General features: G+C 67.5%; 123 protein-coding genes, 6 tRNA genes and 2 pseudogenes (2 of these 131 running past the window's edge). 59 read left to right on the top strand and 72 right to left on the bottom strand.

Going from position 1 to position 109,384, the window contains the following annotated elements; all coding sequences use genetic code 11:
* Positions 1–205 carry the 3' portion of a hypothetical protein gene (locus tag ABD116_RS25260; RefSeq protein WP_343975046.1) on the top strand. Its footprint begins 137 nt before the window's first position, so the window shows 205 of its 342 coding nt (coding positions 138–342); its start codon lies beyond the left edge, outside the window; its stop codon occupies positions 203–205.
* Between the two features lie 12 nt (positions 206–217).
* On the opposite strand, the gene uppS is transcribed toward ABD116_RS25260, so the two are convergent.
* Complete coding sequence (gene uppS, locus ABD116_RS25255; protein ID WP_270135805.1) at positions 218–994, bottom strand: polyprenyl diphosphate synthase; 777 nt, start codon at positions 992–994, stop codon at positions 218–220.
* Between the two features lie 99 nt (positions 995–1,093).
* Positions 1,094–1,339 carry a hypothetical protein gene (locus tag ABD116_RS25250; RefSeq protein ID WP_343975040.1) on the bottom strand — a complete coding sequence of 82 codons (246 nt, stop codon included), beginning with the start codon at positions 1,337–1,339 and terminating at the stop codon, positions 1,094–1,096.
* Between the two features lie 101 nt (positions 1,340–1,440).
* On the opposite strand from ABD116_RS25250, the gene ABD116_RS25245 reads away from it, so the two are divergent.
* On the top strand, positions 1,441–1,947 hold the full coding sequence (locus ABD116_RS25245; protein WP_343975037.1) for a hypothetical protein: 507 nt from the start codon (positions 1,441–1,443) through the stop codon (positions 1,945–1,947).
* Here the strand turns inward: ABD116_RS25245 and ABD116_RS25240 are convergent.
* A complete protein-coding gene (locus ABD116_RS25240; RefSeq protein WP_343975034.1) occupies positions 1,941–2,939 on the bottom strand; it encodes a magnesium and cobalt transport protein CorA in 999 nt (332 codons plus the stop codon). The two genes, ABD116_RS25245 and ABD116_RS25240, sit on opposite strands and share 7 nt — an antisense overlap.
* 462 nt (positions 2,940–3,401) lie before the next feature.
* On the opposite strand from ABD116_RS25240, the gene ABD116_RS25235 reads away from it, so the two are divergent.
* Genes ABD116_RS25235 through ABD116_RS25225 form a run of 3 tightly spaced genes read left to right on the top strand, consistent with a single transcriptional unit; the run spans position 3,402 to position 5,258 of the window.
* On the top strand, positions 3,402–4,373 hold the full coding sequence (locus ABD116_RS25235) for a 2-hydroxyacid dehydrogenase (RefSeq protein ID WP_343975031.1): 972 nt from the start codon (positions 3,402–3,404) through the stop codon (positions 4,371–4,373).
* Entirely contained in the window at positions 4,366–4,743 is a 378-nt protein-coding gene (locus ABD116_RS25230) for an MmcQ/YjbR family DNA-binding protein (RefSeq protein ID WP_343975028.1), read from the top strand. The genes ABD116_RS25235 and ABD116_RS25230 overlap by 8 nt, the downstream gene beginning before the upstream one ends.
* Before the next feature lie 17 nt (positions 4,744–4,760).
* Positions 4,761–5,258 carry a hypothetical protein gene (locus tag ABD116_RS25225; RefSeq protein ID WP_343975025.1) on the top strand — a complete coding sequence of 166 codons (498 nt, stop codon included), beginning with the start codon at positions 4,761–4,763 and terminating at the stop codon, positions 5,256–5,258.
* 93 nt (positions 5,259–5,351) lie between these two features.
* Here the strand turns inward: ABD116_RS25225 and ABD116_RS25220 are convergent, their stop codons facing one another.
* The 3 genes from ABD116_RS25220 to ABD116_RS25210 form a co-directional block, all read right to left on the bottom strand.
* The gene (locus tag ABD116_RS25220) at positions 5,352–6,221 is read right to left on the bottom strand and encodes an alpha/beta fold hydrolase (protein WP_343976822.1); all 870 of its coding nucleotides are present in this window, start codon (positions 6,219–6,221) and stop codon (positions 5,352–5,354) included.
* A 16-nt stretch (positions 6,222–6,237) separates the two neighbouring features.
* Positions 6,238–6,651, bottom strand: coding sequence for a VOC family protein (locus tag ABD116_RS25215; RefSeq protein WP_343975022.1), 414 nt, complete (start codon positions 6,649–6,651; stop codon positions 6,238–6,240).
* A gap of 84 nt (positions 6,652–6,735) precedes the next feature.
* Positions 6,736–8,682: a heparinase II/III domain-containing protein gene (locus ABD116_RS25210; RefSeq protein ID WP_343975019.1), complete on the bottom strand. Its 1,947-nt coding sequence runs from the start codon at positions 8,680–8,682 to the stop codon at positions 6,736–6,738.
* Between the two features lie 87 nt (positions 8,683–8,769).
* On the opposite strand from ABD116_RS25210, the gene ABD116_RS25205 reads away from it, so the two are divergent.
* The gene (locus ABD116_RS25205; protein WP_343975016.1) at positions 8,770–9,057 is read left to right on the top strand and encodes a DUF1905 domain-containing protein; all 288 of its coding nucleotides are present in this window, start codon (positions 8,770–8,772) and stop codon (positions 9,055–9,057) included.
* Here ABD116_RS25205 and ABD116_RS25200 read toward each other — a convergent pair.
* A complete protein-coding gene (locus tag ABD116_RS25200) occupies positions 8,998–10,242 on the bottom strand; it encodes an MFS transporter (RefSeq protein ID WP_343975014.1) in 1,245 nt (414 codons plus the stop codon). The two genes, ABD116_RS25205 and ABD116_RS25200, sit on opposite strands and share 60 nt — an antisense overlap.
* 169 nt (positions 10,243–10,411) lie before the next feature.
* Between ABD116_RS25200 and ABD116_RS25195 the strand changes: the two genes are divergently transcribed.
* Genes ABD116_RS25195 through ABD116_RS25180 form a run of 4 tightly spaced genes read left to right on the top strand, consistent with a single transcriptional unit; the run spans position 10,412 to position 14,107 of the window.
* On the top strand, positions 10,412–10,861 hold the full coding sequence (locus ABD116_RS25195) for a helix-turn-helix transcriptional regulator (protein WP_343975011.1): 450 nt from the start codon (positions 10,412–10,414) through the stop codon (positions 10,859–10,861).
* 5 nt (positions 10,862–10,866) lie between these two features.
* Positions 10,867–11,277, top strand: a complete 411-nt coding sequence (locus tag ABD116_RS25190) for a VOC family protein (protein ID WP_343975008.1) — start codon at positions 10,867–10,869, stop codon at positions 11,275–11,277.
* A 5-nt stretch (positions 11,278–11,282) separates the two neighbouring features.
* A complete protein-coding gene (locus tag ABD116_RS25185) occupies positions 11,283–13,646 on the top strand; it encodes an ATP-binding cassette domain-containing protein (RefSeq protein ID WP_343975005.1) in 2,364 nt (787 codons plus the stop codon).
* Positions 13,646–14,107 carry a GNAT family N-acetyltransferase gene (locus ABD116_RS25180; RefSeq protein WP_343975002.1) on the top strand — a complete coding sequence of 154 codons (462 nt, stop codon included), beginning with the start codon at positions 13,646–13,648 and terminating at the stop codon, positions 14,105–14,107. Before ABD116_RS25185 ends, ABD116_RS25180 begins: the two co-directional genes overlap by 1 nt.
* Here the strand turns inward: ABD116_RS25180 and ABD116_RS25175 are convergent.
* The gene (locus ABD116_RS25175; RefSeq protein ID WP_343974999.1) at positions 14,061–14,501 is read right to left on the bottom strand and encodes a GNAT family N-acetyltransferase; all 441 of its coding nucleotides are present in this window, start codon (positions 14,499–14,501) and stop codon (positions 14,061–14,063) included. The genes ABD116_RS25180 and ABD116_RS25175 overlap by 47 nt on opposite strands.
* Positions 14,502–14,633: 132 nt before the next feature.
* Between ABD116_RS25175 and ABD116_RS25170 the strand changes: the two genes are divergently transcribed.
* Positions 14,634–16,073 (top strand): ferredoxin reductase family protein, encoded by a 1,440-nt coding sequence (locus tag ABD116_RS25170; RefSeq protein WP_343974996.1) that lies wholly within the window; start codon positions 14,634–14,636, stop codon positions 16,071–16,073.
* Between the two features lie 6 nt (positions 16,074–16,079).
* Positions 16,080–16,607, top strand: a complete 528-nt coding sequence (locus ABD116_RS25165) for an FMN-binding protein (protein WP_343974993.1) — start codon at positions 16,080–16,082, stop codon at positions 16,605–16,607.
* 19 nt (positions 16,608–16,626) lie between these two features.
* On the opposite strand, the gene ABD116_RS25160 is transcribed toward ABD116_RS25165, so the two are convergent.
* Complete coding sequence (locus ABD116_RS25160; protein WP_343974991.1) at positions 16,627–16,926, bottom strand: hypothetical protein; 300 nt, start codon at positions 16,924–16,926, stop codon at positions 16,627–16,629.
* A gap of 143 nt (positions 16,927–17,069) precedes the next feature.
* The gene (locus tag ABD116_RS25155; protein ID WP_343974988.1) at positions 17,070–17,453 is read right to left on the bottom strand and encodes a YybH family protein; all 384 of its coding nucleotides are present in this window, start codon (positions 17,451–17,453) and stop codon (positions 17,070–17,072) included.
* A 49-nt stretch (positions 17,454–17,502) separates the two neighbouring features.
* On the opposite strand from ABD116_RS25155, the gene ABD116_RS25150 reads away from it, so the two are divergent.
* The 4 genes from ABD116_RS25150 (at position 17,503) to ABD116_RS25135 (ending at position 20,102) form a co-directional block, all read left to right on the top strand.
* Positions 17,503–17,754 (top strand): VOC family protein, encoded by a 252-nt coding sequence (locus tag ABD116_RS25150; RefSeq protein WP_343974985.1) that lies wholly within the window; start codon positions 17,503–17,505, stop codon positions 17,752–17,754.
* 58 nt (positions 17,755–17,812) lie between these two features.
* The gene (locus tag ABD116_RS25145; protein ID WP_343974982.1) at positions 17,813–18,028 is read left to right on the top strand and encodes a hypothetical protein; all 216 of its coding nucleotides are present in this window, start codon (positions 17,813–17,815) and stop codon (positions 18,026–18,028) included.
* 121 nt (positions 18,029–18,149) lie between these two features.
* Positions 18,150–19,145 carry a chitinase gene (locus tag ABD116_RS25140; protein ID WP_343974980.1) on the top strand — a complete coding sequence of 332 codons (996 nt, stop codon included), beginning with the start codon at positions 18,150–18,152 and terminating at the stop codon, positions 19,143–19,145.
* Between the two features lie 723 nt (positions 19,146–19,868).
* Positions 19,869–20,102, top strand: coding sequence for a hypothetical protein (locus tag ABD116_RS25135; protein ID WP_343974977.1), 234 nt, complete (start codon positions 19,869–19,871; stop codon positions 20,100–20,102).
* Between the two features lie 106 nt (positions 20,103–20,208).
* Here the strand turns inward: ABD116_RS25135 and ABD116_RS25130 are convergent, their stop codons facing one another.
* Positions 20,209–21,258, bottom strand: a complete 1,050-nt coding sequence (locus ABD116_RS25130) for a maleylpyruvate isomerase N-terminal domain-containing protein (RefSeq protein ID WP_343974974.1) — start codon at positions 21,256–21,258, stop codon at positions 20,209–20,211.
* A 308-nt stretch (positions 21,259–21,566) separates the two neighbouring features.
* Between ABD116_RS25130 and ABD116_RS25125 the strand changes: the two genes are divergently transcribed.
* From ABD116_RS25125 to ABD116_RS25115, 3 genes are all read left to right on the top strand, one after another.
* The gene (locus ABD116_RS25125) at positions 21,567–21,836 is read left to right on the top strand and encodes a hypothetical protein (RefSeq protein ID WP_343974971.1); all 270 of its coding nucleotides are present in this window, start codon (positions 21,567–21,569) and stop codon (positions 21,834–21,836) included.
* An 87-nt stretch (positions 21,837–21,923) separates the two neighbouring features.
* Entirely contained in the window at positions 21,924–22,445 is a 522-nt protein-coding gene (locus ABD116_RS25120) for a DinB family protein (protein ID WP_343974968.1), read from the top strand.
* 84 nt (positions 22,446–22,529) lie between these two features.
* The gene (locus tag ABD116_RS25115; protein WP_343974965.1) at positions 22,530–22,700 is read left to right on the top strand and encodes a hypothetical protein; all 171 of its coding nucleotides are present in this window, start codon (positions 22,530–22,532) and stop codon (positions 22,698–22,700) included.
* Positions 22,701–22,751: 51 nt separating this feature from the next.
* On the opposite strand, the gene ABD116_RS25110 is transcribed toward ABD116_RS25115, so the two are convergent.
* The 6 genes from ABD116_RS25110 to ABD116_RS25085 all read right to left on the bottom strand — a co-directional run bounded on the left by ABD116_RS25110 (position 22,752) and on the right by ABD116_RS25085 (position 26,324).
* Positions 22,752–23,120 (bottom strand): FadR/GntR family transcriptional regulator, encoded by a 369-nt coding sequence (locus tag ABD116_RS25110; protein WP_343974962.1) that lies wholly within the window; start codon positions 23,118–23,120, stop codon positions 22,752–22,754.
* A 503-nt stretch (positions 23,121–23,623) separates the two neighbouring features.
* Positions 23,624–23,863, bottom strand: coding sequence for a DUF2188 domain-containing protein (locus ABD116_RS25105; protein ID WP_343974959.1), 240 nt, complete (start codon positions 23,861–23,863; stop codon positions 23,624–23,626).
* 433 nt (positions 23,864–24,296) lie between these two features.
* Positions 24,297–25,142 (bottom strand): HesA/MoeB/ThiF family protein, encoded by an 846-nt coding sequence (locus ABD116_RS25100; RefSeq protein ID WP_343974956.1) that lies wholly within the window; start codon positions 25,140–25,142, stop codon positions 24,297–24,299.
* Complete coding sequence (locus ABD116_RS25095) at positions 25,139–25,690, bottom strand: hypothetical protein (RefSeq protein ID WP_343974953.1); 552 nt, start codon at positions 25,688–25,690, stop codon at positions 25,139–25,141. The genes ABD116_RS25100 and ABD116_RS25095 overlap by 4 nt, the downstream gene beginning before the upstream one ends.
* Positions 25,690–26,073, bottom strand: coding sequence for a hypothetical protein (locus tag ABD116_RS25090; protein ID WP_343974950.1), 384 nt, complete (start codon positions 26,071–26,073; stop codon positions 25,690–25,692). The genes ABD116_RS25095 and ABD116_RS25090 overlap by 1 nt, the downstream gene beginning before the upstream one ends.
* Entirely contained in the window at positions 26,070–26,324 is a 255-nt protein-coding gene (locus tag ABD116_RS25085; protein WP_343974947.1) for a multiubiquitin domain-containing protein, read from the bottom strand. The genes ABD116_RS25090 and ABD116_RS25085 overlap by 4 nt, the downstream gene beginning before the upstream one ends.
* 181 nt (positions 26,325–26,505) lie before the next feature.
* On the opposite strand from ABD116_RS25085, the gene ABD116_RS25080 reads away from it, so the two are divergent.
* Complete coding sequence (locus tag ABD116_RS25080) at positions 26,506–26,859, top strand: hypothetical protein (protein ID WP_343974944.1); 354 nt, start codon at positions 26,506–26,508, stop codon at positions 26,857–26,859.
* Positions 26,856–27,998, top strand: coding sequence for an ImmA/IrrE family metallo-endopeptidase (locus tag ABD116_RS25075; RefSeq protein ID WP_343974941.1), 1,143 nt, complete (start codon positions 26,856–26,858; stop codon positions 27,996–27,998). Before ABD116_RS25080 ends, ABD116_RS25075 begins: the two co-directional genes overlap by 4 nt.
* 374 nt (positions 27,999–28,372) lie before the next feature.
* Here the strand turns inward: ABD116_RS25075 and ABD116_RS25070 are convergent, their stop codons facing one another.
* Together ABD116_RS25070 and ABD116_RS41855 are read right to left on the bottom strand one after the other, a co-directional pair.
* Positions 28,373–28,735, bottom strand: a complete 363-nt coding sequence (locus ABD116_RS25070) for a hypothetical protein (RefSeq protein WP_343974938.1) — start codon at positions 28,733–28,735, stop codon at positions 28,373–28,375.
* Between the two features lie 270 nt (positions 28,736–29,005).
* On the bottom strand, positions 29,006–29,383 hold the full coding sequence (locus ABD116_RS41855; protein ID WP_425552135.1) for a helix-turn-helix transcriptional regulator: 378 nt from the start codon (positions 29,381–29,383) through the stop codon (positions 29,006–29,008).
* 261 nt (positions 29,384–29,644) lie between these two features.
* Here ABD116_RS41855 and ABD116_RS25065 point away from each other — a divergent pair, with 261 nt between their 5' ends.
* Together ABD116_RS25065 and ABD116_RS41850 are read left to right on the top strand one after the other, a co-directional pair.
* Complete coding sequence (locus tag ABD116_RS25065; protein WP_343974935.1) at positions 29,645–30,349, top strand: hypothetical protein; 705 nt, start codon at positions 29,645–29,647, stop codon at positions 30,347–30,349.
* Between the two features lie 373 nt (positions 30,350–30,722).
* Complete coding sequence (locus ABD116_RS41850; protein ID WP_425552133.1) at positions 30,723–30,911, top strand: tyrosine-type recombinase/integrase; 189 nt, start codon at positions 30,723–30,725, stop codon at positions 30,909–30,911.
* A 90-nt stretch (positions 30,912–31,001) separates the two neighbouring features.
* Here ABD116_RS41850 and ABD116_RS25060 read toward each other — a convergent pair.
* Positions 31,002–31,077: transfer RNA gene (locus ABD116_RS25060), tRNA-Thr, on the bottom strand.
* A gap of 295 nt (positions 31,078–31,372) precedes the next feature.
* Positions 31,373–31,768, bottom strand: a complete 396-nt coding sequence (locus ABD116_RS25055; RefSeq protein ID WP_343974932.1) for an NUDIX hydrolase — start codon at positions 31,766–31,768, stop codon at positions 31,373–31,375.
* Between the two features lie 121 nt (positions 31,769–31,889).
* Between ABD116_RS25055 and ABD116_RS25050 the strand changes: the two genes are divergently transcribed.
* The 9 genes from ABD116_RS25050 to ABD116_RS25010 all read left to right on the top strand — a co-directional run bounded on the left by ABD116_RS25050 (position 31,890) and on the right by ABD116_RS25010 (position 35,058).
* On the top strand, positions 31,890–32,033 hold the full coding sequence (locus ABD116_RS25050; RefSeq protein ID WP_343974929.1) for a hypothetical protein: 144 nt from the start codon (positions 31,890–31,892) through the stop codon (positions 32,031–32,033).
* A gap of 151 nt (positions 32,034–32,184) precedes the next feature.
* Positions 32,185–32,257: transfer RNA gene (locus tag ABD116_RS25045), tRNA-Pro, on the top strand.
* Positions 32,258–32,406: 149 nt separating this feature from the next.
* Positions 32,407–32,480: transfer RNA gene (locus ABD116_RS25040), tRNA-Arg, on the top strand.
* A 4-nt stretch (positions 32,481–32,484) separates the two neighbouring features.
* A tRNA-Leu gene (locus ABD116_RS25035) sits at positions 32,485–32,558 on the top strand.
* A gap of 60 nt (positions 32,559–32,618) precedes the next feature.
* Positions 32,619–33,065 (top strand): HNH endonuclease, encoded by a 447-nt coding sequence (locus tag ABD116_RS25030; protein WP_343974926.1) that lies wholly within the window; start codon positions 32,619–32,621, stop codon positions 33,063–33,065.
* 33 nt (positions 33,066–33,098) lie between these two features.
* Positions 33,099–33,171, top strand: a tRNA-Gln gene (locus tag ABD116_RS25025).
* 35 nt (positions 33,172–33,206) lie between these two features.
* Positions 33,207–34,400: an RtcB family protein gene (locus ABD116_RS25020; RefSeq protein ID WP_425552131.1), complete on the top strand. Its 1,194-nt coding sequence runs from the start codon at positions 33,207–33,209 to the stop codon at positions 34,398–34,400.
* Between the two features lie 68 nt (positions 34,401–34,468).
* Positions 34,469–34,849, top strand: a complete 381-nt coding sequence (locus ABD116_RS25015; protein WP_343974923.1) for a hypothetical protein — start codon at positions 34,469–34,471, stop codon at positions 34,847–34,849.
* Between the two features lie 120 nt (positions 34,850–34,969).
* Positions 34,970–35,058: transfer RNA gene (locus ABD116_RS25010), tRNA-Ser, on the top strand.
* Between the two features lie 303 nt (positions 35,059–35,361).
* Here the strand turns inward: ABD116_RS25010 and ABD116_RS25005 are convergent.
* The 7 genes from ABD116_RS25005 to ABD116_RS24975 form a co-directional block, all read right to left on the bottom strand.
* The gene (locus ABD116_RS25005; protein ID WP_343974920.1) at positions 35,362–36,738 is read right to left on the bottom strand and encodes an FAD-binding oxidoreductase; all 1,377 of its coding nucleotides are present in this window, start codon (positions 36,736–36,738) and stop codon (positions 35,362–35,364) included.
* Complete coding sequence (locus ABD116_RS25000; RefSeq protein ID WP_343974917.1) at positions 36,735–37,610, bottom strand: U32 family peptidase; 876 nt, start codon at positions 37,608–37,610, stop codon at positions 36,735–36,737. The genes ABD116_RS25005 and ABD116_RS25000 overlap by 4 nt, the downstream gene beginning before the upstream one ends.
* A complete protein-coding gene (locus ABD116_RS24995; RefSeq protein WP_343974914.1) occupies positions 37,607–38,854 on the bottom strand; it encodes a nickel pincer cofactor-dependent isomerase, group 22 in 1,248 nt (415 codons plus the stop codon). The genes ABD116_RS25000 and ABD116_RS24995 overlap by 4 nt, the downstream gene beginning before the upstream one ends.
* Before the next feature lie 65 nt (positions 38,855–38,919).
* A complete protein-coding gene (locus ABD116_RS24990) occupies positions 38,920–40,788 on the bottom strand; it encodes an IlvD/Edd family dehydratase (RefSeq protein ID WP_343974911.1) in 1,869 nt (622 codons plus the stop codon).
* 46 nt (positions 40,789–40,834) lie between these two features.
* Positions 40,835–42,286, bottom strand: a complete 1,452-nt coding sequence (locus tag ABD116_RS24985; protein WP_343974908.1) for an aldehyde dehydrogenase (NADP(+)) — start codon at positions 42,284–42,286, stop codon at positions 40,835–40,837.
* Positions 42,283–43,080, bottom strand: coding sequence for a fumarylacetoacetate hydrolase family protein (locus ABD116_RS24980; RefSeq protein WP_343974905.1), 798 nt, complete (start codon positions 43,078–43,080; stop codon positions 42,283–42,285). The genes ABD116_RS24985 and ABD116_RS24980 overlap by 4 nt, the downstream gene beginning before the upstream one ends.
* A 113-nt stretch (positions 43,081–43,193) precedes the next feature.
* A complete protein-coding gene (locus tag ABD116_RS24975; RefSeq protein ID WP_343974902.1) occupies positions 43,194–46,025 on the bottom strand; it encodes a UxaA family hydrolase in 2,832 nt (943 codons plus the stop codon).
* Between the two features lie 81 nt (positions 46,026–46,106).
* Between ABD116_RS24975 and ABD116_RS24970 the strand changes: the two genes are divergently transcribed.
* Positions 46,107–46,835 carry a GntR family transcriptional regulator gene (locus ABD116_RS24970; RefSeq protein ID WP_343974899.1) on the top strand — a complete coding sequence of 243 codons (729 nt, stop codon included), beginning with the start codon at positions 46,107–46,109 and terminating at the stop codon, positions 46,833–46,835.
* 3 nt (positions 46,836–46,838) lie between these two features.
* Here ABD116_RS24970 and ABD116_RS24965 read toward each other — a convergent pair whose 3' ends face one another.
* The 3 genes from ABD116_RS24965 to ABD116_RS24955 form a co-directional block, all read right to left on the bottom strand.
* Positions 46,839–48,035: a Gfo/Idh/MocA family protein gene (locus ABD116_RS24965; RefSeq protein ID WP_343974896.1), complete on the bottom strand. Its 1,197-nt coding sequence runs from the start codon at positions 48,033–48,035 to the stop codon at positions 46,839–46,841.
* Positions 48,036–48,123: 88 nt separating this feature from the next.
* Positions 48,124–48,357 (bottom strand): hypothetical protein, encoded by a 234-nt coding sequence (locus ABD116_RS24960; RefSeq protein ID WP_343974893.1) that lies wholly within the window; start codon positions 48,355–48,357, stop codon positions 48,124–48,126.
* A 271-nt stretch (positions 48,358–48,628) separates the two neighbouring features.
* Positions 48,629–48,883 (bottom strand): hypothetical protein, encoded by a 255-nt coding sequence (locus ABD116_RS24955; protein ID WP_343974890.1) that lies wholly within the window; start codon positions 48,881–48,883, stop codon positions 48,629–48,631.
* Positions 48,884–48,978: 95 nt separating this feature from the next.
* On the opposite strand from ABD116_RS24955, the gene ABD116_RS24950 reads away from it, so the two are divergent.
* The 4 genes from ABD116_RS24950 to ABD116_RS24935 all read left to right on the top strand — a co-directional run bounded on the left by ABD116_RS24950 (position 48,979) and on the right by ABD116_RS24935 (position 52,641).
* Positions 48,979–50,418 carry a family 43 glycosylhydrolase gene (locus ABD116_RS24950; RefSeq protein ID WP_343974887.1) on the top strand — a complete coding sequence of 480 codons (1,440 nt, stop codon included), beginning with the start codon at positions 48,979–48,981 and terminating at the stop codon, positions 50,416–50,418.
* A gap of 47 nt (positions 50,419–50,465) precedes the next feature.
* Entirely contained in the window at positions 50,466–51,077 is a 612-nt protein-coding gene (locus tag ABD116_RS24945; RefSeq protein WP_343974884.1) for a TenA family protein, read from the top strand.
* Positions 51,074–51,808 carry a hypothetical protein gene (locus ABD116_RS24940; protein WP_343974881.1) on the top strand — a complete coding sequence of 245 codons (735 nt, stop codon included), beginning with the start codon at positions 51,074–51,076 and terminating at the stop codon, positions 51,806–51,808. The genes ABD116_RS24945 and ABD116_RS24940 overlap by 4 nt, the downstream gene beginning before the upstream one ends.
* Positions 51,809–51,927: 119 nt before the next feature.
* Complete coding sequence (locus ABD116_RS24935) at positions 51,928–52,641, top strand: hypothetical protein (protein ID WP_343974878.1); 714 nt, start codon at positions 51,928–51,930, stop codon at positions 52,639–52,641.
* A 52-nt stretch (positions 52,642–52,693) separates the two neighbouring features.
* Here ABD116_RS24935 and ABD116_RS24930 read toward each other — a convergent pair whose 3' ends face one another.
* On the bottom strand, positions 52,694–53,437 hold the full coding sequence (locus tag ABD116_RS24930) for an ArsR/SmtB family transcription factor (protein WP_343974875.1): 744 nt from the start codon (positions 53,435–53,437) through the stop codon (positions 52,694–52,696).
* Positions 53,438–53,501: 64 nt separating this feature from the next.
* Between ABD116_RS24930 and ABD116_RS24925 the strand changes: the two genes are divergently transcribed.
* Complete coding sequence (locus ABD116_RS24925; protein WP_343974872.1) at positions 53,502–54,971, top strand: MFS transporter; 1,470 nt, start codon at positions 53,502–53,504, stop codon at positions 54,969–54,971.
* A gap of 85 nt (positions 54,972–55,056) precedes the next feature.
* Here ABD116_RS24925 and ABD116_RS24920 read toward each other — a convergent pair whose 3' ends face one another.
* Positions 55,057–56,766 carry a serine/threonine-protein kinase gene (locus ABD116_RS24920; protein ID WP_343974869.1) on the bottom strand — a complete coding sequence of 570 codons (1,710 nt, stop codon included), beginning with the start codon at positions 56,764–56,766 and terminating at the stop codon, positions 55,057–55,059.
* A 61-nt stretch (positions 56,767–56,827) separates the two neighbouring features.
* On the opposite strand from ABD116_RS24920, the gene ABD116_RS24915 reads away from it, so the two are divergent.
* From ABD116_RS24915 to ptsP, 6 genes and pseudogenes are all read left to right on the top strand, one after another.
* The gene (locus ABD116_RS24915) at positions 56,828–57,388 is read left to right on the top strand and encodes an RNA polymerase sigma factor (RefSeq protein ID WP_343974866.1); all 561 of its coding nucleotides are present in this window, start codon (positions 56,828–56,830) and stop codon (positions 57,386–57,388) included.
* Positions 57,388–57,951, top strand: coding sequence for a DUF4240 domain-containing protein (locus tag ABD116_RS24910; protein ID WP_343974863.1), 564 nt, complete (start codon positions 57,388–57,390; stop codon positions 57,949–57,951). The genes ABD116_RS24915 and ABD116_RS24910 overlap by 1 nt, the downstream gene beginning before the upstream one ends.
* A gap of 40 nt (positions 57,952–57,991) precedes the next feature.
* On the top strand, positions 57,992–58,996 hold the full coding sequence (gene dhaK / locus ABD116_RS24905) for a dihydroxyacetone kinase subunit DhaK (protein WP_343974860.1): 1,005 nt from the start codon (positions 57,992–57,994) through the stop codon (positions 58,994–58,996).
* A gap of 2 nt (positions 58,997–58,998) precedes the next feature.
* Positions 58,999–59,619, top strand: a complete 621-nt coding sequence (gene dhaL, locus ABD116_RS24900; protein WP_343976816.1) for a dihydroxyacetone kinase subunit DhaL — start codon at positions 58,999–59,001, stop codon at positions 59,617–59,619.
* Between the two features lie 7 nt (positions 59,620–59,626).
* A pseudogene (gene dhaM / locus ABD116_RS24895) lies at positions 59,627–60,061 on the top strand (dihydroxyacetone kinase phosphoryl donor subunit DhaM); the annotation flags it as partial.
* A 48-nt stretch (positions 60,062–60,109) separates the two neighbouring features.
* Positions 60,110–62,053 (top strand): phosphoenolpyruvate--protein phosphotransferase, encoded by a 1,944-nt coding sequence (gene ptsP / locus ABD116_RS24890; RefSeq protein WP_343976813.1) that lies wholly within the window; start codon positions 60,110–60,112, stop codon positions 62,051–62,053.
* Here ptsP and ABD116_RS24885 read toward each other — a convergent pair.
* The 11 genes from ABD116_RS24885 to purS form a co-directional block, all read right to left on the bottom strand.
* A complete protein-coding gene (locus ABD116_RS24885) occupies positions 62,044–62,679 on the bottom strand; it encodes a cupin domain-containing protein (RefSeq protein ID WP_343974857.1) in 636 nt (211 codons plus the stop codon). The two genes, ptsP and ABD116_RS24885, sit on opposite strands and share 10 nt — an antisense overlap.
* Positions 62,676–63,227 (bottom strand): GNAT family N-acetyltransferase, encoded by a 552-nt coding sequence (locus ABD116_RS24880; RefSeq protein WP_343974854.1) that lies wholly within the window; start codon positions 63,225–63,227, stop codon positions 62,676–62,678. Before ABD116_RS24880 ends, ABD116_RS24885 begins: the two co-directional genes overlap by 4 nt.
* A gap of 14 nt (positions 63,228–63,241) precedes the next feature.
* Positions 63,242–63,574, bottom strand: a complete 333-nt coding sequence (locus tag ABD116_RS24875; protein ID WP_343974851.1) for a YnfA family protein — start codon at positions 63,572–63,574, stop codon at positions 63,242–63,244.
* A 69-nt stretch (positions 63,575–63,643) separates the two neighbouring features.
* Complete coding sequence (locus ABD116_RS24870; RefSeq protein ID WP_343974848.1) at positions 63,644–64,375, bottom strand: DUF1707 domain-containing protein; 732 nt, start codon at positions 64,373–64,375, stop codon at positions 63,644–63,646.
* Positions 64,372–65,136 carry a hypothetical protein gene (locus ABD116_RS24865; protein WP_343974845.1) on the bottom strand — a complete coding sequence of 255 codons (765 nt, stop codon included), beginning with the start codon at positions 65,134–65,136 and terminating at the stop codon, positions 64,372–64,374. The genes ABD116_RS24870 and ABD116_RS24865 overlap by 4 nt, the downstream gene beginning before the upstream one ends.
* Before the next feature lie 102 nt (positions 65,137–65,238).
* Entirely contained in the window at positions 65,239–65,736 is a 498-nt protein-coding gene (locus tag ABD116_RS24860; RefSeq protein ID WP_343974841.1) for a DUF1707 SHOCT-like domain-containing protein, read from the bottom strand.
* A 70-nt stretch (positions 65,737–65,806) separates the two neighbouring features.
* Complete coding sequence (locus ABD116_RS24855; protein WP_343976810.1) at positions 65,807–66,502, bottom strand: tyrosine-protein phosphatase; 696 nt, start codon at positions 66,500–66,502, stop codon at positions 65,807–65,809.
* Between the two features lies 1 nt (position 66,503).
* Positions 66,504–68,765 (bottom strand): phosphoribosylformylglycinamidine synthase subunit PurL, encoded by a 2,262-nt coding sequence (purL, locus tag ABD116_RS24850; protein WP_343974838.1) that lies wholly within the window; start codon positions 68,763–68,765, stop codon positions 66,504–66,506.
* Positions 68,743–70,878, bottom strand: coding sequence for a hypothetical protein (locus tag ABD116_RS24845; RefSeq protein ID WP_343974835.1), 2,136 nt, complete (start codon positions 70,876–70,878; stop codon positions 68,743–68,745). The genes purL and ABD116_RS24845 overlap by 23 nt, the downstream gene beginning before the upstream one ends.
* Complete coding sequence (gene purQ / locus ABD116_RS24840) at positions 70,878–71,549, bottom strand: phosphoribosylformylglycinamidine synthase subunit PurQ (protein ID WP_343974832.1); 672 nt, start codon at positions 71,547–71,549, stop codon at positions 70,878–70,880. The genes ABD116_RS24845 and purQ overlap by 1 nt, the downstream gene beginning before the upstream one ends.
* Positions 71,546–71,800, bottom strand: a complete 255-nt coding sequence (gene purS / locus ABD116_RS24835; RefSeq protein WP_343974829.1) for a phosphoribosylformylglycinamidine synthase subunit PurS — start codon at positions 71,798–71,800, stop codon at positions 71,546–71,548. The genes purQ and purS overlap by 4 nt, the downstream gene beginning before the upstream one ends.
* A gap of 113 nt (positions 71,801–71,913) precedes the next feature.
* On the opposite strand from purS, the gene ABD116_RS24830 reads away from it, so the two are divergent.
* From ABD116_RS24830 to ABD116_RS24810, 5 genes are all read left to right on the top strand, one after another.
* A complete protein-coding gene (locus ABD116_RS24830) occupies positions 71,914–72,435 on the top strand; it encodes a PadR family transcriptional regulator (RefSeq protein WP_343974826.1) in 522 nt (173 codons plus the stop codon).
* Positions 72,432–73,106: an ABC transporter ATP-binding protein gene (locus ABD116_RS24825; RefSeq protein ID WP_343974823.1), complete on the top strand. Its 675-nt coding sequence runs from the start codon at positions 72,432–72,434 to the stop codon at positions 73,104–73,106. The genes ABD116_RS24830 and ABD116_RS24825 overlap by 4 nt, the downstream gene beginning before the upstream one ends.
* Entirely contained in the window at positions 73,103–74,473 is a 1,371-nt protein-coding gene (locus ABD116_RS24820) for a hypothetical protein (protein WP_343974820.1), read from the top strand. The genes ABD116_RS24825 and ABD116_RS24820 overlap by 4 nt, the downstream gene beginning before the upstream one ends.
* Complete coding sequence (locus tag ABD116_RS24815) at positions 74,473–75,093, top strand: CDP-alcohol phosphatidyltransferase family protein (protein ID WP_343974817.1); 621 nt, start codon at positions 74,473–74,475, stop codon at positions 75,091–75,093. Before ABD116_RS24820 ends, ABD116_RS24815 begins: the two co-directional genes overlap by 1 nt.
* Before the next feature lie 64 nt (positions 75,094–75,157).
* On the top strand, positions 75,158–75,646 hold the full coding sequence (locus ABD116_RS24810; protein ID WP_343974814.1) for a hypothetical protein: 489 nt from the start codon (positions 75,158–75,160) through the stop codon (positions 75,644–75,646).
* On the opposite strand, the gene ABD116_RS24805 is transcribed toward ABD116_RS24810, so the two are convergent.
* Positions 75,643–77,205, bottom strand: a complete 1,563-nt coding sequence (locus ABD116_RS24805; protein WP_343974811.1) for a tannase/feruloyl esterase family alpha/beta hydrolase — start codon at positions 77,203–77,205, stop codon at positions 75,643–75,645. The genes ABD116_RS24810 and ABD116_RS24805 overlap by 4 nt on opposite strands.
* 50 nt (positions 77,206–77,255) lie before the next feature.
* Here ABD116_RS24805 and ABD116_RS24800 point away from each other — a divergent pair, with 50 nt between their 5' ends.
* Entirely contained in the window at positions 77,256–78,104 is an 849-nt protein-coding gene (locus ABD116_RS24800) for a helix-turn-helix transcriptional regulator (RefSeq protein WP_343974808.1), read from the top strand.
* 3 nt (positions 78,105–78,107) lie between these two features.
* On the opposite strand, the gene ABD116_RS24795 is transcribed toward ABD116_RS24800, so the two are convergent.
* Both ABD116_RS24795 and ABD116_RS24790 read right to left on the bottom strand, forming a co-directional pair.
* Positions 78,108–78,980 (bottom strand): phosphoribosylaminoimidazolesuccinocarboxamide synthase, encoded by an 873-nt coding sequence (locus ABD116_RS24795; RefSeq protein WP_343974805.1) that lies wholly within the window; start codon positions 78,978–78,980, stop codon positions 78,108–78,110.
* Positions 78,977–80,125 (bottom strand): FAD-dependent monooxygenase, encoded by a 1,149-nt coding sequence (locus ABD116_RS24790; RefSeq protein ID WP_343974802.1) that lies wholly within the window; start codon positions 80,123–80,125, stop codon positions 78,977–78,979. Before ABD116_RS24790 ends, ABD116_RS24795 begins: the two co-directional genes overlap by 4 nt.
* Positions 80,126–80,171: 46 nt before the next feature.
* Here ABD116_RS24790 and ABD116_RS24785 point away from each other — a divergent pair, with 46 nt between their 5' ends.
* Complete coding sequence (locus ABD116_RS24785) at positions 80,172–80,813, top strand: TetR/AcrR family transcriptional regulator (RefSeq protein WP_343974799.1); 642 nt, start codon at positions 80,172–80,174, stop codon at positions 80,811–80,813.
* 66 nt (positions 80,814–80,879) lie between these two features.
* Positions 80,880–82,271, top strand: a complete 1,392-nt coding sequence (locus tag ABD116_RS24780) for an FAD-dependent oxidoreductase (protein WP_343974797.1) — start codon at positions 80,880–80,882, stop codon at positions 82,269–82,271.
* Here the strand turns inward: ABD116_RS24780 and ABD116_RS24775 are convergent, their stop codons facing one another.
* The 4 genes from ABD116_RS24775 to ABD116_RS24760 all read right to left on the bottom strand — a co-directional run bounded on the left by ABD116_RS24775 (position 82,272) and on the right by ABD116_RS24760 (position 86,608).
* A complete protein-coding gene (locus ABD116_RS24775; RefSeq protein ID WP_343974793.1) occupies positions 82,272–82,691 on the bottom strand; it encodes a hypothetical protein in 420 nt (139 codons plus the stop codon).
* Between the two features lie 91 nt (positions 82,692–82,782).
* On the bottom strand, positions 82,783–83,319 hold the full coding sequence (locus ABD116_RS24770) for a hypothetical protein (RefSeq protein ID WP_343974790.1): 537 nt from the start codon (positions 83,317–83,319) through the stop codon (positions 82,783–82,785).
* A gap of 14 nt (positions 83,320–83,333) precedes the next feature.
* Positions 83,334–85,376: a glycosyltransferase family 39 protein gene (locus ABD116_RS24765; protein ID WP_343974787.1), complete on the bottom strand. Its 2,043-nt coding sequence runs from the start codon at positions 85,374–85,376 to the stop codon at positions 83,334–83,336.
* Complete coding sequence (locus ABD116_RS24760; protein WP_343974784.1) at positions 85,376–86,608, bottom strand: bifunctional glycosyltransferase family 2/GtrA family protein; 1,233 nt, start codon at positions 86,606–86,608, stop codon at positions 85,376–85,378. The genes ABD116_RS24765 and ABD116_RS24760 overlap by 1 nt, the downstream gene beginning before the upstream one ends.
* Positions 86,609–86,779: 171 nt before the next feature.
* Between ABD116_RS24760 and ABD116_RS24755 the strand changes: the two genes are divergently transcribed.
* Positions 86,780–87,268, top strand: coding sequence for a ricin-type beta-trefoil lectin domain protein (locus ABD116_RS24755; RefSeq protein ID WP_343974781.1), 489 nt, complete (start codon positions 86,780–86,782; stop codon positions 87,266–87,268).
* Positions 87,268–87,747: a ricin-type beta-trefoil lectin domain protein gene (locus ABD116_RS24750; protein WP_343974778.1), complete on the top strand. Its 480-nt coding sequence runs from the start codon at positions 87,268–87,270 to the stop codon at positions 87,745–87,747. Before ABD116_RS24755 ends, ABD116_RS24750 begins: the two co-directional genes overlap by 1 nt.
* On the opposite strand, the gene ABD116_RS24745 is transcribed toward ABD116_RS24750, so the two are convergent.
* The 15 genes and pseudogenes from ABD116_RS24745 to ABD116_RS24680 all read right to left on the bottom strand — a co-directional run bounded on the left by ABD116_RS24745 (position 87,731) and on the right by ABD116_RS24680 (position 100,113).
* The gene (locus ABD116_RS24745; protein ID WP_343974775.1) at positions 87,731–88,132 is read right to left on the bottom strand and encodes a hypothetical protein; all 402 of its coding nucleotides are present in this window, start codon (positions 88,130–88,132) and stop codon (positions 87,731–87,733) included. The two genes, ABD116_RS24750 and ABD116_RS24745, sit on opposite strands and share 17 nt — an antisense overlap.
* Positions 88,133–88,489 carry a hypothetical protein gene (locus tag ABD116_RS24740; RefSeq protein ID WP_343974772.1) on the bottom strand — a complete coding sequence of 119 codons (357 nt, stop codon included), beginning with the start codon at positions 88,487–88,489 and terminating at the stop codon, positions 88,133–88,135.
* 3 nt (positions 88,490–88,492) lie between these two features.
* Positions 88,493–89,938 carry an adenylosuccinate lyase gene (gene purB / locus ABD116_RS24735; protein ID WP_343974769.1) on the bottom strand — a complete coding sequence of 482 codons (1,446 nt, stop codon included), beginning with the start codon at positions 89,936–89,938 and terminating at the stop codon, positions 88,493–88,495.
* A gap of 226 nt (positions 89,939–90,164) precedes the next feature.
* The gene (locus ABD116_RS24730; protein WP_343974766.1) at positions 90,165–90,707 is read right to left on the bottom strand and encodes an AAA family ATPase; all 543 of its coding nucleotides are present in this window, start codon (positions 90,705–90,707) and stop codon (positions 90,165–90,167) included.
* Positions 90,704–91,435 carry an HAD family hydrolase gene (locus tag ABD116_RS24725; protein WP_343974763.1) on the bottom strand — a complete coding sequence of 244 codons (732 nt, stop codon included), beginning with the start codon at positions 91,433–91,435 and terminating at the stop codon, positions 90,704–90,706. The genes ABD116_RS24730 and ABD116_RS24725 overlap by 4 nt, the downstream gene beginning before the upstream one ends.
* A gap of 70 nt (positions 91,436–91,505) precedes the next feature.
* The gene (locus ABD116_RS24720; protein ID WP_343974760.1) at positions 91,506–92,195 is read right to left on the bottom strand and encodes an AAA family ATPase; all 690 of its coding nucleotides are present in this window, start codon (positions 92,193–92,195) and stop codon (positions 91,506–91,508) included.
* 23 nt (positions 92,196–92,218) lie between these two features.
* Complete coding sequence (locus ABD116_RS24715; RefSeq protein ID WP_343974757.1) at positions 92,219–93,211, bottom strand: AvrD family protein; 993 nt, start codon at positions 93,209–93,211, stop codon at positions 92,219–92,221.
* On the bottom strand, positions 93,208–94,662 hold the full coding sequence (locus ABD116_RS24710; RefSeq protein WP_343974754.1) for an MFS transporter: 1,455 nt from the start codon (positions 94,660–94,662) through the stop codon (positions 93,208–93,210). Before ABD116_RS24710 ends, ABD116_RS24715 begins: the two co-directional genes overlap by 4 nt.
* 61 nt (positions 94,663–94,723) lie before the next feature.
* Positions 94,724–95,503, bottom strand: a complete 780-nt coding sequence (locus ABD116_RS24705) for an MBL fold metallo-hydrolase (protein ID WP_343974751.1) — start codon at positions 95,501–95,503, stop codon at positions 94,724–94,726.
* Positions 95,500–96,366 carry a helix-turn-helix transcriptional regulator gene (locus tag ABD116_RS24700; protein ID WP_343974749.1) on the bottom strand — a complete coding sequence of 289 codons (867 nt, stop codon included), beginning with the start codon at positions 96,364–96,366 and terminating at the stop codon, positions 95,500–95,502. The genes ABD116_RS24705 and ABD116_RS24700 overlap by 4 nt, the downstream gene beginning before the upstream one ends.
* A gap of 127 nt (positions 96,367–96,493) precedes the next feature.
* The gene (locus ABD116_RS24695; RefSeq protein ID WP_343974746.1) at positions 96,494–96,739 is read right to left on the bottom strand and encodes a phosphopantetheine-binding protein; all 246 of its coding nucleotides are present in this window, start codon (positions 96,737–96,739) and stop codon (positions 96,494–96,496) included.
* Between the two features lie 10 nt (positions 96,740–96,749).
* Positions 96,750–97,793: a beta-ketoacyl-ACP synthase III gene (locus ABD116_RS24690; protein ID WP_343974743.1), complete on the bottom strand. Its 1,044-nt coding sequence runs from the start codon at positions 97,791–97,793 to the stop codon at positions 96,750–96,752.
* On the bottom strand, positions 97,793–98,641 hold the full coding sequence (locus tag ABD116_RS24685; protein WP_343974740.1) for an AvrD family protein: 849 nt from the start codon (positions 98,639–98,641) through the stop codon (positions 97,793–97,795). The genes ABD116_RS24690 and ABD116_RS24685 overlap by 1 nt, the downstream gene beginning before the upstream one ends.
* A gap of 7 nt (positions 98,642–98,648) precedes the next feature.
* Positions 98,649–98,705, bottom strand: a pseudogene (locus ABD116_RS41845) (hypothetical protein); the annotation flags it as partial.
* 436 nt (positions 98,706–99,141) lie between these two features.
* Positions 99,142–100,113: an NAD(P)-dependent alcohol dehydrogenase gene (locus tag ABD116_RS24680; protein ID WP_343974737.1), complete on the bottom strand. Its 972-nt coding sequence runs from the start codon at positions 100,111–100,113 to the stop codon at positions 99,142–99,144.
* 76 nt (positions 100,114–100,189) lie between these two features.
* On the opposite strand from ABD116_RS24680, the gene ABD116_RS24675 reads away from it, so the two are divergent.
* Complete coding sequence (locus tag ABD116_RS24675) at positions 100,190–100,849, top strand: TetR/AcrR family transcriptional regulator (protein WP_343974734.1); 660 nt, start codon at positions 100,190–100,192, stop codon at positions 100,847–100,849.
* Here ABD116_RS24675 and purD read toward each other — a convergent pair.
* On the bottom strand, positions 100,846–102,135 hold the full coding sequence (gene purD, locus ABD116_RS24670) for a phosphoribosylamine--glycine ligase (protein ID WP_343974731.1): 1,290 nt from the start codon (positions 102,133–102,135) through the stop codon (positions 100,846–100,848). The two genes, ABD116_RS24675 and purD, sit on opposite strands and share 4 nt — an antisense overlap.
* A gap of 151 nt (positions 102,136–102,286) precedes the next feature.
* Positions 102,287–103,021, bottom strand: coding sequence for a hypothetical protein (locus ABD116_RS24665; RefSeq protein WP_343974728.1), 735 nt, complete (start codon positions 103,019–103,021; stop codon positions 102,287–102,289).
* Between the two features lie 65 nt (positions 103,022–103,086).
* Between ABD116_RS24665 and ABD116_RS24660 the strand changes: the two genes are divergently transcribed.
* The 3 genes from ABD116_RS24660 to ABD116_RS24650 all read left to right on the top strand — a co-directional run bounded on the left by ABD116_RS24660 (position 103,087) and on the right by ABD116_RS24650 (position 105,107).
* Positions 103,087–103,956, top strand: a complete 870-nt coding sequence (locus tag ABD116_RS24660) for an alpha/beta fold hydrolase (RefSeq protein WP_343974725.1) — start codon at positions 103,087–103,089, stop codon at positions 103,954–103,956.
* 35 nt (positions 103,957–103,991) lie between these two features.
* Positions 103,992–104,363: an FKBP-type peptidyl-prolyl cis-trans isomerase gene (locus ABD116_RS24655; RefSeq protein ID WP_343974722.1), complete on the top strand. Its 372-nt coding sequence runs from the start codon at positions 103,992–103,994 to the stop codon at positions 104,361–104,363.
* 126 nt (positions 104,364–104,489) lie between these two features.
* The gene (locus ABD116_RS24650; protein WP_343974719.1) at positions 104,490–105,107 is read left to right on the top strand and encodes a DUF2238 domain-containing protein; all 618 of its coding nucleotides are present in this window, start codon (positions 104,490–104,492) and stop codon (positions 105,105–105,107) included.
* Here the strand turns inward: ABD116_RS24650 and ABD116_RS24645 are convergent.
* From ABD116_RS24645 to ABD116_RS24635, 3 genes are read right to left on the bottom strand one after another with little or no spacing between them, the layout of a single operon-like run.
* Positions 105,104–106,018 (bottom strand): ABC transporter ATP-binding protein, encoded by a 915-nt coding sequence (locus tag ABD116_RS24645; RefSeq protein WP_343974716.1) that lies wholly within the window; start codon positions 106,016–106,018, stop codon positions 105,104–105,106. The genes ABD116_RS24650 and ABD116_RS24645 overlap by 4 nt on opposite strands.
* Position 106,019: 1 nt before the next feature.
* The gene (locus ABD116_RS24640) at positions 106,020–107,072 is read right to left on the bottom strand and encodes a FecCD family ABC transporter permease (protein WP_343974713.1); all 1,053 of its coding nucleotides are present in this window, start codon (positions 107,070–107,072) and stop codon (positions 106,020–106,022) included.
* Positions 107,072–108,154, bottom strand: a complete 1,083-nt coding sequence (locus ABD116_RS24635; protein ID WP_343974710.1) for a FecCD family ABC transporter permease — start codon at positions 108,152–108,154, stop codon at positions 107,072–107,074. The genes ABD116_RS24640 and ABD116_RS24635 overlap by 1 nt, the downstream gene beginning before the upstream one ends.
* Positions 108,155–108,274: 120 nt before the next feature.
* Between ABD116_RS24635 and ABD116_RS24630 the strand changes: the two genes are divergently transcribed.
* On the top strand, positions 108,275–109,111 hold the full coding sequence (locus ABD116_RS24630; RefSeq protein ID WP_343974707.1) for a siderophore-interacting protein: 837 nt from the start codon (positions 108,275–108,277) through the stop codon (positions 109,109–109,111).
* A 111-nt stretch (positions 109,112–109,222) separates the two neighbouring features.
* On the opposite strand, the gene ABD116_RS24625 is transcribed toward ABD116_RS24630, so the two are convergent.
* Positions 109,223–109,384: the end of an alginate lyase family protein gene (locus ABD116_RS24625; protein ID WP_343974704.1), read on the bottom strand. It continues 1,050 nt past the right edge of the window; only the last 162 of its 1,212 coding nucleotides appear in the window; its start codon lies off the right edge, out of view — the gene reads right to left on this strand; it ends in the stop codon at positions 109,223–109,225.

The raw sequence follows: 109,384 nt of genomic DNA, 5'->3' as shown, positions 1-109,384 counted from the left end.
CGATGACCACGATTGGGCGGCCCTGGAAGCGCGCTTCACGCTGGCCGACCTCAAAGGTCTGGAGCCTGGAGTGGTCCGCTATCGCCCACTGACCAATAACCCGAGCGTTGGTGGCTCGCCGGTCGAGCGCACGTTCTCGGCAGACGGTCAGGACTGGTACATCGTGACCCCGCTAGGAGACTTCACCCCGGACGAATGCTCGTAGCGCCCGCCGGTACTACGCGCCGCGACGGCGGTGGCGGTCGGCGTACGAGCGCAGGGCGCGGAGGAAGTCGACCTCGCGGAAGGCCGGCCAGTACGCCTCGCAGAAGTAGAGCTCGGAGTACGCGCTCTGCCAGAGCAGGAAGTTCGACATCCGCTGCTCGCCGCTGGTACGGATGATCAGGTCGGGGTCGGGCTGGCCGACGTTGTAGAGGTGCTTGGTGATGTCGTCGGCGTTGAGCGTCTCGGCCAGGCCGTTGAGATCGTTGCCGGAATCCGCTTCGGACTCGAGCAGCGAGCGGACCGCCTCCACCACTTCCTGGCGGCCGCCGTACCCGATCGCGAGGGTGATGTGGTTGCCGGTAGCGACGTCCTTCGTCGCGTCGACGGCGTTCTTCAGCGCGTGTGCCGTGCTGTCGGGCAGCAGGTCGAGGAGGCCGGCGATGTGGACCTGCCAGCGGCCGCCGGGTTGCGCCAGGCGGCCGGCGACGATCTCCTCGACGACCTCCATCAGGTAGGCGACCTCGGCGTCGTCGCGCTTGGCGAGGTTCTCGGTGGAGCAGAGGAAGACGGTGACGTGCGGTACGCCGGCGGTCTCGCACCAGCCGAGCAGGTTCTCGATGTGCTCCGCACCGCGCCGGTGGCCGACGCTCGGATTGCTGTGCCCTTTGCCGCGTGCCCAGCGACGATTCCCATCCGTCACCACACCGATGTGGGCCGGCAACTCCCGGCCGGCGAGCTGGGAACGGAGGCGGCGGACGTACAAGGCATACAGCGGACTGGTGGCGGGCATGCGGAGTAACTTACTCGTCTCGGTCCGTAACGCACAGTCCGTCGCCCAGTCCTTGAAACTCCCTTTGCATACTCAACAAACCCAGCAACGCAAGGCGTTCTACTCGGCTTCTTTGACCGGTACGTCGCTCAGGATCAGCCGGAGATCCGCCGACCGGTCGCGGCGCCGCCGGAAGTAGCCGCGAATCAGCACACCGATGCCACCCGCACCGAGCCAGGTGAAGCTGATCGTCGCGCAGAACACCGCCCAGACGGAGTTGCCGAAGCTCTCGTCCCGCACGACGACACCGATCACGCTGCCGACCAACCCCACCACAAGCCCCACCCAGAACAGTGGGTCCCGCATCATCGGCTCATCGAATCCCATACCCGCTAGATCGCCCTCCTGGTTCGAACCGTTACCGAGTAGACGCAACCGATGCCACTTCGGACCCATAGCCTGACCGGATGGGGCGGAGGAGACGATTCGGGGCGGTGGCCGCGGCCTGCGTGATGCTGTCGCTCGGGCTGACCGGATGCACCGTCGAGGACGGCGGGGCGTTGGGCCTCACCGTGGACGCGGCCGGGAAGCCGGTGATCGTGGTCCAGATGTGCAAGGGCTACCTCGACGGCGCCACGCTGTACGAGGACGTCGAGAACCCCGGTGACGACGACCACAACGGCAGGTGGACAGTCGAGCCGCGGGTCACCGGGTTCTCGCAGTTCAGCCTGGCCGACGGTGGTAACGGCTGGAAGCTGGAGGGGTCGCTCAAGCCGTTGGCCGCGCAGGTGAAGTACGTGATCTACGGCTGGACCGAGGACAACAGGTGGATGGCTTTGCACCTGCCGGTCACCCTGGACGAGATCGCCAGGCTGCGGCCCGGCCAGATCCGGTACTCCAACTTCGACGAGGCCGACACCTACGCGACGGGCTCCGTCGAGGAGTTCAAGACCGGGATCTGCAAGCACTACTGATCTCGGAGGGCGCGTTGGCGGCGGATCCAGATGAAGAGGATGACGCAGGGAACGAGGAGGCCGCCGAGGCCGAGGACGGCGAAGTCCCAGAAGGCGCCGACGTGGTCGACCAGCCAGCCGAAGTTCTGGCCGAAGAAGCCAGTCACGAAGGTCAGCGGCAGGAACACGGTGGCGAGGATGGTGAGCTGCTCGATGGTCGCGTTCTGCTGGACGCTCACCTTCGTCTGCTCCACCGAGATCACCGCCATGTTCGCCTCCAGCACGGTCGCGAGCAGGTCGCGTTGCGCGGCGACCTCCTCGTTGACCAGCACCAGGTGGTCGTGGACGTCGCGGAAGTACGGCAACAATCCGGTACTCCGCGCTCCGCGTTCGATCGTCGCCAGTACGGCGAGCAGCGGGTGTACCGCACGGTAGAAGTCGGTCACCTCACGCCGGAGGAAGTAGATCCGCTCGGTCGGCGCGACCGTACCGGCGAAGACAGTCCGCTCGACCTCCTCGATGTCGCGCTCGAGCTCGGCGACCACCGGTCCATACGTGTCGACGACCTGGTCGAGGATTGCCCAGAGCACCGAGTTCGTCCCGTTCTCCAGCAGCTCGGGGCGTTGCTCGAGCCGGGTCCGGGCACCGTGCAGCTCGCTGGCGACGCCCTGCCGGACGGTGATCACGAACGACGGGCCGACGAACACGCTGACTTCACCGAAGTCGACTTCCTCGCGCTCGTCGTCGTACCGGGCGGTGCGCAGGATGACGAGCCGGATGTCCCCCTCGTACGGCTCGACCTTCGGCCGCAGATGGAACGTCTGGGCGTCCTCGACGGCCAGCTCGTGCAGCCCGAAGTTCTTGCTGACCTGCGCCAGCTCCTCCGCGGTCGGATCGAACAGCCCGAGCCAGACGAACCCACCCAGCCGGCAGTGCGACGCGGCATCCTCCACCGACATCGCCCCGACGTGCTGCCGACGGCCGTCCCGGTAGTAAGCGCAGTCGATGATCATGCTCAGCTCCTCACTGTCTCCTCCGATGGTGCTCGCCGGTACTACGCCCGCGGTACCCCCGGCTGCCTTTGGCTCAGAGCTCGGACGGAGGGGATCTACAGTGATGGACGTGCTTGGCGAGCGGGTGGAATCCTGGGTGCGCTCGCATGAATTAGCTGTCGCCGCGGCCTCGGCGGGATTGTTGCTGGGCGGTTGCTTGCTCTTCGAGGTGATCGCTGGGAGTGAGTGAAGCTCCTTCGTGCTGACGGTGTTCCTGGTGGTGCCGTTGGCCGGACGGCGGAGTGCTCCGGCGGTTTGCGCTGGCATACCCGAGAACCTAGAAACCTGGGCGGACGCACGCATCGCGCTGTAGAACGACCTTCCGGCGGCTCTTCTCTGCCGTCCGGGGGATGGGCCCTCCGTCTCACGGCGGAGGTGGCGAAATAGGGTTGGCCGCAAGTCCTCGACCCCGCGGGAGTTCCGATGTCACGTCCCACAGTGCTGATGCCCGGCCCGATGAACGAGACGGTACTGACCGGGACCGCCGAGCACTTCGACGTGATCCGCCTGTGGGAGGCCGACGACCCGGACGCAGTACTGGCCGAGCGGGCCAAGGACATCACCGCCATCGCGACCGGTGGTACTGCGATCGACGGTGCGTTCCTGGACCGCTTGCCCGCGTTGCGGATCGTCGCCAGCTTCGGCGTCGGCTACGACAAGATCGACGCGGTGGCGGCCGCGGAGCGCGGGGTGATCGTCACCAACACTCCCGGCGTACTGGACGACGAGGTCGCCGACACCGCCCTCGGCCTGCTGCTGATGACGGCTCGCGAACTCTCCCGCGCCGAACGCTACCTACGCGCCGGCTCCTGGCCCGACGGCGCCTACCCGTTGACCAAGGCAACGTTGAACGGCCGCACGATGGGCATCCTCGGCCTCGGCCGGATCGGCGAGGCGATCGCCCACCGCGCCCAGGCGTTCGGCATCGACATCGCCTACCACAACCGCCACCCCAAGAACGTCGCCTACACCTACTACCCCACGCTCCTCGAGCTGGCCACAGCCGTGGACATCCTGATGATCGTCATCCCGGGCGGCGAAGAAACCCGCCACCTGGTCAACGCCGAAGTCCTCAAAGCCCTGGGACCCGACGGCATCCTCATCAACATCGCCCGAGGCACCGTCGTCGACGAAGCGGCCCTCGCCGAAGCATTGGCCACCAACACCATCCTCAGCGCCGGCCTGGACGTCTTCGAACACGAACCCCAAGTCCACCCGGCCTTGCTCGACCTCCCCAACGCAGTCCTACTCCCCCACGTAGGCTCCGCCACCATCCCCACCCGCAACGCCATGGGCCAACTAGTGGTCGACAACCTGCGCAGCTGGTTCGACAACGGCGTACCGCTGACCCCTGTGCAGGAATCCGCCGACCTGGTACGAAAGTTGAATGGCTGACCAGGACGACGTTCGCCGGATCGCGCTGGCACTCCCAGAGGTCCACGAGAGCGACGACACCTTCGCCTTCAGCGTGCCCAACAAGGGCAAGGACAAGGGGCTCGCCTGGATCTGGATGCGCCGCGAGGCCCCGAAGACCCCACGCATCCCCGAGCCCGACGTGCTCGCGATCCGGGTCAACGGCGACGCCGAGAAGCAAGCCCTCCTGGCCGCCGACCCCACCAAGTTCTTCACCGAGCCCCATTACAACGGCTTCCCCGCCATCCTGGTCCGCCTCTCCGCCATCAGCCCCGAAGAGCTGGCCGAACTCCTCACTGAAGCCTGGCGCATCCAAGCACCACGAGCCCTGGTCAAGGCGTTCGAGGCCTAGACCCGCATACTCACCCGGTGGACACCGACACTTGCCTGACCTGCGGCCGACCTACCGACGTACACGATCGGCACGTCCGGTTCCAGTTGCCGACGCCGCTCTTCGAGCTGCCCGACTGGGAGCAGCTGCCCGGGCTGTGGATGAGCCACGCGACGCCGACCGAGTCGGTGATGCTTCAAGCCGACGGGTACGGCGCGTTCATCCGTGCCTTGCTGCCCATCCTGTTGGAGGGTGGCCACACGCTGACCTACGGCGTCTGGATCGGTGTCCGCCCGGCGCAGCTTCAGGAGGCGTTCGCCGTATGGTGGGGTGACAATCCCGGCTACGCCGACCTGCGGCTCGAGGGAGTCCTCGCCAACCGGATCGCGCCCTGGGACCTGCTCGGCGCGCCCGTCGTCGCGACCGTCGTCAACGCGGACGAGACGCCGTACTGCACCTCGTCGCCCGATCCGCGGCTGAGCAGGGTCATCGTCGAGATCTGGCCGCACGACGAGGTGCTGGCACACCTGCCCTGAGAACCATTCGGTCGGCAGGTCCCAGATTGAGGGCCTGGGCGACGAAGATGCCGGCGCCGTGCCGGACCGCGTCGAGGAGCACCTCGTTCACGGTCACCCCAATCTGCCGAGCACTTCGGCCCAGTGGTTGTGCAGACTACCGAGATGCCCCTCCCCGGGACGAACGATCAGTTCGGCGCCCGAAATCCGCTCCGCCAGCCACTCGCCGTTGCGGACGGACGCGTTGGCGTCGAGTTCGCCGTACCAGAGCGTCGCCGGACAACTGATCACCTCAGGGCGGAACTCCCAACGTCCGAAGGAGATCGCGGCATCACGCAGATAGCCGGCAGTGTTCACCAGCGCCTCACGAGTGGCCGCGGCGATCTCGGCTGCCGTCTGCCGCCCGACCACCTCGGCATCGAGCGCCACCAACCCAGTGCAGAACCGCTCAGCCAACGCCTCATCGTCCGGATCCCCGGGCGCGAGCTTCGCCACGTACTCCTCGAACTCCGGCCGGATCAGCTCCACGGCATCCCTGGGCTTCGTCCGCGCCAGGGCCCGGAACAACCCCTTCTGCTCCTCCCCGAGATCATCACGGTGGTACGGCGGATCAAGCGCCGGCACCTCAGCCGGACTCGCCACCACCCCCACCGCAGTCACCCGCTCGGGATGCGTCGCCGCGCACGCCAACGCATACGGCCCACCGATGGACATCCCCAGTACGCCGTACCGCCCGACGCCCAGCAGATCGGCGACCGCCGCGATGTCATCCGCCACCGACAAATGGCTCGACGCAGCCTCGGTCGACAGCCCATACCCCGGCCGGTTGACCGCAACCAACCGCACCCCGGTACGCCGGGCCGCCACGTCCCCGCAGTACGCCGCGTGCCTGGTATCCGGGCACCCGTGCAGGAAGAAGACGACCGGCCCACCCGGGTCGCCGCCGCTCCAGTACTGCGCCTGCCGTCCGTCCGGTAGACGCAGCAGCTCCGTCGTCAGCTCAGCCCTGCGGTTGGGAGATGTTGACCATCCAGTCGACCCCGAACTGATCGGTGACCATGCCGAACTCGTCGCCCCACATCTGCTTCTCCAGCGGCGTCGTCACCGTGCCGCCCTCGGAGAGCTTGTCGAAGAACCCGTGCAGCTCCGCGCTGTCGTCGCCGCTGAGGCTGACCGACATCGTGGTGCCGGCCTTGAACTCCAGGTAGCTCGGCGTGTCCGACCCCATCAGCGTGTACCCCTGCGGGGTCTCCAGCATCGCGTGCATGATCTTGTCGGCGTCCGCGGCCTCGGACGCGCCGAACTCCCCGAACGTGTTGATCGCCAGCTCGCCCCCGAACACCCCTTGGTAGAACTCGAAGGCCTGCCGCGCGTTCCCGTTGTAGCTCACATACGGGTTGAGTCGAGATGCCATCAGTTGCTCCTGTCCCCTTGTTCCCCTGACGAATCGCACACTAGACCCACCCCAGGACACTTTTCGACCTCTCGGCCCCGGCGCTCACCGAACGCGGTAGAGCGATCCCGCCGGAGTAACGCCGAAGGACGCCTTGACACCCCCGACGACCAGATCGACGACGTACGTCGTACCTGACCAGCGGCCCTTGTACTGCACGGATCCGGTGGCCCTTACCGGGGCGATGACAGACAGGATCGAGGCCCGCGTCCCCGCACGCGCGAACATCAGCGTCGGCGCGGATTTCCGGGTGAAGATGTTCGGGTAGTGCCAGCCCTGGATCGGTTTGGTCTGGCCCTGCTTGACCAGGATCGCCCCGCGCGGCAGCGGCTGCCGGTAAGGCACCTGGACCACGATGGTCCGGGTCGCGTCACCAGGCTTCATCGCGATCGCCGTCGTCCGTGAGTAGACCGTCGCCTTCTGGTCGGACGGCAGATGCCACAGCGTCTGGAACTGCTGCGCCTTCCTGCTGCTCGCCCAGTCCAGAGCGACGATCAGATCCGGATTCTTGAGCACCAGCACTCCGCGATGCCGGCTGATCCCCGCTCCCGGCACATCGGCGAACTCGTAGAACTCGGAAGTCGGGTTGATAACCGACCGGGTCAACTTGGTGACCGGGCGAGTATCCGCGGCCGACGGAGTCGTCATGGCACTGGCCGCGAACGGACTGACCACCCAAGCACGCCAGACGTCTCTCTGGTAGCCGGAGTGACCGCCGTCGATCAAGATGTCCCGGCCATGCGACGTGTAGGTGATGGCCGTGTGATCGCCGTGACCGTGCATGGCTCGCGCCGGCCCGTACCGGATGCTGTACGTCGACTCCTGGGTGAACGGACGCGTCTCGCCCCACCCGGTGCGACCGAATACGTAGCCCGCCCTGAAGGCACCGATCCGCCGGCCCGGCGGAGTGCCCTCACGGCCGAGGCTCCCCGCATAAGCCAGCGGCGTACCCGGGTCCGCGCCGGTGGCGACCACTTCCGAGTCGCCGAGCTGATGCAGTTTGCCGAGGGAGTTGGTAGCGAGCGCGAGCCAGCCGGCCATCAACTTCCGCCGCGCGGTGATCGTCGTACCGGGATCGGCTCCGCAGGCTTTGAGCGCGGTGACGGCACGGCCCCAGAGGTAGTAGTTGAACTGGGCATAAGCCGTCGACTGCTCGTTGGACGAACCCTGCGAGTCGATCGCGGTGGTGATTCCGGCCGCCAGCCGGTTCTGCGCGGTCGCCTTGTAGTCGTTGCGATTCAGGGTGCAGCCGACGCCGAACAGCGCGATACTCTCGTCCGTACCGTGGTTCCACGCCCCACTCCAGTTGGCGGTCAGGAACCTGGCGTGGTTGACCAGCGCGACGTCGATCCACTTGTACGCCGCCGGTAACGATGTGACGCCCAGCCCTGCCATGACGGCTTGGCGGAGGCAGATCAGCACGTTGGTCCGGTGCATGGTCGACTCGTTGGCGCCGGCGTCCGCCTTCCAGGAGTACGGATTGTCGGCGACCCAGTCCTTGCTGATCGCGACGACCCGGGCCATCGCAGTGGTGTCCCCCTTGCCGGCTGCGACGATCCCTTGCCCGAGCCAGCGCAGCGAGTGGAACCACATGTACCAGCTGCGGTTCTTGTAGGGATTGAGCCGCCAATTGATGTTCCCCCTGCCATTGCCGACCTTGTACGCCGGGTACGGACCCCACGCGAACTTGTCCGCCTTGAGCAGCGCCACAGTGGTCTTGTCGTCGACTGTGCCGAAGCCTGTGCAGGTGTAGGTACCAGTCGCGGCCGCCATGCCTGCCAAACTCTTCACGTCGGCCGCCGGCGGCATGACAGGCGGTACGACGTTGCTCTCGCCCGGCTCGAACTGCGCCACCTCCACCTCGGGCAAGTCGGGCAGCACCGCGATCCCGGGCTTCACCGGCTTGGCAATCACCATCTCCGGACCAGGCACAAGCGCCCCCAGCGCAAGTGCGAACCCCACCACCACACTCACAGACCGCCGACTCACCATGATGTCTCCCACCCCACCGAAATCTCCCCTACCTGAAGCATGATGAGTGAACCGGACGGAAAGTTGCAGGGCCCGTACTCTGGGCGCGTGCAGCTCGAGTTCAGCGGAGAGATCTGGTTCTGGCGGGGGCCCGCGCCCTGGTACTTCGTGACGGTGCCGGAGCCCGAATGCCTCGACCTGCAGGCGTCGTCGGCGTACGTGAGCTACGGCTGGGGGATGATCCCGGTCACCGCGCAGATCGGCGGCACCGAGTGGACCACCTCGCTGTTCCCGAAGGACGGCCAGTACGTCGTCCCGCTCAAGACCGCCGTCCGCTCAGCCGAGTCCCTCGACGAGGGCGACACCGTCGTCATCCAACTCACTGTCGCGGACTGACTGCCCGTCGCCGGCCGGTGCGTCGCGGCGGGCCAGCAGGATGAACGGCACCGCTAGTAGCTGGATGCCTGCGCTGATCACATAGGCCTGCCCATAGCTCCACACGTCTGCAGCCCTCCCCAGAGCCGGCTGGATGACGACACCACCGGCCGAGCCGAGCAGGTTGTCCGACGAGAGCACGGTCGCCCGCTGCGCCGACGGGATCAGGCTGTTCAGGAACGCTTGCCGCACTGGCGTGATGGCCGCGAACACAGTCGCCCAGACAGCTAGCAGCACCAGCGCCAGCCAGAAGCTGGAGACCAGCCCGATCAGCACCAGCACCACGGCCGTGACGACGGCGATGAGCAGCAGTACCGAAGTACGGGATCGGAAGAGTCGGCTCACAGCTGGTGCGGTGACGCCGCTCAGGATCTGCGCGAGGGCGACGATGGCAGCCGACACCCCTGCGACTGCGTACGAGTCTGCGTGGCCGTAGAGCTGCAGGAGGTACGGCTGGGCCGCGTAGAAGCCGTACATGCTCACACCCGCGGTGAAGGGAGCCGCGAGCATCAGCCAGCGCACGGGCGGGTTGCGCAGCCCGTGGTCGAGCGACGAGCGCAGGATGTCCCGCATCTCAGCAGTAACCGAGACACGCGACTTCGGCGCGAACCCGACGTCATGCATCGCCCGCCAGGCGACGACGAAGGTCAGGACGAGCAGAACGGCGCGTACCAGGTACGGCGTACCCAGGTTGGTCGACTGAGCCAGAACGCCGCCAGCGATCGTCCCGCCGACCATAGCGACACCACTGGCGACCTGCCCCTTGGCGAACGCCGACTCCAGCGACCCCTGGTACCCACTGGCCGCCAGCCCGTCGACCAGCCAGGCCTCGGTCGCGCCGCTGAAGAAGGTGAACCCCAACCCGAGCAATGCCGACGCCACCGCCCAGGGCGCAAACCCTGCCTTCACCTGCCACAGCAGCAGGTAGAGCAGGGTCGACCCGACCAGCGTTGCCGTCCCCAGCAGATACGACGCCCGCCGGCCGACCGTGTCCGCGACGACGCCCGTCGGCACCTCGAAGAGCACCTGTCCGAGTGTGAAGAACGCATTGGCCGCGAATGCCTGGCCCACGCTCAGCCCGGCGTCCAGCAAGAACAGCGTGTTGATGCCCCAGATCATCGACGAGGCAGCCGTCGACACCATCATCAGTGTCAGGTAAGTCCGTAACAGACGATCTGCCGTCGATCGCATCGTGCACCCCTTTCGTGGCCTCACCCGGTACGTCGGAGCGCGGCCGGCCGTCTCGACCTGGTTGTCCACAGGGCTGTGCCTTCGCGCCTGCCGACGGTCTGCGGAATATGGCACGATCTGTGACATGAGCGGCAAGACGGACGACGAGCAGCGGTTGCGCGATCTCGCGCTGCTGCGGCGCGTGCGGGACCGGATCGACCGGGAGTACGCGCGGCCGCTCGATGTCGAGGCACTGGCCCGGGGGGTCAACATGTCGGGTGGGCATCTCAGTCGTCAGTTCCGGCTCGCCTACGGAGAGTCACCGTATTCGTATCTGATGACGCGACGGATCGAGCGGGCGATGTCGCTGTTGCGGAGGGGGGACATGAGCGTGACGGATGTGTGCTTCGAGGTGGGGTGCTCGTCTCTGGGCACCTTCAGCACCCGGTTCACCGAGCTCGTCGGCGTACCGCCGAGCGTCTACCGCAAGCAGGCCGCCGGGGAGCTGGCCGGGATGCCGACGCTGCTGTCGAAGCACGTGAGCAGACCGATCAGGAATCGAGAAGCGCCCGCCCCCGAGTCGCGGCTAGCGTGACCGCCATGGACATCACGATCAGCGCGAGTTTTCTCCCCCACAACGATCCGGATGCCGCGCTCGCGTTCTACCGCGACGCGCTCGGCTTCGAGCTGCGCAACGACGTCGGCTACAACGGCATGCGCTGGCTCACCGTCGGCCCGCCCGGCCAGCCCGGGACGAGCATCGTGCTGCACCCGCCGGCGGCCGACCCCGGCATCACCGACGACGAGCGCAAGGTGATCGCCGAGATGATGGCCAAGGGCACGTTCGCCAGCATCCTGCTCGCCACGCCCGACGTCGACGCGGCGTTCGCCAAGCTGCAGACCACCGACGTGGAGATCGTGCAGGAACCGATCGACCAGCCTTACGGCGTACGGGACTGTGCTTTCCGTGATCCGTCCGGCAACATGGTCCGGCTCCAGGAAGCGCGCTGACCACGATGGCCACGAAACCACATGTTGCTGACAGCCACGACCTGATCCGGGTCCAGGGTGCGCGGGTGAACAACCTGAAGGACGTCAGCATCGAGATCCCGAAGCGCCGGCTGACGGTCTTCACCGGCGTCTCGGGGTCGGGCAAGAGTTCGCTGGTGTTCGGCACCATCGCGGCCGACTCGCAGCGGATGATCAACGAGACCTACAGCACCTTCGTCCAGGGCTTCATGCCGTCGCTCGCGCGGCCGGACGTCGACGTGCTGGAGGGGCTGACCACGGCGATCATCGTCGACCAGGAGCGGATGGGATCCAACCCGCACTCCACGGTCGGCACGGCGACCGACGCGAACGCGATGCTCCGGATCCTGTTCAGCCGGCTCGGCACCCCGCACATCGGCTCGGCCCAGGCGTTCTCCTTCAACGTCGCCTCGATCAGCGGCGCGGGCGCGGTCACCCTGTCGAAGGGCGGGCAGACCACCAAGGAGCGGCGCAGCTTCAGCATCACCGGCGGCATGTGCCCGCGCTGCGAGGGCCGCGGCTCGGTCACCGACTTCGATCTGACGGCGCTGTACGACGCGTCGAAGACGATCAACGAGGGCGCGCTGACCATCCCCGGCTACAGCATGGACGGCTGGCAGGGCCGGATCCTGCGCGGCTGCGGCTTCTTCAGCGTGGACAAGCCGATCGCCAAGTTCACCAAGAAGGAACTGCAGGCGCTGCTCTACCAGGAGCCGACCAAGATCAAGGTCGAGGGCATCAACCTCACCTACTCCGGCCTGATCCCGCAGATCCAGAAGTCCTTCCTGGCCAAGGATGTGGAGGCGATGCAGCCGCACATCCGCGCCTTCGTGGAGCGGGCGATCACCTTCCAGACCTGCCCGGAGTGCGACGGGACCCGGCTGAACGAGGGCGCCCGGTCGTCCAAGATCAACGGGACCAACATCGCCGACTGCTGCAAGATGCAGATCAGCGACCTGGCCGACTGGGTCCGCGGCGTGTCCGACAAGTCCGTCGCACCGCTGCTGGACAAGCTCGAGCACACGCTCGACTCGTTCGTCGAGATCGGCCTCGGCTATCTGTCGCTCGACCGGCCGGCCGGCACGCTGTCGGGTGGTGAGGCGCAACGGGTCAAGATGATCCGGCACCTCGGCTCCTCGCTCACCGACGTCACGTATGTCTTCGACGAACCGTCGATCGGGCTGCACCCGCACGACATCCAGCGGATGAACGAGTTGCTGCTCCGGCTGCGCGACAAGGGCAACACGGTGCTCGTCGTCGAGCACAAGCCGGAGATGATCGCGATCGCCGACCATGTCGTCGACCTCGGGCCGGGGGCAGGCACCGGCGGCGGCACGATCTGCTTCGAGGGCACTCTCGAGGGGCTGCGGGCCAGCGACACGTTGACCGGGCGGCACCTCGATGACCGGGCTTCGCTGAAGTCCTCGCTGCGGTCGCCGTCCGGGTTCCTGGAGATCCGGGGTGCCAGTTCGCACAACCTGCAGAATGTCGATGTCGACGTTCCGCTCGGGGTACTGACCGTGGTGACCGGTGTCGCGGGGTCGGGGAAGTCGTCGCTGATCCACGGCTCCGTGCCGGCGTCCGCTGACGTGGTGTCGGTCGACCAGACGGGGATCAAGGGGTCGCGGCGCAGCAACCCGGCGACGTACACGGGACTGCTCGAGCCGATCCGCAAGGCGTTCGCGAAGGCCAACGGCGTGAAGCCTGCGCTGTTCAGCGCGAACTCCGAGGGCGCCTGCCCGAACTGCAACGGCGCCGGGGTGATCTACACCGACCTGGCGATGATGGCCGGGGTCGCGACCACTTGCGAGGTGTGCGAGGGGAAGCGGTTCAGGGAAGAGGTGCTGGAGTATCGCTTCGGCGGGCGGGACATCAGCGAAGTACTGGCGATGTCGGTCACCGAGGCGGAGAAGTTCTTCGCCGAAGGAGACGCCCGTACGCCGGCCGCGCACAAGATCCTCACCTACCTCGCTGATGTAGGCCTCGGCTACCTCAGCCTCGGCCAACCGCTGACCACGCTGTCCGGCGGTGAACGCCAACGCCTCAAACTGGCAACCCACATGGGCGAGAAGGGCGGCATCTACGTCCTGGACGAGCCCACCACCGGCCTCCACCTCGCCGACGTCGAACAACTCCTCGGCCTCCTCGACCGCCTGGTCGACGACGGCAAGTCAGTCATCGTCATCGAGCACCACCAGGCAGTGATGGCCCACGCCGACTGGATCATCGACCTGGGCCCCGGCGCCGGCCACGACGGCGGCCAAATCGTCTTCGAAGGCACCCCCGCCGACCTGATCACCCACCAACCCACCCTCACCGGCAAGCACCTAGCTGCCTACGTAGCCAAGTAATGCTCTACACCGGCCCGCCGCTCGCAGACGGGCCGGTGTCACTGGCCTCAGTTCGCGACGCGGACGTCCACGAGTGGGCCGAGCGCGCGGTCTCCGACCCTTCGATGCTCTACTTCGGCATCTTCCGCTCGGATGTCCTGGTCGGCCAGATCTTCCTGCACGACCGCGATGACACCCTGCAGGAAGCTCTGGTCGGCTACCACCTGTTCACCGCCACCAACCGCGGCCAAGGAATCGGCACCAGAGCCCTGCGCCTCCTCCAGCGCCACGTCACCGACCACCTGGCTCTGAAGCGCCTGATCGTGATCACCTCGCGCGACAACATCCCATCGCAACGCCTGGCCCTCACCTGCGGCTTCGCCTTGGCCGGAGCACCCCGCGAAGACCCAACCGGCCTGCTCTACGACTGGAAGGTCAGCAGGCAAGGGTCTTGCGATAGCAGCGGGCCAACTGGTCGTTGACGTACTTGCCGTACGGCTCGCTCAACCGATAGCCGCACTTCTCATACAAGGCGATCGCCTCCGGCTGCCGCTCGCCCGTCGCCAACCGGATCGCCCGATAGCCGACGCCCGCGGCGAGTTCCTCCAGCCCACCCAAGACAGCCGAGGCGATCCCACGACCGCGGAAGCCCGGCTCGACGTACATCCGCTTGAGCTCACCGACGTACGGATCGCTCGTCGGCTGCAGCGCGCCACAACCGACTCCTCGCCCATCCACGGACGCGACCAGGTACCGCGCACCTTCGTGGACGGTTGATCGCCCTTCGCCGCCGTACCGCGCGACCAGCTCTTGGAACGCTGCCGCCAACAGCCCGGCCAGCTCCCCGTTATCTACGCCCCGCTCCTCGATGACCACGCAGGAAGGTTATGCGGTCGTGGTCCGGAACCGGCTCCGGGGAAACACACAGGAAGCTCACAGGCTGCGCGGGTCGTGGTCTCAGCAACTCCGTGAACCATCGAGGAGACACCACTCCGCCAGGGGGCCTCGATGGACACCACTACCGCCTCATACCGATCCGCGGCAGCCGCGCAGCTGCCCTCCGCCGGTACAGCGGCGCCTCGGCATCACGTGCCCGGCCGACGGGCTCGGCTAGACGCCGCGATCCGTGTGGCGGCGGGATCGACGCTGTGGCTGAGTCTGCTGGTCGTCACCTACTGGTGGGTCGTGGGGCGGGGTATCCAGGCGATGGACGACTGGGAGAGCGGGCTGACTTCAGCGGGCCGGCTCACTGGTCTCCTCGCCTCTGACCTGCTCTTGGCCCAGGTACTGCTGATCGCCCGCATCCCTGTCATCGAGCACGCCTTCGGCCAGGACCGTGTGCTGCGCATCCACCGCATCGTCGGCTTCACGTCCTTCAACCTCATGCTGTCTCACCTGGCGCTCATCACCTGGGGGTACGCCGCCGGCCGGGTCACTGCGTTGCCCAGCACCTTCTGGGATCTCACCACCAACTACCCCGGCGTACTGCTGGCTCTGGCCGGTACCGCATGCCTGGTGCTGACCGTGGTCACCAGCGTTCGCGCAGCTCGACGGCGGTTGCGCTACGAGTCGTGGCATCTGCTCCACCTCTATGCCTATCTGGGAGTCGGCCTGGCCCTCCCCCATCAGCTCTGGACCGGCCAGGAGTTCATCAGTTCGCCGGCGGCAACGGCGTACTGGTGGACGGTCTGGGGAGTGACGGCTGCCGCAGTACTGGTGTGGCGCGTCGGCCTACCGCTGGTCCATAGCGCGCGTCACCGGCTCCGAGTGGCCTCGGTTGCGGACGAAGGCAATGGAGTGGTCTCCGTCTATCTCACTGGGCGCCGGCTGGATCGTCTCGGCGCGGAGGCAGGGCAGTTCTTCACTTGGCGGTTCCTCAATCGCGCAGGGTGGACGCGAGGCAATCCGTACTCGCTGTCCGCTGCCCCGAGCGGGCAGAGCCTTCGCATCTCGGTGAAGGCGCTGGGCGACAACAGTCAGAGCCTCCGCGGTTTGCGGCCGGGCACGGCGGTGCTGGTCGAAGGTCCGTACGGACGGCTCTCTGCCCGCGCCCGCACTGGTCGCAAGGTGGTCCTCATCGGCGCAGGCGTCGGGATCACTCCGCTGCGTGCGCTCGCAGAAGGTCTCGAGTACGGGCCGGGGGAAGCCATCCTGCTCCAGCGCTACACCGGTACGCCGCTCTTCGACCGGGAACTCAGGATGCTCGCCGATACCCGGGGCCTCCTCGTCGGCGTACTGCCCGGACACCGGCGCGCGCCCGGCTCGTGGCTGGGACCGGGCGCCGATCACCTCGACGACGTGGCCGCCCTTCGGACCTGGATCCCGGACATCGCCGACCGCGACGTCTACGTCTGCGGTCCTGACCCATGGACCGAGTCCGTGGAGCGAGCAGCCCGTGCGGCCGGCGTCCCCGCCGATCGCATCCACCTCGAGAACTTCAGTTGGTGATCACCCGTGAAACGTATTGTCACCTGGCTCCTGAGCACAATCACCGTCGTGGTGCTCCTGTTCGGCTACCACACCTCGAACTCCGGCCGAGTCACCGCGACCCCGGCAGTCATCGGCTCCGCCGGCCCGGCCCCAACCCCCGCCGGCACCCCGTCACCCACCACCTCACCGACGGATTCGCCGTCGGATTCGCCGCCCGATTCGCCGCCCGCGACCAGTACGCCGTCGCCTGCCGCGTCCCCGTCACCGACATCCACCGCGACCACCGTCCAGGGCGACACGGCCGACACCCAGTGGGGCCCGGTCCAGGTTCAGATCACCGTTGCCGCCGGCAAGATCACCGACGTGGCCGTCCTCCAGTACCCCAACGGCAACGGCCGCGACCAGCAGATCAACGCCTACGCCCTGCCGATCCTGATCAACGAAACCCTCACCACCCAGTCCGCCGCCATCGACACCATCAGCGGCGCCACCGTCACCACCGACGGCTACACCCGCTCCCTACAATCCGCCCTCGACAAAGCCGGCCTCTAACCACCCCGGTACGGGCGTCCTAACAGGACTCCTCGACCACGAGCAGGTGGTTGTGGTGCTCGTCCTTGAACTCACCAGCAAGAAAGTCGGTGTAGTCCCCCGCGGTACGGACGACCGTGTCCGTCAAATACGGCCGGATCTCCGCCGCGAAGCTCTCCCGCTCCTCCGGCAGCACATCACGCGCCTCGTTCGCATAGACCCGCAAGACCCGAACCTCCGGATCTCCGAGCAACTGCTGCACCCGCTTCCACGGCATCAATGCGTCCCCACCCCGCAACTGCCACCAGACGCCATGCTCATCCGTGAACTCCCCGTCCAAAACCGGCTGGCTCCACGCAACCGCCGACTCTCCCGGACCCCCCGAAGCCTCCACCTCAGCAAGAATCGCAGCAAAACTCTTCCCGCGCTCACCCCTCCGCTTATGCCCCACCACCCCATCATGACCTCGCGCCCCACTGCGGGTCAGGTACTTAGATGTTCGTGGAGCATCTGCCACCGGCCGTTACGCCTGGCCAGCGCATTCGTACCGCGCCCGCGGCCCTCGCGCTGTTGCCCGTCGACGAGCCCCGCCCAGTGAAACCTGTACCGGACAACGGCGAAGTCGGCTGAAACGTGAACCCATCGCAGGTCGCTGATCGTGTAGACCTCGTCCCGGATCTCGTCGAAGGTGCGCTGCACGGCCCCCGCGATCGCCTCGACCCCCTCGTACGAGCCATCGGTGAACCAATAGCTCGCATCATCCGCGATGAGCTCGCGCAACCGACCGACATCATGCGCATTGGTCAGCTTGCCGTACTCCGCCATGAACGCATCCAGCTCGACACCCAACAACTCGGTTTCCTCCACACACGCAGCCTGGCAGCACCCACCGACAATCCTGTGGCAGGCTTCGGGGATGGGTGGGACTCGGCTTGAGCATGTACGGGCCAATGTGGCGGATCTGAAGGCCGCTGTGGAGTGGTACACGAGTGTGCTCGGGTTCGAGGTGGAGGCTTACTGGCCGCCGGAGGCGCCGAACTACGCGCAGTTCGTCACGGGGTCCGGTGCGACGTTCGCGGTGATGGAAGCCGCGGGCCGTGGCGGCCGGTTCAACTTCACCGTCGACGACCCGGACGGTAACGAGCTCGGGTTCGTGCGTAACGGGTGAGGGGGCCGGCGGGCTAAATCCGTTTGTGCTGGGCGGCGGGCGCTGCTTCGCTGTTGGCGTGAGTCCGGTCAAATGGTTCGACACCCGATGGAGAGACTGGCGGGCGTACCGCCTGCGCAACGCGTACTACGGTGCCTGCCCGGCCTGCCGTCATGACTGGCGCGAGCACCTGCCGGACGAGGGCTGCAGCGAGTGTCAGTACGAGATCGATCACGAAGCCCCCGGCGCACCGCTGACGGTGTGCCCGGAGCGGGCTCCTGGAGTGACCTTCTAGAAAGATCGTCACGCATATTGACCGGACGAGGACTGCGCGTCATGATCGTCCAGGTAATCGATAGGAAAGTTTCCTATCTTAGTTCGGCCCAACTCCTACGCCCCCAGGATTGAGGTTCGAGATGCGCATCCGCATGCTCAAACTCGCCACCGCCGCCCTCGCGGCCGGCTCACTGGCCCTCGGCGCGGCAGCTGCCGCGCAGGCCGCTCCCAGCGCAGTACAGGCCGACCCCGCCAGCATCGGCGCGGCGCCGTACCTGTACCTCGGCTGGGGCAACCCGCAGAAGGCGACCGACATCATGAAGGCCGCCGGCAACCAGTGGTTCACGATGGCCTTCGTACTGGCCGACGGCAGCTGTAACCCCAAGTGGGACGGCAACCGCAGTCTGACCGGCGGCAACGACCAGTCGGTCATCAACAGCATCCGCGGCGCCGGCGGTGACATCATCCCGTCGTTCGGCGGCTGGGACGGCGACAAGCTCGGCGTACGGTGCACGTCGGCCTCCGCGCTGGCCGGCGCGTACCAGAAGGTGATCAACGCCTTCGGGCTGAAGGCGATCGACATCGACATCGAGAACACCGAGTTCCAGAACAACACCGTCCAGCAGCGGGTCGTCGACGCGCTGAAGACGATCCGCGCCAACAACGCCGGGCTGAAGATCTACATCACCATGGGGACCGAGCAGAGCGGCCCGGACTCGTGGGGCAGCGGCCTGATCACCAAGGCGAAGAACTCCGGCTTCACCCCGGACGGCTGGGTGCTGATGCCGTTCGACTTCGGTGCCGGGTCCGGCAACATGGCGACGCTGACCCAGCAGGCCATGGAAGGCCTGAAGGGCAAGCTCAAGACGGCGTACGGCTGGAGCGACGACACGGCGTACCGGCACATGGGCATCTCGTCGATGAACGGCAAGACCGACGACGGCGAGACCGTCCGGGTGTCGGACTACCAGGCGATGCTCAGCTACGCCCAGCAGCACCACCTGGCCCGCTTCACCTTCTGGGCCATCAACCGCGACCGCCAATGCGGCAGCGGCGGCGACGCCGGCTCCGACTGCAGCGGCATCTCCCAGAGCGCCTACGCCTTCACAAAAATAGCCGCCCAGTTCCACGGCTGATCCCCGGCTCACACCTCAAAGCGCCCCGGCCCCTGCACCGGGGCGCTTTGCATGCCCGGCGGCGACGTCCAGCGTTTGACGGCAGGTGCGCCTTTCGGTTGCGAGGATGGACTCATGGTCGGATCGCGAACGGCAATCCAGGTCGAAGGCGTCGACGATCCACGGTGGGCCGTGGCGCTGGAGCTGCTCGTATCCGGCGAGGCTGCGATCGGCCTCTCTGGGCTGAGACTCTCCTCCGACCCACCCACGCCCGCGGCCGGCCGCAGGCTCCAGATCGAATTCCCATGCCCGGTGGATCCGGTCCGCGGCCATGCACCGCCGTCTTCGTACCTCGCTGAACTGGCTCGCTCGTCCTTGGAACGTGCGCGCGCACTCATTGCGAATGCCTCCGCCGGGGACTCTCCCTTCCGCATGCTCGTGGCTGAATCGGACCTGCTCTACGAGTTCGTGTACGACTACGGCACGGGGACGCTGCTCCTCGCAACCGCCAGACCGACAGGTCCGTTGGACTGGAGATAGTGCTGGCGGGTGAGCCGCTCCGCTACCCGCGCTACTCGCAGTACGAGGTCGATGACGAAGGTTTGTCTGGAGGCTGAAAGGTTGGTCCGGTCGCGTTCGCCGCGGCCAGCATCGGCTCCGTTGCGCAGGGCAACGATCGATGGCTACGGAAGGCGGACTGACGATGGGACGGATCGCACGGATGGTTGGGTTGCGGGAGTGGCGATGACCGCGGTGACCGGCGCTGCCGCGACGGCGTACGCGGCTCCAGCAAGCTCCACCTCGACGTCCGCGCCGGCGAGCACCCAGTCGGGCGGTACGCACGGATGCGCCAGCTACAACCAGTGTGTCCAGGACCAGTACACCTTCAGGCACTACGGCCTGCAGGTCGGCAACATCTACTACTGCGACACTGTCGCCGGCTGCCCGACCGGCTACTACTTCGACTGGTGGAGCTGACCACCCGACGGATCATCACAACATCCGAAGAACTCCGGGTGCGCTCGGAGTTCTTCGGGCGTTGGCGTTGTCCGGCGCTTCGCGGATGCGCCCGCGGGTGGCTCGGTCAGCCGGCTACGTGGGCGGTGTTGTCGAGCCAGTGGTCGATGAGGTCGGTGTCGCCGGTGATGGTGATGCCGGTGGCGTCGGTGAGTGAGAGCCTTCGGGTCATGGTCAGGAGCAGGGATCCTGCCGGGCCGGTGATCGTCACGTCGGCCTGGTGGGTACCGGGTTGCCAGGTTGCGCCGTCGGGTCGGCGTTCGACGAACCATGCACCCTCGTCGCCGGTCGTGTCGGTGGCTATCCATTGCAGGGTCTGGCCGGTGCCGCGGATGGCGTGTGCGGACTCGGTTCGCCGCATCTCCCAGGTGGGCGAGGTCAGCATCGCGAGATGGTTGGTGATGAGCGCCGCCGCGACGTCGCCATCAACGTCCGTACCGACCGAGCGCCCACCCGCGTCGCTTGCTCGAATCACTCCAGCCGCCCCCGCCACGCCGACCAGCCCAGACGCGCCTGCCGCGCCACCCCCGCTCGCCGCCGTGGCCGCATTCGCCGCATTCGCTGCGTTGGCCGCGTTGGCCGCCGTAGCCGCATTCACCGCACTCGCTGCGTTCGCCGCGTTCGGCGCACTTGCTGCGTTCGCTGCGTTGGCCGCGTTCGCTGCGTTCTCCGCCGTGGCCGCATTCACCGCATTCGCCGCGTTCGCCGCGTCGTAGCCGTGGACTACTGCTTCGTTGAGCATGCTGGTCAGCCAGAATTGGGTACCGGAGCGGTCGTCGCCGGCCGCGTTGAAGACCGGGGCGTCGACGAGGGCGTCGTCGGAGCAGGCGTCCGCGACCCGCTGGGCGGATTCGGCCAGCCAGGTCTGCCAATCGCCGGGGTCTGAGGGAGGTACCGCCATCTCCGTGGGCAGCTGGGTGGGGTCGGTGATGCGTCGCTCGATGATCTCCGCGACCCAGTGCTGGGTCTGCCCGACGTGCTCGACCAAGTCGCGAACGGTCCACTCCGGGGCGGTCGGCACAGCGGCGTACGGACCAGCCGCGACGGCTGATTCCGCCAGCCGCCGGGTGTGCTCGACGATCGCCAGCCGGGCACGTTCCGCGATCAACTCAGTCATCGGTCTTCCTCTCAGGCTCGGTACGGACCCTTCCGACGGTCACCGCCAGTCGCAGCCGCCGTCCCCGTCCGTCTGCCTCAGACTCTGCCGGACCCCGTTTACGGTTTCTTTCCGATCCTCCGCCATGCCAACATCAACCAACGCGCCTCGACGCCGACATCATCCCCGGCGAATCCCTCGGCGGCCTGCACCTCTTTGGCAACGCCCTCGACGCGCTCCCCCACCTCGAAGGCAACTGGCCCCTGCGCGAGGAGCCCAGCCCCGATGGAGACTTCACCTACTTCTCAGCCGAGAACCTCTTCCTGATCTTGGTCGACAACGAAGATCTCCCGATCCGCTGCCTGATCACCTACCCGGGCTACACCGGCAAGCTCAACGGCTCCATCCACGCAGGCATGACCTTCGACGATCTACTGCGCCGCTCGCCGCCCATCCGTCGCAAGGCCCTGCACATGTTCCAGGGCTTCCTGTACGTCGACCTCGAGGAAAGCACCGCATTCCTCCTCCCCCACACCTCGACGACCTGGACAACCTCCTGGACCTCCCAGCCGACCTCCCCCTCAACGCCCTCTACGTGATGCCACCCGCTCGCCGGCGTCACCTCAGAAAGAACGGCCAGCCCACCTGGGAGTTCATCCAATACTGACCGAGGAGGCCGATCCAGAATGAGCACTGACACCGAGAGCTACCCAGACCTGGACGCCGACGAACGCACCACACTCAGCCAGTTCCTCGACCAGTACCGCGGCCGGGCGCTCTCACGCCTCGAACAACTGACCGACGCCCAGGCCCGAACGAGGAGCCTCCCGGCTACCGACCTGACGCCGGGCGGGATCGTGAAACATCTCGCCCACATGGAAGACCACTGGTTCATCGCCCGAGTCGGAGGAGGCAACCTCCCCGAGCCATGGGCGTCAGCCCCACTCGACACCCAACCGAAGTGGTCCTTCGAGTCAGCAACCAACGACACAGTCGAAGAAATCTCCGCCCTTTACCAAGCAGCCTGCACCCGCAGCCGCCAGGTCACCGCCCAACTCCCCACCCTCGACACCCCGGCCCCACGCCCCTCGTTCGGCAAGGGCCCCGTAACCCTCCGCTGGGTCATGGTCCACATGCTCGAGGAGACCGCCTGCCACGTAGGCCACCTCGACCTACTCACTGACGCCATCGAGAGCGGAAACCTCTAGGGTGCCGACCCACAAGGGCCTCAGTCGATAGACCGGACACCCGCGAGAGCTTGGCTGACAGCGGCTTCCACATGCAGGCGTGTGGTGGGGAAGACCGGAGGGGGTGTCGTCCTGGCTGATCAGGAGTTCGACCTCGGTGCAGCCCAGGATCACGCCTTCTGCGCCGGAGTCCGCGAGCCGCTGGATGACGTCGAGGTAGGCGGTCCGCGACGAGTCGCTGATGATCCCGCGGCACAGTTCGTCGTAGATCACTGAGTGAACCAGGCTACGATCGTCACCGCGGGCGTCGCGCAATTCCTCCAGTGCTCAGGCCAGATCGCGCGCGTCCTGCGGCGTAGCCCGCTCCGCGGCCACGCGCGCGAACCCGTCCTCCAGCATCGAGCGTGCCTCGAACAGATCGACGGCGTCGACCGACAACCCACGGAACCACAGGTCGATCACACCGAGCCGTACCTGCGGTGGCGGCTGGGAGATGAAGACCCCGTCCTGCGCACCGGGTTTGACGTACAGGACGTCACGCTCGCGCAAGGTCCGCAGCGCCTCGTTCATCGCAGTCGCACTGACCCCGAACCGCTCGATCAGCTCGGTACGCAACGCGAACCGGGCACCCGATTCGAGCCGGCGCTCCAGAATCTCCTGCTCCAGATCGGCGACCCGCTCCGGGATGGACGACATGTCCGCAGTCTCCCACAACGCCCCACCGCCCCAGGCCCGGCGCAGTCAGGCCAACCACAACGCATCACGCCACGGTGCGCCGAGGGGCTACTCGTCGGGGGTGGCTAACCGCGGCAGCGGATTCGGATGCCGGGCCTGCCCGGCAATTACGTGGAGGCTGTTGAGAAGCGGCGCAGCACGCGCACCCCCGGGTGGGTGGGAGCGGTTCGCGGAGTGGGCGACGGAGGAGCCTGCGTAGTAGGCCTCGTGGGGGGAACCACAGCACCCCGGAACGACGAAACCCCCGGGCGGAGGGAGTGGCCTCTGACCTGGGGGTTTGGGTGGAGCCGCCTGTCGGAATCGAACCGACGATCTTCTCATTACGAGTGCCGCGACCGGCGTCCACTGCGTTCGACTAGGACGGCCCCTTCAGCGGCTCGGCGATCCGTCCTGTCCACCGCCGTCTGCCGAAATCCACCCGCTTGTTAGCAGGATTGTTAGCAGACGGCGGCCAGACGGACGGCCTACTTCTTGTCCTTCGGCGGATTCGGATCGTTGCCCGGCGCAATGGTGTCGGAGTCCCGGATCGTTCCATCTGGCCGATGGATGACGACCTCTCCCCCTCCAGTGTTGCGTACGATCTCCCGCGCCCGGTTGATCGCCTCACCCTGGGTGCTTGCCGTAGCGCTGGCCCGGTCAGCGCCGGGCGCGACTACCTTCCACTTGTCCCCATCGCGTACGACGTGTCGCTCGTTTCTGGTCATGTTCTTCCTTCTCCTTAATCATCGAATCGGCCAGACGGCCGCCTGCATTACAGAGCGTCATCAGCGCCCACACCTGCCCCGTCTCCCTGATAGCCGCCAACCCGGTCAGCGCAGCTCGGGTCAAGAGTCGGCTTGCCGATCCCGCAGGGACGCGGAGCGCTCTTGAGTCCGGGTGTGATGGCCGTATGACCAAGCGACCAGGGAGACGGGGCCAACCGCCGGGCCCTGATGACAGTCGTTCCCGCCGGCCAGAATGCGAAGTGAGCATCAAGGACCGGCGGTCCGTAGATGGTGCGCGTGATGGAGGGCGTCGGCCGGAGGTCGTAAGCCCGGACCGCGCTGCGCGCCGCTCGCGGCGCGCCTTGATACCTAAGAAGTCAATCCGGCAGCCTGAACGGCAGGGGGCCCGTATTGCCGGTTCCCGGGACATGATCTAGGCCCTCTCGGAGCGGGAAGCTCTCCACTGGTAGCAGTAGAGGCAGTCGCCCGGGCCTACGGTCAAGTTCTTCCGGACGACGGAGTTCTGCCCGAGGTAAGTCAGCTGACGCGCTGGCTCACGAAGTTCGGTCAGGAACATCAGCGCCTCGGTGCACGCCAACGAGGCGACCACGCCGTTGATGGTCACAACCGACGGGCCGGAGTCGCCGACCTCGTCGGGGTTCAACCCGTACAGCCGATCCCGCTCCGCCCGTTGCTCGGCTGGCATCTGTTCACGTGCAAGTTCAGCTGGGTCGATAATGCCTAGGCATACCAAGCATCCCTTGCCGTCGTGGCTGAACACGGTTCGACCGCCGTACACAGGGTCCGCACCGTCGTCGCTCGGCACGATCTCCGTGGCCAGGTCCAGGTACGAGACGCCAGCCCGCGAGCACAGCTTCACTGCCTCGACGCGCGGCACTTCAAGGTCGAAACACCCGATCGCCAGTGTCGCTCTGCTCAGCGCCTCGACGATCTGGTCCTGCTGGTCAGGCTCGCCGAGCCCGCCACGAATCAGCGTCATGTCTGCATCCGGATGAAGAGCAAGCACCATCCGCTTCGCGATATCGATTTTGGCCGTACCGACGTCGTCGGGGCCTGCACCCACGAGCCGGTTCAGATTGGTGTCGTCCGCTGTGTCGAACTCGACCAGCGTCCAGTGTCGGACGCCTGCGTACGCGAGCTGCTGGACCACGTGCGAGCCGTTGCCACCCGTCCCGAAGAGGACGACATGCGCCGCACGGATTCGGGCCTGACCTTCGGCACCGAACAGGCGGACCTGTCTGTCGTAACGGTTGTTCACTCTTCCCCCTCCAGGCGGTCGATGCCTGCGAGGGCAAGCCGGGTAGGAAGGAAAGACGCACTTCCCACGACGAGCTCGCCGATGGGGGTGGGACCAGAGCCACGCTCGGCCCAGGCAAGGGAATCGTGATCCTTGCGTCCGCCAACGACGATCGCGGCATAAGGACGACCGTTGAGACGCCAGATAAGCGAGGGCACCGCCTCGATCAGGCCACGCAGGTCGGTCGTACTGAACGTGGTCCTCCTCCGGCCAACGCCATGGGAGTGCACTTCGATGAGGGCGGCATCGTGGTTCCTGGCCCACTTGAGAGTCCGCGGACGGATGTCGTCGGCCAACTCGATCCCGGCGGACCCCTGATAGATGTAGTCCTCATTGTCATCGAGGTACATCTCGTCGACGATCTGCCAAACCTCGGCACCCTGACTACCATCCGGCTCCGGCTGACTCGCCGCCGGCCGAGCGGCCAGGAATGCCATCCGCTCGGCCGAATGATCGAGATAGTCGTGGAGCCGATCCCACGTCCCGTCGAGCATGTGCACGGCATCCATCAGGCACCCTCGGCAAACCGGACGCCGAACGACCTCACGAACGCGAGCATGCTCGGGCCGTGCTCCGGATTCACGGTGGGCACCCAGGTCTCGGGCGACCAAGAGAACACGCTCCAGGCCCCCGGAAACGGCACCCCCGCGGCCGCCTGCCAGTTGCCCGGGGCACGGCCCTCGTGCCTCACATCTGCCGCACTTACGTAGAAGGCGTACGGAGGCTGGTCGATGGCCGGCTTGATCTGGAAAGCAACGTCGACTACCGGGGGCGTCCAGCCTGCCGGCAGATCCCAGCCCGGGATCAGCACCCAGTGACCATCCTCCGCGTAGGACAGACTCGGCCACTGAGTGCGAAGCAGACCGACCTGCCGCTGGACCCAGTCGGTCACCAGGCGCCCCTCTTGAACTTGATCTTCTTGCTGAACCCGTGACCGGGCTTCAGCTTGACGACCTCACCGTCGGCCAGGTCGCGTTCGTCGTTGGTGTGCAGATCGACGATGACGACAGGCTGATCGGCAGCCCATCCCGCCAACTCACGGATCTGAGCGACGGTGATGGTCGGCTCAGACCAAGGCCGGATGTCGCCGTCCAGGTTGACCTCGTACTTCGCGTGCTCGTGCTTCTCCGCAACGTCCGACACGGTTCAGCACCTCCTTTTACCTAGTTGCGACGGCGAACGCGGATCGCGTCCCCCGACTACATCTTGGACCATATACTGCAGCACACTCATCCCAAAAATCGCGTGAGCGGTATAGTTTTGAAGAACCTTTACACAGCGGGTCGACTTGTGCGGTGCACCCCGCAAGAGGCAGACTCGTCTGATGATCGTGATCGCGACCGACGAGCCGCTCAGGCACCTACTCGAATCGGGCGCTCTGATCACCAGCACGTGGCCGCGCGCCCACGAGGACGTGTTCCTCCTGCTGAAGGTCCTCCACTTCGCATTCCCCAGCCTGTCCGAGGCGATCGGCACCGGCCTCGTGGCACTGCTCGCCGCCAACCTGCAGACGAGCGAGGTCACCCTCTCCACTGGGGCCGCGACAGTCCTTGCCGTCGCCCAGGATCAAAGCGGTGAACGAGTCGCCGACCCGAAAGGAAACGCTCACATGGTCACCCAACTCGACATCTTCAATGTGGCGGCCGAGGGTCGAGCGGTATCGAAGGTGGCGCGATGACCAATTCCCCGAATTCGGTATCTTCAAATCCTAACGAGCACCCACACGCACTCCGCCCAGACTGGGCCGTTCACCCCGGCGCTATTCTTGCGCGCTACCTTGAGGCGAACAATATTCGTCAGAGCGAGTTAGCCGTACGGACAGGGCTCACAACTAAGCATGTGAATCAAATTGTGAAACAAGCCGTCACCATCTCTCCCGACGTAGCCGTAGTTCTAGAGACAGCACTCGGCACTCCGCCCCGATTTTGGGCTCGGGCCGGCGCCGACTGGGATATTTATGTGAGCGAAAAACGATCCGCAGTCAGCCTCAAAGAAGCGACGACTTGGGCTTCATCGTTTGATACTCAAACGCTCATACGTCATGGAATTGTCACCACCAACGATTCTGCGATGGACCGAGCAAGGAAGATCCTCGGACTCTTCGGGGTGGCAAGCCCAGAAGCGTTCGATGCTACCTGGATGCACCCCCGCGTCTCATTCAAGCGGAGCCAGGCTTATACAGTGAACTCGCAAAATACAGCATTGTGGCTCCGCCTCGTTGAACGGTGCGCAGAGCAGATTCGCCCGGACACCGAATACAAGCCTGCAAAGCTCCGCCGCGCCGCCGCCAAGATCCCGGCATTCACGACAATGCCCTTCACCACAGGGTTCGAGGCTGCCCAGGCCGCACTGGCTGATGCCGGCGTTGCGTTGGTCTTCGTTCGCCAGGTCCCGGAAACTCGCGTCTGTGCGGCAACTTGGTGGGTAGGTGAAACTCCCGTTGTCGGCGTGACAGAGAGACATCGAAAGCCAGATATCTTCTGGTTCAGCGTTCTACATGAGATTGGTCATCTACTTCTGCATCCAAAGAGGACAACCTACCTCGACCTTGAGGATGGCGCAGACGACAACGCTGAAACTGAAGCGAATGAGTACGCCGGGAAAGTCTTGTTTCCACGAGCCGCCAAGATGCAAATTGCTGCCGCAAAGTCTCGGCAAGAATTGATATTTCTCGCTGCCGAATACAACCTGGGTGTCGCCATTGTCGCGGGTCAGCACGGACACCTAACCAATGACTGGCGCACTGGCGGATCTCTCCGGCAGAGCTTCTCTGACGGAGACATAGAAAAGCTTGAGAAGCTCTGCCGGGCATCCTAATCTGCGTAACCAGAGATCAGCATCCAGCCGGGTAAAACCAAACCGCTGACCGGCACATCGAAGGGCCCCGCTCGGACCGCTATGTGGTCGTCCCGGTACCACCACAGGACGGGCACGGCTCATGCTCTGCCTCGGTGACTACTTTGCCGTGCTTTATACGGGTCTTCTGTACGGCGATCCATCCTTTGCCGCCGCAGGAGGGGCACGGCGGCGGCGCGGACGGCGGGGTGGTTTTGGGCATGGGCGTCCGTTCGGTGGGTCTGGACGTGGCCGCGCCCTTGCCCAGAGGTGTGAGGACGAGGCCAGGGCAAGTGCGCGGGGTTGTGAGGCGAGACCGGCGCGGATGCACGGATCGGCACGCCGGCCGCGCCGGCTTAGGGGGTGGTGGCGGGGATGACCCGGCATCCGATGAGGTGTTCCAGGCGGTCTTTGATCTCGACTGGGCTGCCGATGGCGGCGAAGTGGTGGAGGCTCGGGACGATGACGGTCGTGATGTCAAGGCTCGTCGCCTGCTGGATGAGGGTGTGGAACGCATCCGGGGCGGTCTTCTGGTCTTCGACGTGGATGTGCATCAGGGCGTAGCCCCACTCGCTCGCGAACTGGGCGACGTTGTTGCGAGTGCGCTCTTCGCCGCGGCGGCTGCTCAGTCGGAGCCTGCTAACACCCCGGACTCGGAGGATGAGGAGAGCGACGACGAAGACGGCCCGGAGGAGGCTGCGGGGGTGCCCTGTTAGCAAAGCTGTTAGCAAACCGGCTCTCTGAACCCCACCACGAGAGCCCGGACATGCAGAACCCCAGGTCACGTGCCTCTGACCTGGGGTTTTCCGTGCTCCGGATGGAGCCGCCTGTCGGAATCGAACCGACGACCTTCTCATTACGAGTGCTGGGGGCCCTCCTCCAGCGAGATTCACACCGGTTCAGGTTGCCTTACTCACAACGCGATGGACGTCGATGGACAAGCCCGAACGATCCCGAACTGCAACCGCAACTGCAACCGCGCTTCGTCGTCACGACCTTGGTTCCGCCCGGAGCATTGATCCGTTCTGTAGGGAGCTTCGCCCGGTCAGCACGCCATAGACGGCCAGAAGAACGTCTTGCTTCTCCTTGGTCAAGAGCCTGTCGTGCGCGATTGCCCGTTCCACATCAGTCAGCAGCCCGAACGCCTGGTCGGCCAGCTCTTCGATGGAGGTCCCGAGTGCCTTCGCGAGACCATGGAGGTCTGACGGGAACGACTCGTTTCGCTCCCAGGTTGACACGGTCGTTTGGTCAGCCTGAACGGCATCACCGAGCTGAGTCTGAGTCCACCCCAACTGCTTGCGGCGCGAGCGAATGAAGGTTCCCAGTGATCGGGGCTCATTGCTTGGCGTACTAGTTACAGCGGTCATACGACCATACTACCGATACAATCGTAGAGCGCAATCGGCGACCCACTTCGACATGTTGACAGTTACGCGTCAAGGCTCCGACCTGGAGACCTCCCACAGTTTGACCACTTCCATGCCATGGGCAGGAGTCGTTCACCCGCGACCACTTCAGGGCTATGACACGTATGCGTCAAAGACCCCTCTCCCTGCGGCGCTCCGGCACTGTGATCACGCGCAGCCCAGGTACTGTAGATAGATGCTCGCGGGACAGTGGTGATAGGAATGGAATTAACAAAGGCGATCTTCGACTTCTTTAAGGATGTCACGGCCAGCGTCGCCTGGCCTATTACGATCATCATCCTAGCCATCCTCTTTCGTGCCGAGTTTGGAAAGCTTCTCGATGCACTCCGCCGCCGGATGGGTAGCATCCGTAAGGCAACCGGCCCGGCAGGACTTTCCCTTGAGTTCGGCGAGGCACTAGAGGAAGCGCGTGAAGCGCAGGAACATTTACAAGACGAAAGCGAAGCGGTTCCGTCGCTTTCAACTTCCTCTTCCCCATCTGAAGAATCTTCAGCCACTGACGTTGACCGCCCCTTCTACCTCGATCACGAAAAGCGCGAGCAGCTGAAGAAGCAATCTCCGACAGCCGCTTTGCTGGTCTTGTACACCGAGCTCGAAGTGCAGCTTCGCGCGTTCTACGAGTCTGTCGAACTTCCACCAGGTCGTGAAAACCGGGATGGAAAACGCGCGCCAATGTCTCCGCACCTCATGCTGAAACGTCTTATCGAAAACGGTTATCTGCCGCAGGCACTAATGGACATCCTCTGGCCGCTTAGTCGAGCGCGCAATGCACTCGCCCATGGGATGCCTGGACCACAGGATCAGGCTGAGATTCGAGAACTCGTCGACATCTGCGCGAGCATGACGGCGACGGTAAGCCTCATTAGGGGAACAACTAGTCCCGGTCTCCCTCAATACGCGACCTAACGGGCAGTCCTTCCGCATCGTCCCGATAGCTGCCGACCTTAGGTTCGGTTCGGCGCGGGTCCAGGGGCGAGCTTGCTCGATCGCGAAGCGACGCCGCAGGCGCCCTTGACGCGGGCCGGGCCGGACCGTCCCTCCCATGATTGCTAGCGGGACGATGCGGTAGCCAAGGTGAGACGGCAGGCCACCTGGACCACGGCGACGGGTGGCCGGCCTTTGGGAGCAGGACCCTGACAGGGTGTCGGATCGTTGGATGGCGAGTGCTGCTGTCTGCGACCGGCACCCCTTTGGCACGTGCGCGCCAAGCCAACGGGGGACGGGGCCGACGAGCCCTTAGGCGAGGAGCCGGAGGCTGCCCCGCTCCCCCGGTCCTTCGGTGGCGGCGCGCTTTCAGGCCCTGGAGGGGCCCGTCTTGATCGAACTGGGTGTGCACGTGCGGATCGTTCAGGAGATTCTGGGGCACTCCGACATCCGGCTCACTCAGCGTTACACTCACGTCGCATCGCCGATGGCAGCCAATGCGGCTGAACAGATGGGGCGGGCGCTGTGGGGTGATCCCCAGTGAACCCCGGCGAACTGCAACTCCAGCTGCAACCGGCAGGATCGCCGGTTTCGGGGTCCAACTGCATCCACGCAGGTCAGAGCCTGGTTTTCGTGGAGCCGCCTGTCGGAATCGAACCGACGACCTTCTCATTACGAGTGAGACGCTCTGCCGACTGAGCTAAGGCGGCGTGGCCCGGGGGCCGATGCAAGAGTGTAGCGGGGTCGCGGGCTGATTCCGAATCGGATACCGGGACGCCGGCCGGGGCGGGTAGCTCGCCGGGGCCGGGGCGGGGCGCCTGGGTGGAGTCACGGGGCGGGCGCCGGGGTGGGGTCACGGGGTGGGGTCACGGGGCGGGCGCCGGGGTGGAGTCACGGGGCGGGCGCCGGGTGGGGCGGGCGCCGGGTGGGGCGGGGGCCTGGGGTGGGTGCCTGGGATGGGTGCCTGGGGTGGGTGCCTGGGGTGGGGCGGGGGCCTGGGGTGGGTTAGGGGTGGAGTAGGCCGGCTGCGTGGAGGTGGGCGAAGACTAGGTGGTCTACGGGGGCTATTTGGGTGGTGTCGGTGGCTGAGAGCCAGATCAGTTCGGCGATCTCGTTGGCGGGGGTGAGGGTGCCGGAGTACTGGGCTGTGTAGCAGGTCATGCGGATCAGGACGCCGGGGGGCTGGCCGTGGGCTTGGGCTTCGAAGGTGCCGAGGTGGGCTGCGGTCGTCGGGTCGATCTGGACGGAGAGTTCTTCGGAGATCTCGCGGACCAGGGTGTCGACGTCGGACTCGCCGGGTTCGCGTTTGCCGCCGGGGAGGTAGTACGTGTCCTTGCCCTTGGAGCGGGTGCTCAGCACACGGCCGTCGGATAGTTCGATCCAGGCCACCTTGTCGATCATCGGGCCATCTTCGCATCGGGGAAATAGTTGGGAATAGATGGGGGCGGAAATGCATTGACTTTGGTTGACGGGGTGGGTGAAACTAATGCCCGCAAGGACCGAACAGACTAGGAGAAGCACTGTGACCGGCAAGCAAGGGTTGAGGAAGTCGTGGCGCGAAGAGCGCTTCGTCATGCCTGCTTGCCTGCGATCCGTGCACCTGTACGGCGGAAGCAACGAGCTCGCGGGGAGCCTGAGCCCGGCGTACGGCGGCCCACCTGGCTGATCATCGACGATCAGTCGGGAGCCGCCAGAGCCGGGAGAGTCCGGATCTAGGCGGCTCTTTTGTTTTCATCTCACATCAATACGAAATGCGCTTTGCGCTGCCCACGGGCAGCAATTCGAACAATGACAACTGGATAGCCATTTGCAATACACGAGCTGTAGGCCAGCGGCCAGGCCACCTCATTTGGAATGAGGGGATCGGGGGTTCGAGTCCCTCCAGCTCGACCGGGCGCCCGCAGGAAGCTCAGCTACCGGCCGAGCGAGCGCCGAACCCTGGGACGTCGGCCGCGATCGGAGGAGGCTCCGAACCGCCACCGCCGCCCACTCACGCGCCCTGCGCCGGAAATCCGAACACTCCGGCGCAGGGCCGGTGAACGCCCGTGGCTCAACCGGAGAGAGCACCTGCCTACGAAGCAGGAGGTTGCAGGTTCGAATCCTGCCGGGCGTGCTCAGCGGCTCTGGCCCAATTGGGAGAGGCGCCTGGCTCAGGACCAGGAGGTTCAGGGTTCGAGTCCCTGGAGCCGCACCGAGAAAGCAGACCCGGCAACTACCTGTCGGGCACACTGGAGGAGAGGAGGAACCAAGCATGAGCGGTGTCATAGTGCTCAACGCCTCATATGAGCAGCTCCACGTCGTGTCGGTCCAGCACGCCATCCGGATGCTCGTCCGGGAGGTCGCGGTCGTCGAGGAGGCGCACGACGGCGCCAGCATCGGCCCGTTCCCCTTCCCCCGCGTACTGCGCCTGGTCCGGTACGTCGTGACCAAGTGGCGCTACGCGTCCGGCCGGCTGCAGTACACCCGGGCCGGCGTGCTGAAGCGTGACAAGTACCGCTGTGCGTACTGCGGCCAAACCGGCGCCACCACGATGGATCACGTCGTACCGCGGTCCCGTGGCGGTCGCGGCGAGTGGCTGAACGCCGTCGCCGCGCACGCGCGCTGCAACGAGAAGAAGGGCTGCCGCACGCCCGAGGAAGCCGGTATGCCGCTGCTGTGGCAGCCGTGGATCCCCTCGCGTGCCGAGTTAGCACTCTGACGTAATACCCACCGGGGTATGGCGTCAGAGCCATGCCAGGTGGGTGACGGCATCCCACCCTCGGTTCTGACCCGAGGTCCCGCAGGTTCGAGTCCTGCTCTGGCAGCTGCCGCATGCGCAAAAACAAGTAGAGGAGTGGAGATGAACGTTCAGTACCCGGTTGAGCTGAGTGGGGCGAAGAGTTCCACTCTGATGTGGGCGCAGGAGCACGAGGTCGGCGCGCAGGCGCTGCAGCAGCTTCGCAACATCGCCGCGCTGCCGTGGGTGCACGGCGTCCGGGTAATGCCGGATGTGCACCTCGGCAAGGGCGCGACGGTCGGGTCGGTCATCGCGATGTACCAGGCGGTGTCGCCGGCCGCGGTCGGAGTCGATATCGGCTGTGGCATGGAGGGTGTGCTGACTTCGCTGACGGCGGACGATCTGCCGGACGACCTGGCCGGCATCCGGTCGCGGATCGAGGCGGCGGTACCGGTCGGTTTCCGGGCGCACGAGAACCCGGTCAGTGTGCGCAAGCTCGGGCTGGATCGCGGCTGGGACCGGTTCTGGGGTTCCTTCAGCAGCCTGCACGACGGCGTACAGGACCGGGAGAAGAAGGCGCACCAGCAGATGGGGTCGCTGGGTGGTGGCAATCACTTCATCGAGGTCTGCCTGGACGACGACGAGCGGGTCTGGCTGATGCTGCACTCGGGTTCGCGCAACATCGGCAAGGAGCTGGCCGAGCGGCACATGCGGATCGCGAAGGCGCTGCCGCACAACGCCGATCTGCCGGATCGCGACCTGGCGGTCTTCCTGGCCGGTACGCCGGAAATGGATGCCTACCGTCAGGACCTCACCTGGGCGCAGGAGTACGCCTCACGGAACCGCGCGGTCATGCTCGCCCTGGTGATGCAGGCCGTGCGGGAGTCGTTCGAGCAGGAGATCACCTTCGAGAAGCCGATCTCGTGCCACCACAACTACGTGGCGGAGGAGACGATCGACGACCTCGATCTGCTCGTCACGCGGAAGGGCGCGATCCGGGCCGGGCTGGGTGATCTCGGTCTGATCCCGGGGTCGATGGGGACCGGTTCGTACGTCGTCCGCGGACTCGGCTCGGAGCAGTCGTTCTACTCGGCCTCGCACGGGGCAGGCCGGCGGATGAGCCGCAACGAGGCGAAGCGCCGCTACACGGTCGATGACCTGATCGCGCAGACGGCCGGGGTGGAGTCCCGCAAGGACGCCGGCGTGCTGGACGAGCTGCCGGCGGCGTACAAGGACATCGAGTCGGTGATCGCGGCCCAGACGGATCTGGTCGAGGTCGTCGCGCATCTCAAGCAGGTCATCTGCGTCAAGGGCTGAACGTCAAGGGCTGAATCCGGCCGCCGTGCTCAGGGGACACGGCGGCCGGGTCTACTGGAAGGTTGAGCATGTCGCTTGCTAGTGCTTTGAACGCAGTGGTCCGCGACCTTCGCAACACCGGTGGGATCGAGTTGCGGATCTCGGACGAGCCGGCGACGAGTGATCCTGGGTACGAGTCGGTGCTGTTGCTGTCCGGCCGACGGTGGTCGACCGGTTTGCTCGCGCCGCTCGGGTTGACCGACGACGAGCGGTTGGTGCACGTCGCCGATCAGGTCCAGGAGTTCGTCTTCGAAGAGCTGGCGCGGCTCGAGCTTCCGGTCACCTGGCCGGAGTGCCCCGAGCACCCCGTATCCCATCCACTGACCCCGGTACTGACCTCAGGCCCGCCGTCCTGGCAGTGCCCGAAGTCCGGCGACACGGTCGCCCCGATCGGCCGGCTCCAGAGCTAGCCGGTACCGCCGCCGCAGCACGAGTCGGCGGCGGAGCGTAGTACCGCAGAAACCTCGCCACCGGAGTCACCGGTGGCATCGGAGAGCCTGGTCGCCGTGGGGGCACGGCGGCCGGGCCGAGGTGAGGTCCGCCTGATGGCAAAGGCAGCGGTTTGCTAAACCGTCGACGGGCTCCGGCCTGTCCGTGAGTTCGAATCTCACTCTCACCGCAGGGCCGGCCGGGGCAAACCGGCCGGCCCGTCCAACAACAACTAATCAGAGAGGAGGACCGGCTATGGCCGACCTCAGAAACAAGCGGAGGAAGATTCCCGGCGGTAGGACCGGTGCTCCGGTCCAGCAGGGACATGCCTTGCGGCGTGTGCACCTTGCCTGCGGGCACGTGCAGCGCGATCGGATCGCTCACGCGGGCGATCACGTGTGGTGTGAGACCGACTGCGCCGACTGGGTCCGCGTCGTCTCGGTCGAGGAGTAAACCTTTGTACGCCGGTCGGCAGCGACCGGCGTACAACTATTTAGAGGAAGAGTTTGTCGGGGTTGAGCAGGTTGGCTGGGTCGAAGACAGCCTTCACCTGGCGTTGCAGGGCGAGGCCTACCGGGCCTAGTTCTTGGGCTAGCCAGCGGGACTTGAGTTTGCCGATGCCGTGTTCGCCGGTGATGGTGCCGCCTAGGGCGAGGCCGAGGTTCATGACGGCACCGAAGGCCTCCAGGGCGCGCGCCTCGGCGGCCGGGTCGTTGCGGTCGAAGACGACGGTGGGGTGCATGTTGCCGTCGCCTACATGCCCAGGGCAACAAATCAGTACGTCGTACTTCGTGCCGATCTCCGCGATCCCCTGCAGCAGCGCGACCAGCTTGCTGCGGGGTACGGCGACGTCGTCGATCAGCGTCGCACCGAGCGGCTCCAGCGCGGGGTTCACCAATCTGCGGGCCTCCAGCAACATCTTGGACTCCTCCGCATCGGAGGCCTCCGCCACCTCGACAGCCCCGTACTCCGTGCAGATCCGCGCGATCGCCGCCACGTCCTCCGCCGCCCGCGGACCCCGGTCCGACTGCGCGATCAGCAGCGAACCGACGTCATCCGGCAACCCCATGTCGCGGTAGTTCTGGATCGCCCGCGCCGTCGGACCGTCCAAGAATTCGAGCAGAGAGGGCCGCAACCCCGACGCCATCACGGCAGCGGCCGCGGCGATACCCGCCTCGATCGACATGAACGTCGCAGCTGCGGTCAGCGCCGCCTCCGGCTCCGGGCGAAGGGCCAGCGTCGCCTCGGTGACCACGCCGAGCGTCCCCTCCGAGCCGACGATCAAGGAGGTCAGGTCGTAGCCGGCGACACCCTTCGCCGTCCGTCGGCCGGTACGCACCACCTCGCCGGACGCGAGCACCACCTCCAGACCGCGCACGAAGTCACCGGTCACGCCGTACTTCACGCAGCACAACCCGCCCGCATTGGTGGCGATGTTGCCGCCGATCGTGGACATTTCCCACGACGACGGGTCGGGCGGATAGAACAGCCCCTGGGCCAGCACGGCCCGCGAGAGCTCGGCGTTCACGACGCCCGGCTGGACGACGGCGATCTGGTCCTCGGCCGAGATCTCCAGGATCCGGTTCAGGCGGGAGGTCGACAGCAGGATGCAGCCATCGAGAGCGTTGGCTGCGCCTGAGAGACCGGTCCGCGCGCCTTGCGGTACCACCGGTACGCCGTACTCCGTCGCTGCCCGAAGTACCTCCTGCACCTCCGCGGTCGACGACGGCCGCACCAGGACGGCGGGAACCCCGGCCTCGCAGAAGGTCGCGTGGTCGTTGCGATGGCTGTCCAGGATGTCGGGGTCGGTGACGACTCCCTTGTCCCCCAGCCCGGCGCGCAGTCGGCCGATCAGCAAGTCAGTGCTCATTCCTCATCCTGTTCAGCCAGCAGTCGCAGGATCAATTCGGCCCGGCGGACCCGTTCGCGGCCGAGCGCCTCGGCCGTCGCGGCCAGGTGGGCGCCGGCTGGGTAGATGTTTGGCGCGTTCCGGAGGCCCATCTTCAGGTAGACGGGCGCAGCCACGCGCACCACGTCCGGTACGTCGTAGAAACGGACGTGGCCGCCTTGGTCGTCGGGGACCTCGATGTACATGTCGATCGGTACGGTCGTGGCCGCCCGGATCTCGGCGAGCACGGTGATCGGCAGGTCGGTGGAGACATTCAGGCTGGTTGCGCCGAGGCGTTCGTAGAGGGTGGCGGTTGGGGCGTTGGGCAACGGCATCAGGACGGAGGTCTTCAGGACCAGGTCCGCTGGGAGCTCGCCTTCCTTCTTGAGGAGGCCGAGGAGTTCCAGTACGCCGATGTCGCCGACCAGTAGGCTTCGTACACCTAGCTCAACTGCGCGGTAGGCGTCGCAGAGCGAGGCGGCGACCATTTCGTTGCCTCTGGCAACGCCGCCGACTGCCGCCGAGACCTTGGCCTGGCCGCCGGTGTCCCAGGCGCCGCGTGGGCCGAGGAAGAGGCAGACCTCGACGTCGTGATCGGCTCCCAGGACGAGCATTTCGTCGATCTCGGCGTCGGTGAGCATCATGACGCCACTACCTTGCGAGACGCGATGCACCGTGACGCCACGCGCCGACGCTTCGTCCAGGACGGTCCGCATGACGGCCGGTCCCTCGCAGCTGGGGATCTCGATCTTGTACTGCGCTCCGTCGGCGAACCGGCCCTTGGAGGTGAAGTCCTGGGCAGGGGTGATCAGCCCGCGCTCGGCGAGCAACTGGCGGGCCTCGCGCAGGTTCATGTCTCTCCCCAGCTGGTCAGCTCGCCCGTCGGGTCGGTGAGGTCCCGGGCGGTGCCGGTGATCTCGAGGTCGAATCGTTCGCCGACCTCGGCGAGGAGGGCCGGTGTGACCATCAGTTCGTTCGGTCTCAAGGTGTCGGCGATCCGCGCCAGCCGCAGCTCGGACCAGTCGCGGCGACCGCTCATCGTCACGGCACCGAGGATTGCGGCCGCGTCGTCCTCCAGCACCATCGGGAGGCGGGATCTTCTTGCTCCGCCGGCGCCGGAGGTGAGTGCGTTGACGTAACTGGCTCGGAGGTCGATCTGTTCGAGCATCCTGGCGGGGATGACGTCGGCGAGGCCGAGTCCGGAGGCGTTCCCGTGGGAGGCCGCCGATAGGCGGTGAACGCTGACTGCGGCGATCGACGGGGACTCGAACTCGGGGATGCCGTAGACCCAGCAACGGCCCAGGACGTTGGTGTCCATGCCGGTGCCTGATTTGTCCTTGCCCATCTCGTCGACCACCAGGACGTCGAGTTCGTCGAAGGGGAGTCTTGCCATCAGGCTGCCGGCTCGTTGCAGGAGTGCGTTCTCTGCTGCCGCGGCGATGCCGTCGGGGGTGACCAGGTCGACGGAGGCAGTCTTTTCGTAGGCGTTCTCGATGATCGCGAGACCGCCCAGGATCTTGCCGTTGGCGATGACCAGGTGGGCGGCTTGCTCGATGGATTCCCCGAGTTTCGGGATGCCGCCGGCGTGCAGGGCGGCGGCGCCTTGGTGGTTGCCGAGTCCGATCGCGAGGATCTTGCCGAGGCCGCTCTCGACCGGGCCGTGGAAGTCGGTATGCGGTTTGACCCGGTTGACGAGCAGGACACCGTCGGCCTTGGCAGCCAGGGCGTCGTGGTGTACCGGCGTACCGTCCGGCAAGTTGCCCAGGACAACCGTCTCCATGGTCGCCTCGATCGGGCAGCCGATCGACTCCGGGGTGACGCCCAAGCCTTCGAGCATCTCCCGCTGGCCATCAGCTGTCGCACCACCATGCGACCCCATAGCCGGTACTACGAAAGGCTCCGCCCCCTTCGCCCGCAACCAATCAACAGCCGCCCGCACCACGGTCACCAGGTCATGAATCCCCCGACTCCCCGCCGTCACCGCAACCCGGTCCCCCGGCCGGACCGCAGCCCCCAACGGCTCAAGCGCCCGCTGCGCCGCGGCGTACGGATCCCCCTCCGTCGGCACGTCATGCAACAACCGCCTGATAGGAGTCACCTGCGGCAAGGTCCCAGTAGGCCGCAAACCCCGGACAGCTTCGAACGGACCCCAATCGGCTGGCATTAGTGGCTCTGGCGGGCTACGGCGGAGCCGGTGCGGCCTATCAGGAAGTCTAGGTCGCAGCCTTGGTTTGCCTGGGTTACGTGGTTTACGTAGAGGCGGGCCCAGCCTCGGTCTGCTGGTTGGGTGGGCGGTGGGGCGGATTGCCAGGCGGCTCGGCGTTTGGCCAGTTCTTCGTCGGGGACGTCTAGGTGGAGGGTTCGGGCGGGGACGTCCAGTTCGATCCAGTCGCCGGTCTGGACCAGGGCCAGGGGGCCGCCTACTGCTGCTTCGGGGGCTACGTGGAGGACTACCGTTCCGTACGCCGTACCGCTCATGCGGGCGTCGGAGATACGGACCATGTCTTCTACGCCTTGCTCGGCCAGTTTGCGGGGGATGGTCATGTTGCCTACCTCGGGCATGCCGGGGTAGCCGCGAGGGCCGGCGTTCTGGAGGACCAGGACGGTGTCGGCGTCGACGTCCAGGTCGGGGTCGTCGACGGCCAGGTCGTACTCTTCGATGCTGCTGAAGACGAGCGCCTTGCCGCGGTGTTGCAGCAGACGCTCGGAGGCTGCGGATTGTTTGATGACGGCGCCGTCGGGGGCGAGATTGCCTTTGAGGACGGCGGTTCCGGCGCCGCTGCCGAGCGGGTTGCCGACGGCGCGGATGACCTCGGTGTCGACGGTGCGCTCCGTGTTGGCGACGTTGTCGCCGATGGATTTGCCGGTGACGGTGATCGCGTCGGCCTTCAGGAGCGGGAGGATCTCGCGCATGACGGCGGGCAGGCCGCCGGCGTAGTAGAAGTCCTCCATCAGGTACTTGCCGGACGGCTGCAGATCGACCAGCCACGGTACGCCGCGAGCCCACTCGTCCATGTCGTCGAGTGTCAGGTCGACGCCGACGCGGCCGGCGATCGCGAGCAGGTGGATCACCGCGTTGGTCGAACCGCCGATCGCGGCGTTGGCCCGTACTGCGTTCGCGAACGCGTCGCGGGTGAGGATGTCGCTCGGCTTGAGGTCTTCCTCGACCATCTGCACGATCCGCTGGCCGGCCTGCTGGGCGATCGCGTACCGGCGGGAGTCGACGGCGGGGATGGCGGCCGAGCCGGTGAGCTGGAGGCCGAGCGCTTCGGCCATACAGGCCATCGTCGAGGCGGTGCCCATCGTCATGCAGTGGCCGTTGCTGCGAGACATTCCGGATTCGGCGGCGGCGTAGTCCTCTTGGGTCATCCGGCCGGCGTTGACGTCCTGGGTGAACCGCCAGACCGCCGTACCGGAGCCGATGTCGCAGCCGCGGAACTTGCCGTTCAGCATCGGGCCGCCGGTCACCACGAGCGTCGGCAGGTCGACTGACGCCGCGCCCATGATCGAGCCGGGGGTGGTCTTGTCGCAGCCGGTCAGCAGGACGGCGCCGTCGATCGGGTTGCCACGCAGGGATTCCTCGACGTCCATGCTGAGCAGGTTGCGGAACAGCATCGCGGTCGGCCGCAACATCGTCTCGCCCAACGACATCACCGGAAACTCCAGCGGGAACCCGCCCGCCTGCCACACACCCCGCTTCACCGACTCCGCCAGCCTCCGCAGGTGCGCGTTGCACGGCGTCAACTCCGACCACGTATTACAGATGCCGATGACCGGCCGCCCGTCGAACACTTCGTCGGAGAACCCCTGCGCCCGCATCCACGACCGATGGATGAACCCGTTGCGATCCTTCTCCCCAAACCAGTGATCGAAGCTCCGGCGTCCGGAAGGCGAGGCACCCGCGGAGGTTGTCGGGGCCGAGGCCCCGGTGGTGCTAGGGGTGGCTCCGTCCGGGCGGCCGGTCTTCTCCGGGGTGGGGTTGCCGTCACCGGGCGTGGTCGGGTTGGTGGGGTCGCTCGGGTGGTCGCTCACGGGAACCTCCGTGGTGGTTGCAGCGCAGGGGTTGGCGGCAGGTGGGTCAGCTGGGTACTTCGGCGGTGGTGATGACGCCGTTGATTCGGCGGGGGATGGCAGTGGGATTGGCGTTGCGTAGTACCTCGGGGAGGACTGCGTTGGGGGTGTCTTGGTAGGTGACTGGGCGTTGGAAGCGGCGGGCTGCGGTGACGCCGACACTGGTGTGGATGGAGCCCACTGTGGACGGGAAGGGGCCGCCGTGGTGTTGGGCCCAGGAGACGGCTACGCCGGTTGGCCAGCCGTTCCAGAGGACTCGGCCCGCTCGGGCGGTGAGGAGTGGGAGGAGGGTGCGGGCCAGGTCGGTGTCCGCATCTTCGGCGTGGAGGGTGGCGGTGAGGTTGCCTTCGAAGGCTTCCACCGCGGCGGTCAGCTCGTCGACGGACGAGTACTCGACGACGATGGAGACGGGGCCGAAGCATTCTTCGAGGATTTCTTCGCGGCGGTCGAGTAGTTCGCTGACCGTCGTACCCAGGAGGGTTGCGGGGCCGTCGCTCAACACCCGGAGGCCGTCGACCTTGCGGAGGCGGTCGAGGCCGGAGGAGAAGCCGGAGGCGATGCGGTCGTTGAGCATCGGGGCTTCGGCGACACCACCGGTTGCTTCGATCAGCTTGTCCGACAGACCGTGGCCGGCCGGCAGGAAGAGCAGGCCTGGCTTCGTACAGAACTGCCCGACACCAAGGGTGAACGAGCCGACATAGCCGGTGGCGATTTCGTTGCCTCGGGCATCGACTGCCGCCTGGGTGACGAAGACCGGGTTGAGGCTGCCGAGTTCTCCGTAGAACGGGATCGGCTCGGGCCGCGTCACCGCGATCTCGTGCAGCGCCTTACCCGCCGGCACCGACCCGGTGAACCCGGCCGCGGTGATCCGCGGATCCTTCAACGCGGTCACACCCACGTCGTACCCCTGGATCAACCCCAGCGTCCCAGCCGGCGCACCAGCGGCATCCAGCGCGTCGATCATCACCGAGGCCGTACGCACCGACAACTCCGGATGACCAGGATGCGCCTTGACGACAACCGGGCAGCCGGCCGCAAGCGCCGACGCGGTGTCGCCGCCACAAACACTGAACGCGAAGGGGAAGTTGCTGGCGGCGAACACCAGCACCGGCCCGAGCGGTACCAGCACACGCCGCAGGTCAGGTCGCGGTACCGGCTTGGCCTGCGGGTCGGCCGTATCGATGATGATCTCTAGCAGCGACCCCTCGGCCAGCGCGTCGGCGAACATCCGCAGCTGGCCGCTACTGCGCGCGACCTCACCCCGCAACCGCGCCTCAGGCAGCGACGACTCGCGCATCGCGATCGGTACCAGCTCGTCCGCGGCGGCGTCGAGCGCGTCGGCAACCGCGCGGATCCACCCGGCTCGTACTCCGGGCTCCGCCGCGGCCAGCGGTCCGGCGGCAGCGGCCGCGTCGCTGAGTGCCTGCTCGAGTTCAGCGGGAGTGGTGTCGGGGGTCATCGGGTCTCCTCCAGAGTCTGCGCCGCCAGGAAGGCGAATGGTTCCCGGCCGACTGCCACCGTATTCGTCAGCGTGCCGACCTCGCTGATCGAGATGGCCACCTCGTCGCCGGCCCGCAGCGCGAAGTCGAGTTCCGGCACGATCCCGGTACCGGTCGCCAGGATCACGCCGTCGGGGAACTCGTTGCCGGCGAAGAGTACGCCGATCAGGTCCGCCAGCTCACGGACCAGCTGTTTCGTGGACGTCGTACCGGTGAAGACGTCGGCGCCGTCGCGGCGGATCGCGAGGTCGATGGTCAGGTTCTTCGGGTCCACGACCTCCCAGGCCGGGCGGATCCCGGTCGCCAGGGCGCAGCCGCCGGCGAACACCTTCGCCTGCGGGATGTAGAGCGGGTTCTCGCCCTCGATCGAGCGGGAGGAGACGTCGTTGCAGATGGTGAAGCCGACGATCTCGCCGTGGCTGTTCGCGACGACGGCGAGTTCGGGCTCCGGTACGTCGTGACCGGAGTCGGCCCGGATGCCGATCTGCTCGCCGTCGGTGACGAGGCGCCAGGCGGGTGACTTGGGGAAGAGCTCGGGGCGTTCTGCGGAGTACACGCGGTCGTACACGGACTGCTCGGTGCTCTCCTCCATCCGCGCGCCACGGGATCGCTCGTAGGTGACGCCGGCGCACCAGACCTCGCCGCGGCCGTCGAGGGGCGGCAGCAGGGTTACATCGGCTACCGGTACGCCGTCCGCGCGGTGATCCGTCGCTGAGCGGAGCTCGTCCGCGCTCAGGCGCAGGAGCTCCGCCATCGTGGCGATCCCTTGAACCGGTGCCACCGTGTCATCGGTTCGGACGCCGGCTTGCGGCCGCTGTCCCGGGAGCAGGTACCGGACCAAATGCATTTGGTTCCACCTTTCGTGGGTCACATCGAGGTGCCGAGGAGGCCGCGGGTGATCTGGAAGCCGACGTTGCCTGAGGCAACCGCCTTCGGTACTTGCTGTCTGCTGGCTACGGCGGCCAGGGTTTCGAGTGCTACGGCTGCCTGTTCGCTCGCGTTGCCTGAGGCGACTGCGTCGAGGTCGTCGCCGTACTGGGCGACTGTTTCGGGGTCGCTGCTGAATTCGATGACGGGGACGAAGCGCTGGGCAGACAGGGTGCCGCTGGCTACGTGGGCCAGTACTTGCTGTACGCCGCCGGCGCCGAAGCCTGTGACGGTCTCCATCCAGTCGGTGCCGGGCATCCGCATCACGTGCCAGCCCTTCGCGGTGAAGCGCTGGCCGTGGGCGATGGTCGGACCGATCGGGGTGATGGAGCCGAAGGCGGCGTACCGGAATCGCTCGTCGTTGAGGAGTGCGCCTCGCGAGGACAGCACCACTGAGCCTCCTGCACCGACGATCTCGCGGCCTGTGAGGGCAAGTGCTTCTGCCGTTTCGGTGGTCAGCGGGCCGCGGGCTTCGAGGGCGATCGTGAGTTCGCCCAGGGTGCTCTGTACCTCCTGGGGTGCGTCCAGGGTGAAGCTGCCGAACCAGTCGCGCACCCGCCCGGTGACGGCGTCGAGCCCGCCATCGGCTTGGATGCTCGCCCACCCGAACCGCGACGGATCCGCACCGGCCTCCACCAGCCGCGACCGGAAGTAGTCGTTATGCGTCTTCTCACACCCATGCTCAAGCAACAACGCCATCCGGGTGTTCGGATGCAACAGATACCCGAGCATCGTCCGAGCGAAGGTCTCCTCAGACGCTCCCCCGCTAGACCCACACCCCTCGGTATGCGGCAACGCAACCATCCGGGTCACCGCATCCCCCGCCCACCGCTCCACTTCCCCTTGAGCAGCAAGCCGCAAAGCAATCTGCCCCGAACACAAGCTGGTCGGGAGAATCAACCCAACAGCCTCAGGCACAACGCGCTCATCAACCCGCAACAACCGAACCGCGCCCGGCGGCGCAGAACCGCCGGAGGCGAGCTGGGCGGCGCCGGAGGCTGGCGCTTCGGGGGCGGGCGCCGCCTCCACCCCATCTCCGAGCGAGCCGGCGGAGGCGGCAAGCATTAGCGGAGTTCCGGGGAGGGGGGCGTCGCGGTCTTCGGGTGGGAGGTCGGTCAGGGGTCGGGTGGTGCGACCGTCTGGGGTGATGGAGATGCCGGGGCGGGGGGCCGTTTGGCGCCAGTTGCGCCAGATGGAGACTTGGCTGTGGCCTGCGCGTTCGCCGGCGGAGGGTTGGCCGGAGGCTACCTGGACGGTTAGAGCGAAGGTTTCGTCGGTCAGTTCGTCCATGGGCGTGCCGGTCAGGTAGCGGCCGGCGTCTACGTCCATTTCGGCGTGCAGCAGGTCGTACCGGGTGGTGGTGGTGACGAACTTGAGGGTGGGGACGAAGGGGAAGTTGGTGATCGAGCCGTTGCCGGTGGTGAAGAAGATCAGGTTGCAGCCGCTGGCGACCTGGCCGGCGACGGATTCGAGGTCGTTGCCGGGGCTGTCCATGAAGACGAAGCCGTGGCCGGGCATCCGTTCGGCGTAGTCGATGACGTGGTCGAGGCGGACGTCGCGGTCGAGTTTGCGGGCGGCGCCGACGGACTTGAGGACGATGTTGTAGAGGCCGCGGTAGACGTTGCCGCCGGACGGGTTGCCTTCGGCTGTGTGGCCGTGCCAGCCGACGCGTTCCTTGAATGATTGAACGGTTTCGAGGAATCTTCTGGCCGTCGGCAGGTCTCTGACGTTCTTGAGGACGTAGCCTTCGGCGCCGATCAGTTCGTCGGTCTCGGCCAGTACGGCGATGCCGCCATGCCGGATCACCTCGCGTGCGACCGCGCCCGACAACGGGTTCGCACTGACTCCGGAGAACGCGTCTGACCCGCCACACTGCAACCCGATCCACAGATCCGCCAGCGGTACCTCTTGCCTCGATTGCGCGGCGACGATCGGCAACCAGGGCTCGACCAACCGGCCCGCGGCGGTGAGATCCGCCTCGAAGCCGGCGCGCCTGGTGAAGTACGCATGCGGCACCCGGATCTCCGGATACCCGTGCTCGGCCATGAAGTCCTTGATCGCCTGCCCGGAGACGAGTTCGCCCTCGGTGTCGACGATCAGCACCGCGCCGACATTGGGGTTCAGCGCAAAGCCGGCCAACGTGGCCAGCAGGAAGGACAGGTTGTTCGGCGTACCTTCCTCGCCGCCTTCGGTATGAGCCACCGGTACGACGAATCCGTCGCCGAACCGTCGAGCCAGCTCAGTCACGAACCCGCTGCTGCGGGAACTCGTCGCCATCAGTACGACGTGATTGCGCGTCCCGGCCGGCCCCTGCTCCCGGGGATAGCCGAGAAACGTGCCGGGTTGCTCGACCGACGTCACCTGGCGGCCGAGGTTGAGCGCCGACTCGTCGAGTTCGTACGGATCGAGCGGCTCGTTCTCGGCGCTGGGCTCGGCGGGGAGGCCTTCGACTCCTCGGGCCGATACGGCGGCGAGGCTGGTCGGCGTACAGACGTAGTCGCCGATCGCCAGGTCGCGGAGGGCTCGGGCGAAGGGGGTGTTCCACGAGAGCAACGGCTCGCCGGTGGCGACCGGGCGGGCGACGAAGCGGTGGCCTTCGAGGACGGTGTGCGGCAGCGTCACCGGCGTACCGGCGAAGTCGATGACGGTGCCGGTCTCGAGGCGGCGCGAGGAGATGGCGACGTTGTCGCCCGGCTCGGGCAGTACGCCGATCTCGTCGAACCTGAGCATCGTTTCCGCCTCCGGCTGGCTGGTCGGGCTGGAATCGTGCATGATGCATGATTACCAGTGCCACCCTGCCGAACTGCGCGGCCTGGGTCAAGGGCACGACCACTCCCTGGAGAAGGGGGCCCGATGGACCCGACAGTGCGACCGACGGCGGCGCCGCTTGCCCAGACGAGGGAGCCCGTCGCGGAGGCGCCGGATCGGCGACTGCTCCGGCGGCAGATGCTGGCGGACGACGTCTACGAGGCGATCAAGACGATGCTGATGGACCACGCGATCCGGCCGGGGGCGCGGATCTCGATCGACGGTCTCGCGCGCGACTTCCAGGTCTCGTCCACGCCGGTCCGCGAGGCACTCGCGCGACTCGAGTCGGAGGGCCTGGCCGACAAAGAGCCGCTCAAGGGCTACCGCGCCACTCCCCTGCTCTCCCTGGCGGAGTTCGACGACCTGTACCGCTTCCGCCTACTCCTCGAGCCATGGGCAGCACGCCGCGCCGCCGAGCTCATCGACGACGCCGGACGCGAGCAGCTGACGGCCGAGCTCGCGACCGCGGTCGAACCAACCGCAGTCGACTACGCCGGGTACAAGTCGCTTACAGCGCACGACAACCGGTTCCACACCCTCATCACCGGACTGTCAGGTAGCGAGCAGGTCCGCCTCGCCTTCCAGCGGACCCACTGCCACCTGCACATCTTCCGCCTGCACTACGACCGCGACACCGGCCCCGAGGTCCTGGTCGAACACCGCCAGATCGTCGAGGCCATCATCGACGGCAACCCGACCGCCGCCGAAGCCGCGATGACCAAGCACCTCGACAACTCGATGTCCGTCCGCCTCCGCAAGGTCTACGAACAGTAGACCTCAGGCCGGAGCGTCACCGTGGTCCGGGATCTCCAGCTGTACGCCGCCCTGAAGGGCCGACTGGTGGGCGTAGATGCCGGGCAGCGTGTACCGAGCGGCGACCCAGGCGTTGACCGGCGGGAGCGTCTTGTCGGCGACCGCGCGGACGAAGTCGTCGGCGAGGAAGTGATGCGAGCCCTCGTGGCCGTTGTGCAGACCGGCGAACTCGGCCGGCAGCCGGTCGCGGTCGTGGACCGGCGAGAGGCCGGAGCGGAAGGCATCGCGCAGCGCCGGGTCGACGTTGGCGAGATCGGCGTCGTCGAGGGAGCCGCTGGGCTTGGTCTCCATCAGCTCCGAGATGTCCTCGACACCCTGCTTGTTCTGCCACAGCGTCGTCGTCGCCAGCTGCTCGAAGCTGCCCTCGGTGCCGAAGACGCGCAGCCGCGACTCCCGGATGTGCGACGGGTACCCGACCCGGCGCATCTCGTTGGTCCGCATGATGCCGCCGTCGGCGAGCTTGAACAGCGCCGTCGCGTTGCTGAAGTCGTTGTCGAAGTCGCTGATCTCCTTGTCGAACACCCCGTCACCACGGTCGTCCTGGACGCCGATACAGGAGACATGCGTAGCGTGCTGGCCGGTCACCGACAACACGTTGCCGACGGCATGCGTCGGGTAGAGCATGGGCGGGAAGGACGCGGTCTTCTTCCAGTCCTCGCCACCGCTGTACTGGTACGCCGCATAGAACCCGAGGTCCATGTCATGGACGTAGTCGCCCTCGGCGTAGAAGACCCGGCCGAAGTCACCGGCCGCGAGCCGCTGACGGCAGTACACCGACGACGGGTAGTAGAAGCTCGTCTCGCCCATCATGTAGGTCAGGCCGGTCTCCTTGACCAGCTCGATGATCCGCGCGATCTGGTCGGCCTGGATCGCCATCGGCACCGTCGAGTAGACGTGCTTGCCGGCCTCCAGCGCCTGGATCGCCATCTCGCCGTGCAGCCAGCGCTGGGTGAAGATCGCCACCGCGTCGACGTCGGAGGCGAGCATCTCCTCGAACGACTGGTACGTGAGCGAGACGCCCTGCTTGGCGGCCAGCTCGGCCGTCCGCTCGGGCACCACGTCGGTCAGCCGGACGTCCTTGACGTCAGGATGCGCCGACCACAGTCGCAGGAACGAGGGGGCGAACTGGCCGGCTCCGACCACACCGATGCTGATGCTCATGAATCAAGGCAATCACACATCGGCCGATCAAGTAAGAACAATTCCGCACATCAAGACGGTGCGGTGATCAGGAACGCGCAGTGTCGGCTCAGCCGTGCATCAGTAGGAGCGAGCGGTCCGCGGTGGCCAGCTCGAGGCGGCCGGCGTCGACGGCGCCGTACGCGCCGATCGGTCCACTGGCTTTGCGGCCGTGCCGGTTGAGCCAGAATCCCCAGCCCGCGGGAGCGTCCGGCCACTCCGGGTCGGGCTCCCAGCCGACCGGCGGACGCCACGCAGCCGTCGGCGGCTCGGGCCAGCTGGGCGGTGGGTTGAATCTGTGCACGGGCGAGCCTTTCCCCAGTCGATTCGGTGACAAGTCCCCAGGAGATCCGATCTTGATCGGCACGTTGTCTGACAGATCAACGAACGGCTCGCGCGGACGTCACGCCTAAATCTTGGTAAAGATTATTGGCTCCGCCCCAGTCTTGGCCAGTGATGCGTGTAGTGAGCAACCAATTACTCAGCGAGACGATGGGGGGGTGTTGGCAACCATTGCGACCGGCCGCCGCCCAGGACATCGGAGGTCTAGGCAGGACCGCAGCCAGGCGGCTGACTCAGGCGGCGAGGCCGCGGTCGCTCAGCCGGACCGGGTAGGCGCCGGCCGCGACGGCCTGGTCGAAGGCGGCGAGCTGGGTGCAGGCGGCGGACAGCGCATCGGCCTGCGTGCGGCAGCCGTCGACGTACCAGTACGGGTCGTCGGGCTGGCGGTCGTCGGCGTCGTCGATGTCGGCGTACCAGCAGTCAACGTCGCCGCGGTGGTAGTGCACCACGCGAACCTTGAGCTTCATGCGGTCTAGGACGTCCCCCATGATCTCCACGGTTCCACTCGCGGCGGATCCTGGCCAACCATTTTGTCCTGGTGTGAATGGTTCACAAACCCACTTCCATCGTTGTAAAACCAACCATGAGGTACATCCGCCCCGCTGTGCTCTCGGCCGCGCTCGCCGCCGCCGTCCTGCTGACCGCACTACCGGCCACCTCCGCGCCGGTACTGGAGAAACCCGTGAAGACGGTCCAAACCCAAACCTTCCGCAACCCCGTCAACCCAGGTGCCGATCCGTCGCTGTTCTACTACGGCGGCAAGTACCACGTGGCGACCACGACCGGCGACCACATCGGCATCTGGTCGTCACCGAGCCTGGCCACACTGCTGGTCGCGCCGGAGAAGGTGGTCTGGCGCGACACCGATCCGAGCCGGAACACCCAGATGTGGGCGCCGGCGTTCCGCCATGTCGGCAGCCGTTGGTACATCTACTACACCGCCTCCGACGGCGTCGACGCGAACCACAGGATGTACGTGCTGGAGTCGGCCGGCGACGACCCGACCGGGCCGTACAGCTTCAAGGCGAAGATCGCGGACTTCGGCGAGTACGCGATCGATGGCGAGCCGATCACCCACAACGGTCAGCAGTACTTCGTCTGGACCGGCCCGGGTCGCGGTCAGGGTGGGCCGGCGCAGCTCTACATCGTCCGGATGAGCAACCCCTGGACGGCGACCGGCGCCCGCGTCGCGATCCCCGCGGACGGCGGCTGTAGCGAAGTACGGGAAGGTCCGACGCCGCTGTATCGCAACGGGCGGACGTTCCTCACGTACTCGACCTGCGACACCGGCAAGCCGGATTACCAGTTGTGGATGAAGAGCATCGCGAACGGCGCCGACCCGATGGTCGCGGCGAACTGGGTCCAGCACCCGGGGCCGATCTTCTCGCGCAACGACTCCACCGGCGTCTGGGGACCAGGGCACCACTCGTTCTTCCAGTCGCCGGACGGTACCGAGGACTGGATCGCCTACCACGGCAAGAACACCAGCACCTATACGTATGCCTTCCGGACCGCCCGGGTGCAGAAGATCAGCTGGAACGCGGACGGTACGCCGAACCTCGGCAGCCCACTCGCTGCCGGCGCGACCCAGAACCTTCCGTCGGGCGACCCCGGAGCCGCCACTTCGGTCATCAACGACACCGACGTCGGCACTGGCCAGAACCAGGTCCAGTACGCCGGCAGTTGGTCGTCCGGCTCGGGCTGCGGCAACCAGTGCTTCTGGGGCAACGACCACTGGAGCAACCAGCTCAACGCATCGGCCACGATCCGCTTCACCGGCACCAAGATCGCCCTGCTCAGCGTGATGGACACCGGCAACGGCATCGCCGGCATCTCCATCGACGGCGGCGCCGAACAGCGCATCGACTACTACAGCTCCATCCGGGTCGGCGAGCAGCTCGTCTACGTCAGCCCGACGCTGCCCAACGGTCCGCACACGCTGAAGGTGCGGGTGACCGGGACCAGGAACGGGTCCTCCAGCAACACCGTGATCAGCCTCGACCGGATCGAGATCTACTCTTGAAAGGTTTCAGTAGGGTCGCGTTGGTAGTTGCCTGAGAAGATGGCGAGGTGCCCGAGACCACCCGTGCCCTGCTGACCGCGCAGGCAGCCGCCTGGCAGCGGATCCTGGACCACCCGTTCGTCTCCCGGACCTCCGCCGGTTCGTTGCCCAAGGCCACCTTCGACCGGTGGATCGCCGAGGACTACTTCTTCGTCCGGTCGTTCCAGCGGTACCTCGAAGCGCTGTCCGCGGTGGCACCTGACGACGAGGCCAGGAAGGTACTCGCGGGTGGGCTGGCCGGGCTCGTGCCGGAGCTCGCGCTGTTCGAGGCGGCTGCTGCCGAGCGCGGGGTCGACCTTTCCGTCGAGCCGTCGTTGGTGAATCTGGGCTACTCGGCGTACCTGTTCACCTCGGTCGACGAGGGCTGGCCGGTCGGGATCACTGTGCTCTACGCGGTCGAGAAGGCGTACTACGACGCCTGGGCGTCGGTTCGCGACACGACCGGGCCCGATACGCAGTACGCCGGATTCATCGCGAACTGGTCGTCGCCGGAGTTCGCGGCGTACGTCGACCAGCTGGCCGATCTGGTCGACCGCGAGCCGCTGACGCCGGCCATGACGCTGGCCTTCGACCGGGTACTGCGCTTCGAACTGGCCTTCTGGGACCTGGTGCACGGATGAAGGCTCCGGTCCTGGTGAGCGGCATCGTGCTGCTCGCGCTCATCGGCGCGGGCGGCGGATACCTCGGCGGCCAACGGCTGGACGGACAAGTCACCGCTCCTGGGTACGCCGGACCGCTGCCGGCCAATGTGGCGACCTCGCCGACTCCCGGGCCGACCCCGTCGTCGACGCCGTCGGTCCCGTTGATCCGCAAGACGCCGCAGCCGAATCCGCTCGAGGCGCTGAACCTCGACGACCTGGAGTTCAAGACCCGGAACTTCACCGTCACCGGGGACGTGGCCGGTCAGGTGCGGTTGTCGATCCGGGTGCCGGCCGGCTGGGTGCTCAACCCGACCAAGGACAAGCCGTCCGAGGTCAGGTTCGTCGACCCGTCGGGCGAACGCGCGGTCCGGGTGCAGTCGGCGCTGTCGCCCGAGCAGTCGGTGAAGGACTCGCTCGAGGTCCTGATGACGCAACTCCAGTCCAGCCAGCCGTACCAGAACGACCTCCAGCCCCTGTACCAGGGCGTCGGCCAGGTCAAGGACGACGACGGCAAGCTGCGGCCGGTGGCGACGCTGGTCTACACCTACATCCCGGGGGCGACCACGCGGTACGTGATCGTCCGGTTCGTCGCGACCGGCGACGGCGACGTGGCGACCATCTCGATGAGCGTCACCGGCCTGCCGAAGGAGCAGAAGGTGCTGGAGAAGATCCTCGCCGAGGCCACCGCGTCGGTCCGCGTCCGGGACTGACCAGCGCCTGCTCCGGGCTGATTCGAGCGCCCGATCGGGCACCAGGAATTCATCGGCAACCTTTTGACCGTCTACGGTGTCATAGACGTATCGGGGGCGGACCGTTAGGAGGGGTGGGCGTGGCCGGAAGGGGTGTCGGACGCGCGCTGCTCGGTTCCGGCCTGCTCGCAGTCACCCTGCTCGGGGGAGCAGGGGGCTACGGGCTCGGCCTGGCGACAACCGGACAGCAGGCATCAGCCGGTACTGCGGCCGCGCCGCTGGCCGGCGCTTCCGTCAGCACCACCCCCTCGACGACGCCGTCCACGCCGCCGCGAAAGCTCAAGCAGGACAACAGCGATCCGTTGCAGGCGGACGAGATCCGCTATCGGACGCGGGTCTTCTACGTGACCAGCGTGGTCAGGTCACAGGTCAGCGTGCGGGTGCCCAGCAACTGGGAGATGACCCTGCTGGACCCGCCCAAGGACATGAAGTTCAACGAGCCGGAACGCCGGCGCGCGGTCCGGATCCAGGGCGGCTTCAAGATCACCCGGCCGCCCGAGGACTCGATGAAGGCCCGGATCGCCCAGTTCAAGGCGCTCGCGGCGGACAAGATGGTCACGGTTCTGACCCACGAGGTCGATCCCGCGACGAAGAACGCGACGCTGACCTACAACTACGCCGACCCGGAGAACAACACCCTCAAGCTCGGGATGATCCGCTGGGTCGCCGACGACGAAGGCCTGTGCATGCTGGAGATCGCTGTCACCGGCCTCCCCCAGGACAAGTCAGCCCTGGCCGACATCCTCGACCACGCCTCCGAGTCGGCGACGCGTTCGGACGAACCGCTCAACTGACGGCCACGCAGTCGGCGGCAGCTCAACTGACGGCTGCCCACCCGGCGGCAGCTCAGCTGAGTGGGAGGAGTTGGGACAGGTGCTGTTCGCCTGTGGTGGTGAGGGTGACTGCGCGTGGGTAGGGGCGGCGTTCGAGCCAGGCTCGGGCCAGGAGGCTGTTGGTGACGGCGGCGCCTAGGCGGCCGGCCAGGTGGTGTTTTTGTTCGCTCCAGTCGACGCAGCAGCGCAGGAGCCGGCGGGTTGAGGTGGTGTCGGTGAGATCGATGCCTAGGGCACCGAATATGTCGGTGGCGGCCGGGCCGAGGGCGTAGGGGCAGTCGGGAAGTTGCTGGGCCAGTGGGTCGTCGGGACGTCGCTCGGCGCCGGAGCCACCGTCTGTGCGGACCAGGGCGTTACGGCGTACCAGGGCTTCTAGCAGGTCGACTCCGAGTCGACCGGCGAGGTGGTCGTAGCAGGTGCGGGCTTCGCGGAGGGCAGCGGCGCGGGTGCTCTGGCGAAGGGACTTGACCGGCTGCGGCTTGGAGATCCTGGCTACTGCTTCCACGGCGGCCGCTACTTCTGGTCCAGCCAGCCGGTAGTACCGGTGGCGGCCTGACTGCTCGACTTGGAGCAGCCCGCCGTCGAGGAGCTTGCGTAGGTGGGAGCTGATCGTCTGGGGAGCTACGCCTGCCTCGGTGGCGAGCAGGGAGGCCGGCAGGGCGCGTCCGTCGGCCAGCGCCATCAGTACCTTCGCACGAGCCGGCTCGGCCAGCAGGGCGGCTGCGCTGGCCACGTCTGCGTCGCCGGTGTGCTCCATGGATCCATGGTGGCACCGCGATACTTCGGGCCGGGTCGTAGTGTTTCGCGACCAAGGTGGAGCCATGGTGCTCGCAGTGCTCTGTGTCGGGATCTTCCTGATCCAGCTCGACGTGACGGTCGTCAACGTCGCCTTGCCTGCTGTACGGATGGACCTGCACACCGGGCTTGCCGGGCAGCAGTGGGTCGTGGACGGCTACATGCTCGCGCTGGCAGGCTTGCTGTTGCTCTGCGGGATGCTGGGCGATCGTATCGGCCATCGCAGGGTCGTACTGGCCGGCTTGAGTGTGTTCGGCCTGGCCTCGCTGGCGTGCGGCACAGCGCCCTCTATCGAGCTACTGATCGCTTGGCGCGCGGTCCAAGGAGTAGGCGCTGCCCTGCTGCTCCCGGGCACCCTGGCACTCATCACCAGCCTGTACGCCGATGCTGCCGCGCGTGCGCGGGCAATGGGGCTCTGGGCCGGGGCTGGGGCGCTGGCCCTTCCGTCTGGGCCGCTGCTCGGTGGTGCGCTGGTCAATGCGCTGGGTTGGCGGGCGGTGTTCCTCGTCAACCTGCCGGTGATCGGTTTGGCGCTGCCTATCGCGTACCGGCTGATCCCGCCGACCAGGTCCCGGGGCGCGCGGGTTCCGCGGAGGTTGCCGGCGGCAACGGCCGGAGCGGGGTGCACGCCTAACTCGGTGGGGCAACCGCTTACCTCGGCGTGTTGGAGCTGTTCGCGAGGGTTGTGCGTGCATGGCGGCCCGGGCCTGGCGCTTCATCTCAGCCGGACAGGTCTGCCAGTGGAGTTCGGTGTCGCGCGGCGACGGCTCGGCGGAACCGGCCTCGGCGGCGAGCCGGCCAGCTCGGCTGACGGGTTGTTCGTCCGCTGGCGACCTGCAGGGCGGCAGCGGCCTGTCGGTCACTTGCGGCGGCCGCGGCTGACCACTGGGTTCCTGGGGAGCAACCTGGTCGCAGGGCTGATGAACCTCGTGGGTCTGGGGACGGTGCTGGTGATGACGCTCTACCTGCAGGAGCGGCTGGGGCACAGTGCTCTGAGGGCGGGTCTGGAGATGCTGCCGCTGTTCGTCCCGCTGGCGGTACTTGGGCCGGTGGCGGGTCGGGTGACGGCGCGATTCGGGCCGCGGGCGCCTATGAGTGCGGGGCTGGTCTTGGGCGCTGGTGGGTCGGTCTGCTTGCTGCTGGTGGGGGCGCATAGCGGGTATGCGGCCGTAGTACCGGTTGAGCTTGGGTTGGGGCTCGGGATGGGCTTTCTGACCGCCGCGGTGGTCAGTGCGGCGATCGGGTCGCTGCCGTCGCAGTACGCCGGACTGGCGAGTGGGGTCAACAACACGGCTCGGCAGGCGGTCGGGGCGGTTGGGATCGGCCTCTACGGTGCGGTGGCCGGGCGTCCCACGGATGAAGGGTTCATCCGTGGGTTACACCAGTTGGCATGGATCGGGGCCGGGCTTTGGCTGCTCGGGCTCGTGGTCACCTGGGTGACCGTTGAGTCAGCAGGCGTCGACGGGCCAGATGGTGCGGAAGATCGCCGAGCGTAGGCGGTAGAAGCGGCGGCGGCTCGACTGGACCAAGGCAGGGGACGGACGGAGTCGCTCGGCGACGACAACTCTCACGGGGGATCCTTCAGCTGGTAAAGGTGACCGACTCGGCCACCTGAACGGCCTTGTCGCGCTCGGATCCAGGCACCTGGACCTGGATCAGGAGCGAGTTGTCATTCCCCGTGCTGACTACTCGCTGGAGCAGCGTAGTGCCGTTTCCGCAATTCTCCGAAATCTGGTCCAGGTAGGTCTTCGCGCCCTCGGTCGTGGTGGTCGGGTTGCCGACCGTGGTGCAGCCGTACTTCTTCGGGTCCACCAGCACCTTGGACGGGCTGAAGGGGGTCGCCAGCTGGCCGATGAAGACGCCCGGGGTGTCGTTGTTCGGGTTGCTCCAGTTCGTGTTCTTGCTGACCAGCAGGGCTTGGCGTTCCTGCTGAGAGCCCGGCGGGAGCCAGGTCGAGGCGGAGACGACGCCCATCCAGTTGCGCGGCGTCTTCACGGAGAAGTGGTCCTTGGTGATCTTTGCGAACTCGCTCGTCGTCTCCAGATACCGCTGCACTCCGAATCCAGCACCGGCCCCCAGTACCAACGCCAACACAGCAGCCAACACCCACCGCCCCCGGCGCCGACGCGGCGGCGAGGCCACTGCGGGGTCGCTGGTCGAGGCAGCATTGGTGGGGGCCGGGGAGGCTTCAGTTGTTCCAGCTGTGCCGGTGGGTGCGGCAGCGGTCGTTGTGCCGGCGGCTGCGGTGGTTTCCTCGGCAGCTTCGGTGTCGGCCACTGGGTTGCCCGCGGCGTCGGCAGCGACCGTCGTCGTACCGGTTTTGATGACGGTCGGGGCGTTCGACTCGCTCAGGGCGGTCTTCTCGCCTACCTCGGTCTCGTCCGTGGCGGAGACCGCGCCCGCGGACGGGGAGCTCGATGCGATCGTCGCCAGCGCGGCTACCGGAGTACCGACTGAGGCGATGAAGTTCTGGGTTGTTTCGTCGAGGCCGCCGACGAGTTCTCGGGTGAAGGACTCGATGTCGGGCCAGCGCTTCTCGCGGTCCGGGTCGAGGGCACGGACGATCGCCGCATCGACGCGGTCGGGGACGGTGAAGCCGAGTGAGCTGGGTGGCGGGGCTGCCTTGACCCGTCCGGCAGCGCCGAGGCCGTCCACCTGGTGCGGGGACCGGCCGGTCAACGCTGCGTAGGCGACCGCGCCCAGGGAGTACTGGTCTGCGCGCTGGTCGAGCCGCTCCCCCATCGCCTGCTCGGGTGCGACGTACGACGGAGTCCCGCCGGGCATGGTGATCCTCGACACCTCGTCGAGCGACTTGCCCAGGCCCAGGTCGGACAGGACGGCGCGCTCGCCGTCGTCGTCGGTACTGCGGAAGAGCACGTTGGCCGGCTTCACGTCCCGGTGCAGCAGCCCACGCCGGTGCAGCGCCTGCAGGCCACGCCCGACCTGGACGATGACCCCGATCGCCGGCTCCAGCGCGAGCGGCTCCTTCTTGAGCCGGTCAGCGAGCGTGCCACGGTCGGCGTACGTGAGTACCAGGAACGGTCTGCCGTCCTCCAGCTCCCCCACGTCGTGGACCTGGACGACATGCTCGGATTCGACCCGGCGCAGGAACCGCCCCTCTTCGAGGAAGCGGCGGCGGACCGAGTCGTCATGCGCCCAGTTGTCCGCCAGCACCTTGACCGCCACTTCGGCGTCAAGTTGCTCGTCGTGCGCCAGCCATACGGTGGCGAAACCGCCTGAGCCCAGGCGGCGGCGCACGACGTACCGGCCTAGTCTGGATGGGACCCCCATACAAGGCATTATGGTGCACGCGGAGTCCTACGCCCTGGGGACCAAGACAACGAAGGCGCAGATGAGCGAAAGCAGCAGCCCGACCGACGAACTGGCCGTCCTGGCCGAGCGTGCCGCCGCAGGTGACAAGAACGCCATGGACGACCTGCTCAGACTGGTCTACCCGCGCGTCCTGCGGATCTGCCGCAGCGTGCTGCCGTACTCCGCGGACGCCGAGGACGCGGCTCAGGAGGCGCTGCTCAACGTCGCCACCAAGATCCACACGTACTCCGGTCGCAGCAGCTTCTCGACCTGGGTCCACTCGGTCGCGGCGAACTCGGCCCGCTCGACGTACCGCAAGCTGAAGCGGACCGCCCAGGCGGCGCACAACCCCGAGCAGATGGACAAGCCGGACCCGCGTACCACCAGCGTCATCGCCGGCACCCGCCTGGACCTCCTGGAAGCCCTGGAGACCCTCGAGCGCGACCGCCCCCAGATGGTGACCCCGCTGGTACTACGAGACGTCTACGGACTCTCCTACGAGGAGATCGCCGCCGAGGTCGGCGCCCCGCTCGGCACCATCAAGTCCCGCATCCACGACGCCCGCGAGGTAGTCCGCCCGTTGCTCCGCCCGAAGGACTGATGGACGACACCACCTTCTGGTCGATCGTCGAAGCATCCCGCGAGGCGTCGGACGGATCCCTGGAAGACCAGGCCGAGCAACTGGGCGACGCGCTGCTCGAGCTCGGCCAGGACCAGGTCGTCGCCTTCGACGCCGCCTTCACCGAAGCCAGCCGGGCGATCTACAGCTGGGAGCATTGCGGTGCCGCCACGGTGATGCTCGGCTGGGTCGGCGACGACACCTTCACCGACTTCCGGTCCTGGGTGATCGCGCAGGGCCGGACGACGTACGAGCGCTTCCGGGCGGATCCCGACTCGATCGTGGAGGCCGGGCTCGACGACCAGGAGGAGCTCGGTGAAGCCGAGGTCTATGCCGGGGTTGCGGCGGTGGTGTTCGAGGAGTTGGTGGGGACAGAGATCTGGGACGCGCTGCCGGAGCGGGACGGGGGGGAGTTCCAGGAGGATCTGGCTGGGGTGCGGTTCGAGGAGAGTGTGGAAGTGATGGCGGAGCGTTATCCGCGGCTGACCGCGGTCTACGGGCCGCTCTCCACCGAGCCCAAGGACCCTGTACGCAACGATCGGTAGGGGCTCCCCGAAACGCCTTCGGTGTGCTCAGATGGGTGGCATGAAGAAGCTCATCAACGACCCTGCCGATGTTGTGAGTGAAGCGCTGCGTGGGATGGCCGCGGCGCATCCGGATCGCCTGCGGGTGGATCTGGAGAATCGGATCGTTTATCGCAAGGAAGCGCCCAGATCGGGGAAGGTCGGGCTGATTTCCGGTGGTGGGTCGGGGCATGAGCCGCTGCATGGTGGGTTCGTGGGGCTCGGGATGCTGGATGCGGCGTGTGCGGGTGAGGTGTTCACCTCGCCGGTGCCGGACCAGATGATGGCGGCGACGAAGGCGGTCGACGCGGGCGCCGGCGTACTGCACATCGTGAAGAACTACACCGGTGACGTGATGAACTTCGAGATGGCGGCGGAGTTGGCTGCGGCCGATGCCGGTGTCGAAGTGCTGTCCGTCGTCACCGACGATGACGTCGCGGTGCAGGACAGCCTCTACACGGCCGGGCGCCGTGGGGTCGGCGTGACCGTGTTGCTGGAGAAGATCGTCGGGGCCGCGGCCGAGGAAGGCATGCCGTTGCAGCAGGTCGCCGACCTCGCCAAGCGGGTCAACGACAACGGCCGCAGCATGGGGATGGCGCTGACGTCATGCACCGTACCGGCCGCCGGCAAGCCGACCTTCGAGCTGGCCGAGAACGAGATGGAGGTCGGCATCGGCATCCACGGTGAACCCGGCCGGAAACGGTTGCCGCTGGCACCGGCCAAGGACATCGCTGCCCTGCTCGTTGATCCCGTGGTTGCCGATCTGCCTTACCAGCAAGGTGATTCGGTGATCGCCTTCGTCAACGGCATGGGCGGTACGCCGCTGCTCGAGCTCTACCTCATGTACAACGAGGTGCAGCAGTTGCTGGACCGCGCCGGCATCACGGTCGCGCGCTCGCTGGTCGGCAACTACATCACCTCGCTCGAGATGGCCGGCTGCTCGGTCACCCTGCTGAAGGTGGACGACGAACTGGTACGCCTCTGGGACGCCCCAGTGAACACCCCCGGCCTACGCTGGGGCGCGTGAGCATGGGAGTGGATGATTTCGCCAACTGGATGCGGGATGCCGCAGGTGTGCTGCACGAGAACGCGGCGTACCTGACCGAGCTGGACGCGGCGATCGGGGATGCGGACCACGGGAGCAACATGGATCGTGGGTTCGCTGCCGTTGTCGCGGTGCTGGATGAGAGCAGCTTCGAGTCTGTCGACGAGCTGATGAAGAAGGCGGGGATGACGCTCGTCAGCAAGGTCGGCGGGGCGAGCGGGCCGCTGTACGGGACGTTCTTCCTGCGCTTCGGGGCGGCTTTGGCTGGAGCTGAGATCACTCCTGCGACTGTTGGCGAGGCTTTGAAGGCCGGGGTCGGCGGGATCTTGGCGCGGGGCAAGGCGGAGTTGGGCGACAAGACGATGTACGACGCGTGGGCGCCGGCGTTGGAGGCGTACGACTCGGCGGTCGCGGGCGGGGCGGATGTCGGCGGAGCGCTCACGGCGGCGGCTGAGGCTGCCGCGAAGGGGCGGGACGCCACGACGCCGTTGGTGGCGCGGAAGGGTCGGGCTAGTTACCTCGGCGAGCGCAGTGCGGGGCATCAGGATCCGGGGGCGACCAGTACGACGCTCCTGTTGGAGTCGGCCGCGCGCACGCTGGCATGAGGGCTGGCTGCGGGCCTGGTGCGGTGATCGCGTGATCGGGATCGTGGTGGTGTCGCACAGCCGGGCGTTGGCGGATGCGGCTGTTGGGTTGGCCTCGGAGATGGTTGCCGAGGGCGATCGGCCGGTGATCGCGGTGGCGGCTGGGCTGGACGAGACGACGTTCGGGACGGATGCGGCGGCGGTTGCCGAGGCGATCGAGGTCGCGGACAGTGCCGATGGGGTCTTGGTACTGCTTGATCTGGGTAGTGCGGTGCTGAGTGCCGAGATGGCGTTGGAGTTTGTGGATCCTGAGGTTGCCGGCCGGGTGAAGTTGTCCAGCGCGCCTTTGGTGGAAGGGCTTGTGGCGGCCGTGGTGACGGCGTCGACCGGGGCATCGCTGGACGCGGTACTGACCGAGGCTTCACGTGGGTTGGCCGGGAAGCAGGATCACCTTGGCGATGCGGTTGCCCCGGAGTCAGTAGTTGCTGAGGGCAATAGTTTTGCGGAAGTCGTGGTGCGCAACGAGCATGGGTTGCATGCGCGGCCGGCGGCGAAGGTGGTCGGGGTTGCTCAGAGCTTCCAGGCGCAAGTGGCGTTGACCAATCTGACGACTGGGAAGGGCCCGGTCGATGCGGGCAGTCTGAGCATGGTCGCGACGCTGAATGCCCAGCAGGGGCATCGGTTGCGGATCAGCGCCAGCGGGCCTGAGGCGGACGCCGCGGTGGCAGCCCTTGGTGCGTTGGCCGATCGCGGGTTCGATGACATACCGGCGCCTGCGAGTGCGGCTCGACCTGTAGGTAAGAGCGGGTCGGGTTTGGATGTTGCTGTTGGGCCGGCGATCGTGGCTGATCAAGACGTTGACCTGAGTGGGTACCGGGCTGGTGATGTCGATGCTGAGCGGCAGCGGGCGAAGGATGGGATGCGGGTCGCTGAGGAGCAGTTGACCGCGCTGCGGGACGAGACGGCGAAGACGGTCGGTGCCGCGGAGGCGTCGATCTTCGATGCCCAGTTGGCTTTGCTCGGCGATGTGATGGTGCAGGACGCGGTCTTCCGGGCGATCACGCAAGGCGAGGACAAGAGCGCGCCGGACGCGTGGAAAGCTGCGCTGGACGCGGTTGCGGCAGACTTCGAGCAACTGGACGACCCGTACCAGCGTGAGCGGGCTCAGGATGTCCGGAGTGTTCGCGATCGGGTACTCCGCGCGCTGGTCGGCCAGGACGCGGCTGGCAGCGGCGCAGCGGCAGACGACGGGGCGCAGTCGGCGGGTGGGGTGCTGGTTGTGCGGGAGCTGGATGCGGCGACTGCTGCCGGGGTTGATGCCGAGCGGGTCGTCGGGATCGCGGTGCGGGCCGCTGGGACCACCGGGCATGGAGCCATCGTGGCTCGGTCTCGGGGGATTCCGTTGATGACCGGGATCGGGGATGTCGCGGTGCCGGCCGGGGCGTTGGTGGGGTTCGATGCGCGGGCTCAGGAGTTCGTGGTCGACCCGGCGGATGGTGGGGAGCGGTTGCGGGGCGTCGTACGGGAGCGGGCTGGTGAGCGCGACGCGGCGCTGGTCGAGGCTGAACAGCCTGCGGTGACGCTCGACGGACGGACGATCACCGTGCTGGCGAATGTCGGGTCGGTGCAGGATGCGATGGATGCTCGGGGCGCCGATGGGTCTGGGCTGGTGCGGACCGAGGTGTTGTTCGGGGAGTGGCGGGTCGCGCCGACTGTTGAGGAGCAGGTGGGGGCGTTTCGGGCGATTGCGGCGGCGTTTGGTGGGAAGCCGATCACCATCCGGACCTGGGATATCGGGGGTGACAAGCCGCTTGCGTTTCTGCCGCAGGAGCGGGAGGCGAATCCGTTCCTGGGTGAGCGCGGGATCCGGGTCTTCCGCCGGCGGCCGGAGCTGCTGCGCGATCAGCTGAAGGCGATCTGCCAGGTAGCCGCAGAGACTCCGGTACAGGTGATGTTCCCGATGATCACGACGGCCGAAGAGGTCGCGTGGGCACGGACGGAATTGGCCGCGCTGAAGCCGCCACCAGGCTTGAAGGTCGGGATCATGGTCGAGGTACCGGCAGCCGCGCTGCGGATCGCGACGCTGGCCGAGGGGTTGGACTTCGTCAGCATCGGCACCAACGACCTCACGCAGTACACAACAGCCTCCGACCGCGGCAACAGCCAGGTCGCCGCCCTTGCTGACGGGCTGGATCCAGCCGTGCTGCAGCTGGTCGATCGCGTGGTCCGCGGCGTGCCGGACGGCGTCGAGGTGGCGGTTTGTGGGGATCTGGCAAGCGATCCGGCCGCTGCGGCGGTGCTTGCGGGGCTAGGTGTTCACGAGCTGAGTGCTGTCGGTCCGCAGGTACCGACGATCAAGGCCCGGCTGCGACAGACCAATCTCGAAGTCGCCGCGACACTTGCTGCCGCGGCGCTCACGCTGCCCAGCGCGAGCGCCGTCAGGGATCAGCTGTAGTAGCGGAGCTCCACGACGTTGAAGCCGCTGGTGCGGGTCTGCTTCGGCGGTAGTGCGTAGGCGTCGCCTGGCTGGAGGTAGGTGACGTCTGGGCTGTCCAGGTCGAGGTCGACGATCAGAGTCGGGTGGGCGCCAGTGTTCCAGGTGTAGGTCTCGCCGGCGTCAGGGGTGACGTGGATGACCTGTACGTCGGTGTCGTCGACGACCACCTTGGCGGGGATCTCGCCGACCTCGGAGAACCGGCCGACGCCTTCGCCGGGCGCGTACGGCTCGCCGGAGGCTTCCTCGCCGAGGTCGAGGAGCTCGATCAGCCGGTTCAGGTACGGCGAGTCGCCGTCGTTGGTGAGCATGTGGACCGGGGAGACCGGGCGGTAGACCGAGCCGCCGACGGTCTCGCTGAGTTCGCGGGCCGCGCTGCCGTCGAGCCAGTCCATGTGGCAGGGCGAGGTCGCCAGGCACAGGACGACGTACGGGTTGTGGTGCAGGTGCCAGGCCTGGGCCTCCCCCGGCGCCAGGGAGACCTCCCAGACGCGGACGCGGGAATTCTCCAGCAGTACCCGGGTACCGATCTCGCCGAGCACGACCTCGGTGCCGTCGGGGGCCTGGACGGTGGTGCCTGCGGTCATCGTGCGTCTCCGATCAGATCAACTGGGCGTTCCATCGCGACCCCGCCGAGCACGACGCCGTCGGGCATCGTCAGCTCGGCGGCCTCGAGCTCGGTGAAGCCGAACGACTTGTACAGCGGTACGCCGGGCAGCGTAGACATCAGCGCCAACTGGCTGAACCCGGCGGCGCGGGCCGCGTCGACGCAGGCGGTCAGGATGGCCCGGCCGAGTCCGCGCCGGGTCCAGTCGCCACGGACGAACATCGCCCGGATCCTGGCCGGTTCGGTCGCCGGGTCGAGCAACCGGTCGTCGGCGCCGGCTGCCGAACCGTTGAAGAGCTTGTTGCGCCGGCTCCACCCACCGCACGCGACGATCTCGCCGGCCGCCTCGTGCACGTAGTACGTACCGTCCTCGATCAGCGCGAGGTCCAGCCCCGCGATGTGCACCTCGGCACTCGCTACCTGTACCTGGTCGTAGTACGCCGGGAAGAGGTCGAGCACGGACGCCCGCATCAACTCCGAGATGGCAGACGCATCCCCAGGCACGGCAAGTCGCAGCAACGGCTCCACGTCCCCAGGCTATTTCAGCCCCGGGGCGCGTACATGATCAGCCCTACCCCCACGAGACAGACGACCGCCCCGGCCACGTCCCACCGATCCGGCCGGAACCCGTCAACCAACATCCCCCAGCCCAGCGACCCGGCCACGAACACTCCCCCGTACGCCGCCAGAATCCGCCCGAAGTTCGCATCGGGCTGCAACGTCGCCACAAACCCATAGGCGCCCAAGGCAACCATCCCACCAAGCACCCACAACACCCCCCGATGCTCCCGAACCCCCTGCCACACCAACCAAGCCCCACCGATCTCGGCCAAAGCAGCCACCCCGAACAACCCGATCGAACGCAGCACCGTCATGCGTCGGAGGCTATGTGATCCGGCCGAGCACCCAGTGCAGACGGCTTGCCAGGTAGCTCCGGCCGAAGGCTAGTGGGGCTTCTGCCGTTGACGTTGCCTCAGAGTGGCCGCCAGCCAGCGGATGGTCCCGCGGCTGTGGACGAGAGCCAGGAGGATGGCGACTCCACCGATGGTGTAGTCGTTCCAGTCCGACGCCGTGACCAGCCTGAAGATGCCGTAACCCGCGAACAGCACATAGAACAAGCGCACCGGCCCCTTCTTGAGCCAGAGGCTGGTCCGCACCGGCGCGAACTGCAGACCGTCCACCCGCGGCGCCGGGAGTCCGTCGAAGACCTGGACGAGCTGTGTGCGGGTGACTGCCGCGCGCAGCTCGGCTTGCCGCCTGCGCAGCTCGTCGTCATCGAAGAGCTCCATCTTGTGCTGTCGTGTCAGTTCCGCCGCACACCGGGCCCGATCCTCGTCGGACAGCAACTTGCCGGCCCACTCCTTGCTGACCGCCTCCGCGTGACTCGTGGCGATCGTCGCTCGATAGGAGGCGGCCCAGTGATCGCCGGAAGTCACCGAGCCTTCCTTCGTCATTGGTTGTAACACCGCCAGACGCCCGGCGCCGCGGGGCGTGAGCAGGTACTCCACCCGTCCAGGCTGTCGCCGTACCGCCGCGAAACCCTCGCGCACCTGCTCTTGGAGCAGTCCTCGAATCTGCACACGAGAAATGCCCGACATCTTGGCCAGCACCATCACCGAGCGCGGTGTGGTCAGCGACAGCGCAGTGAGCAATTGGTACTCCGACCCCGGGCTCACCGCGGTGGCCTTCTGGTTCGGGACGCCCAGAGCTTGTCGAAGACCGTCCGCAGGACGGGGTAGGCGAAGAAGATGGAACCGCCGATGAACATCGCGGCGCCGAGGTACTCCTCCGGCTTCGAGGCGCCGGTCAGAATCCCGATGCCCGCGAGGAAGAACGGGAGGCAGAAGAGCAGCCTCACAACCATGAACCCGGTCTGCAAGGCGGAGCCCGCCTTCTGCAACGGGTGCGCCGCGGGTGGCGCCGATTCGTCACCGTACAGAGCCGGCGGCTGCAGGCCGTCGAAGACGTCCAGGAGCTGTCCGTGGGTGACCGCCGCGGCCAGCATGCGTTGTCTTCTGATCAGCTCGGCGGAGTCGAAGGCACGCTGCTCGTGTTGCAGCCTCAACGAGGCGTCGCAGCGGTCCCGGTCGTAGTCGGTGAGCGGTACCTCGGCCATCTGCTCGCGGGTGGCGGCGATGCCGGCCTGGTGATGGGCCGTCGACGCCGCCTTCAGGAACTCGCCCCAGCCGACCGGGCCGTCCTTCGCGATGCCGCGCATCATCGCCCGCTTGCCGACACCGGTGGGACTCAGCCGGTACTCCGTGCGCTCACCCTGCCCGTACTTCGTGACATACCCGTCGCCGATGAGTTCCGCCAGCAACCGGCCGACCCGCTCGCGCCTGACCCCCGAGCTCTCGACCAGCTCGACCAGCGAGTACTGGGTCGTCTCCGACATCGCGTTGAGCAGCCGGTACTCAGCTTCGGTCGTCTCAGCCATTCGCGCCCCCAGCATCCGCCGATCCACCCCAGATCGGCACAGCCAGTAGTTTCCCAGCTCAGACGGTCACCGCGGCGACGGACCGATTGCAGGTTGCTGCAGTCAGGAGCGGCGGGAGCGGCGGGTGGGGGCTTTGGCCCAGCGCCAGATGACGGCGGTCCAGGCGAGGGCCGGTACGGCGAAGACTGCGGCGGCTATCTCGCGGCCGAAGACCAGGAAGACCAGGCCGGTCAGGAAGAACGGCAGGGCCAGCCAGACTGCGCCGATGAAGGCGGCCCAGCGCCAGCGGCCTGGTTGGCGTGGGGTGGGCGTGTAGAGAGCCGGCTGTGGGAGGCCGTGGAAGGCGGGTTGGAGGTCGGCGTGGGTGACGGCCTCATTGGCGATGTCGACGCGGCGGTGCAGCTCGACCTCGTCGAGGCGGCCGATGGCGAACTGTTCGGAGAGCTCGTCGATGGCGAGGTGGCGTTCCTCGTCGGTCAGGCGCAGCGGCTGCATGCGGCGGCGCGCGGCAACGGCCCGCGCCTCTTGCCCGGCTGCCGCGGCCATACCGGCCAGGTTCGCCAGGTCAGCCCGCGGACGGCCCTTGTACCGATCGGTCATCCTCACACCCCACTCCTTCTTCCCGAGTGTGCCAGCGATGAGGGCAACACCCAACCGGAGCTGAGACAGATCAGGGAAGGGTCAGCCGTTCCCTGAGCCGGTCGAGCTGTTCGAAGGTCAGGCCGCTGTTGGTCAGGTACCCCGCGACATCGGTCGACCCGAGGAACGCGACCATCGCCAGGCAGTTGTCCGCGCAGTGCTGCTCGAGCGCGTCCGGGTCCAGCGGCGTCTCGCCGGCCGCGGGCGTCGCCTCGTAGTACGCGTTGATGGTCCGCAGGCCCAGCTCGTAGTCGTCGAGGATGTCGGCGACCGGGGTGCCGACCAGCTGGAGCAGCATCGCGATGATCATGCCGGTACGGTCCCGGCCGGCCTTGCAGTGGACCAGTACGCCGCCCTCCGGGGCGTCAGCGATCCGGGCGAACACCGAGGTGACCAGCCCCGGCCAGCGCCGGAGCACCTCGGAGTAGTACGCCGGGCTGTCCAGCCGGTCACCCCACACGGCCATGAACTCGGCGTCCTGCGGGTCCTCGATCGGGTGGTGCTGAATGACATCGAGCACCCGTACTTCGAGTCGCTCGTAGTCGTTCCGCAGGTCGATCACGGTACCGACGCCCGCCTCGGCCAGCTGCTTCCACCCGGTGTCGGTCAGCAGGTCCGGGCGCGCTGACCGATAGACCCGGCCCGGCTGGATCGCTCCCGACCCAGCCGGCAGTCCACCGAGATCCCGTGCGTTGACCGCGCCGTCCCAGTCGAGGTCGCGGCTCACGTCAGCCAAGAGCGGCCGGCAGCGTCGCGGACCAGGTGGCGCGGAGATCGGCCAGAGACACCTCGAACTGGTCCTGAACGTCGAGGGACTCGCCGGTGACGACACCGATCTTCGTGTGCGGGAAGCGGCGAGCGGTGCACATGTCGGTGAACCGGACCTCTTCGGTGCGCGGTACGGCGACGACCGCGCGGCCGGCCGACTCGGCGAAGAGGAACAGGAACGGGTCGAGGCCGTCCGGCGCCCAGACGCGGGCTCCGACGCCGCCGCGAAGAGCAGACTCGACCAGTACCTGGGCGACACCGCCGTCGCTGACGTCGTGCGCCGCGTCGATCAGACCGTCGCGGGAGGCGTTGATCAGGATGTCCGCGAGCTGCTGCTCGTGGGCCAGGTCGACCGCCGGCGGGCGACCGCCGAGGTGGCCGTGGATGACGTGCGCCCACTCCGAGCCCGACAGCTCCTCCTCGGTCTCGCCGAGCAGGTAGAGCTGGTGGCCCTCCATCTCGGCGGTGAAACCGATCGGGGTCCGGCGGGTGACGTCGTCGATGACACCCAGGACGCCGACCACCGGCGTCGGCAGGATCGGCGTCTCACCGGTCTGGTTGTAGAACGACACGTTGCCACCGGTGACCGGGATACCCAGCTCGATGCAGCCGTCGACCAGGCCACGGATGGCCTCGGTGAACTGCCACATCACGCCCGGGTCCTCCGGCGAGCCGAAGTTCAGGCAGTCGGTGACCGCCGCCGGGCGAGCGCCGGTGGTGGCGACGTTGCGGTACGACTCGGCCAGCGCGAGCTTGGCGCCGGTGTACGGGTCGAGCTTGGCGAAGCGGCCGTTGCAGTCGGTGGAGACCGCGACGCCGAGGCCGCTCGTCTCGTCGACCCGGATCATCCCGCTGTCCTCGGGCTGCGCGAGCACCGAGTTGCCGAGCACGTACCGGTCGTACTGGTCCGTGACCCACGACTTGTCGCACAGGTTCGGCGAGGCGATCAGCTTGAGCAGGGTGTCCCGCAGCTCCTCGCCAGTCGTTGCTCGCGGCAACTTCTCGGCGCCGTCGGCCTGCAGCTCGTCCTGCCAGGCCGGCCGCGCGTACGGACGCTCGTAGACCGGGCCGTCGTGCGCGACGGTCCGCGGCGGTACGTCGACCACGCGCTCGCCGTGCCAGTCGATCTGCAGCAATCCGGTGTCCGTGACCTCACCGATCACGTCGGCCTGAACGTCCCACTTCTCGCAGATCTTGAGGAACTGCTCGACGTTGGCCGGCGTGACGACCGCCATCATCCGCTCCTGCGACTCGCTCATCAGAATCTCTTCCGGAGCAAGGGATGCGTCACGCAGCGGCACCTTGTCGAGCGAGACGTGCATACCGCCGTCGCCCGCGCTGGCCAGCTCGGAGGTCGCACACGACAGCCCGGCGCCACCGAGGTCCTGGATGCCCTCGACGATCCGGGCCGCGAACAGCTCGAGCGTGCACTCGATCAGCAGCTTCTCCATGAACGGGTCGCCGACCTGTACCGCGGGACGCTTGGTCGGCCCACCGTCCGCGAAGGTCTCCGACGCCAGCACCGAGACGCCGCCGATCCCGTCGCCGCCGGTCTTGGCGCCGTACAGGATGATCTGGTTGCCGACGCCGGTCGCGTTGGCCAGGTGCAGGTCCTCGTGCCGCATGACGCCGACGCAGAGCGCGTTGACCAGCGGGTTGCCCAGGTACGTCGCGTCGAAGACGACCTCGCCACCGATGTTCGGCAGGCCTAGGCTGTTGCCGTAGCCGCCGACGCCGGAGACGATGCCGGGCAGCACGCGCTTGGTGTCCGGCGCGTCCAGCGGGCCGAACCGCAGCGGGTCCATCACCGCGACCGGGCGGGCGCCCATCGCCAGGATGTCGCGGACGATGCCGCCGACGCCGGTCGCCGCGCCCTGGTACGGCTCGACGTAGGACGGGTGGTTGTGCGACTCGACCTTGAAGGTGACCGCGTAGCCCTCGCCGATGTCGATCACACCGGCGTTCTCGCCGATGCCCGCGAGCATCTTGCCGGCCGGGGTCTCCTGCGGGATCTCACCGAAGCGCTTGAGGTGCACCTTCGACGACTTGTAGGAGCAGTGCTCGCTCCACATCACCGAGTACATCGCCAGCTCGCAGCTGGTCGGCCGCCGGTCCAGGATGTCGCGGATCCGCTGGTACTCGTCCGGCTTCAGCCCGAGCTCCGCCCACGGCTGCTCCACGTCCGGCGTACTGGTCGCGTTACTGACGGTGTCGGTCGACACTTGATGACTCCTGAACTAGGTGGGACTCGGGTACAACGCTACTGGCCAGCAGATGGGCCACCAGCAAGGGCAGGGTGAAGCCGGTCATGATCGCGGGCAGGGCGACCCCGGCGTCGTTCAGCAGCATGCCGACCAGACCACAGGTCGACAGCGCGAGCAGTGTCGGCCGGACCATCGGCCGGCTGGCGTAGAAGCGGCGGTACGCCTCGAAGGGCACCTTGTCCGGCCAGACGCTCGCATACATGGCCAGCAAGACTCCGGCGAGCATGAACCAGCCCGCCGGGGTGTGGAAGAAGGCCAGGGCCATCTGCAGCTTGCGGATCAGTACGTCGCTCACGTCACCGTCGAGCAGCCGCGCCACGAACGTACCGAAGTGGCTGCGCTGGTCCTCCGGCCGGAGGAAGTCGAGGAAGGCGACAGCGGACACCGCGAGCACGCCCGCGACCCCGATGCCGACCAGTGCCTTGAGGGTGATGCCACCACGCCAGGTCAGCCAGGCCAGCAGCAGTACAGCGGGAGTCAGCGCGATGATGCCGCCGAAGTCGGTCCCCCAGCCGGGCTTGCCGTCCACGATGATCGCCAGGCCGCCGATAGCCAGTACTGCGAGCGCCGCCTTCACCCTGCTCTGGTCCAGCAGCCGCTGCGCGACCCATCCGGCCGTGACGAGGGCTGCGACGGCCAGGGTCGCGAACGTCGAGTTGCCGAAGCCGTAGAAGCGTCCACCGATCACCGGTCCGTCGGCGAACATGCTGCCGAACTGCAGCGGAGTACCGAGCACTCCGTCGACCAGCAGGATCAGGTACGCCGCCAGCAGGATCCCCAGCGCGGCCCATTGCTTCAGGACCGCTCGGGCGACCCCGGCGAAGACAGCGCTGATCGCCAGCACCACGAAGTACAGGGACAGCCCAGGCGACGGCCACCGCCACCACACCGTCGCAGTGGACAGGAAGACCGCGATGAAGAACCCGCCTTGGGCAAGCAACGTGAATTCACTCGTACTACGAGCCCGCCGGCTCCGCGTCTTGAGAAACCACCCGAGCGCGATCAACTGCGCCGCAAGCAAGGTCATCGCGACGGCGATCAGCACCGGCCGCGGATGCTCGAACCGCTCGTTGGTGTCCAGCCGGTCCTCGATCACCGAGGCCGTGGACTTGCCTGCCGCGCCGCTCTGGTCGTGCCGGTCGCCGTCGACGGCGAGCTGGTTGCCGTCGAGCGGGCCGGGTTGCTCTTCGCCCGCCGGGTCGAGCTCCTTGCCGACGCCGCGGAGCACGGTCGCGGTGACGTCGGTCAGCTGGATCAGGCCAGGGCGTCGAGTCGAGTCACTGGTGAGCCAGCGCGGACCGTCGGCCGGCGGCAACTGCATCGCGACCAGCGGCTCCTGGTGCGCGTTGGCGGTCTCCTGGCTGATACCGACGAGCAGCACCCAGGCGACCGGCGAGGCGTCTTGGGCCTGCCGCACCAGATCGGCGACCTTCTTGCGCGCCTCGTCGCGGCCCTCGCGCAGCGGGAGCGCGCCCGCGTCGATGATCGCGTCACTGCAGTTGTCGTCGAAGGTCTCCCGGTCGAAGGCCGGTTTCCAGTTGGCGACCGTGCCGTCGGGTGCCGCGGTGGCGATCGCAGCGCCGGGGCCGAAGCCGCAGACTCGGTCACGGCTCGCGGTCAGTCGGCCGAGCGGAGCGCCGGTGTGGTGCTCGGCCTGGCGGTCGACGTACGTCTGCCAGTTCTGGATCTTGCCGTCGGTCACCGTGGGCAGGTCGCCGCAGGGCTGGTCCGGGACGCTGCCCCAGGCGCGGGTGCCGGCGCTGATCGTCAGCCAGCCGTCGATCGGGCAGGTGTGCGGACCGGCGGTCTTCACGGTGATCGAGCCGACGTTCGCCTGGCCGACCAGCGCGGTCAGCTCAGGCGACGCCTTCACATCGTTCCAGCTCAACCCCGGCACCCCGACCACAATCACCTTGGCCGGCTCACTGAGCGCCGGGCTGGCCAGCGCCGACCCGGTGAGAGCCGGCTCAGCGGGGACCGGCGCAGCGTTCGCCGTACCGGCTGCCGACGCGGAGGCGGCGAGGAGGACGGCGGCGGCCGACAGCAGCCGCCGTACTCCAGGTGGTCTCATCAGGAGGCGACTACGGCCTTCAGAACCGAGGTGAAGAAGCCGAGGCCGTCGGTGCTCGGGCCGGTCAGGGTCTCGACGCAGTGCTCGGGGTGCGGCATCAGGCCGACCACGTTGCCGCGCTCGTTGCTGATCCCGGCGATGTCGCGGTACGAGCCGTTCGGGTTGTCGTCCAGGTAGCGGGCGACGACCAGGCCCTCACCCTCGAGCCGGTCCAGGGTGGCCTCGTCGGCGACGAAACCACCGTCCTGGTTCTTCAGCACGATGGTGATCTCGTGGTTGGCGTCGTAGTCGCTGGTCCAGGCGGTGCGGTTGTTCTCTATCCGCAGCGGCTGGTCCTTGCAGATGAACTTGCGGTGGTTGTTCTTGATCAGCGCGCCCGGCAGCAGGTGCGACTCGCAGAGCACCTGGAAGCCGTTGCAGATGCCGAGCACCGGCATTCCCTCGCCGGCCTTCTTGATGATGGTCTCCATCACCGGCGCGAACCGGGAGATGGCGCCGGCCCGCAGGTAGTCGCCGTAGGAGAAGCCGCCCGGCAGGACGACCGCGTCGACCCCGTGCAGGTCGGCGTCGCCGTGCCAGAGGGCGACTGCTTCGGCGCCGGCGACGGCTGCCGCGCGGCGGGCGTCGGCGTCGTCCAGCGAGCCGGGGAAGGTGACGACCCCGATCTTCACTGGACGTCTGCCTCGACGTGCAGGGTGTAGTCCTCGATCACCGGGTTGGCCAGCAGCGTGTCGGCCGCCTTGCGGATCTCGGCGACCCGTTCCTCGGTCGCCTCACCGTCCAGGGTGATCTCGAAGCGCTTGCCCTGACGCACATCGGCCACGCCGTCGAAGCCGAGCCGGCCGAACGCGCCGTGCACCGCCTTGCCCTGCGGGTCGAGGATCTCGGGCTTGAGCATGACGTCGACGACAACGCGAGCCACTGAAACTCCTGGTTCGGACCGGGGATGACGCCTGAATCCTACCGACCACCGCCCGATCTGCCCGCATCGGCGACTATTCACTCAGTACATATATCGTGTGTATAGTCGATCACATGGCAACCGCGGAGCTTGTTCTGGGCCTGCTGGCCGACGGCCCGGCGCACGGGTACGACGTGAAGCGCGGCCACGACGCCTGGTTCCCGGACAACCGGCCGCTGGCGTTCGGGCAGGTCTACACGACGCTCGGCCGGCTGGCCCGCGACGGCCTGGCCGAGGTGGTCGACCGGGGCTCGGAGGGCGGCCCCGAGCGGACCGTCTACGCGATCACCGACAAGGGCCGCAAGCACCTCGCCGACTGGCTGCTCGATCCGGTACCACCGGCCTGGGGCAGTGCTGACGAGATGCTCCGCAAGCTGGTCGCCGCCGTACGGACCGGAGGCGACCCGACCGAGTTCCTGGCCAGGCAGCGGGCGAGCCACCTGCGCCGGATCCGCGAACTCAACGCCACCCCGACCGGGGACGACCCCACCTCACCACTGGTCCGCGAGTACACGGTCGCCCATCTCGACGCCGACCTGCGCTGGCTCGACAGCGTCATGGAGCGCATCACCGAGCAGAAGGAGCCCCGCCGATGACTGCACTGGAACTGCGTGACGTCGAGTACAGCTACCGCCGCAACGTCGCCCTGCGCGGCGTCACTCTCACCGTCACGTCAGGCGAGGTGGTCGCGATCACGGGAGCCAGTGGCGGCGGCAAGTCCACCCTGCTGCACTGCGCGGCCGGCATCCTCCAGCCCGACAGCGGGACGGTGAAGGTCGACGGGCAAGACCTGTCGGCGCTGACCGAGGAGGAGCGCAGCAAGTACCGGCGCAGCCGTATCGGTGTGGTCCTGCAGTTCGGCCAACTCGTCCCGGACCTGTCGCTGGCCGACAACGTCGCGCTACCGCTGCTGCTGGACGGCCACAGTCGCCAAGCGGCCCGTACGTCGGCTATCGAGTGGCTCGACAAGGTAGGGGTCGCCGACGAGGCAGAAGCCACCCCGGCCGAGCTGTCCGGAGGTCAGACCCAGCGAGCTGCCGTGGCCCGGGCGTTGATCACCGGTCCGGCCGTCGTACTCGCCGACGAGCCGACCGGGAGTCTGGACAGCCGGGCCGGACAGGAGTTGCTCGACGTACTGCTCAAAGCGACCCGTGATCGCGGGGCCGCGCTGGTGATGGTCACCCACGACAACCTGATCGCCGCCGTCGCCGACCGCGAGGTCCGGATCCGCGACGGCGTGATCCAGCACGAAGTGAGGCTCACATGAAGCTCTCCGCCGCCATCCAACTGTCCCGGTCCCGTACTCCGGCCGACCGCAGCAGGATCCGGCTCACCACCGTGGCAGTCGGGTTGTCCGGTGCCCTGGTGATCGGCGCCCTCCGGATCGGCCGGCTCGGCCCCGGCGATCTGCCGAAGTCCACCTACAGCAACTACCTGGCCGAGGAAGGCCTTCGACCGGGCGTCATCACGGTGTTCGTCATCCTGGCCGTCCTTGCGGCAGGACTGGCCGGGCAGTCGTTGCGGATCGGCGTCGCGGCACGCGAGCGGCGATTGACCGCAGTACGGCTGGCAGGCGGAACGCCTCGGCAGATCAAGCAGCTGGGCGCGGCGGACGCCGCGCTGGCAGGACTTGCCGGTGGCCTGCTGGCGGCACCGATCTACCTGGCCCTGAGCTTGGTGTTCGCGGCACTGCCACGGATGGCCAGGCTGCTACCGGGAGCCGACCTGTTCGACCTGCCGGCCTGGCTGGCTTGTGTCCTGTTCACTACAGCAGTCGGAGCGATGATCGGCTGGTCCTTGACCATCAATCGCAGCCCGGCCGAGCCCATGTCGTACCCCAACGGTCTGCGGCTGGCGATAGCCCTCACAACGATCCTGCTGGCACTGTTGTTGATCGCTGGGCCGTTCGGCATCGGCTATGCCCTTGTTCTGCTCGTACTACCGGTCTTCGCCTTGCTGGGCGGCTCACGGATGACCGTCGGCATCGGACGCCGCCTGATCCGGTCCGCCGCACCACTCAATGTGCTCGCCGGAGCACGGCTGATCGCAGACTCCCGGCCGACCGGCCGGATGAGCACCCTGCTCGGCTGCTGTGGCCTGGTGGTCGGATTCCTGGCGAGCAACATCCTGGACCTGATCGTGAGGCCGATCCCGCCCGACGAGAACCTCCGCCAGAACCTTGGCCGGGTCCCGGTCGAGTCGACCAATGAGGGTTTCTATCTGACCGGCTTCGCCTTCGCGACAGTCGGTCTGGGCCTGATCGTGGCGACGGCCTTCGTCGTCCTGCTCGTCGGCGTCACCGACCAGCTCGTCGACCACCGTCGCCAGCTCGCCTGCCTGACCGCGTTCGGCGTCGATGCCCGGTTCCTGCGCCAGGTCCTCGAACGGCAACTCGCGGTCGCCGCCTGTCCCGCGCTCGCGGTCGGCTTGTTCTTCGGCTTCGTGATGGGTCCCGCCATCAGCTTCCAGGGGTTGAGCAGAGGGGGCTTCGGGCCGTTGCTGCTGGTCCTGAGCGGCTTGTTGCTGGCCGCTGTCGGCGCCGGCCTCGGCCTCCTCGGAGCCCACCTCGCGGGGTACGTACTGCGGAATCACGTCCAGGACGCGTTGGCGCCCGAGAACCTCCGGGCCGCCTGATGAGCACCGCGCCGATGGTCGTGCACAAGCCCGGACTCCTGCTCGGGCTGCCCAACCGGATCACGCTGGCCCGGACCGTCCTGGCGATGCTGATCGCGACGGTGGCCTTCGCGACCGGCGACCTGGCCTGGCTGATCGCGGGCTATGCGGCGTACTGGATCGGCGACATCGCCGACGGAGCGGTCGCGCGGCATCGCGACGAGGAGACGATCGCGGGCGCCGTCTTCGACATCGTCTGCGACCGGGCCTGCTGCTTCCTGCTCGCCGCGGCGTTCATGGCCACCTATCCGACCGTGATCGGGCCGCTGGCGATCTTCCTGATCCAGTTCGGGGTGCTCGACACGATGCTGTCGCTGGCGTTCCTGCTCTGGCCGGACTGCATCAGCCCGAACTACTTCTACCGGATCGACCGGCACATCTACCGCTGGAACTGGTCCAAGGTCGCCAAGGCGCTGAACACCGGAGCCGTCGTGGTGTCGCTGCTGATCGCCTCCTTCATCGACGCCGCCTGGCTGCCCTACGAGGTGGCACTGGCGGGCGTGGTGGTCAAGGTGGTGTCGCTGGAGCGGCTGGTCGCGATCGTCCGGGCGCGGCGGCCCGCAGTACCGGCTGTGAAGTAGATGACAGGGCACAGTGGTGCTAAGTCCCGTGCCGAGGGCCGGGATGGGACATAGCCTCGAGGTCATGTGGGTTTGGCAACTGGTGCTGGCGATCGGATTCGGGATCGGGTCTGCCGTCATCCCTGTGCTGAACGCCGAGGTCTACGTGCTCGGGGTCGGTGCCTCCGGCAAGCTCGATCCGGTGGTCGCCGCGATCGGGGTGTCGATCGGGCAGACGATCGGCAAGGTGGCGATGTTCCTGGCGGTGCGGTACCGGCCGGGCTATGCGGCGAAGAAGGGCAAGCCACCCAAGCCGGTCGACCTCGGAACCCGCCGCGGCCGGTTCGTCCAGTGGAACCGCGATGTCAGCAAGCGCCTGCTCGACGCGCTCAGCGACCGGCGCTGGGGCATCCCGGTCACGCTGCTGAGCTCGTCGGTCGGCATCCCACCCCTGTACGGGGTGGCGCTGATAGCAGGCGCGAGCCGGATGGGCGTGGTCACCTTCTCCCTGTCCGTCCTGGCCGGCCGCGCCGCCCGCTTCATCACCCTTGCGCTGGGTGTCAGCCTCTTCTAGCTACAGCGGTAGCTGCTCGCCTGCTTGGGGTCTCCGTACCCCTTGTACTTCGAGACGCTCGGGTAAGCGCACAGGTCGCGGTGCTCGGTCCCATCCACGGTTGCCGCCGGCAACGTGGCAGGAGCCTGCCCCTGCTCGACCCACTTGACCAGGGAAGCCAGCGGGTCGGTCGGCGTGATGCCACCGCCGCAGTGCCCTGCCCCTGGCGCCAGGAAGAGACGGTAGAAGTCGTTCACCCGAGTACTGCCGCCCAGCTCGCGCTCGACCCGCTTGCGGTAGTCGACGGTGCCCAGTGCCGGGATCAGCGAGTCCGAGAGCCCGTGCCAGGACAGGAGCTTGCCACCGGAGCGTCGGAAGGCCGACAGATCGGGGTCGTCGCTACCGATGACCTGGTTGTACTGCGCCTGGGACTGCCGGAACAGCTTGGCGTACTGGCTGTAGGTGAGCGTGCTGGTGTCGAACGCAGGGTCCAGCTTCAGGAAGTCGCGCACCCAGCTGTCCGGTACTACGAACGGCACCGCCTTCCCATCCGCCGTGGCGGCCAGCCCGTCGAACGCGGAACCGCGGGTCAACCCGTACCAGAGCCCACGCGGCCCATCCCAGATCTTGCGAACGACCCGGGCATCGGCAGCAGTGATCGTCACCGGCTTGCCATCGCAGAGCACTGTCTTGCCGACCAGCCGCTCCGGCGCCCAGGTGCACTTCTGCGGCTGGTCGATGACACCGTTGACCACCCCGTCCTTCGAGTCACACGCTTGCACCGCGGCCTTGTTGAACTCGTCGAAGACACAGGCCGTCGGGTACGTGTGCTCCTGGTTCATCACCACGGCCGGCCAGATCGCGGCCACACCCCAGCGATCCCAGTTCACGGCCGGCGACTGCGCGAGGATGCCGTCGAAGTCGTCCGGGTGCTGTTGCGCCTCGATGTACCCCTGACGGCCACCGGTCGAACAGCCGGTCCAGTAGGAGTAGTTGGCGGCATGTCCGTAGTACTGGTTGGTGACTGCCTTGCCGACGGTCGCGAGGTCGTGCAGGGAGCGGGAGGCGAAGTTCAGCAGCAGGGCCTGGTTGACCTTGCCGTCCTTGAGCGCCCAGGCGTCCGCGGTGAACGGGGACGGGCCGACACCGGCGTCGGTCGAGGCAACGGCGTACCCGGCCTTCACTGCGTTCACCCACGGGATACCGAACTCACCGGCCTGGTAGGCGCTACCACCGAGGGCCTGGAACCTGCCGTTCCAGCCAGTCTTGGGCAGCCACACCACGGTCTTGACGTGATCACCCGCGCCCGGGTGGCTGAGCTGGACAGTGACCTCGCAGTACGCCGGTACGCCGGTGACCGGGCCACTGGGGAAGGGCGGGTTGGGCGGGATGACGACTGTGCCGCCGGGCTGGTCGACACCGGTCAGCGAGTCGATGCGGACACCCTGCGGCGCCTTGATGGAGACGGTGGTGCAAGCAGTGGCAGTACTGGCTGCGGTGGTCGCGGCTGAGCTGCCGGGCAGCGGCATCAGCGCGGCCAGCGGGACGACCGCCGCCAAGATGGTCAGGATTCGTTTCATGGCACCACCACATCAATCGGTGGCACCGGCAACCAGGGATACTTTGTCCTGTGATCCAGCCCACCCTGAACCGGGCGCTGCTCGCAGACTTCCTGCGAACCCGTCGGGAGCAACTCCAGCCGGAGGACGTCGGCCTGCCACGGGCGCCGCGCCGCCGGTCGAGCGGGCTGCGCCGGGAAGAGGTCGCGGAGCTGGCCGGTCTGTCGACGGACTACTACAGCCGGATGGAGCAGCAGCGCGGCCCGCGGCCGTCCGAGCAGCTACTCAATGCGCTCGGCGAGGCGCTGCGGCTGTCGGACGACGAGCGCAATCACCTGTTCCGGATCGCCGGGTATCCCAACCCTCCGCAGTACCTGCACGACCGGCCGGCCGACAACCTCGTCCGGGTGATGCGGCAGCTCGAACACACCCCGGCGCAGATCTGCAGCCACCTCGGCCAGACGCTCGTCCAGAACCGGCTGGCGATCGCCGTCTTCGGGGATCACTCCCAGTTCCGCGGCTTTCGCAGGTACTGGGCGTATCGATGGTTCCTCGAACCTGCGGAGCGCGAGCTCTACGCGCTGCAGGACCACGCGGTGATCGGCCGGGCGATCGTTGCCGAGGTGCTCGCGACGCACGGCGCCGATCCGTCAGCGCCGGAGGCGGGCGCGCTGGTGAACACCTTGCTGGGCAAGAGTTCCGAGTTCGCCGAGGTCTGGGCCGAGCATCCGGTCTTCGCGCAGGACTGGCCGCGGCTGCACCTGAACCATCCGGAGGTGGGCCCGCTCGAGCTGAACAGCGACTTCGTCGTCGACGCCGACCGCTCGCAGTTCCTCGCCGTCTTCACCGCCGATCCGGACGGCGCCGACGAGGAGAAGCTGCGCGCGCTGGCCAAGCTCAGCGACGACTTCGTCTGGTGAGTCCTAGCTGAACTTCTGGCCGGTGAGGCGCTCGTAGGCGTCGATGTACGCCGACCGCGTCCGCTCGATCACCTCGGCCGACAACGGCGGCGGCGCCTCCCCCGAGTGCCGGTCCCAACCCGAGTCGAACTGCAGCCAGTCGCGCACGATCTGCTTGTCGTACGACGGCTGCTGCTTGCCCGGAGCCCATTCCGCGGCCGGCCAGAAGCGGCTGGAGTCCGGCGTGAGGACCTCATCGGCGAGCACGATCGTCCCGTCCGCGCGGGTGCCGAACTCGAACTTGGTGTCGGCCAGGATGATCCCGTGCTGCTCGGCGGTCGCATGTGCCTGCGAGTAGATGTCGAGCGTCAGCTTCCGCAGCGCGCCGGCCAGCTCGGCGCCGACGGTCGCCACGACCGCGTCGTACGAGACGTTCTCGTCGTGTTCGCCGAGGTCGGCCTTGGTCGCCGGGGTGAAGATCGGCTCGTCCAGGCGGGATCCCTCGACCAGTCCGGCGCGCAACGGGATGCCGCAGACCTCGCCGGTCGCGTTGTAGTCGAGCAGGCCGGAGCCGCTCAGGTAGCCGCGGGCGACGCACTCGACCGGCAGCATCTCCAGCTTCTCGCAGATCACCGCCCGGCCCGCGACCTCGGCCGGCACATCGGTCGAGATGATGTGGTTCGGCACGTCGAGCTGCTCGAACCACCACAGGCTCATCGCGGTCAGCACCTTGCCCTTGTCCGGGATCGGCGTGTCCAGGATCCAGTCGAACGCGCTCATCCGGTCGCTCGCGACCATCAGGAGATTGCCCGACTCCAGCTCGTACAGATCCCGGACCTTGCCGGAGTGGAGATGCTTCGCACCGGGGATCTCAACAGCCTGCGGAGGTGTGATCACACCGGCGATTGTTCCACCTTGCGACGCCTGGCCAGCAATCCGGCTGTTTTGCCGCCCATCGCGAGGACGGCGTCACGGAGTGTGCAGGCGAACTTGCTGTCCAGCTGGCCGAGTACGCCGATCTGGTGCGAGCGCTTGACCAGCTTGGTCGTCGCGGGGCGGCGCTCGGCGTCGTACGCGGTCAGGTCCTTGCCTGCGCGTAGTACGCGGGCGAGCGCACCGGCGTCCTCGATCGCTGAGCAGGCGCCGCGGCCCATGTTCGGCGTCATCGCGTGCGCCGCGTCGCCGAGCAGGAGCACACGGCCGTGGACGAACGGGACCAGCGGGGTCTGCAGGTCGTAGATGTCGTTCCGCAGCACGTTCGGCGTGGCCGCGAGCAACGCCGGAATGGGCTCATGCCAGTTGGCGAACAAAATCTTTACGTCGTCATCGGCACCGCCCGGTTCGCGATTAGCCGTTGCATACCAATAGATCCGGCCATCGATCAGCTTCGCGAACCCGAATCGTTGCCCACGGCCCCAAGTCTCGCCACCACTGTCCTCGACCTCCAGCTCGGCGATCCCCCGGTACGCCGTATAGCCCGAGTACCGAGGCCCCTGGTACTCCGGAGCCAGCAACCCACGAATGCCCGACCGAATCCCATCAGCAGCCACCACCAACTCCGCCCGGTACTCCGCACTACCCGGCCCCAGGCCGCCAGCCCCTGCCCCGCCCGACGCCGCACCACCCGACCCCACCCTGGTTGCCGCAACCGTGACCCCCTCCGCGTCCTGCGTGAGGCCGGTCACCGTCGTGCCCGTGTGGATCGTCACCGCCGGGCCGAGCCGATTGGTGATCAGCTGGTGGAGTTGGGCTCGGTGGAGCATCACCGGCAGCTCGATCCCCAGCTCGGCCGCCTCGACGATCCACCGCCCGTCCCACCGGCGCATCCCGGCCGCCTCCCCCAGCCGCGCGGCCTTCGCGACCCCCTCGACACCCAACTCCTCCAGCACCGCAGCAGCCCCCGGCCAGACCGAGATGCCCGCTCCGACCTCCCCCAGCTCCGCCGACCGCTCCAGCACCGTGACCTGCCAGCCGCACTGCTCCAGCGCGACGGCCGCCGTCACCCCACCGATCCCCGCTCCCACCACGATCGCTGTCCTCATGGTCCCGACTCTACATCTGTAGAGTCCGGATGAGTAGAGTATGCGCGTGACGAAAAAGGTGCCGCTCGGCGAGGACCGCCGGGCCGCCATCGCGGACGCGGCCATCCAGCTCGTGGCGACCCGGGGCCTGCGCGGCCTCACCCACCGCGCGGTCGACGAGGAAGCCGGCCTGCCACCCGGCTCGACGTCGTACTACCTACGCACCCGCGGCGCCCTCCTCACCGCCTGCGTCAACCGCATGCTCGAGCGAGACCTCGCCCGCAACTCGCCGCCCGCGGGGCCGCCGTCCACAGACCGCCCCACTGACCCATCCCCCACCCCGCCCGCAGGTCCGCCGTCTGACGCCGAGCTACGCGAGCTCCTGGTCCGCATGGTCGTCGACCTGGCCCGCGACCGCCCCTACGACCTCATCGCCCGCTACGAACTCTCCCTCGAGGCCAGCCGTCAACCAGAGCTGCGCGACGCGATCACCCAGGGCGGCCGACTCCTCCGCGAAGGCCTCGCCGACCTGCTCGCCGCATTGGGCGTCCCGGACGCCGACACCGTCGCCTGGCCGGTCGCCGCGATGATGGACGGCTTGCTCTACGACCGGGTCGCGGGCGCCGGTACGACGCTGTCGGCCGAGGCCTTCGAGAGCGGGGTACGGCAGAGCCTGGCCGCCCTGTTGAGCGGATTGCGACACGCCTAGCACAACGAGTTACCGGCACCGACTCTAAAGTGGCAGTCACTTCCGTATTTAGAGCCTGGGGGCCAGATGGCACAGTCAGTCGCGGAGCGCTTCGCCCGGATCGCGACCTCGGAGCCGCCCGCGGAGACGCGCGTTCTGCTCCGTCGCGCGATCGTGCTCGGCGGGAGCATGGCGGGGCTGATGGCGGCCCGGGTGCTGAGCGACCACGCTGACGAAGTACTGGTGATCGAGCGGGACGGGTCCGAGGAGTCGGCGTTGCCGCGCCCCGGCGTACCGCAGGGCAGTCAGGTACATGCGCTGCTACCGGCCGGACATGCGCAACTCGATCGATGGTTCCCCGGGTTCACCGCCGCCGCGCTCGCGGATGGCGCGGTGGATCCGCCGCCGGAGCAGATCCGCAACTACTTCAACGGCGTGATGGCCCCACAGGCGCCGGCCGGCACGCTCGGTCAGTCATTGGTGAGCACGCGGCCGTTTCTCGAGTACCACGTGCGGCGACGAACCCTGGCCATCGAGAACATCAAGGTCGTCCACGGGAGGGCGGACGGACTCGAGTTCGACGGCGATCGGGTGAGCGCCGTCCGGTACCAACCGGCGGGCGGCGAATTGGTCGTCGAGCCCGCGGACCTGGTGGTCGACGCGACCGGACGGTCGAGCCGGCTGAGTGACTGGCTCGGCGCGGCCGGGTGGCCGCAGCCGCCGATGCTGCGAATGCCGATCAAGCTCAACTACGCGAGCGCGCTGTTCCGGCGGGACCCGAAGATCAGCGACGTCGGGATCTCGATCGCGCAGAACCAGGCCGGCGGCATGGTCACGCCACGGCAAGGCGGCGTACTGGCCGTCGAGGGAGATCGCTGGCTGGTACTGGTCGCGGGCTACGGCGACGATCGGCCGACCCGTGACCTCGGCGACTTCAGGAAGCGCTGCCGGGAGGACTTCCCGCCCGATTTCGGGCAGATCGCGGACCATGGCGAGCTGCTCGGCGACGTGATCACCTACCACCAGGCGGACAGCCGACGCCGCGAGTACCACCGGCTGAAGCGCTTCCCCGCCAGGCTGATCGTCGCGGGTGATGCGGTCGCGTCGTTCAATCCGGTCTATGGGCAGGGGATGACGTCGGCGACGCTGCACGCGTCGTGCTTGTCCGCTTATCTGCGGTCCGATCCGGTGCTGGACAAGCCGGCTCGGCAGTACTTCGAGCAGGTACGGCTGGTCGTCGATGCCGCGTGGCGGGTGTCGACGTTCGCCGACCTGGAGTTGCCGCATGTGGACGGTCCGTACCCGCGCGGCTATCGCCTGGCCAAGTGGAGATCCGGTCTCGTGGCACGAGCCGCGGCGCTGGATCCCGGGCTGGGCCTGCAGTCGGCCCGGGTGACCACGATGCTCGACCATCCGAGCGTGCTCTCCCGCCCGCAGACCGTACTGCGCGCGTTGCGACTGCGCCTGCTGCCGTCGTAGTCAGAGCCGGTCGGTGAAGGTGACGAAGGTGAAGTACGCACTGCCGACGACCATGCCGAGGTGACCGAGCAAGGACAGGCCGGCGCCGCTGCCCCAGGCGTCGGTCGCCTTGTCCCTCGCGTGTTTGCTCGCGCTCGGCAGCCAGCGGGCCAGCAGCAACAATCCGACCAGGGAGAGCAGGTACCACCCGCCCAGCGCGCCGATCGCGATCTCCTTGCGCCCGGTGACCATGGCAACGATCCAGGCGATCAGGGTCAGCACACCGACGGTCGTGTGCACCTTGACGAAGGCGGCGGAGAAGCTCGCCACACCGCTGGAGCGGGACGTGCCCTCGGGATCACCGCCCAGCCGGACACGCGTCAGCAGCACGACGACCGCCCCGAGCGCGGTCAGGAACCAGGTGACGTTCGACCATTCCACGCCCGATCCTTACCCCGCAATTCACTCTAACGAACGTTTGAGCGTGTCGCCCGCATCCCGAGACACGGCCGACACGCTCAAGACCACCCGACTAACTGGTCCGAGTCTGCCCGGTCCCGGTCCCCTGCTGCCCCCGCCCCGGTACTGTCCCTTGCCCCGGTACGACGCCTTGCTGGCCCTGCTGCGGCACCGTCCCCTGCTGGCCTTGCTGCGGCACCGTCCCCTGCTGGCCCTGCCCCGGTACGGTCCCTTGCCCCGGGAACTGCCCCTGCCCCGGGAACTGCGGGAACCCACCACCGGGCCCACCCTGCGTCGGCGTGGTCCCATTGCCGTCACCCCAGGCATGCCCCACCGCAGTCCCACCCAGGAAGGCCAGCACCGCCAGCAACGACCCAGCCCCGGCGAGCACCAGCCCACTCGGCCGCTTCGTGCCGGACTTCTCCGGAGCCTGCTGCTGGACCTGGTACGGAGCCTGGCCAGGCTCACCCGGCCCCGCCGGACCACCGGTCTGCGCCGGAATCGGTCCACCGATGTGCGCCGGAGTCGGCGCACCGGGCGGTGGCTGGTGCTGGGCACCCCCTACCCACTGCGGTACCGGAGCGCTCGTGTGGTTGGTTGTCTCAGTCATTCTCCTGCTCCCGTTCACTTGCTGCTGAGGTCGTAGATGGTGGTGCCGCCGACGGTCTGCGCCGTGTAGTTCTGCGCCACCCAGGTACTGATCTCGCTCGAGGTGCCGCCGCGGCCGCCGCCGAAGCCGCCGCCGGAGCTGCCGACGAAGTAGTGGACCTTGCCCTGGGCAACCAATTGCTGGAACTCGGCGAGCGACGGCGCCGGATCGGTTCCGTTGAAGCCGCCGATCGACATGATCGGGACCTCGGCCGCGATCTGCAGCGGAGCCGCCGCATTGGAGGTGATCGCCGCAGCCGCCCAGGTGTACCCCTTGGCGCCCTGCTGCAACAGCGAGACCAGATCACTGGAGACCCCACTGATCCCGCCACCGCCAAGGAAGCCACCCATCCCACCGCCACCCTGCGTGCGCCCAGTCGGAGCGCCCTGCCCGGTAGTACCAGGTGCGGTCGTAGTGCCAGGCGCAGTAGTCGTTCCAGGCGCACCATTGGCGGGCCGCCCAGGAGGCATGCCCATCCGGCCACCGCCGAACCCACCAGGGCCACCCGCACCAGCGGGCCCAGCCGACGGGATCGCGCCGGCGTGTGTCGTACTGATCGTCTGCACCGTGTACGCCGCCGGCCCGGCCAGCGCCGTCAACGCGAGCAGCGTCGCCGCGAACAGCCCGGTACGCCGTACCGCCGTCCGATGCAGCGTCAACTCCGGCAGCACCAGCACCAGCCCAGCAGCCACCACACCGACGATCAGCACGGTCCACCGCAACCACGGCTGCCACGTCGGCGTCGCGTTCAGCAACGACAAGCTCCAACCGGCTGTCAGCAACGCTCCACCCGCAAGCGTCGCCCGGGCCAGCCACTCACTACGCCGCCGCCACAGCACCATCGCCGCCGCACCGACCAACGCACCGATCGCCGGCGCCAGCGCGATCATGTAGTAGCTGTGGATGATCCCCTGCATGAAGCTGAAGACCAGCCCGGTCACCAGCAGCCAACCGCCCCACAGAATCGCGAAGGCCCGCGTCCGATTCGTCCGTCCACCCTTGCCCGCAGCAACGATCAGCACAGCGGTCGCCAGCAACGCGGCCGGCAGCAACCACGCGATCTGACTCGCGAACTCACCACCGAACAACCGCTGCAACCCGGTCGCGCCACCCCATCCGGGGTTGCCGACGCCACCGCCGACCGACCCGGTCTCGTTACCCGTCAACCGGCCGAGCCCGTTGTAGCCAAGGGTCAACTCGAGAATGCTGTTCGTCGACGACCCACCGATGTACGGCCGCGCCGACGCCGGGATCAACTCGACGATCGCGATCCACCAACCTGCACTGACGATCAGCGCAGCCAGCGCGATCAAGCTGTGCACCAGCCGCTTCCCCAGCGCCGGCTTGCCCGCGACCAGGTACGCCAGACCGAAGGCCGGCAGGACCAGGAACGCCTGCAGCATCTTCGTCAGGAATCCGAAGCCGACCAGCGCCCCGGCCAGCGCCATCCAGCGCCACGCGTACTTCTCCGAGTCGATCGCCCGGGTCACCGCCCAAGCGCCCATCACCAGCAGCAGGATCAGCAACGCGTCCGGGTTGTTGAACCGGAACATCAACACGGCCACCGGCGTCAGCGCCAGCACGGCACCCGCGAGCAACCCGGCATTGGCCGAGAACCAGCGGCGTACCGACACATACACGAAGCCGACGCTCACCACGCCCATCAGCGCTTGTGGGATCAGCATGCTCCAGACGCCGAAGCCGAAGATCCGTCCGGACAGCCCCATCACCCACAGCGAGGCCGGCGGCTTGTCGACGGTGATGAAGCTCGACGAGTCGAACGCCCCGAAGAACCAGGCTTTCCAGCTCGTCGAGCCCGCCTGCACGGCGGCGGCATAGAACTCGTTGGCGTAGCCGTTCTTGGAGAGCCCCCACAGGTAGGCGATCGCGGTCAGGACCAGCAGGCCACCGAACAGCGCCTTGTCGCGGCTGATCGCGTAGGCCGTGACGCGCGCCCCCGGCCGGCTGCGTTCGGCGCGCGACGGCGCCGCTGTCGTCGGTTCGGTCAGAGTGCTCATCAATTGCTCCGGGTGCTGTCGAGAACCGCCGGGGGTTCGAGAGTGGGGAAGGTGGGCGCCTCGTCGTCGAAGACCCAGGCCTGGAAGAGGCTGAACCGGACGATCGTCGCGGCCAGGTTGGCGGCCGTCAGGACGACGATCTCGACGCTGTGTGCTGGTACTGCGACCGCCGTGTGCAACAGCCACAGCGCGGAAGCGGTCAGCGCCCAGCCGATGCCGAAGGTGACCAGTCCGCGCAGTTGGTGCTTGGTGCGGTTCTCCACACCCCGTACGCCGAACGTGACGCGGCGGTTGAGTGCGGTGTTACCGATCGCGGTGATCAGCAGGGCGAGGACGTTGGCGACCTGAGCCGGCATCGCGTGCCGCAAAGCCAGGTACAGAAGGATGTATGCGAGCGTGCTGACCACGCCGACGCCGGCGAAGCGCAGTACGCGAGCAGCGAGCGCGGTCCGCGGATCGGCGATCGGGGGCCGGCCGAATGCCTGCCGCACCGACTCGAGCGGGATCCGGCCGCGGCCGAGGTTCTTGCTCAGCCGGGCGATCCCGCGCAGGTCCTCGACGACGGTCTTGGCGATCGCGACCCGCGAGTCGAGGTCGTCGACCCAGTCGACCGGTACTTCGTGGATCCGCAGACCGGCCCGCTCGGCAAGTACCAGCAGCTCTGTGTCGAAGAACCAGCTCGTGTCCTGGACCAGCGGCAGCAACTCGACGGCGACGTCCCGCCGGATCGCCTTGAACCCGCACTGCGCGTCCGAGAACCTCGTCCCCAAGGTTGCCCGCAGCAACAGGTTGTAGCCCCGGGAGATGGCCTCCCGCTTGGGCCGTCGCACCACCCGAGACCCTCGCGCCAGCCGCGATCCGATCGCCACGTCGCTGTGCCCCGCGAGCAGCGGAGCCACCAGCGGAAGCAGTGCATTGAGATTGGTCGAGAGGTCGACGTCCATGTAGGCGAGGACTTCCGCCTCGCTGGACGACCAGACCTGCTTCAGCGCACGACCACGCCCCGGCTCCTCGATCCGGACGATCCGGACCCCCGGCAGCTCGGTCGCCAGCAGCGCCCCGATCTCCCAGGTGGCATCGGTACTGCCGTTGTCGGCGATGCAGACCTCGGCCGGAAACGGGAACGCACTGTCCAGAAACGCGCGCAGCCGCCGAATATTGGGACCGAGGTCGTACTCCTCATTGCGAACGGGTACGACGATCTCGACCCGAGGATGACCTGATGTCTGCATGCCCCCGATACTGTCCAGCGAACCTTAGCCACTCCCTGTACACGCCTGGCAGTTCCCTGGGAGTCCCGCCCGAACACGCCAACCCCCACGTCCACCAGGGCAGACCCACCCCACGGACAAGCCCACATCCCTCATGGTTGAGAGGTCGACCGATCACCTGGGGGAAAGCTGATGCTCCGTACTACGCGCCGCCTACTGGCCCTGACCACCGCCCTACTCGCCGCCACCACCCTCGGCACCACCACGGCAACCGCCGATCCACAGCCGCCGCCGTTCCGGATGAACCTGGTCAACCAGAACAGCGGCCTGTGCCTCACCGGCACTGACGCCAGCCAGAACTTCGCCGTGCTCCAACTGCCGTGCAACGGGAGCAACTCCCAGCAGTGGGAGAGCAGCTGGACCGCGTACTACATGAAGGATGTCCAGACCGGTCGTTGCCTGAGCACCCTGCCGGGAACCGGACAGCTGAAGACTGTGGACTGCTGGTGGAACGGCCCCGAGAGCACCTGGTACGAAGCAAGCAAACCCCAGACCTGGAACTTCAGCGGCAACCCCACCCAGTTCAACAACCGAGGCCTCTGCCTAGGCATCCTCCCCGGCAACTCCTGGGTCCGAGCCCTCGACTGCAACAGCGGCTCAACCACGGTCTGGTACCGGTGATGGGCGGGATACGGCGACTGGCTGCGATCGGAGCCGCGACGCTTGCGGTAGCGATGGTCGGCACCGGGGTGGCGGCTGCGGAACCGCCGACTGAGCCGTTTGTGATGAACCTGGTCAATGCGGACAGCGGGCTCTGTCTGACCGGCACCAATGAGGGCTACGACTTCGCGGTACTTCAGCTGCCCTGCAACGGGAGTGAGGCGCAGCAATGGCAGAGCGCGCCGGACAACCACTACCTGATGGATCTGCAGTTCAAGCGGTGCATCGCGGCGTTGCCGAACACCAGCCAGGTCAAGACCTACCCCTGCTGGTGGAAGAACGGCCAGCCGTACGATCCGAAGCAAGGATGGGGCTTCGCACAGGGCAGCACGCCGACCAGGTTCTCCAATGACGGTCTCTGCCTGGGCATACTGCCCGGCAACTCCTGGATCCGGCGGCTCGACTGCAACAGCGGAGCTCGGGTTACCTGGTACCGCTAGTACGCCGCAGCCACAGCAAGCCCAGGATGGGGAGGACCAACGGGACATAGCCGTAGCCCTGGCCGAAGTGGGACCAGACGGTGGCGTCGGGGAAGTCTTCGGGGGTGGTGTAGCTGAAGGCGCCGATGCCGACGACTCCGATCAGCTCGATGATGATCGCCACCGTGGCGACCTTGCGGGAGATGATGGTTGCTTTGGCCAGGGCGAAGGTGGCGGCGCAGTAGATGACTGCGGCAACGGCCGAGAGGATGTAGGCGATCGGGGCGTCGGAGAACTGGGTGGCGATCTGGACTGCGGCTCGGCCGGTTGCCGAGAGGGCGAAGAGGCCGTAGACGGCGATCAGGATTCGGCCGGGGCCGTGGCGGGTGGCCGATGCGTCGGCCATTCAGACCGCCCACAGGTCGTGGAGCCGCAGTTCGAGCACCGGTACGACGATGCAGGCGATCGCCAGTGCGCCGGCACCCCAGCGGCTGCTCTCGGTCAGCGCCCACAGCGCGCCGATCGGGAGGATCAGCAGCGAGCCGATCAGGTAACCGACGAAGAACGGGCCGGAGACATCGCGGTCCGTGCCGACGAGCTGGACGATCCCGACCACCAGCTGACCGACCAGCAGGACCTCGAGTACGCCGGTCAGGCCGAGCAACGGCCAGTTGATCCGGCGATCCAGCCCGGCGATCGACAGCGCGAAGATCGTCGCGGCCAGCGACAGGGCCACCAGGACCAGGGTGAGCGGTTCGTACACGAGCTAGAGGATGTCACCCGGCGTGTAGGCGGCGGCCTCGGGGTAGCGCTTGGCCAGCGTGTCGATGGTGGCGACGACCGCGTTGACCTGCGCGACGGCTGCTCCGGTGAAGGACAGCGGCTCGCCCACGATGCCGACGATCTGCTCCTCGGTCAACCCAAGCCGGCCGTCCTCGCCGAGCCGGTGGAACAGGTCGTTCGCCGGGGTCCCCTTGCGCAGGTCGAGCGCCACCGCGACGGCGTGCTCCTTGATCACCTCGTGCGCGGTCTCCCGGCCGACCCCGTTCTTCACGGCGGCCATCAGCACCTTCGTGGTGGTGAGGAACGGCAGGTACCGCTCCAGCTCGCGGGCCACGACCGCCGGGTACACGCCGAATTCGTCCAGCACCGTCAGGAACGTCTCGAACAACCCGTCCAGCGCGAAGAACGCGTCGGGCAGGGCGACCCGGCGTACGACGGAACAGAAGACGTCGCCCTCGTTCCACTGGTTGCCGGCCAGCTCGCCGGTCATCGACGCGTACCCACGCAGGATGACGGCCAGCCCGTTGACCCGCTCGCAGGACCGGGTGTTCATCTTGTGCGGCATCGCGGACGACCCGACCTGGCCCTCCTTGAAGCCCTCGGTGACCAGCTCGTGCCCGGCCATCAGCCGGATCGTCGTCGCCAGGCTGGACGGCCCGGCGGCGAGCTGGACGAGCGCCGAGACGACGTCGTAGTCGAGCGACCGCGGGTACACCTGCCCGACACTCGTCAGCACCCGGCGGAAGCCCAGGTGCTGCGCGACCTCCGACTCGAGCCCGGCGAGCAGCTTCTCCTGGCCGTTGAACAGGTCGAGCATGTCCTGCGACGTACCCACCGGGCCCTTGATGCCGCGCAGCGGGTACCGGTCGATCAGGTCCTCGAGCCGGGCGATCGCGACCAGCAGCTCGTCGGCCGCCGAGGCGAACCGCTTACCGAGCGTGGTCGCCTGCGCCGCGACGTTGTGCGAGCGGCCGGTCATCACCAGCGCCGCGTGGTCGGCCGCCTTCTGGCCGAGCTGTACGACGGTCGCCACCGCGCGATCGCGCACCAGCTCGAGGCCGGCCCGGATCTGCAACTGCTCGACGTTCTCGGTCAGGTCCCGGCTCGTCATGCCCTTGTGCACGTGCTCGTGCCCGGCCAGCGCGTTGAACTCCTCGATCCGCGCCTTCACGTCATGCCGGGTGACCCGCTCCCGCGCCGCGATCGACTCCAGGTCGACCTGGTCGATCACCCTGCGGTAGTCCTCGATCACCCCGTCCGGCACGTCGACGCCGAACTCCTTCTGCGCCCCGAGCACGGCCAGCCACAGCTGCCGCTCCAGCACGATCTTGTACTCCGGTGACCACAGCTCCGCCATGGACGGGCTGGCGTAACGCGCAGCAAGAACGTTCGGGATCCGGGGCTTACGAGGAGTCGGCACGTACCCCATTCTCTCTCAACCTCACCGCCCCACGGTCAACAGGGCACGGCAGGTCAGCGCCAGAGCCAGCGGAGGTACTGGTCGAGGGGTTCTTGGGGTGGGGTCTGGGTGGGCGGTGGCGGCGGTGTGATCGGGTGTGAGTCGCCCGGGGCGATCTCCTCCACAACCAGCATTGTCGGCATACCTATGTACATGCGCCGAATGCCCGAAAAGTTGCCTGGGGTGAAAAGTTTCTTCAGACAGCTTCTCGCAGAAAGTAAGCAACGGTCGCGACCCGCTCCGTCACCGAGCCACGGACGGTGAGAATCGGTACTCCGCTCGCCGTCACCCACGAGTTGAGATAGCTGTCCAGCAGCGCCTGGAACTCGGTCGTGATCGGCGCATCGGCCGGCAGCGGGAACTCCACCGGCACCCAGACGATCAGGTCGTACCGCTCACCCAAGGTGGTCCACGTGTCGATGGCGACCCCCTCGGCGAAGCCGCGGAGTACGGCCTCGTTGTCGGGTAAGCGGGCCAGCAGATAGGCCCACTCGTGCAGAACCGAGCCGTCCGAGATGAAGGAGTGAGCAGCCGTCTCGCCCCGTACCCGCTCCCACGACCGCCGTACTGCGAGTTGGCAGATCTCCGCAGCCGAGCAGTCGGCCAATTCCTTCCGATGACCCGGTCGTGGATCCCGCATCGGACTGAGCTGGACGACGCCGATCCCGGTCTGAGCGTGCAGCGCATTGGCCAAGGTCGTCTTGCCGGCGCCATGCGCACCGACCAGCGCGAGCCTCACTCGCTGCCGCCCGGGTCCAGTAGCTCGAAGGAGCCGAGCTCACGCTGCGCCCAGCTGATGTCGTCGAACCTGGTGCCGATCACCACGCGTGACCCCAGCAACGCCATGAAAGGCGCGTCGGAGTGGTGATCGCCGTACCCGATCGAGTCGGCCAGATCCGCGTTGCGGCGCCGGAGCAGATCGCAGACCGCCTGCCGCTTGGCCTCGCCGACGAGCGGGAGTTCGACCTCGCCGGTGTAGCGGCCGTCGCGGACCGTCGGCTCCGTGCAGATCACCTCGGCCTGCGGGAAGCGCCGGACGATGGGTTCGAGAGCCGGCCGGAAGGAGGCCGACAGGACGACCAGGTCGCGGCCCGCGGCGACGTGTCTGGCGACGTGCGCGATCACGCCGGGGTGGAAGAAGCTGCGTGGGCCGAGCGCTGAGCTCGACCAGTCGAGGGCGAGGTTCGCGACCTCGTCGACCTCACGGTCCTGCCACCAGGTGAAGTACCGGCGGTTGGTGAACTCGCGGGGAGCGCCGCGCTCGCGGTGGGCCCGCAGGTCGGCGAGGAAGGTCTCGCCGCGTTCGCGGATGTTGCGGCGGCGGGCGTCGAAGCGGAGCAGCGAGAAGAGTGAGTTGATCCGGAGCAGTGTCCCGTCCGCGTCGGCGATCACCAGCCGCGGACGAGCCGAACGGCCGGTGGTGGGGATGGCGTCGAAACCGTCGGGAGCGGGACGGGTGGGGGCCACTGGGGGATTCTCCGTTCGTGGTCGTGGCAGCCCCGGGCCGGAGTGATGAGCTCCGGCCCGGGAGTGGGATTCAGACGCGTTCGAGTTCGGAGCGGGTGTCGATGGCGTCGTAGTCGGCCTTGGCCCGGGCCACCGCCTCCTCGATGGAGATCACAGTGGGCAGGTTGTAGTGGCCGGTGATCGAGACCAGGCGTTCCTCGACCGTGCCGCCGGCCGTGAAGGTCGGGATGCCGAGCTTGTCCACCTCGGCCTGGATCATCTCGTCGGCCAGCAGCCGGAACCGCTCGTTCACCGGACGGTGGCCGTCGGCAACCATCGGGAACTCGATCGGCAGCCGGACGAAGGCGTCGTAGTTAGCCAGCGCATGCTGCTTGGCCGGTACGCCGAGTTTGTCGATCACGTCCTCGAAGTACCGGATCTCGTCGGTCCGCTCGACGTTCTCCATCGTCGTGTTGGCGGTCGGGTTGACGCCGACGATCACCCGGACGGTGCCGTAGATCCATTCGTGGATGGACGATCCGTCGGAGATGAAGCTGTCGCCCAGGTGCGACTCGTTCACCGCGCGCTCGGTGTTGCGGCGGGTGATCAGCATCAGGATCTCCGACCCCGTGCACTGCTCGAGCGTCTTGCCCGGCACCGAGATGGGCAGCAGCTCCCGCATCGTCTTGGCCGCGCTGCGGGGGATGCCGGTGTAGTGGGCCAGAGCCATCGTGGTGATGGTCTTGCCGGTCGAGTACGTTCCGGAGACTGCTAGTCGCATGAGGTGTTCTCCAGTGTGAGTGGTCAGACCTGATGGGTGTCAGGTAGGCGGTGACCGACGGAACAGGTGACAGTCATGGCATCCCCGACGCCTGCGACGATGTCGGCGCAGCGCCAGGGACTTCCTTCGAGCCGGACGATCCGGGACCGGCCGAGCCGGGTGTGCAGCAACGAACGCTGCGAGGTTCGCAGCGGGCGATCGACGCGGAACGAGGTCCGGCGGGTGAACAGTCCACCGAACTCGTCCAGCCCATCCAGCCGGGCAAGCAACAACTGGCCAAGCTGAACCGCCCCCACGAATGCATCAATGAAGCAGACCTCCCCGACGTCGTCGCCACCGAGATGACCCCCGCCCGTCCGGGCGCCAGCGGATCGGTCGGCGACGGATCGGCCGTCAGCGGGACGGTCGGCAGCGGGACGGTCGGCGGTGACTTCGAAGTCGGCTTCGGCTTCGGCGGGGCTGCGGGAGGTGACTCTGGTCAGCGCCACCGTGCGGCGCTGGTAGGCGAGCTCCTCCCCGACGCCGAACAGCGACGGCAGCCGTTCGGCCGAGTCGACATCGACCAGGCTGCTGGCCTCGGTGGGCCGGACGACCTGCCCGACCGCCGTGATGTTGCCGATCGAGGCCTCGATGGACAGCGTCCCGCCACTCTCGTCCGACAACCTGGCGTGCACCGGGAAGTCGTCGAGCGGCGCTCCGAGCGGTTTGGCCGAGGCCCGGAGATCGAGCGCGATCATCCGGGTCTCGCGAGCTGCTTCGGGGCAGTACCGCGCGGCCACCAGGCCCACCAGGGCCTCGGTGACCAGCGCGACCGCGTCCGTCGTACTGAGTTGGTCGCCGGTCACTGAGGCGTGACCGGCCAGCCTCGAGGCCTGCGCGTCGTGACGGACCTGTACCTGGCCGATGGACGGCCCGGTGTGCTTGTAGCCCGTTCCGAAGTACCGGCCGGCCGCGGGGCCGAGCGCATCGTCGATGGACTGCCAGTAGTCCGTCGGCAACTGCGCTGTGTTCGTCATCCAGCGACCTCTGCCTCGGCAGTCTCAACGGTCTGGACGGACTCGGCCGGCGCTGCCGTTGCCCGGGGCACCTTGTAGAGCACGGCGATCAGACCGGCGACGACCGCGAGAGCAAGGGCGTCGACCAGCAGACCGGTGTGTACGCCGTCCAGGATCCCGTCCTTGGTCGCACCGGCCGTGGCCCCCGCCGTGATGGCGATGGCGGCGAGGATCGGCGTACCGAGTGTGAAGGCGACCTGTTGCGTCATCGCGCTCAGCCCGCCGGCCAGACCCTGCTCGCTGTCCGGGAGGCCGGACGTCACGGCGACGGTGTAGGAGACGATCGCCAGTACGTGCCCGAAGCCACCGAGAGCGGTCGCCACCAGGATGTGCACGTAGCCGGCCGCGAACGAGTGGCCGAGCAGCACGAAGGTGGCGGCGGTCGCCCCCTGCAACAACAGACCGAAGACCAGCGTGTTGCGAGCGCCGATCTTGTTGATGATCTTGGCGGCGACCATGCCACCGGTGAACGCGCCGGCGCCGAGGACGGCGAAGGCGATACCGGTCAGGAAGGCCGAGCTGTCGAGCACCCGCTGCAGGTAGATGGTCAGCAGGAAGACCTTGCCGCTCTCCATCGAGAAGGTGAGCAGGCCGCCGAGGTTGCCGAGAGCAACGGATGGCCGCTTGAGCACGGTGACGGCGGCCAGTGGGTGCGGGGACCGCGACTCGATCAACCAGAAGAAGCTGAACAGGACGGCGGCCGCGGCGAGCAGGATCCACACCTGCGGTGAGCTCCAGCCCTTCGCCTCGGCGCGGGAGAAGCCGAGGACGAGCGAGAGCAGCGCGAGCGAGATAGTGACCGCGCCGGGGACGTCGAGCTTCTGCCGGATCGGCTCGGTGGACTCCTTGATCAGCGCCGGGGCGAGAACCAGGACGAGCAGACCGACGGGGACGTTCAGGAAGAAGGTGAAGCGCCAGCCGAGCAGGTCGGTCAGTACGCCGCCGAGCACCGCACCGACGGCGAAGCCGAGCGAGAGCAGGGCGCCGTTGAGCCCGAGCGCCTTGTTGCGCAGCGGGCCTTCCGGGAACGAGGTGGTCAGGAGCGCGAGGGCAGCCGGGGCGGTGACAGCCGTCGCGACACCCTGCAGGATCCGGGCGACGTAGACCAGGGTCGGCTCGTTCGCGAACCCACCGATCGCGGACCCGATGGTCAGCAGGGCCATCCCGATCAGGAACATCCGCTTGCGGCCGTAGTAGTCGCCGATCCTGCCCATCAGGAGCATCAGGCCGGCCGCGGAGAGGGCGAACAGCGTGACGATCCAGGAGAGCTCGGCCGGTGTCATGTCCAGGTCGTCGCCGATCACCGGCAGAGCGACCGTGACGATCGAGAAGTCCAGGGCGAACATGAACTGGGCACCGAGCAGCAGGCACATGATCAGGCGCTGCCGGCCGGTCAGGGTTTCGGTGGTCATGCTCTCAGGTTGACGACCCACGCCGATCCCATCCAGAGCGTCCTGATGGGGGTACTGCGCACTACCTGGCTAGCTGCCAAGCTCCGTCGGCCACTGCACCGAAGACCACGTCGGCGAAATGCATGCCCGCCCCGATCACCCCGGGCTGCTGGAGATACTCCAGCGTCATCGCCCTGGACTTGAGAGAGCTGGCCGGATCAGCCTCGAAGCAGGAGTTCAACTCCGGACGCGCGACCTGGACCGGACTGTGCATCACATCGCCGAACACCAACAGTTGTTGGCCTTCTCGCTCGATCAGGTACGACGTATGGCCGCGCGTGTGGCCCGGCGATGCGAGTGCTGTCAGGCCTGGGAAGAGTTGCTCGCCATCGGCCAGGCCGTGGAAACTCGACGGGGCTTCGGCGGCTCCTGCGCAGTGTGGCCGCTCGGTCAGGCTGGTGCCGGGCCAGCCGGCCATCGCCCAGCCGGTGTGGTCGTCGTGCAGATGGGTGAAGAGGACCGCGTCGACGTCGGCGTACTCCTCGGTGTACGACGCGAGGCCGCCGCCGGTGAGTTCGCCCAGCGAGGGATGGGATTGCTCGCGCGCGAGCTGGCGTGGTCCGTAGCCCGCGTCGATCAGGACGACCCAGTCCGGCGTACGGATCAGCAGCGAGCCGATGGATCCGGTCAGGTACCCCGTTGGCGTGAGCAACTCAGGCGAGATGCCGTCGAGATCGGGAACGCTGAACCAGCCATGAGGTTCGAGCTCGACGCGGCCGTCGGGGAGGTAGCTGATCTCGGCGTCGCCGAGCATGATCGTGCGGTGGACCGCCGCGGCGGCCCACCGTTCGGCGGCGGTCACTCGGCGGTCACCTCGGCGGCCAGCGAGGCCAGGGCGGTGGCGGTCGGGGTGTGCGGCTTCGGGTGGTAGACGAAGATCCGCCGGTCGTCGTCGACGACCGGGCGCAGTACGTTCGCCGAGAAGCTCATCCGGCCTGCTTCGGGGTGGTCGAAGACGAGGTCGAGGTGCGGCGCAACGCCAACCACATAAGACTTCCAGAGGTGTTCGAAGACCGGCGACCGGGCAGCCAGCCGGTCGACCATCGCACCGAACCCGGGGTCGCCGGCGAACCGGGCGGCCTGCTCGCGGAACTGCGAGATGAGCATCTTCGCGGTCGCCTCACGGAACGGGTACCGCTCGGCGACCGACTCGTCGACGAAGAACCGCTCCAGGCAGTTCGTGCCGGCGCCGGCGCCGAAGACGACCTCGCCGAGCCGGTTGCTGGCCAGCACCGTCCAGTACCGGTCGACGCAGTACGCCGGCCGGTCGGCGATGCTGTCCAGCAACTCCCGTACGTGCACGGATTCCGGGCCCTCGGGCGTCGTCGACGGACGCTCGTGGCCGGCCAGGTCGAACAGGTAGTCGCGCTCGGCGTCGGTCAGTCGCAGCACCTTCGCCACCGACGCGAGGATCTCGGCGGACACCGAGATGTCCCGCGCCTGCTCCATCCACGTGTACCAAGTGACGCCGACGTTGGCCAGGACGGCGACCTCTTCGCGGCGCAGCCCCGGCGTACGGCGCCGGCGGGTCTCGTGCGGCAGACCGACCTCGTCCGGCGTCAGCCCTTCGCGACGGGCCCGCAGGAAGCCGGCCAGCTCGGACCGGCGATAGCGATCGGAACTGTGCCCGCGGGCAGTGTCTGTGGTCGTCTCAAGGGCGGTCATTAGCGGCTCCTGTCCCCCCCAGCCATCGAACCGAACTGTGGGGCGATGATCTCACGGAACCGGTTACGGATCGACACGATCCGCAAACGTCTCATCACCGCCCGCCAGTTTCCGTCTGCCTTGCTGGTCAGGACGCCGGGGTCAGCAGCGCGCCGACCGCGGCGCCGGCCTGGGCGATCGTCTGATGGCCGCCGAGGGTGCCTTCGGCGATCGGGATGCCGAGCTTCTTCTCCAGCATCAGCGCCATTTCCAGCAACGCCAGCGAATCGATCGCGACGTCTTCGAACACGGTCGACTCGGTCAGCTCGTCGGCCGGTACGTCGTACTTGGTGATCAGAATGTCGAGGATCTGGGCGGTCACGTCAGCGGACATTGTTTTCTCCTCAATGGGCGGTGAGCAGGGGTGTTGCGTTTTCGATCGGCAGGGTGAGTTCGGAGGAAAGGGCCGGCCAGACGAGCGAGGCCGATCCCCAGGTCGCACCACCACCGAAGGCAGTGAGCAGGACCCGGTCGCCGGCCCGCAGCGATCCGCATGCGAAGCCGTCGGCCAGGGCCAGCGGGATGGACGCGGCGGACGTGTTGCCGACGCGTTCGATGTTCATCAGTGCGCGTTCCGGTGGCAGGCCGAGTTGCCCGGCGACGGCGTGGATGATCCGGATGTTCGCCTGGTGGGCGACCAGCCGGTCGACGTCCTCGATTCCCCAGCCGGTCTTGGCCAGCACGGCGCGCGAGGACTCGGCCATCCGGCGTACGGCGGCGAAGAACACCGACTTGCCGTCCATCCGGAAGTAGCTGTCCTCGGGCCTGGCCGGGGAACCGCTCGACCGCTGCTCGGCGCCGCCGCCGCGGATCGTGATCAGGTCGGCCATGCTGCCGTCGCTGCCCAGATCGAAGTGCTGCAAGGCGCCGAGCTCATCGGGTTCGCCGGCGCGCAGGATGACCGCGCCCGCGCCGTCGCCGAAGATCACCGACGTGGTCCGGTCGTCGGGCGCCAGAATCGTGCTGAACGACTCGGCGCCGATCACCATCACCCGCTCGGCGAATCCGGCCGCGATCGCGCCGGCCCCGGCTTGCAGGGCATAGACGAAACCAGAGCACACGGCGGACACGTCGTACGCCGGTACGTCGGTCAGCCCCATCCGCGCGGCGACGGTCGGAGCCGTTCCAGGGCAGGTGCGATCGGGGGTTGTCGTGGCGAGCACGACCAGGTCGACGGTGTGGTGGCCGGAACTCTTCAGGGCTCGCAGACCGGCCTCGGCGGCCAGGTGGCTGGTCGTAGTACCGGGATCGACGACGTGCCGGCGGCCGATCCCTGTTCTGGTGCGGATCCAGTCGTCGGAGGTGTCGAGGCGCTGGGCCAGCTCGTCGTTGGTGACGATCCTCGGCGGCAGGCTCCCGCCCAGCCCGCAGACGACCGCGGCGCGCATCACGCGCTCCCGGGCAGTCGGTGGGTGACGGCGGACCGGACGTTGATGCCGGCAACATCTGCCAGCACGGTGAAGGTACGCCAGGTGTCGCCAGCCATCTCCAGCAACGCGGGATCGGCCAGCTCGGTCGTGACCGGGATATCCCTTGTTTTGCTGGGCTTCGGAGCAGTCATCGTGGTCTGGCGCATCCACAACGTGTCACTGGCTTGCCTCGGGATGCCGTCCAGGTCGTACATCATCACCTGCGCCAACTGCAGCGCGGTGACGAAGGCGTCGACCATGGAAGGCGCCGGGTGGTACGCGCCCTCCAGTCCGCTGGTGCTTGGCTGCCCGTCGTCGGACAACTCCAGGATGGCTTTGGCCTTGGTCTGATCCTGTACTTCGAGGTCGCGGATGTGCTGGGTCCGGGCCTTGAACCCGGCGCCGTAGTACCGGCCCTCGGGCAGCTCTTCGAGGGTCCACTCGCCCTCGGCGAGCGTGGCGGCGGGATGCACGACCTCGGACTGGACACGCATCGCGCCGATCGCGGAGTCGAAGACCGAGACCGTCCAGCCGGGCTCGTCGGCCGGCTGGACGCTCTTCCTGCGAGCCGTCGCCTTCAGGCCGGCCAGGTCTTCCTGCGGCTTGCTGCCGGCGGTGATCCGGACCTTGCGCAGCCAACTGTGGGCGAGGATCTCAGGGTCCTGACCGGGAGACTGCAGGCAGTGCTCGGCCAACTGGGCGCCGAGGACCAGGGCGTCGATGGTGCTGAAGTGCGGGCGGAGGTCGGTGCCGACGGCCTTCCGCGACCCAGTCGCTCGGATAACTGACGTCGACGCCGGCGGAGGCCCAGGGGATCTGATCGGCACAGCCCGCCGTCAGGTCCGAGACGTCATAACCGACCCGGCGGAAGCCGCGGCCGAAGAATCGCATACCCGCTGGTCCGAGAATGTCGTCGACAGCGGGCAAGGTGGTATTCACAGGCATTCTGATCAATCCCCCACGGATCAATAATCCCCGCAATACAAATGAACCAACAATGACCTGGGAGGGTCTTTCGAGCCAGCGGGGCGGCATGCTCGAACTGTTCAGCAGCGACTGTAGGCCATCGATCCGGCCAGTCCGAGGCGTTTTACAGAATTTACAAGCCCGCCATCGGCGCTCAATCACCGGCGGATTACCCGACGATTTCCCGGGCATTTCCTGGACAATTGACCAGACCGCCGGCCCGAGCCCAGGTCAAACGCTTCACGCAGCCGGCGGATTTCCGGTCCGTTGCCATCGGTAACGCGGACGACTCACGGGATGCGCTTTGCGGCAACAAGACGGGACCCCCGGCGAGTGCCCGCCGGGGGTCGGGACGTCCACATCAGGAGACGGCGACCGCGATCTTGCCGCTCACCAAGCCGTCGCCGAGGTCGACGAGAGCCTGCGGCACCCCGTCCAGCGGCACCACACTGTCGATACTCGGCAGCACCTTGCCCGCTTCGACCAGCTCCAGCAGGACCACGAGGTCGGCGGCGTTCTCTTTCGCCAGCAGGCTGGTCAGCCGCTGCCGGATGAACGGCGACAGCAGTTGCGCTCGGAGCTGCCGGTCGATCCCGCCGGAGATGGGACCACCGCCCTCGCCCCCTGCGATGACGGCGGTCCCTGTCTTGGTGAGTGCGCGACGCAGTCGCTTCAGCGTCGGGGTGCCGGCCAGGTCGATGATCAGGTCGTAGCGGTTGACGCCGTCAGCGAAGTCCTCGCGGGTGTAGTCGAGGACATGGTCGGCCCCGAGCTTCTGCACCAGCGCGAGTTTCGTAGCACTGGCGGTGCCGGTGACTTCGGCGCCGAACGCCTTGGCGAGCTGGACCGCGTACGAGCCGACGCCACCGGAGGCGCCGGTGATCAGTACCCTCTGGCCGGCCTGGATGTTGCCGCCGTCGCGGAGCGCTTGCAGCGCGGTGGTCCCGGAGATCCCGAGCACCGCGGCTTCAGTGAAGCTGAGACCGGCCGGCTTCACGGCTAGCTTGTCGGCGCGCGCAACGGCGTACTGGGCGAAGCTTCCCTCGCCGATGCCGAACACTTCGTCGCCCTCGGCGAACTTGGTCACCCCTTCACCGAGGGCGACGACGCGACCCGCCAGCTCCCGCCCGAGCACGGGGTTCCTCGGCCGGCGCACGCCGAAGACGAGACGGAGGAGGTACGGCTTGCCGGTCATCAGATGCCAGGCGCCCCGATCGAGCCCCGCCGCCTCGATCTGCACCAAGACCTGCCCGGGACCTGGGGCCGGTCTCGCGATCTCGGCCACTCGCAGGACGTCGGCCGTGCCGTAGCTGTCCCTCACGACTGCGCGCATCTTTCCGTCTCCCCTGCTTCGTACTAAGTAAGGGGAGAGTATCGTACTTAGTACGAAACTGCTATCGTCCGTTCCGATGCCACGGTCACAGGGGTCTACGGAGCGCGCTCAACTCAGCCGCGAGCGGGTACTACGTGCCGCCGTCGCGGTCGCGGACGGCGGCGGACTGGGCGGGCTGACGATCCGGTCACTGGCCACTCAGCTCGATGTGAAGCCGATGTCGGTCTACTACTACGTCGCGAACAAGAACGAGATCCTGGACGGGATCGTCGATCTGGTGTTCGGCGAGATCGAGCTGCCGGTGCCGGGCGGTGACTGGCGGGCGGAGATCGGCAAGCGGGCGCACTCGGCGCGGGAGGTGTTGCGGCGGCATCCGTGGGCGATAGCGTTGATGGAGTCGCGGACCAGCCCGGGGCCGGCCACGCTGCGGCATCACGACGCGAATGTGGGGACTTTTCGCGCGGCCGGCTTCTCGGTGGCTCAGACGGCGCACGCCTATGCCTTGCTCGACGCGTTCGTGTACGGGTTCGCAGTACAGGAAGCGTCGTTGCCGTTCGAGGGATCCGAGGATGCCGCCGAGGTCGCCGGCGGGATGATGGAGCAGTTCAGCTCAGGACAGTATCCGCACCTGACCGAGCTGGCGGTGGATCATGTCCTCCAGCCCGGCTACGACTTCGGCGACGAGTTCGACTTCGGTCTTTCGCTGATCCTCGACGGACTTGCTCGATTGCTTTAGCTGACCGGTTCCAGCTGGATCTCGCCGCGGGCGGCCTTGAGGGCGATGTCGGTGCGGTGCTGCGAGCCCTTGATGAGGATCTGGCCGACGCCTGCGTAGGCGCGCTGGCGAGCCTCGTCGAGATCCTTGCCGGTGGCACTGACCGCGAGGACCCGGCCGCCTGACGTGACGACCTCGCCGTCCTCGAGCGTCGTACCGGCGTGGAAGACGCGGACGCCACCGGCCTCGGCCTGGTCGATGCCGCTGATCACGTCACCGCTGCGGGGCTTGGCCGGGTACTTCTTGGCCGCGACCACGACCGCGACCGAGGCGCCTGACTTCCAGCGCAGGGGTTCGGCGTCGGCGAGTTTGCCGGTCGCGGCGGCGTACAGGAGTCCACCGAGCGGGGTCTGCAGCAGCGGCAGCAGGGCTTGCGTCTCCGGGTCGCCGAAGCGGGCGTTGAACTCGATCACGCGGACGCCACGGGAGGTGAGGGCGAGGCCGGCGTACAGGAGTCCGCTGAACGGGGTGCCGCGACGGCGGAGCTCGTCGATGGTCGGCTGGAGCACCTTCTCGGTGATCTCCTCGACCAGACCTTCCGGTGCCCAGGGCAACGGGGTGTACGCGCCCATGCCGCCGGTGTTGGGGCCTTCGTCGTTGTCCGCAAGGCGTTTGAAGTCCTGCGCCGGCTGCATCGGAAGTACGGTGACGCCGTCGGTGATCGCGAACAGCGAGACCTCGGGGCCGTCGAGGAACTCCTCGATCAGCACCTGGTCACAGCCCGCGGCGTGCTCCAGCGCCTCGGCCCGGTCCGACGTCACCACCACACCCTTGCCGGCAGCAAGCGCGTCGTCCTTCACCACGTACGGCGGCCCGAACGCGTCGATCGCCTCGGCCGCCTGCTCCGGCGTCGTACAAACGTAGGCCCGCCCGGTCGGCACGCTGGCCGCAGCCATCACGTCCTTGGCAAAAGCCTTGGACCCCTCGATCTGGGCAGCATCCATGGACGGCCCGAACACCGCGATCCCGGCTGCCCTGAGCGGATCCGCCAGCCCGGCGACCAGCGGCGCCTCCGGACCGACCACCACCAGATCGGCGCCAACCTCCTGAGCCAGTGCCACCACCGCGTCGTGATCCGAGATCTCCACCGACCGGCAAACAATCGTTTGCCCGTCGTGCGCCGGCTGCAAGGCGTCGATCCCCGGATTCCCCGGCGCCGCCACAACCTGCTCAACCTCAGGATCCCGACTCAACGCCCAGACCAGTGCATGCTCACGCCCACCAGAGCCCACAACCAAAACCTTCACAAGCCCTGAGCCTAGTGCACCCAGCTACTTCCCCACGCGCCCTCCACTTCCGCTCCTCCGCCGCTCCTGCCCGGTCGCCGTCCTCCGGAGTCGTCGAGCGCCTGACCGAATGCCGCCAGATCTCTTCAGAGCAAGGGGGTTGGCGAACGGCTCAGTAGTGCCAGTAGTACCTGGCGTCGGCGTTCCAGGTGACGGGGACTGTGGTGTGGTTGGTGAAGGCTGGGCCTTTGCCTCTGGCCAGTTCCAGGGTGCGGGAGAGTTGCAATGAATAGGGGTGGTGGTTGTCGTCCCACCACTGTTCGAACTGGGTGATGCAGGTCTGGCCGGTGAAGTACTGGTTGGAGCAGGGGTGGGGCGGGCTCCACTTTTGGAGGTGGCGGAAGTTGACTGTGGTGGAGTTGTTGGGGGGCTTGATGGTGCCGGTGGCGTCCAGGCAGTAACCGGTGGTGGGGATGGTCCATTTGACGTAGTGCTGGCGTCCGGAGGCTGACGGCAGGGGCTGCATGCCGGTGCAGTTGGCGGCGCCGATCTTCTCTGAGGTGACTCGCTGGATTTGGGTCAGGGGGCGGCCGGCTCCGTCGTTGTAGCCGTCCAGGAGGACCCAGTCGCCGGAGCGGATGAAGTGTTCGGCGGATTTGGGGGGCCAGGTTTTCGGGTCGCCCCAGGAGATGTCCGACGTGGTCGCGGTCAGCGGCGTCCAGGCCCATTGGCCGGCCGCGGCGCCGCCTGCCCAGTACTGGCCGGCGGACTTCTCGAACATGAGCGAGTACTGGCCGTAGTTCTCCCCAGCCACTGAAGCCGCGTCCGAAGGACGGGCGAGGGAGACACCTGTTGCCGCGGCAACGATCGCCGCGGCGCCGAGCAGGATCACGAGTTTCTTCCGCATGGGTCTCGACGCTAGCCCTGGAAGGGTGCAAGGGTGCAGCAACGAGACCGACCTGAGGAGTTGTCATGCCGGAACCCGTCACCCACACCCTCGCCGTACCGGGCGCGATTCTCACGTACGACGTGCGTGGCGACCTCGACGACCGCGAACAGCCGGTACTGCTGATGATCGGCTCTCCGATGGGTGCCAGCGGCTTCCCGACCCTGGCGTCGCACTTCACCGACCGGACCGTGGTGACGTACGACCCGCGCGGCGTCGAGCGGAGCGCGCGGACCGACGGCGCCGGCGAACTCTCCCCCGACGACCACGCCGCGGACCTGGCAGCCTTGATCGAGGCCCTCGACGCCGGACCGGTCGACCTGTTCGCGAGCAGCGGCGGAGCGGTCAACGCGCTCGCCCTGCTGGCCCAACGGCCCGAGCTGGTCAGCACCCTGGTCGCCCACGAGCCGCCCCTGGTGTCGCTGACCTCCGACCGCGACGCGGCGCTCAAGGCCGTCGAGGACATCTACCAGACCTACCAGCGCGACGGGATGGGCGCCGGGATGGCCAAGTTCATCTCGATCGTCAGCTTCGAAGGCGAGATCCCGGCCGACTACACCGACCAGCCGGCGCCGGATCCGGCGATGTTCGGGCTGCCGGCCGAGGACGACGGTTCCCGCGACGACGCGCTGCTCGGGCAGAACATCCGCGGCTGTACGTCGTACCAGCCCGACTTCGACGCACTCGGCAAGGCCGGCTCCAAGCTGGTCATCGGTGTGGGCGAGGAGTCCGGCGCGCAGCTCGCCGCCCGCGGCGGGAAGGCGGTTGCCGAGCGGCTGGACCTCACCCCGGTGGTGTTCCCGAGCAACCACGGCGGCTTCCTCGGCGACGAGTACGGGATGCCCGGACAGCCGGCCGAGTTCGCGGCGCGCCTGCGCGAAGTACTGGCCCGCTGACCGATCGGCCCGGACCCATCTGGTTAGCTGGAGACATGACTGACAAGCCTGAGATCGACTTTCCGGATGGCCCGCCGCCGGCGGATCTGGAGATCACCGACATCACCGAGGGCGACGGCGACGAGGCCAAGGCCGGTTCCCGCGTCAACGTGCACTACGTAGGGGTCGCCCACTCGACCGGCGAGGAGTTCGACGCCTCGTACAACCGGGGCGCGCCGCTGGCCTTCCAGCTCGGCGTCGGCCAGGTCATCCAGGGCTGGGACACCGGCGTCCAGGGCATGAAGGTGGGCGGCCGGCGCAAGCTCGTCATCCCGCCGCACCTGGGCTACGGCGACCGCGGCGCGGGCAACGCGATCAAGCCCGGCGAGACCCTGATCTTCGTGGTCGACCTGCTCAGCGTGAGCTGATCCCTCCAAACCATCGGCGTCGCCTGCTGACGCCTGGCCCCTGGTTGCGTCACAATGACGCGATCGGGGGCCTTTTACGTAGTACTACGCATCCGCGCCGCCGCTCGAGCCGGTTGACTGGGAGGCATGACGACGATGGTTGCCACCACTGCTCCGGCGCCGGCCAGGACCGACTGGACGAAGTACGCCGCCGTGCTGGCCAAGGTCGCACTGTTCGCCTTGTTGCTGACAGCAATCATCTGGCCGGACCTCAGCGGCATCAAGGGCAAGGCCTCCGGCGCCCGGCTGGTCGTCTACCCGCTCGGCGCGCTGGTACTTCCGCTGTGGTGGTTCGCGTACGGCCGGACGAGAAGCAAGCTGCACAAGGCCTTCCCGTGGCATGCCGACCTGCTCATCACGCTGCCGTGGCTGGTCGACCTGCTCGGGAACCGGCTCAACCTGTTCGACACCATCAACTGGTGGGACGACGCGATGCACTTCATCCTGTGGGGCTTGCTCACCGCAGGAGTCCTCACCGCCTTCGCCCCACGCGACCTCACCCGCGGCCTGACCACCTTCGTCGCCCTCGGCTTCGGCGCCACGGCTGCGGTGATCTGGGAACTCGGCGAGTACGTCGCCTTCGTCCGCCACTCCCCCGAACTCCAAACCGCCTACACCGACACCCTCGGCGACCTCACCCTCGGCACCCTGGGCGCCCTACTGGCCGGCCTGATCTTCTTCCAGGTATCCCGCAGGAACCCCTAGCGGTCGGTCGGCCGGCAGATTCCGTTCGCGGCGGCGGAGGCGGCCAGGGCTTTGGCTGCAGGGTTCTCCGCGGTAGCCAACCGCCCGTTGATCACCGGCTGATCCGCGCGGGTAGTGTGGCGGCCGATCGGGACGACCATCGGGGTGCCGGCGACCGGGTCGGGGACGACCTTCACGGCCAGGCCGAAGACGTCCTGGACGACCTGCTCGGTGATCACGTCGCTTGGGTTGCCCTCAGCAACGATCGCGCCGTCCTTCATCGCGATCAGGTGGTCGCCGAAGCGGCAGGCCTGGTTGAGATCGTGCAGGACGAGCACGATGGTCCGCTGGTCGCGCTTGTTCAGATCGACCAGCAGGTCCAGTACTTCGAACTGGTGCGTCAGGTCCAGGAACGTCGTCGGCTCGTCGAGCAGCAAGATGTCGGTCTCCTGCGCTAACGCCATCGCGATCCAGACCCGTTGCCGCTGCCCACCGGACAGTTCGTCGATCGGCCGGTCGGCGATCTCCAGTACGTCGGTCGACAGCATCGCGTCCGCGATCGCCTCGTCGTCGCCCTTGGTCCACTGCCGGATCCAGCCCTGCCGCGGATACCGGCCGCGGCCGACCAGGTCGGCGACGGTGATGCCCTCCGGCGCGGTCGGCGACTGCGGCAGCAACCCGAGCTTCAACGCCACCGCGCGGGTCGGGATCGACTGGATGCTCTTGCCGTCCAGCAGGACGGTGCCACGGCTCGGCTTGAGCAGCCGGGCCAGCGTCTTCAGCAGGGTCGACTTGCCACACGCGTTCGCGCCGACGATCACGCTGATCTTGCCGGTCGGGATCCGCACCGACAGGTCGTGGATGATCTCCCGCTGGTCGTATCCGACGGCGAGGTGCTCGGCCGACAGGCTGTGCTCCACGTGCGTCTCCATGTCAGCCACCACTTCCGATCCGGTTCGTCCGGGCCAAGAGGAACATCAGGTACGGCGCGCCGATCACCCCGGTGATGACCCCGACCGGCAGCTGGGTGTGGCCCAGCGCGTGCTGCGCGACGACGTCCGACAAAGCGATCACCAAGGCGCCGATCAGCGCGGACGCGACCAGCGCCGGCCCTGGTGAGCGGGTCAGCCAGCGAGCGATCGGCGGCGCGACGAAGGCGACGAAACCGATCGGTCCGGCCGCCGCCGTCGCGACCGCGGCCAGCAGGACGGCGACCACGATCAGCCCCAGCCGGGTGCCCTCGACCCGCAGCCCCAGCCCGTACGCCGTCTCGTCGCCGAGCTGCAGGATGCGCAGCCGGTGCACCAGGACCATCGTCACCGGCGCGGCCAGTACCAGCATGATCGCCATCATGCGGACGTGCGACCAGTCCCGCCCGTTCAGGCTGCCGGTCAGCCAGATGAACGCCTGCTGGGCGATCTCGACCCGGGCCTTGGTCAGCAGGTACGACGTGATGCTGGTGGCGATCGCGCCGATCCCGATCCCGACCAGGATCAGCCGGTAGCTCGACACCCCACGCCGCCACGCGAGCAGGTACATGGTCAGCGCCGTGACCAGCGCGCCGAAGATCGCGAAGCCGGCCACTGCCCAGCCGGTCAGGCTGAGGGTGACGATCGCGAAGACCGCGAACGCGCTCGCGCCGTACGTGACGCCGATGATGTCCGGGCTGGCCAGCGGGTTGCGGGCGATGCTCTGGAAGATCGCGCCGGAGATGCCGAGTGCCGCGCCGACCAGGATCGCGGTCAGCGCGCGCGGCAGCCGGAGCCGATTGACGATGAACTCGGTCGCCTTGTCGCCGCCGCCGAAGAGCGTCTTGACGACGTCGATGACCGGGATCTTGAAGTCGCCCAGCGACAGCGAGACGCAGAAGATGGCGAAGACGACGACAGCCAGCACGACGACCACGGCCAGGTTGCGAGCCTGCCGGACGGCGCGTGCCCGGGCGATGATCTGGGCGGGCGAGTGCTCCGCGGTGACACTGGCCATCAGAGGTCCGCCAGCTTCCGTCGGCGTACCAGGGCAATGAAGAACGGTGCGCCGATCACGGCGGTGACGATCCCGACCTGGAGTTCACCGGGCTGGGCGACGACGCGGCCGATCACGTCCGAGCCGAGCAGCAGGATCGGGGCGAGCAGCATCGAGTACGGCAGGATCCAGCGGTAGTCCGGGCCTGTCACCAGGCGGGCGATGTGCGGGATGGTGAGGCCGATGAAACCGATCGGTCCCGCGGCCGCTGTCGCCGCGCCACAGAGCAGTACGACGGTGATCGCGGTGAAGATCCGCGCCATGCCGACCCGCTGGCCGAGGGAGCGGGCCACGTCGTCGCCGAGCGAGAGGGCGTTGAGGACGCGGCCGGAGATCAGCGCGAGCACGATGCCGATCAGGATGAACGGCGCGACCTGGCCGGCGATGTCCGAACCGCGGCCGGCCAGCGAACCGACCGCCCAGAACCGGAACTGGTCGAAGGTGTCGACGTCGCCGATCAGCAGCGCGGTGGTCAGCGAGCCGAGCATGGCGGTCAGTGCTGCGCCGGCCAGGGCGAGCTTGACCGGGGTCGCGCCTTCTCGTCCGAGGGAGCCGAGGAGATAGACCGCGACGGAGGCAGCGGCCGCGCCGGCGAAGGCGAGCCAGACGTACGCCGTCAGTGAGGTCAGCCCGAACCAATAGATGCCAGCGACAACAAAGAGGGCGGCACCACCGTTGACGCCGAGGATTCCCGGGTCGGCGAGCGGGTTGCGGGTCACGCCCTGCATCAGCGCGCCCGACAGGCCGAGCGCCGCGCCGACCATGAGGCCGATCGCGGTCCGGGGCACCCGCAGCGACCGGATGATCACGTGGTCGGTGTTGCCCGCGTCGTAATGGCGCAGGGCGTCGATCACGGTCGACAGCGGGATCTGCTTCGAGCCGACCGCGATGCTGAGCAGCGTGACCAGGACCAGCAGCGCTACGCAGACGATCAAGCCGATGATGAGCGTCGTACGCCGGGCGCGCGGGCGCCGCTGACCGCCGGCAGGAGCGGCTACCGCATGGCCGGCGGAAGCCGTGTCGGTCACGGAGGGCGGTGGCATTGGACTTTAGGATCCTCTTAGGTAAGGCTAACCTTTAGGTGCTTCACCATAACCCGGCTCGCTCCCGGCCTGCACCTGAACCCCTGCTTTGTCACTACTTTCCCTGACGGAGACACTGGCATGACGACAGTGCTCGAGCGCCCGATCGACTTCAGCGCGGTGATGGCTACCGTGGCGGCGGTCGACGACCTCAGCCCGCACCTGCGCCGGGTGACCTTCGTGGCCCCGCGGATCGCGGACGCGGTCACGGCCGGCCCCGACCAGCGCATCAAGGTGCTGCTCGCCCCGCCCGACGGCGGCGAGCTGCGGCTACCCGCCGGCGACAACTGGTACGCCGAGTGGTGCGCCCAGCCCGCCGACGAGCGCTTCATCATGCGGACGTACACGGTGCGCGCACTCCGTCCCGAGGTCAGCGAGCTCGACATCGAGTTCGTGCTGCATGGCGTGAACGGCCCGGCCTCAGCCTGGGTCAGCTCCGTCTCCGTCGGCGCCGAGACAGGCCTGATCCTGCCCTTCGCCGTCGACACCACCAGCACCAAGGGCCTGCTGATGTCCGGCGTGGATTACGTGCCCCCGGCAACAAGCCTGAGCCGCGTACTGGTCGCCGACGAAACCGCACTCCCCGCCCTGGCCGGCATCCTCGAGCAGCTGCCACCCCACGTACAGGCAACCGTCTTCGTCGAAGTCCCCGACATCCGCGACATCCGCCCCCTCCCCAGCCCCGGCCGCGTAGACATCACCTGGCTCCCCCACACCGGCGCCCCCACCGACACCCCCCAGTCGTTGCCAGAGGCCCTCAAATCGGCAACCCTCCCCTTCGACCTCGACTACGCTTGGGTAGCCGGCGAATCCGCCATGATCAAACAAATCCGCCGTCATCTCGTCAACACCGTCGGCCTCCCCAAACCCGCCATCTCCTTCCAGGGCTACTGGAAACGCGGCGAACCCCAGATCTGACGCGCTATCGCCCGCAAACGTGACCTTGAACACCAAACGGCGACCTTGAACAAGCAATAACGTGTCCGAGGTCGCCGCTGGGTGTTCGCGGTCGCTACTTCTGGCGGTTGATCAGCTGGGGTTTTCCGCGTGGGTGAGGGTTTCCCAGGCTACGAAGAGGTCGTTGGTGCCGGCTGGGCGCCGGGATTCGGTGAGGGCTTGGGTGTTGGCCATGGCGATGCCCAGGCGGGTGTGCAGGGCGTTGTAGCCGACCTCGGTGATCGGGCCGAGGCC

This window comes from Kribbella koreensis, assembly GCF_039525325.1.
GTDB classification, from domain to species: domain Bacteria; phylum Actinomycetota; class Actinomycetes; order Propionibacteriales; family Kribbellaceae; genus Kribbella; species Kribbella koreensis.
Note: the sequence above shows the minus strand (reverse complement) of the source record. Positions and strands in the feature narration are given on the sequence as shown.

Bases quoted from the DNA above. Each gene is read 5' to 3' on its own strand.
- ABD116_RS24750 (WP_343974778.1), top strand. From the start codon at position 87,268: ATGGGCGGGATACGGCGACTGGCTGCGATCGGAGCCGCGACGCTTGCG.
- ABD116_RS25250 (WP_343975040.1), bottom strand. From the start codon at position 1,339: ATGCGGGACCCACTGTTCTGGGTGGGGCTTGTGGTGGGGTTGGTCGGC.
- ABD116_RS24810 (WP_343974814.1), top strand. From the start codon at position 75,158: ATGTGGGTTTGGCAACTGGTGCTGGCGATCGGATTCGGGATCGGGTCT.
- ABD116_RS25190 (WP_343975008.1), top strand. From the start codon at position 10,867: ATGGACATCACGATCAGCGCGAGTTTTCTCCCCCACAACGATCCGGAT.
- ABD116_RS24765 (WP_343974787.1), bottom strand. From the start codon at position 85,376: ATGAGCACTCTGACCGAACCGACGACAGCGGCGCCGTCGCGCGCCGAA.
- ABD116_RS25030 (WP_343974926.1), top strand. From the start codon at position 32,619: ATGAGCGGTGTCATAGTGCTCAACGCCTCATATGAGCAGCTCCACGTC.
- dhaK (WP_343974860.1), top strand. From the start codon at position 57,992: ATGAAGAAGCTCATCAACGACCCTGCCGATGTTGTGAGTGAAGCGCTG.
- ABD116_RS25120 (WP_343974968.1), top strand. From the start codon at position 21,924: ATGAGCACTGACACCGAGAGCTACCCAGACCTGGACGCCGACGAACGC.
- ABD116_RS25180 (WP_343975002.1), top strand. From the start codon at position 13,646: ATGCTCTACACCGGCCCGCCGCTCGCAGACGGGCCGGTGTCACTGGCC.
- ABD116_RS25080 (WP_343974944.1), top strand. From the start codon at position 26,506: ATGATCGTGATCGCGACCGACGAGCCGCTCAGGCACCTACTCGAATCG.
- ABD116_RS24645 (WP_343974716.1), bottom strand. From the start codon at position 106,018: ATGGAGACGCACGTGGAGCACAGCCTGTCGGCCGAGCACCTCGCCGTC.
- ABD116_RS25245 (WP_343975037.1), top strand. From the start codon at position 1,441: ATGGGGCGGAGGAGACGATTCGGGGCGGTGGCCGCGGCCTGCGTGATG.
- ABD116_RS25235 (WP_343975031.1), top strand. From the start codon at position 3,402: ATGTCACGTCCCACAGTGCTGATGCCCGGCCCGATGAACGAGACGGTA.
- ABD116_RS24910 (WP_343974863.1), top strand. From the start codon at position 57,388: ATGGACGACACCACCTTCTGGTCGATCGTCGAAGCATCCCGCGAGGCG.
- ABD116_RS24885 (WP_343974857.1), bottom strand. From the start codon at position 62,679: ATGACCGCAGGCACCACCGTCCAGGCCCCCGACGGCACCGAGGTCGTG.
- ABD116_RS24965 (WP_343974896.1), bottom strand. From the start codon at position 48,035: ATGAGCATCAGCATCGGTGTGGTCGGAGCCGGCCAGTTCGCCCCCTCG.
- ABD116_RS24875 (WP_343974851.1), bottom strand. From the start codon at position 63,574: ATGACGGTGCTGCGTTCGATCGGGTTGTTCGGGGTGGCTGCTTTGGCC.
- ABD116_RS24940 (WP_343974881.1), top strand. From the start codon at position 51,074: ATGAAGGCTCCGGTCCTGGTGAGCGGCATCGTGCTGCTCGCGCTCATC.
- ABD116_RS24955 (WP_343974890.1), bottom strand. From the start codon at position 48,883: ATGGGGGACGTCCTAGACCGCATGAAGCTCAAGGTTCGCGTGGTGCAC.
- ABD116_RS25135 (WP_343974977.1), top strand. From the start codon at position 19,869: ATGACCGCGGTGACCGGCGCTGCCGCGACGGCGTACGCGGCTCCAGCA.
- ABD116_RS41855 (WP_425552135.1), bottom strand. From the start codon at position 29,383: ATGACCGCTGTAACTAGTACGCCAAGCAATGAGCCCCGATCACTGGGA.
- ABD116_RS24815 (WP_343974817.1), top strand. From the start codon at position 74,473: ATGAGCACCGCGCCGATGGTCGTGCACAAGCCCGGACTCCTGCTCGGG.
- ABD116_RS24665 (WP_343974728.1), bottom strand. From the start codon at position 103,021: ATGCGGAAGAAACTCGTGATCCTGCTCGGCGCCGCGGCGATCGTTGCC.
- ABD116_RS24640 (WP_343974713.1), bottom strand. From the start codon at position 107,072: ATGGCCAGTGTCACCGCGGAGCACTCGCCCGCCCAGATCATCGCCCGG.
- ABD116_RS24700 (WP_343974749.1), bottom strand. From the start codon at position 96,366: ATGACCGCCCTTGAGACGACCACAGACACTGCCCGCGGGCACAGTTCC.
- ABD116_RS24975 (WP_343974902.1), bottom strand. From the start codon at position 46,025: ATGCACGATTCCAGCCCGACCAGCCAGCCGGAGGCGGAAACGATGCTC.
- ABD116_RS24760 (WP_343974784.1), bottom strand. From the start codon at position 86,608: ATGCAGACATCAGGTCATCCTCGGGTCGAGATCGTCGTACCCGTTCGC.
- ABD116_RS25150 (WP_343974985.1), top strand. From the start codon at position 17,503: ATGGGTGGGACTCGGCTTGAGCATGTACGGGCCAATGTGGCGGATCTG.
- ABD116_RS24680 (WP_343974737.1), bottom strand. From the start codon at position 100,113: ATGCGCGCAGTCGTGAGGGACAGCTACGGCACGGCCGACGTCCTGCGA.
- ABD116_RS24780 (WP_343974797.1), top strand. From the start codon at position 80,880: ATGGCACAGTCAGTCGCGGAGCGCTTCGCCCGGATCGCGACCTCGGAG.
- ABD116_RS24655 (WP_343974722.1), top strand. From the start codon at position 103,992: ATGACTGACAAGCCTGAGATCGACTTTCCGGATGGCCCGCCGCCGGCG.
- ABD116_RS24985 (WP_343974908.1), bottom strand. From the start codon at position 42,286: ATGACCCCCGACACCACTCCCGCTGAACTCGAGCAGGCACTCAGCGAC.
- ABD116_RS25185 (WP_343975005.1), top strand. From the start codon at position 11,283: ATGGCCACGAAACCACATGTTGCTGACAGCCACGACCTGATCCGGGTC.
- purB (WP_343974769.1), bottom strand. From the start codon at position 89,938: ATGGGGTACGTGCCGACTCCTCGTAAGCCCCGGATCCCGAACGTTCTT.
- ABD116_RS24980 (WP_343974905.1), bottom strand. From the start codon at position 43,080: ATGGCGGAGCTCCTGCGCCTGAGCGCGGACGAGCTCCGCTCAGCGACG.
- dhaL (WP_343976816.1), top strand. From the start codon at position 58,999: ATGGGAGTGGATGATTTCGCCAACTGGATGCGGGATGCCGCAGGTGTG.
- ABD116_RS24805 (WP_343974811.1), bottom strand. From the start codon at position 77,205: ATGAAACGAATCCTGACCATCTTGGCGGCGGTCGTCCCGCTGGCCGCG.
- ABD116_RS24635 (WP_343974710.1), bottom strand. From the start codon at position 108,154: ATGCCACCGCCCTCCGTGACCGACACGGCTTCCGCCGGCCATGCGGTA.
- ABD116_RS25110 (WP_343974962.1), bottom strand. From the start codon at position 23,120: ATGTCGTCCATCCCGGAGCGGGTCGCCGATCTGGAGCAGGAGATTCTG.
- ABD116_RS25095 (WP_343974953.1), bottom strand. From the start codon at position 25,690: ATGGATGCCGTGCACATGCTCGACGGGACGTGGGATCGGCTCCACGAC.
- ABD116_RS24720 (WP_343974760.1), bottom strand. From the start codon at position 92,195: ATGCGACTAGCAGTCTCCGGAACGTACTCGACCGGCAAGACCATCACC.
- ABD116_RS24630 (WP_343974707.1), top strand. From the start codon at position 108,275: ATGACGACAGTGCTCGAGCGCCCGATCGACTTCAGCGCGGTGATGGCT.
- ABD116_RS25020 (WP_425552131.1), top strand. From the start codon at position 33,207: ATGAACGTTCAGTACCCGGTTGAGCTGAGTGGGGCGAAGAGTTCCACT.
- uppS (WP_270135805.1), bottom strand. From the start codon at position 994: ATGCCCGCCACCAGTCCGCTGTATGCCTTGTACGTCCGCCGCCTCCGT.
- ABD116_RS25195 (WP_343975011.1), top strand. From the start codon at position 10,412: ATGAGCGGCAAGACGGACGACGAGCAGCGGTTGCGCGATCTCGCGCTG.
- ABD116_RS25170 (WP_343974996.1), top strand. From the start codon at position 14,634: ATGGACACCACTACCGCCTCATACCGATCCGCGGCAGCCGCGCAGCTG.
- ABD116_RS24830 (WP_343974826.1), top strand. From the start codon at position 71,914: ATGGCAACCGCGGAGCTTGTTCTGGGCCTGCTGGCCGACGGCCCGGCG.
- ABD116_RS25230 (WP_343975028.1), top strand. From the start codon at position 4,366: ATGGCTGACCAGGACGACGTTCGCCGGATCGCGCTGGCACTCCCAGAG.
- ABD116_RS25130 (WP_343974974.1), bottom strand. From the start codon at position 21,258: ATGACTGAGTTGATCGCGGAACGTGCCCGGCTGGCGATCGTCGAGCAC.
- ABD116_RS24770 (WP_343974790.1), bottom strand. From the start codon at position 83,319: ATGACTGAGACAACCAACCACACGAGCGCTCCGGTACCGCAGTGGGTA.
- ABD116_RS24825 (WP_343974823.1), top strand. From the start codon at position 72,432: ATGACTGCACTGGAACTGCGTGACGTCGAGTACAGCTACCGCCGCAAC.
- ABD116_RS25075 (WP_343974941.1), top strand. From the start codon at position 26,856: ATGACCAATTCCCCGAATTCGGTATCTTCAAATCCTAACGAGCACCCA.
- ABD116_RS25000 (WP_343974917.1), bottom strand. From the start codon at position 37,610: ATGAACCTGCGCGAGGCCCGCCAGTTGCTCGCCGAGCGCGGGCTGATC.
- ABD116_RS25240 (WP_343975034.1), bottom strand. From the start codon at position 2,939: ATGATCATCGACTGCGCTTACTACCGGGACGGCCGTCGGCAGCACGTC.
- ABD116_RS24710 (WP_343974754.1), bottom strand. From the start codon at position 94,662: ATGACCACCGAAACCCTGACCGGCCGGCAGCGCCTGATCATGTGCCTG.
- ABD116_RS25055 (WP_343974932.1), bottom strand. From the start codon at position 31,768: ATGATCGACAAGGTGGCCTGGATCGAACTATCCGACGGCCGTGTGCTG.
- ABD116_RS24860 (WP_343974841.1), bottom strand. From the start codon at position 65,736: ATGACCGATCGGTACAAGGGCCGTCCGCGGGCTGACCTGGCGAACCTG.
- ABD116_RS24820 (WP_343974820.1), top strand. From the start codon at position 73,103: ATGAAGCTCTCCGCCGCCATCCAACTGTCCCGGTCCCGTACTCCGGCC.
- ABD116_RS24745 (WP_343974775.1), bottom strand. From the start codon at position 88,132: ATGGCCGACGCATCGGCCACCCGCCACGGCCCCGGCCGAATCCTGATC.
- ABD116_RS24925 (WP_343974872.1), top strand. From the start codon at position 53,502: ATGGTGCTCGCAGTGCTCTGTGTCGGGATCTTCCTGATCCAGCTCGAC.
- ABD116_RS25005 (WP_343974920.1), bottom strand. From the start codon at position 36,738: ATGAGCACTGACTTGCTGATCGGCCGACTGCGCGCCGGGCTGGGGGAC.
- ABD116_RS25200 (WP_343975014.1), bottom strand. From the start codon at position 10,242: ATGATGGTGTCGACGGCTGCCTCGTCGATGATCTGGGGCATCAACACG.
- ABD116_RS24930 (WP_343974875.1), bottom strand. From the start codon at position 53,437: ATGGAGCACACCGGCGACGCAGACGTGGCCAGCGCAGCCGCCCTGCTG.
- ABD116_RS24970 (WP_343974899.1), top strand. From the start codon at position 46,107: ATGGACCCGACAGTGCGACCGACGGCGGCGCCGCTTGCCCAGACGAGG.
- ABD116_RS25015 (WP_343974923.1), top strand. From the start codon at position 34,469: ATGTCGCTTGCTAGTGCTTTGAACGCAGTGGTCCGCGACCTTCGCAAC.
- ABD116_RS25140 (WP_343974980.1), top strand. From the start codon at position 18,150: ATGCGCATCCGCATGCTCAAACTCGCCACCGCCGCCCTCGCGGCCGGC.
- ABD116_RS24755 (WP_343974781.1), top strand. From the start codon at position 86,780: ATGCTCCGTACTACGCGCCGCCTACTGGCCCTGACCACCGCCCTACTC.
- ABD116_RS24790 (WP_343974802.1), bottom strand. From the start codon at position 80,125: ATGAGGACAGCGATCGTGGTGGGAGCGGGGATCGGTGGGGTGACGGCG.
- ABD116_RS24845 (WP_343974835.1), bottom strand. From the start codon at position 70,878: ATGAGACCACCTGGAGTACGGCGGCTGCTGTCGGCCGCCGCCGTCCTC.
- ABD116_RS24690 (WP_343974743.1), bottom strand. From the start codon at position 97,793: ATGCGCGCCGCGGTCGTCTGCGGGCTGGGCGGGAGCCTGCCGCCGAGG.
- ABD116_RS25065 (WP_343974935.1), top strand. From the start codon at position 29,645: ATGGAATTAACAAAGGCGATCTTCGACTTCTTTAAGGATGTCACGGCC.
- ABD116_RS24865 (WP_343974845.1), bottom strand. From the start codon at position 65,136: ATGGCTGAGACGACCGAAGCTGAGTACCGGCTGCTCAACGCGATGTCG.
- ABD116_RS25105 (WP_343974959.1), bottom strand. From the start codon at position 23,863: ATGACCAGAAACGAGCGACACGTCGTACGCGATGGGGACAAGTGGAAG.
- ABD116_RS24650 (WP_343974719.1), top strand. From the start codon at position 104,490: ATGACGACGATGGTTGCCACCACTGCTCCGGCGCCGGCCAGGACCGAC.
- ABD116_RS24950 (WP_343974887.1), top strand. From the start codon at position 48,979: ATGAGGTACATCCGCCCCGCTGTGCTCTCGGCCGCGCTCGCCGCCGCC.
- ABD116_RS24675 (WP_343974734.1), top strand. From the start codon at position 100,190: ATGCCACGGTCACAGGGGTCTACGGAGCGCGCTCAACTCAGCCGCGAG.
- ABD116_RS25210 (WP_343975019.1), bottom strand. From the start codon at position 8,682: ATGGTGAGTCGGCGGTCTGTGAGTGTGGTGGTGGGGTTCGCACTTGCG.
- ABD116_RS24660 (WP_343974725.1), top strand. From the start codon at position 103,087: ATGCCGGAACCCGTCACCCACACCCTCGCCGTACCGGGCGCGATTCTC.
- ABD116_RS24695 (WP_343974746.1), bottom strand. From the start codon at position 96,739: ATGTCCGCTGACGTGACCGCCCAGATCCTCGACATTCTGATCACCAAG.
- ABD116_RS25215 (WP_343975022.1), bottom strand. From the start codon at position 6,651: ATGGCATCTCGACTCAACCCGTATGTGAGCTACAACGGGAACGCGCGG.
- ABD116_RS24920 (WP_343974869.1), bottom strand. From the start codon at position 56,766: ATGGGGGTCCCATCCAGACTAGGCCGGTACGTCGTGCGCCGCCGCCTG.
- ABD116_RS24715 (WP_343974757.1), bottom strand. From the start codon at position 93,211: ATGACGAACACAGCGCAGTTGCCGACGGACTACTGGCAGTCCATCGAC.
- ABD116_RS24915 (WP_343974866.1), top strand. From the start codon at position 56,828: ATGAGCGAAAGCAGCAGCCCGACCGACGAACTGGCCGTCCTGGCCGAG.